Source organism: Marivivens aquimaris (assembly GCF_015220045.1).
GTDB lineage: Bacteria > Pseudomonadota > Alphaproteobacteria > Rhodobacterales > Rhodobacteraceae > Marivivens > Marivivens aquimaris.
Genome location: NZ_JADBGB010000001.1, coordinates 2,650,344 through 2,761,305 on the forward strand (window position 1 = coordinate 2,650,344; position 110,962 = coordinate 2,761,305).

The 110,962-nt window shown below is 60.7% G+C and carries 114 protein-coding genes, 1 tRNA gene and 1 pseudogene (2 of these 116 only partly in view); 54 read left to right on the forward strand and 62 right to left on the reverse strand.

Going from position 1 to position 110,962, the window contains the following annotated elements; genetic code table 11:
- Together recQ and IF204_RS13040 are read right to left on the reverse strand one after the other, a co-directional pair.
- Positions 1-806: the 5' end (the start) of a DNA helicase RecQ gene (recQ, locus tag IF204_RS13035; RefSeq protein ID WP_194097542.1), read on the reverse strand. 1,231 nt of this gene lie to the left of the window's left edge; 806 of the gene's 2,037 nt are visible here — the first part of the coding sequence; it begins with the start codon at positions 804-806; its stop codon lies off the left edge, out of view.
- A gap of 135 nt (positions 807-941) precedes the next feature.
- A complete protein-coding gene (locus IF204_RS13040) occupies positions 942-1,229 on the reverse strand; it encodes a YggT family protein (protein ID WP_167638648.1) in 288 nt (95 codons plus the stop codon).
- 127 nt (positions 1,230-1,356) lie between these two features.
- On the opposite strand from IF204_RS13040, the gene IF204_RS13045 reads away from it, so the two are divergent.
- From IF204_RS13045 to arfB, 5 genes are all read left to right on the forward strand, one after another.
- Positions 1,357-1,890 (forward strand): acyl-CoA thioesterase, encoded by a 534-nt coding sequence (locus IF204_RS13045; RefSeq protein ID WP_194097543.1) that lies wholly within the window; start codon positions 1,357-1,359, stop codon positions 1,888-1,890.
- A 79-nt stretch (positions 1,891-1,969) separates the two neighbouring features.
- Positions 1,970-3,346: an MFS transporter gene (locus IF204_RS13050; protein WP_194097544.1), complete on the forward strand. Its 1,377-nt coding sequence runs from the start codon at positions 1,970-1,972 to the stop codon at positions 3,344-3,346.
- Entirely contained in the window at positions 3,325-4,236 is a 912-nt protein-coding gene (mepA, locus tag IF204_RS13055; RefSeq protein ID WP_194097545.1) for a penicillin-insensitive murein endopeptidase, read from the forward strand. The genes IF204_RS13050 and mepA overlap by 22 nt, the downstream gene beginning before the upstream one ends.
- Before the next feature lie 3 nt (positions 4,237-4,239).
- Positions 4,240-5,079, forward strand: a complete 840-nt coding sequence (locus IF204_RS13060) for an esterase-like activity of phytase family protein (protein ID WP_194097546.1) — start codon at positions 4,240-4,242, stop codon at positions 5,077-5,079.
- Positions 5,080-5,563: 484 nt separating this feature from the next.
- Positions 5,564-5,977 carry an alternative ribosome rescue aminoacyl-tRNA hydrolase ArfB gene (gene arfB, locus IF204_RS13065; protein ID WP_194097547.1) on the forward strand — a complete coding sequence of 138 codons (414 nt, stop codon included), beginning with the start codon at positions 5,564-5,566 and terminating at the stop codon, positions 5,975-5,977.
- A 434-nt stretch (positions 5,978-6,411) separates the two neighbouring features.
- Here arfB and IF204_RS13070 read toward each other — a convergent pair whose 3' ends face one another.
- The 4 genes from IF204_RS13070 to pncA are packed head-to-tail and all read right to left on the reverse strand — an operon-like array spanning position 6,412 to position 9,596.
- Complete coding sequence (locus tag IF204_RS13070) at positions 6,412-7,032, reverse strand: hypothetical protein (RefSeq protein ID WP_194097548.1); 621 nt, start codon at positions 7,030-7,032, stop codon at positions 6,412-6,414.
- Between the two features lie 37 nt (positions 7,033-7,069).
- Positions 7,070-8,362: a nicotinate phosphoribosyltransferase gene (pncB, locus tag IF204_RS13075; protein ID WP_194097549.1), complete on the reverse strand. Its 1,293-nt coding sequence runs from the start codon at positions 8,360-8,362 to the stop codon at positions 7,070-7,072.
- A gap of 14 nt (positions 8,363-8,376) precedes the next feature.
- On the reverse strand, positions 8,377-8,997 hold the full coding sequence (locus IF204_RS13080; RefSeq protein ID WP_194097550.1) for an MrcB family domain-containing protein: 621 nt from the start codon (positions 8,995-8,997) through the stop codon (positions 8,377-8,379).
- Complete coding sequence (gene pncA / locus IF204_RS13085; RefSeq protein ID WP_194097551.1) at positions 8,994-9,596, reverse strand: bifunctional nicotinamidase/pyrazinamidase; 603 nt, start codon at positions 9,594-9,596, stop codon at positions 8,994-8,996. The genes IF204_RS13080 and pncA overlap by 4 nt, the downstream gene beginning before the upstream one ends.
- Before the next feature lie 142 nt (positions 9,597-9,738).
- Here pncA and IF204_RS13090 point away from each other — a divergent pair, with 142 nt between their 5' ends.
- The 3 genes from IF204_RS13090 (at position 9,739) to IF204_RS13100 (ending at position 12,987) form a co-directional block, all read left to right on the forward strand.
- Positions 9,739-10,965, forward strand: coding sequence for an Hsp70 family protein (locus tag IF204_RS13090; RefSeq protein WP_194097552.1), 1,227 nt, complete (start codon positions 9,739-9,741; stop codon positions 10,963-10,965).
- A 66-nt stretch (positions 10,966-11,031) separates the two neighbouring features.
- On the forward strand, positions 11,032-11,937 hold the full coding sequence (trhO, locus tag IF204_RS13095; protein ID WP_194097553.1) for an oxygen-dependent tRNA uridine(34) hydroxylase TrhO: 906 nt from the start codon (positions 11,032-11,034) through the stop codon (positions 11,935-11,937).
- Positions 11,938-12,987: an AbrB family transcriptional regulator gene (locus IF204_RS13100; protein WP_194097554.1), complete on the forward strand. Its 1,050-nt coding sequence runs from the start codon at positions 11,938-11,940 to the stop codon at positions 12,985-12,987. It abuts the gene before it with no gap.
- Here IF204_RS13100 and IF204_RS13105 read toward each other — a convergent pair.
- Positions 12,984-13,430: a lytic transglycosylase domain-containing protein gene (locus IF204_RS13105; RefSeq protein WP_194097555.1), complete on the reverse strand. Its 447-nt coding sequence runs from the start codon at positions 13,428-13,430 to the stop codon at positions 12,984-12,986. The genes IF204_RS13100 and IF204_RS13105 overlap by 4 nt on opposite strands.
- A 127-nt stretch (positions 13,431-13,557) precedes the next feature.
- On the opposite strand from IF204_RS13105, the gene acuI reads away from it, so the two are divergent.
- Positions 13,558-14,550, forward strand: coding sequence for an acrylyl-CoA reductase (NADPH) (gene acuI, locus IF204_RS13110; RefSeq protein ID WP_194097556.1), 993 nt, complete (start codon positions 13,558-13,560; stop codon positions 14,548-14,550).
- Between the two features lie 35 nt (positions 14,551-14,585).
- Here acuI and gyrB read toward each other — a convergent pair whose 3' ends face one another.
- From gyrB to mutM, 9 genes are all read right to left on the reverse strand, one after another.
- The gene (gene gyrB, locus IF204_RS13115) at positions 14,586-17,021 is read right to left on the reverse strand and encodes a DNA topoisomerase (ATP-hydrolyzing) subunit B (protein WP_167638663.1); all 2,436 of its coding nucleotides are present in this window, start codon (positions 17,019-17,021) and stop codon (positions 14,586-14,588) included.
- Between the two features lie 80 nt (positions 17,022-17,101).
- Positions 17,102-17,722, reverse strand: coding sequence for a LysE family translocator (locus tag IF204_RS13120; protein ID WP_194097557.1), 621 nt, complete (start codon positions 17,720-17,722; stop codon positions 17,102-17,104).
- Positions 17,719-18,138, reverse strand: coding sequence for a VOC family protein (locus IF204_RS13125; RefSeq protein WP_194097558.1), 420 nt, complete (start codon positions 18,136-18,138; stop codon positions 17,719-17,721). The genes IF204_RS13120 and IF204_RS13125 overlap by 4 nt, the downstream gene beginning before the upstream one ends.
- On the reverse strand, positions 18,135-19,244 hold the full coding sequence (gene recF / locus IF204_RS13130; RefSeq protein ID WP_194097559.1) for a DNA replication/repair protein RecF: 1,110 nt from the start codon (positions 19,242-19,244) through the stop codon (positions 18,135-18,137). The genes IF204_RS13125 and recF overlap by 4 nt, the downstream gene beginning before the upstream one ends.
- Before the next feature lie 76 nt (positions 19,245-19,320).
- Positions 19,321-20,439 carry a DNA polymerase III subunit beta gene (dnaN, locus tag IF204_RS13135; protein WP_194097560.1) on the reverse strand — a complete coding sequence of 373 codons (1,119 nt, stop codon included), beginning with the start codon at positions 20,437-20,439 and terminating at the stop codon, positions 19,321-19,323.
- A 112-nt stretch (positions 20,440-20,551) separates the two neighbouring features.
- A complete protein-coding gene (gene dnaA, locus IF204_RS13140; RefSeq protein ID WP_228069195.1) occupies positions 20,552-21,955 on the reverse strand; it encodes a chromosomal replication initiator protein DnaA in 1,404 nt (467 codons plus the stop codon).
- 583 nt (positions 21,956-22,538) lie between these two features.
- Complete coding sequence (rpsT, locus tag IF204_RS13145) at positions 22,539-22,802, reverse strand: 30S ribosomal protein S20 (protein WP_167638668.1); 264 nt, start codon at positions 22,800-22,802, stop codon at positions 22,539-22,541.
- A gap of 162 nt (positions 22,803-22,964) precedes the next feature.
- Positions 22,965-23,741 carry an enoyl-CoA hydratase gene (locus IF204_RS13150; RefSeq protein ID WP_167638669.1) on the reverse strand — a complete coding sequence of 259 codons (777 nt, stop codon included), beginning with the start codon at positions 23,739-23,741 and terminating at the stop codon, positions 22,965-22,967.
- A 63-nt stretch (positions 23,742-23,804) separates the two neighbouring features.
- Positions 23,805-24,656, reverse strand: coding sequence for a bifunctional DNA-formamidopyrimidine glycosylase/DNA-(apurinic or apyrimidinic site) lyase (gene mutM / locus IF204_RS13155; RefSeq protein WP_194097561.1), 852 nt, complete (start codon positions 24,654-24,656; stop codon positions 23,805-23,807).
- Between the two features lie 184 nt (positions 24,657-24,840).
- Between mutM and ubiE the strand changes: the two genes are divergently transcribed.
- Positions 24,841-25,593 carry a bifunctional demethylmenaquinone methyltransferase/2-methoxy-6-polyprenyl-1,4-benzoquinol methylase UbiE gene (ubiE, locus tag IF204_RS13160; protein ID WP_194097562.1) on the forward strand — a complete coding sequence of 251 codons (753 nt, stop codon included), beginning with the start codon at positions 24,841-24,843 and terminating at the stop codon, positions 25,591-25,593.
- Positions 25,593-27,128 carry a 2-polyprenylphenol 6-hydroxylase gene (gene ubiB, locus IF204_RS13165; protein ID WP_194097563.1) on the forward strand — a complete coding sequence of 512 codons (1,536 nt, stop codon included), beginning with the start codon at positions 25,593-25,595 and terminating at the stop codon, positions 27,126-27,128. The genes ubiE and ubiB overlap by 1 nt, the downstream gene beginning before the upstream one ends.
- Here ubiB and IF204_RS13170 read toward each other — a convergent pair.
- Together IF204_RS13170 and IF204_RS13175 are read right to left on the reverse strand one after the other, a co-directional pair.
- Positions 27,125-27,742, reverse strand: coding sequence for a flagellar hook capping FlgD N-terminal domain-containing protein (locus IF204_RS13170; RefSeq protein ID WP_194097564.1), 618 nt, complete (start codon positions 27,740-27,742; stop codon positions 27,125-27,127). The genes ubiB and IF204_RS13170 overlap by 4 nt on opposite strands.
- 9 nt (positions 27,743-27,751) lie before the next feature.
- Positions 27,752-28,969, reverse strand: a complete 1,218-nt coding sequence (locus IF204_RS13175; protein WP_194097565.1) for a hypothetical protein — start codon at positions 28,967-28,969, stop codon at positions 27,752-27,754.
- A gap of 94 nt (positions 28,970-29,063) precedes the next feature.
- On the opposite strand from IF204_RS13175, the gene IF204_RS13180 reads away from it, so the two are divergent.
- The 6 genes from IF204_RS13180 (at position 29,064) to IF204_RS13205 (ending at position 32,838) form a co-directional block, all read left to right on the forward strand.
- The gene (locus tag IF204_RS13180; protein WP_167638675.1) at positions 29,064-29,279 is read left to right on the forward strand and encodes a flagellar biosynthesis protein FlgJ; all 216 of its coding nucleotides are present in this window, start codon (positions 29,064-29,066) and stop codon (positions 29,277-29,279) included.
- A complete protein-coding gene (locus tag IF204_RS13185) occupies positions 29,272-29,574 on the forward strand; it encodes a hypothetical protein (RefSeq protein WP_194097566.1) in 303 nt (100 codons plus the stop codon). The genes IF204_RS13180 and IF204_RS13185 overlap by 8 nt, the downstream gene beginning before the upstream one ends.
- Before the next feature lie 161 nt (positions 29,575-29,735).
- Positions 29,736-31,229 (forward strand): flagellin, encoded by a 1,494-nt coding sequence (locus IF204_RS13190; RefSeq protein ID WP_194097567.1) that lies wholly within the window; start codon positions 29,736-29,738, stop codon positions 31,227-31,229.
- 75 nt (positions 31,230-31,304) lie between these two features.
- A complete protein-coding gene (gene flaF, locus IF204_RS13195) occupies positions 31,305-31,673 on the forward strand; it encodes a flagellar biosynthesis regulator FlaF (RefSeq protein ID WP_228069197.1) in 369 nt (122 codons plus the stop codon).
- A complete protein-coding gene (flbT, locus tag IF204_RS13200) occupies positions 31,670-32,071 on the forward strand; it encodes a flagellar biosynthesis repressor FlbT (protein ID WP_194097568.1) in 402 nt (133 codons plus the stop codon). The genes flaF and flbT overlap by 4 nt, the downstream gene beginning before the upstream one ends.
- On the forward strand, positions 32,068-32,838 hold the full coding sequence (locus tag IF204_RS13205) for a DUF1217 domain-containing protein (protein ID WP_194097569.1): 771 nt from the start codon (positions 32,068-32,070) through the stop codon (positions 32,836-32,838). The genes flbT and IF204_RS13205 overlap by 4 nt, the downstream gene beginning before the upstream one ends.
- Here IF204_RS13205 and IF204_RS13210 read toward each other — a convergent pair.
- Entirely contained in the window at positions 32,830-34,146 is a 1,317-nt protein-coding gene (locus IF204_RS13210) for a FliI/YscN family ATPase (RefSeq protein ID WP_194097570.1), read from the reverse strand. The two genes, IF204_RS13205 and IF204_RS13210, sit on opposite strands and share 9 nt — an antisense overlap.
- A 79-nt stretch (positions 34,147-34,225) precedes the next feature.
- Here IF204_RS13210 and IF204_RS13215 point away from each other — a divergent pair, with 79 nt between their 5' ends.
- Genes IF204_RS13215 through IF204_RS13255 form a run of 9 tightly spaced genes read left to right on the forward strand, consistent with a single transcriptional unit; the run spans position 34,226 to position 38,614 of the window.
- Positions 34,226-34,573, forward strand: a complete 348-nt coding sequence (locus IF204_RS13215; RefSeq protein WP_194097571.1) for a flagellar basal body protein — start codon at positions 34,226-34,228, stop codon at positions 34,571-34,573.
- Positions 34,574-34,576: 3 nt separating this feature from the next.
- Positions 34,577-34,969, forward strand: a complete 393-nt coding sequence (gene flgC / locus IF204_RS13220; protein WP_194097572.1) for a flagellar basal body rod protein FlgC — start codon at positions 34,577-34,579, stop codon at positions 34,967-34,969.
- 11 nt (positions 34,970-34,980) lie between these two features.
- Complete coding sequence (gene fliE / locus IF204_RS13225; RefSeq protein WP_194097573.1) at positions 34,981-35,262, forward strand: flagellar hook-basal body complex protein FliE; 282 nt, start codon at positions 34,981-34,983, stop codon at positions 35,260-35,262.
- A complete protein-coding gene (locus IF204_RS13230) occupies positions 35,259-35,528 on the forward strand; it encodes a flagellar biosynthetic protein FliQ (RefSeq protein ID WP_194097574.1) in 270 nt (89 codons plus the stop codon). Before fliE ends, IF204_RS13230 begins: the two co-directional genes overlap by 4 nt.
- Complete coding sequence (locus tag IF204_RS13235; RefSeq protein ID WP_194097575.1) at positions 35,525-36,223, forward strand: flagellar hook-basal body complex protein; 699 nt, start codon at positions 35,525-35,527, stop codon at positions 36,221-36,223. Before IF204_RS13230 ends, IF204_RS13235 begins: the two co-directional genes overlap by 4 nt.
- Before the next feature lie 9 nt (positions 36,224-36,232).
- Positions 36,233-37,018 carry a flagellar basal-body rod protein FlgG gene (gene flgG, locus IF204_RS13240; protein WP_194097576.1) on the forward strand — a complete coding sequence of 262 codons (786 nt, stop codon included), beginning with the start codon at positions 36,233-36,235 and terminating at the stop codon, positions 37,016-37,018.
- The gene (gene flgA, locus IF204_RS13245) at positions 37,015-37,428 is read left to right on the forward strand and encodes a flagellar basal body P-ring formation chaperone FlgA (RefSeq protein WP_228069198.1); all 414 of its coding nucleotides are present in this window, start codon (positions 37,015-37,017) and stop codon (positions 37,426-37,428) included. The genes flgG and flgA overlap by 4 nt, the downstream gene beginning before the upstream one ends.
- Positions 37,415-38,146 carry a flagellar basal body L-ring protein FlgH gene (gene flgH / locus IF204_RS13250; RefSeq protein WP_194097577.1) on the forward strand — a complete coding sequence of 244 codons (732 nt, stop codon included), beginning with the start codon at positions 37,415-37,417 and terminating at the stop codon, positions 38,144-38,146. Before flgA ends, flgH begins: the two co-directional genes overlap by 14 nt.
- 9 nt (positions 38,147-38,155) lie before the next feature.
- Positions 38,156-38,614 carry a flagellar basal body-associated protein FliL gene (locus tag IF204_RS13255; protein WP_194097578.1) on the forward strand — a complete coding sequence of 153 codons (459 nt, stop codon included), beginning with the start codon at positions 38,156-38,158 and terminating at the stop codon, positions 38,612-38,614.
- On the opposite strand, the gene IF204_RS13260 is transcribed toward IF204_RS13255, so the two are convergent.
- From IF204_RS13260 to IF204_RS13300, 9 genes are read right to left on the reverse strand one after another with little or no spacing between them, the layout of a single operon-like run.
- A complete protein-coding gene (locus IF204_RS13260) occupies positions 38,602-38,949 on the reverse strand; it encodes a hypothetical protein (protein WP_194097579.1) in 348 nt (115 codons plus the stop codon). The genes IF204_RS13255 and IF204_RS13260 overlap by 13 nt on opposite strands.
- On the reverse strand, positions 38,946-39,995 hold the full coding sequence (gene flhB / locus IF204_RS13265) for a flagellar type III secretion system protein FlhB (protein WP_194097580.1): 1,050 nt from the start codon (positions 39,993-39,995) through the stop codon (positions 38,946-38,948). The genes IF204_RS13260 and flhB overlap by 4 nt, the downstream gene beginning before the upstream one ends.
- Positions 39,992-40,732: a flagellar biosynthetic protein FliR gene (locus tag IF204_RS13270; protein WP_194097581.1), complete on the reverse strand. Its 741-nt coding sequence runs from the start codon at positions 40,730-40,732 to the stop codon at positions 39,992-39,994. Before IF204_RS13270 ends, flhB begins: the two co-directional genes overlap by 4 nt.
- Positions 40,729-42,789, reverse strand: a complete 2,061-nt coding sequence (flhA, locus tag IF204_RS13275; protein ID WP_194097582.1) for a flagellar biosynthesis protein FlhA — start codon at positions 42,787-42,789, stop codon at positions 40,729-40,731. Before flhA ends, IF204_RS13270 begins: the two co-directional genes overlap by 4 nt.
- 45 nt (positions 42,790-42,834) lie before the next feature.
- Entirely contained in the window at positions 42,835-44,214 is a 1,380-nt protein-coding gene (locus IF204_RS13280; protein ID WP_194097583.1) for a hypothetical protein, read from the reverse strand.
- A 38-nt stretch (positions 44,215-44,252) separates the two neighbouring features.
- Entirely contained in the window at positions 44,253-45,122 is an 870-nt protein-coding gene (motA, locus tag IF204_RS13285) for a flagellar motor stator protein MotA (RefSeq protein WP_194097584.1), read from the reverse strand.
- A gap of 48 nt (positions 45,123-45,170) precedes the next feature.
- The gene (locus IF204_RS13290; RefSeq protein ID WP_194097585.1) at positions 45,171-45,719 is read right to left on the reverse strand and encodes a MotE family protein; all 549 of its coding nucleotides are present in this window, start codon (positions 45,717-45,719) and stop codon (positions 45,171-45,173) included.
- Positions 45,716-46,048, reverse strand: coding sequence for a hypothetical protein (locus IF204_RS13295; protein ID WP_194097586.1), 333 nt, complete (start codon positions 46,046-46,048; stop codon positions 45,716-45,718). The genes IF204_RS13290 and IF204_RS13295 overlap by 4 nt, the downstream gene beginning before the upstream one ends.
- Positions 46,049-46,051: 3 nt before the next feature.
- Positions 46,052-46,489, reverse strand: a complete 438-nt coding sequence (locus tag IF204_RS13300) for a flagellar basal body-associated FliL family protein (RefSeq protein WP_194097587.1) — start codon at positions 46,487-46,489, stop codon at positions 46,052-46,054.
- A gap of 111 nt (positions 46,490-46,600) precedes the next feature.
- Between IF204_RS13300 and fliF the strand changes: the two genes are divergently transcribed.
- Genes fliF through fliP form a run of 4 tightly spaced genes read left to right on the forward strand, consistent with a single transcriptional unit; the run spans position 46,601 to position 49,581 of the window.
- Positions 46,601-48,049 (forward strand): flagellar basal-body MS-ring/collar protein FliF, encoded by a 1,449-nt coding sequence (gene fliF, locus IF204_RS13305; RefSeq protein ID WP_228069492.1) that lies wholly within the window; start codon positions 46,601-46,603, stop codon positions 48,047-48,049.
- Positions 48,046-48,606, forward strand: a complete 561-nt coding sequence (locus tag IF204_RS13310) for a hypothetical protein (protein ID WP_194097589.1) — start codon at positions 48,046-48,048, stop codon at positions 48,604-48,606. Before fliF ends, IF204_RS13310 begins: the two co-directional genes overlap by 4 nt.
- Positions 48,599-48,874, forward strand: coding sequence for a FliM/FliN family flagellar motor switch protein (locus tag IF204_RS13315; protein ID WP_194097590.1), 276 nt, complete (start codon positions 48,599-48,601; stop codon positions 48,872-48,874). The genes IF204_RS13310 and IF204_RS13315 overlap by 8 nt, the downstream gene beginning before the upstream one ends.
- Entirely contained in the window at positions 48,871-49,581 is a 711-nt protein-coding gene (fliP, locus tag IF204_RS13320) for a flagellar type III secretion system pore protein FliP (protein WP_194097591.1), read from the forward strand. The genes IF204_RS13315 and fliP overlap by 4 nt, the downstream gene beginning before the upstream one ends.
- Here the strand turns inward: fliP and IF204_RS13325 are convergent.
- The 5 genes from IF204_RS13325 to IF204_RS13345 are packed head-to-tail and all read right to left on the reverse strand — an operon-like array spanning position 49,578 to position 55,215.
- Positions 49,578-50,675 (reverse strand): flagellar basal body P-ring protein FlgI, encoded by a 1,098-nt coding sequence (locus IF204_RS13325; RefSeq protein WP_194097592.1) that lies wholly within the window; start codon positions 50,673-50,675, stop codon positions 49,578-49,580. The two genes, fliP and IF204_RS13325, sit on opposite strands and share 4 nt — an antisense overlap.
- Positions 50,675-51,661 carry a flagellin gene (locus IF204_RS13330; protein ID WP_194097593.1) on the reverse strand — a complete coding sequence of 329 codons (987 nt, stop codon included), beginning with the start codon at positions 51,659-51,661 and terminating at the stop codon, positions 50,675-50,677. The genes IF204_RS13325 and IF204_RS13330 overlap by 1 nt, the downstream gene beginning before the upstream one ends.
- 2 nt (positions 51,662-51,663) lie before the next feature.
- Positions 51,664-53,067: a flagellar hook-associated protein FlgK gene (flgK, locus tag IF204_RS13335; protein ID WP_194097594.1), complete on the reverse strand. Its 1,404-nt coding sequence runs from the start codon at positions 53,065-53,067 to the stop codon at positions 51,664-51,666.
- Positions 53,068-53,070: 3 nt separating this feature from the next.
- Positions 53,071-54,372: a flagellar hook protein FlgE gene (locus IF204_RS13340; protein ID WP_194097595.1), complete on the reverse strand. Its 1,302-nt coding sequence runs from the start codon at positions 54,370-54,372 to the stop codon at positions 53,071-53,073.
- A gap of 60 nt (positions 54,373-54,432) precedes the next feature.
- Entirely contained in the window at positions 54,433-55,215 is a 783-nt protein-coding gene (locus IF204_RS13345; RefSeq protein ID WP_194097596.1) for an OmpA/MotB family protein, read from the reverse strand.
- Positions 55,216-55,529: 314 nt separating this feature from the next.
- Here IF204_RS13345 and IF204_RS13350 point away from each other — a divergent pair, with 314 nt between their 5' ends.
- Positions 55,530-57,272 carry a polysaccharide biosynthesis protein gene (locus IF204_RS13350; RefSeq protein WP_228069200.1) on the forward strand — a complete coding sequence of 581 codons (1,743 nt, stop codon included), beginning with the start codon at positions 55,530-55,532 and terminating at the stop codon, positions 57,270-57,272.
- On the opposite strand, the gene IF204_RS13355 is transcribed toward IF204_RS13350, so the two are convergent.
- The 13 genes from IF204_RS13355 to IF204_RS13415 all read right to left on the reverse strand — a co-directional run bounded on the left by IF204_RS13355 (position 57,254) and on the right by IF204_RS13415 (position 70,802).
- On the reverse strand, positions 57,254-58,015 hold the full coding sequence (locus tag IF204_RS13355) for an FkbM family methyltransferase (protein ID WP_194097598.1): 762 nt from the start codon (positions 58,013-58,015) through the stop codon (positions 57,254-57,256). The two genes, IF204_RS13350 and IF204_RS13355, sit on opposite strands and share 19 nt — an antisense overlap.
- A complete protein-coding gene (locus IF204_RS13360; protein WP_194097599.1) occupies positions 58,012-58,407 on the reverse strand; it encodes a DUF6165 family protein in 396 nt (131 codons plus the stop codon). Before IF204_RS13360 ends, IF204_RS13355 begins: the two co-directional genes overlap by 4 nt.
- A complete protein-coding gene (locus tag IF204_RS13365; RefSeq protein WP_194097600.1) occupies positions 58,404-59,762 on the reverse strand; it encodes a tetratricopeptide repeat protein in 1,359 nt (452 codons plus the stop codon). Before IF204_RS13365 ends, IF204_RS13360 begins: the two co-directional genes overlap by 4 nt.
- The gene (locus IF204_RS13370; protein WP_194097601.1) at positions 59,759-60,538 is read right to left on the reverse strand and encodes a hypothetical protein; all 780 of its coding nucleotides are present in this window, start codon (positions 60,536-60,538) and stop codon (positions 59,759-59,761) included. Before IF204_RS13370 ends, IF204_RS13365 begins: the two co-directional genes overlap by 4 nt.
- A 15-nt stretch (positions 60,539-60,553) precedes the next feature.
- Positions 60,554-62,221: a glycosyltransferase family 4 protein gene (locus IF204_RS13375; RefSeq protein WP_194097602.1), complete on the reverse strand. Its 1,668-nt coding sequence runs from the start codon at positions 62,219-62,221 to the stop codon at positions 60,554-60,556.
- Positions 62,222-62,278: 57 nt separating this feature from the next.
- Positions 62,279-63,334 carry a Gfo/Idh/MocA family protein gene (locus tag IF204_RS13380; RefSeq protein WP_194097603.1) on the reverse strand — a complete coding sequence of 352 codons (1,056 nt, stop codon included), beginning with the start codon at positions 63,332-63,334 and terminating at the stop codon, positions 62,279-62,281.
- On the reverse strand, positions 63,331-64,116 hold the full coding sequence (locus IF204_RS13385; protein ID WP_194097604.1) for a ThuA domain-containing protein: 786 nt from the start codon (positions 64,114-64,116) through the stop codon (positions 63,331-63,333). Before IF204_RS13385 ends, IF204_RS13380 begins: the two co-directional genes overlap by 4 nt.
- A gap of 139 nt (positions 64,117-64,255) precedes the next feature.
- Positions 64,256-65,239: an ABC transporter substrate-binding protein gene (locus IF204_RS13390; RefSeq protein ID WP_194097605.1), complete on the reverse strand. Its 984-nt coding sequence runs from the start codon at positions 65,237-65,239 to the stop codon at positions 64,256-64,258.
- 45 nt (positions 65,240-65,284) lie between these two features.
- On the reverse strand, positions 65,285-66,130 hold the full coding sequence (locus tag IF204_RS13395) for an ABC transporter permease (RefSeq protein WP_194097606.1): 846 nt from the start codon (positions 66,128-66,130) through the stop codon (positions 65,285-65,287).
- On the reverse strand, positions 66,127-67,074 hold the full coding sequence (locus IF204_RS13400) for an ABC transporter permease (protein ID WP_194097607.1): 948 nt from the start codon (positions 67,072-67,074) through the stop codon (positions 66,127-66,129). Before IF204_RS13400 ends, IF204_RS13395 begins: the two co-directional genes overlap by 4 nt.
- On the reverse strand, positions 67,067-67,840 hold the full coding sequence (locus IF204_RS13405; RefSeq protein WP_194097608.1) for an ABC transporter ATP-binding protein: 774 nt from the start codon (positions 67,838-67,840) through the stop codon (positions 67,067-67,069). The genes IF204_RS13400 and IF204_RS13405 overlap by 8 nt, the downstream gene beginning before the upstream one ends.
- Positions 67,841-67,857: 17 nt before the next feature.
- The gene (gene hydA, locus IF204_RS13410) at positions 67,858-69,318 is read right to left on the reverse strand and encodes a dihydropyrimidinase (RefSeq protein WP_194097609.1); all 1,461 of its coding nucleotides are present in this window, start codon (positions 69,316-69,318) and stop codon (positions 67,858-67,860) included.
- A 227-nt stretch (positions 69,319-69,545) separates the two neighbouring features.
- Entirely contained in the window at positions 69,546-70,802 is a 1,257-nt protein-coding gene (locus IF204_RS13415) for a Zn-dependent hydrolase (RefSeq protein WP_194097610.1), read from the reverse strand.
- A gap of 182 nt (positions 70,803-70,984) precedes the next feature.
- Between IF204_RS13415 and IF204_RS13420 the strand changes: the two genes are divergently transcribed.
- On the forward strand, positions 70,985-71,596 hold the full coding sequence (locus IF204_RS13420; RefSeq protein ID WP_194097611.1) for a TetR family transcriptional regulator C-terminal domain-containing protein: 612 nt from the start codon (positions 70,985-70,987) through the stop codon (positions 71,594-71,596).
- A 29-nt stretch (positions 71,597-71,625) separates the two neighbouring features.
- On the opposite strand, the gene preA is transcribed toward IF204_RS13420, so the two are convergent.
- The 6 genes from preA to IF204_RS13450 all read right to left on the reverse strand — a co-directional run bounded on the left by preA (position 71,626) and on the right by IF204_RS13450 (position 78,398).
- A complete protein-coding gene (gene preA, locus IF204_RS13425) occupies positions 71,626-72,927 on the reverse strand; it encodes an NAD-dependent dihydropyrimidine dehydrogenase subunit PreA (RefSeq protein WP_194097612.1) in 1,302 nt (433 codons plus the stop codon).
- Positions 72,928-74,241: an NAD(P)-dependent oxidoreductase gene (locus IF204_RS13430; protein WP_194097613.1), complete on the reverse strand. Its 1,314-nt coding sequence runs from the start codon at positions 74,239-74,241 to the stop codon at positions 72,928-72,930. It lies immediately after the preceding gene.
- A gap of 80 nt (positions 74,242-74,321) precedes the next feature.
- Positions 74,322-74,948, reverse strand: coding sequence for an ATP-binding cassette domain-containing protein (locus IF204_RS13435; protein ID WP_194097614.1), 627 nt, complete (start codon positions 74,946-74,948; stop codon positions 74,322-74,324).
- Complete coding sequence (locus IF204_RS13440) at positions 74,941-76,584, reverse strand: ABC transporter permease (protein WP_194097615.1); 1,644 nt, start codon at positions 76,582-76,584, stop codon at positions 74,941-74,943. The genes IF204_RS13435 and IF204_RS13440 overlap by 8 nt, the downstream gene beginning before the upstream one ends.
- A complete protein-coding gene (locus IF204_RS13445) occupies positions 76,585-77,781 on the reverse strand; it encodes an ABC transporter substrate-binding protein (protein WP_194097616.1) in 1,197 nt (398 codons plus the stop codon). It lies immediately after the preceding gene.
- Positions 77,781-78,398, reverse strand: a complete 618-nt coding sequence (locus IF204_RS13450) for a CDP-alcohol phosphatidyltransferase family protein (protein ID WP_194097617.1) — start codon at positions 78,396-78,398, stop codon at positions 77,781-77,783. Before IF204_RS13450 ends, IF204_RS13445 begins: the two co-directional genes overlap by 1 nt.
- 232 nt (positions 78,399-78,630) lie before the next feature.
- Here IF204_RS13450 and IF204_RS13455 point away from each other — a divergent pair, with 232 nt between their 5' ends.
- The 6 genes from IF204_RS13455 (at position 78,631) to IF204_RS13480 (ending at position 85,348) form a co-directional block, all read left to right on the forward strand.
- Positions 78,631-79,902 (forward strand): imelysin family protein, encoded by a 1,272-nt coding sequence (locus IF204_RS13455; protein WP_194097618.1) that lies wholly within the window; start codon positions 78,631-78,633, stop codon positions 79,900-79,902.
- A gap of 80 nt (positions 79,903-79,982) precedes the next feature.
- A complete protein-coding gene (locus IF204_RS13460; protein WP_407658930.1) occupies positions 79,983-81,536 on the forward strand; it encodes a di-heme oxidoreductase family protein in 1,554 nt (517 codons plus the stop codon).
- Positions 81,536-82,522: an imelysin family protein gene (locus IF204_RS13465; RefSeq protein WP_194097619.1), complete on the forward strand. Its 987-nt coding sequence runs from the start codon at positions 81,536-81,538 to the stop codon at positions 82,520-82,522. The genes IF204_RS13460 and IF204_RS13465 overlap by 1 nt, the downstream gene beginning before the upstream one ends.
- Position 82,523: 1 nt before the next feature.
- Positions 82,524-83,588, forward strand: coding sequence for a DUF1513 domain-containing protein (locus tag IF204_RS13470; protein WP_194097620.1), 1,065 nt, complete (start codon positions 82,524-82,526; stop codon positions 83,586-83,588).
- A 62-nt stretch (positions 83,589-83,650) separates the two neighbouring features.
- Entirely contained in the window at positions 83,651-84,748 is a 1,098-nt protein-coding gene (locus IF204_RS13475) for a WD40/YVTN/BNR-like repeat-containing protein (RefSeq protein ID WP_194097621.1), read from the forward strand.
- Positions 84,749-84,868: 120 nt separating this feature from the next.
- Complete coding sequence (locus IF204_RS13480) at positions 84,869-85,348, forward strand: RrF2 family transcriptional regulator (RefSeq protein WP_194097622.1); 480 nt, start codon at positions 84,869-84,871, stop codon at positions 85,346-85,348.
- 10 nt (positions 85,349-85,358) lie between these two features.
- Here the strand turns inward: IF204_RS13480 and IF204_RS13485 are convergent.
- The 4 genes from IF204_RS13485 to IF204_RS13500 all read right to left on the reverse strand — a co-directional run bounded on the left by IF204_RS13485 (position 85,359) and on the right by IF204_RS13500 (position 88,970).
- Positions 85,359-85,434: transfer RNA gene (locus tag IF204_RS13485), tRNA-Thr, on the reverse strand.
- Between the two features lie 47 nt (positions 85,435-85,481).
- The gene (locus tag IF204_RS13490; protein ID WP_194097623.1) at positions 85,482-86,960 is read right to left on the reverse strand and encodes a heme biosynthesis protein HemY; all 1,479 of its coding nucleotides are present in this window, start codon (positions 86,958-86,960) and stop codon (positions 85,482-85,484) included.
- Between the two features lie 11 nt (positions 86,961-86,971).
- Positions 86,972-88,228 carry a COG4223 family protein gene (locus IF204_RS13495; protein ID WP_194097624.1) on the reverse strand — a complete coding sequence of 419 codons (1,257 nt, stop codon included), beginning with the start codon at positions 88,226-88,228 and terminating at the stop codon, positions 86,972-86,974.
- 61 nt (positions 88,229-88,289) lie between these two features.
- Entirely contained in the window at positions 88,290-88,970 is a 681-nt protein-coding gene (locus IF204_RS13500) for a uroporphyrinogen-III synthase (RefSeq protein ID WP_194097625.1), read from the reverse strand.
- A 69-nt stretch (positions 88,971-89,039) separates the two neighbouring features.
- Here IF204_RS13500 and tsaD point away from each other — a divergent pair, with 69 nt between their 5' ends.
- The 5 genes from tsaD to IF204_RS13525 are packed head-to-tail and all read left to right on the forward strand — an operon-like array spanning position 89,040 to position 92,225.
- Positions 89,040-90,134: a tRNA (adenosine(37)-N6)-threonylcarbamoyltransferase complex transferase subunit TsaD gene (tsaD, locus tag IF204_RS13505; protein WP_194097626.1), complete on the forward strand. Its 1,095-nt coding sequence runs from the start codon at positions 89,040-89,042 to the stop codon at positions 90,132-90,134.
- Positions 90,131-91,090 carry an NAD(P)H-dependent glycerol-3-phosphate dehydrogenase gene (locus IF204_RS13510; protein WP_194097627.1) on the forward strand — a complete coding sequence of 320 codons (960 nt, stop codon included), beginning with the start codon at positions 90,131-90,133 and terminating at the stop codon, positions 91,088-91,090. The genes tsaD and IF204_RS13510 overlap by 4 nt, the downstream gene beginning before the upstream one ends.
- The gene (locus IF204_RS13515; protein WP_194097628.1) at positions 91,091-91,363 is read left to right on the forward strand and encodes a YciI family protein; all 273 of its coding nucleotides are present in this window, start codon (positions 91,091-91,093) and stop codon (positions 91,361-91,363) included.
- Positions 91,363-91,779: an EVE domain-containing protein gene (locus IF204_RS13520; RefSeq protein WP_194097629.1), complete on the forward strand. Its 417-nt coding sequence runs from the start codon at positions 91,363-91,365 to the stop codon at positions 91,777-91,779. Before IF204_RS13515 ends, IF204_RS13520 begins: the two co-directional genes overlap by 1 nt.
- 50 nt (positions 91,780-91,829) lie before the next feature.
- The gene (locus tag IF204_RS13525; RefSeq protein WP_194097630.1) at positions 91,830-92,225 is read left to right on the forward strand and encodes a DUF1761 domain-containing protein; all 396 of its coding nucleotides are present in this window, start codon (positions 91,830-91,832) and stop codon (positions 92,223-92,225) included.
- A 144-nt stretch (positions 92,226-92,369) separates the two neighbouring features.
- Here IF204_RS13525 and IF204_RS13530 read toward each other — a convergent pair whose 3' ends face one another.
- Both IF204_RS13530 and ahcY read right to left on the reverse strand, forming a co-directional pair.
- Entirely contained in the window at positions 92,370-92,705 is a 336-nt protein-coding gene (locus IF204_RS13530) for a DUF2853 family protein (RefSeq protein WP_194097631.1), read from the reverse strand.
- A 99-nt stretch (positions 92,706-92,804) separates the two neighbouring features.
- Positions 92,805-94,193 carry an adenosylhomocysteinase gene (gene ahcY / locus IF204_RS13535; protein ID WP_194097632.1) on the reverse strand — a complete coding sequence of 463 codons (1,389 nt, stop codon included), beginning with the start codon at positions 94,191-94,193 and terminating at the stop codon, positions 92,805-92,807.
- Between the two features lie 105 nt (positions 94,194-94,298).
- Here ahcY and IF204_RS13540 point away from each other — a divergent pair, with 105 nt between their 5' ends.
- Positions 94,299-94,892: an HD domain-containing protein gene (locus IF204_RS13540; RefSeq protein ID WP_194097633.1), complete on the forward strand. Its 594-nt coding sequence runs from the start codon at positions 94,299-94,301 to the stop codon at positions 94,890-94,892.
- Here the strand turns inward: IF204_RS13540 and IF204_RS13545 are convergent, their stop codons facing one another.
- Together IF204_RS13545 and IF204_RS13550 are read right to left on the reverse strand one after the other, a co-directional pair.
- Complete coding sequence (locus IF204_RS13545) at positions 94,893-95,444, reverse strand: ActR/PrrA/RegA family redox response regulator transcription factor (protein ID WP_194097634.1); 552 nt, start codon at positions 95,442-95,444, stop codon at positions 94,893-94,895.
- Between the two features lie 54 nt (positions 95,445-95,498).
- A complete protein-coding gene (locus tag IF204_RS13550; RefSeq protein ID WP_194097635.1) occupies positions 95,499-96,125 on the reverse strand; it encodes an SCO family protein in 627 nt (208 codons plus the stop codon).
- Between the two features lie 81 nt (positions 96,126-96,206).
- Between IF204_RS13550 and regB the strand changes: the two genes are divergently transcribed.
- The 9 genes and pseudogenes from regB (at position 96,207) to hslV (ending at position 108,712) form a co-directional block, all read left to right on the forward strand.
- Complete coding sequence (gene regB, locus IF204_RS13555; protein ID WP_194097636.1) at positions 96,207-97,559, forward strand: sensor histidine kinase RegB; 1,353 nt, start codon at positions 96,207-96,209, stop codon at positions 97,557-97,559.
- A 63-nt stretch (positions 97,560-97,622) separates the two neighbouring features.
- Positions 97,623-99,173, forward strand: coding sequence for a PAS-domain containing protein (locus tag IF204_RS13560; protein WP_194097637.1), 1,551 nt, complete (start codon positions 97,623-97,625; stop codon positions 99,171-99,173).
- Positions 99,174-99,213: 40 nt separating this feature from the next.
- A complete protein-coding gene (tsaE, locus tag IF204_RS13565) occupies positions 99,214-99,669 on the forward strand; it encodes a tRNA (adenosine(37)-N6)-threonylcarbamoyltransferase complex ATPase subunit type 1 TsaE (protein ID WP_194097638.1) in 456 nt (151 codons plus the stop codon).
- Positions 99,662-100,567, forward strand: a complete 906-nt coding sequence (locus IF204_RS13570; protein WP_194097639.1) for an aminoglycoside phosphotransferase family protein — start codon at positions 99,662-99,664, stop codon at positions 100,565-100,567. Before tsaE ends, IF204_RS13570 begins: the two co-directional genes overlap by 8 nt.
- Positions 100,564-101,229 carry a nucleotidyltransferase family protein gene (locus IF204_RS13575; protein WP_194097640.1) on the forward strand — a complete coding sequence of 222 codons (666 nt, stop codon included), beginning with the start codon at positions 100,564-100,566 and terminating at the stop codon, positions 101,227-101,229. Before IF204_RS13570 ends, IF204_RS13575 begins: the two co-directional genes overlap by 4 nt.
- Positions 101,226-104,174 (forward strand): double-strand break repair protein AddB, encoded by a 2,949-nt coding sequence (gene addB, locus IF204_RS13580; protein ID WP_322743287.1) that lies wholly within the window; start codon positions 101,226-101,228, stop codon positions 104,172-104,174. The genes IF204_RS13575 and addB overlap by 4 nt, the downstream gene beginning before the upstream one ends.
- Positions 104,171-107,590, forward strand: coding sequence for a double-strand break repair helicase AddA (addA, locus tag IF204_RS13585; RefSeq protein ID WP_194097641.1), 3,420 nt, complete (start codon positions 104,171-104,173; stop codon positions 107,588-107,590). Before addB ends, addA begins: the two co-directional genes overlap by 4 nt.
- A 39-nt stretch (positions 107,591-107,629) precedes the next feature.
- Positions 107,630-107,965 (forward strand): annotated as a pseudogene (gene trxA, locus IF204_RS13590) (thioredoxin); the annotation flags it as partial.
- A gap of 189 nt (positions 107,966-108,154) precedes the next feature.
- Positions 108,155-108,712 (forward strand): ATP-dependent protease subunit HslV, encoded by a 558-nt coding sequence (hslV, locus tag IF204_RS13595; protein WP_228069201.1) that lies wholly within the window; start codon positions 108,155-108,157, stop codon positions 108,710-108,712.
- Here the strand turns inward: hslV and IF204_RS13600 are convergent, their stop codons facing one another.
- Entirely contained in the window at positions 108,713-109,009 is a 297-nt protein-coding gene (locus IF204_RS13600) for a BrnA antitoxin family protein (RefSeq protein WP_194097642.1), read from the reverse strand.
- Positions 109,010-109,119: 110 nt separating this feature from the next.
- Between IF204_RS13600 and hslU the strand changes: the two genes are divergently transcribed.
- Positions 109,120-110,421 carry an ATP-dependent protease ATPase subunit HslU gene (gene hslU / locus IF204_RS13605; RefSeq protein ID WP_194097643.1) on the forward strand — a complete coding sequence of 434 codons (1,302 nt, stop codon included), beginning with the start codon at positions 109,120-109,122 and terminating at the stop codon, positions 110,419-110,421.
- Here hslU and IF204_RS13610 read toward each other — a convergent pair.
- Positions 110,409-110,962: the 3' portion of a metallophosphoesterase family protein gene (locus IF204_RS13610; protein WP_194097644.1), read on the reverse strand. Its footprint extends 241 nt past the window's final position; the window shows 554 of its 795 coding nt (coding positions 242-795); its start codon lies off the right edge, out of view; its stop codon occupies positions 110,409-110,411. The genes hslU and IF204_RS13610 overlap by 13 nt on opposite strands.

A 110,962-nucleotide genomic window follows, 5' to 3' on the forward strand; every position in this document is an offset into this window, starting at 1 on the left:
TCGACCTCGCGCCGGTCGTCAGCCTCCATCCCGCCGTGGTAGTGGCAGGCCAGATGCCCCGCCTCGCCCAGCGCTTTGGCCAGCCCTTCGGTCTTCGCCCGCGTGCCGCAGTAAACGATGCCGGACTGCCCCTTGCGCGCATCGGCAAAGTTCAGAATCTGCTTGCGCGGCTGATCCTTCACCGCAAACGCCAGATGGATGTTTGGACGGTCAAAACCACGCAGGAAAGTCTGCGGCTGCTCCGACCCGAACAGCTTCTCAACGATCTCGACCTGCGTCTCTGCATCAGCCGTCGCAGTGAACGCGGCCAACGGCACATCCAGCGCCCGGCGCAACTCCCCGATCCGCAAATAGTCAGGTCGGAAATCATGGCCCCATTGACTCACGCAATGCGCCTCGTCCACGGCGATCAGCGACACACCCACGCGGCGTAGCATCTGCGGAATTCCGCCTGACGCCAGACGCTCCGGCGCCATGTAAAGCAGCTTCAGCCGCCCCTCTTCGAGCGCCTGCCAAACCGCGTCGGTCTCTTCCTGCGTATTGCCTGATGTCAGCGCACCCGCTTCGACCCCCGCTTCGCGCAGCCCCCGCACCTGATCGCGCATCAACGCAATGAGCGGAGAGATGACGACCGTCACCCCGTCACGCACCAGCGCAGGCAATTGATAACACAGGGATTTACCGCCGCCCGTGGGCATAATCGCAAGCGTATTCCGCCCCGCAACCACAGCCTCGACGATCTCTTCCTGCCCGGGGCGGAAGCCGTCGAATCCGAATACGTCGCGCAAATATGCTGCCGCGGTCATTGGTGTCCTAGAAGTCTGCTCGTTTGCGCAAAAGAATCACAGCAAACAGAGCGGAGCAACCCCGCCCTGCCTTTGTGCTTCAAATATCCCGGGGTGAATTGGCCGCAGGCCAAGAGGGGCAGCGCCCCTCCCCGATCACATAAACGCGTAGTAGTTGTTCATCAGGATGATGCGGATCGCCTCAAGCGCGAGAAGCGCCACGATCGGCGACAAATCCAGACCTCCCAGGTTCGGCAGGATGCGGCGGATCGGATTATACAGCGGATCCAGAATACGCTGGAGGCCGTACCAGATCTGCGCCACGATCGGCTGGCGGATGTTCAGCACTTGCAGGCTGATGAGCCAGCTCATGATGAAGTGGGCAAAGATGATGAATCGGGCGACGCCAATCAGCATCAGGAGGATTTGGAAAACCGAAGCCATGCGATGTCCTTTCGTTGGCTCTCAGGTAATGCCACAGCGCCCCTGACACAAGTCCGTGCCCTCACGTTACAATTGACGTTGTGTCACACGGGCGTATTCCGGTCCCATAGAACCGGAAAATTTGCGCATGTATCCCTTTGTCCGCCTCATCTGGCAAACTTTCAAACACCGGAATGACGGCCCTGTCGCTTTCGGTGATGTCTACACGACCCATCACTATTGTCTGCCGTGGGACCTCGATCTCTGGGTCGAGTTGAACAACGGCCGCACGCTGACGCTCTATGATATGGGGCGTATCCCGCTGGGCCACGCCTCGGGGCTGACCGCCGCGCTCCGCCGCCGCAAGTGGGGCCTGACGGTCGCAGGCTCCTGTCCGCGCTATCGTCGCCGTATCCGCATGATGGAAAAGATCGAGATGCGCTCCCGTGCGCTCGGTTGGGACGACAAGTTCATCTATATCGAGCAGAGCATGTGGAAGAACGGCGAGTGCGCCAACCACGTTCTGATCCGCTCCGCCGTCACCAGCCATAAGGGTATCGTGCCGCCATCCGAGGTCGCCAAAGAGATGGGAATAGACCCTGTTTCGCCGCAGATGCCTGATTGGGTTCACGCTTGGATCGCCGCCGAGGGACAGCGCCCCTGGCCGCCCATGTCGGAATAAAAACTACCCTAGGGTCATCTCGAAACTTGCCAGTCTCCTGTTCTTGCTGCTCTAAGAAGGCCAAGAACAGGGATGAACCATGACGACCGCCAAGAAACGCATCTGGGGCTGGATGACCTTTGACTGGGCACAGCAACCTTTCTACACGCTCGGCCTTACCTTTATTTTCGGACCATACTTCGCCGCCGTCGCGGCCGACTGGTTCATGGCGCAAGGCCATCTATCGCCGCAGGCGGATGCCCAGTCGCTCTGGTCCGCGGGCCAGACGGTCGCCGGTCTAATCATCGCCATTTCCGCGCCGTTCCTCGGCGCGTGGGCCGACCTTTCTGGGCGCAAAGTCCCGTGGATCGCGTTTTTCTCTATCATCTATTTCATCGCGACTTGGATGATGTGGGGCCTTCTGCCGGACGGCACGAACCTGATCCTCGTGCTGATCGTATTCTACGTCGGCTTCATCGCGTCCGAGTCCTCGCTGAACTTCGTCAATGCGATCCTTCCGTCGCTCGGCAATGACCGCGAGGTCGGCAAGATTTCCGGCTCCGGTGCCGCGTTCGGCTACTGGGGCGGCCTTGTTGCGCTGATTATCGTTCTCACGCTGTTCGAAGACGGTGCGGGCCAGACGATCCTCGGACTTCAGCCTGCCTTCGGCCTGCTTGACCCCGCAACCAATGAAGGCACCCGCGCTGTCGGGCCGTTTATCGCGCTTTGGTACGCGATCTTCATGATCCCGTTCTTCCTCTGGGTCCGCGATGACCGCAGCACGCCCAAAGGCCGCGTGAACCCGTCGCTCGTGACCAAAGAACTCGTCCGCTCGGTCAAATCCATCAGCCAGAGCAAGAGCCTGAGCTACTTCCTGATCGGTTCGATGCTGTACCGCGACGCGTTGAACGCGCTCTATGCATTCGGCGGTGTCTACGCGAAGCTCGTGCTCGGCTGGGAGACGATGCAGATCGGCGTCTTCGGTATTCTCGGCGTTATTACCGCAGCAGTTGTAACTTGGCTCGGCGGTCTGGCTGATAAGCGATTTGGCCCGAAGCCGGTGATCTATTCCGCCGTAATCGCGCTGATCTTCGTGTCGACCATCATCGTCAGCATGTCCCGCGAACGCATTGGCCCCATCACGCTGGCCGAAGGTTCGTCGCTTCCCGATATCCTGTTCTACATCTGCGGCGCTGTGATCGGCGGCGCTGGCGGTGCGCTCTATGCGGCCTCCCGTTCATTGATGGTGCGTCACACGAACCCCGAACGTCCTGCCGAGGCTTTCGGCCTCTTTGCTCTGACCGGCAAGGCAACGGCATTCCTCGCTCCGATGCTGATCGGCATCACAACCTATGTGACAGGCAGTAATCAGCTTGGTTTCATACCTGTGATCATCCTTTTCCTCATTGGTCTGGTAATGCTACGCTCAGTTAACAAAAACGGAGATCGGGCAGCATGGGGTACAAGTTTGGATTGATTGCACTGGCGCTGACGGCGCTTGTTGCATGTAAGTCGGAGAACGGCGCGCCGCCGACGCGCGCCGCTGTTTCTACACAGACGATCGACGACCCGCGCGTCGCAAAGCAGGTGTTCGGCCACATCGACGCGCCTAACGCAGGCGCGTCGCAGGCCATCGGCTCCTATGCGCGCGGCTGTTCCAGCGGCGCTGTCGAGCTGGCTGAAAACGGCCCGACGTGGCAGGCGATGCGCCTCAGCCGCAACCGCAATTGGGGTCAACCGGAGCTTGTCGACTTCGTGCAGGACCTCAGCGCCTATGCCGCGACCCTGCCGGGGTGGGAAGGGCTCTATGTCGGTGACATGAGCCAGCCGCGCGGTGGTCCGATGCTGACGGGTCACGCGAGCCACCAGATCGGCCTCGATGCTGATATCTGGCTGCGCGCACCTGATCGCCTGAACCTGACCGTCACCGAGCGCGAAAACATCTCCTCCACCCGTATGGACCGCACCAGCGGCGCCTACACCAACGACAGTTGGACCCCGCAACACGAGGCGCTTCTGCGCCGCGCTGCTTCCGATCCCCGAGTGGCCCGCATCTTCATCTTCCCTGGTGCGAAGGTAGAGATGTGCAAAAACGCGACGGGAGACCGCTCGTGGCTCAACAAAATCCGTCCGTGGTGGGGTCACAACTATCACTTCCACGTCCGCCTGAATTGCCAGCCGGGTGATCCGAGCTGCGTCCCGCAGGATCCGCCGCCCGCAGGTGACGGTTGCGCCGATGCGCAGGTCTGGGTGGACAACATCCTGAACCCGCCGCCCCCGACCAGCGGCGGCGGTGGCGGCACCCCGAGTGGCCCGCTTCTGATGGAGCAGCTTCCCGCCACCTGTCAGGCTGTAGCTGCGAATTAAACGATGCGATTTTTGCCTTTGCTGCTGGCCCTTTGGGCCAGCGCTTCCCATGCCGACGCGCGCCTGTCGTCCGAGATCACCCTACCCATGGGGATCAAGGGCGGCCTGTCCGCAATCGAGGTTCAGAACAGCGGCAACTCCGCCGTCGTCCTGTCCGACCGCGGGGTGATCCTGACGCTTGATCTGGTGCGTGAAAACGGCGTCCTGAAGGGCGTCCGCAACACTGGGCAAGCCGATCTTCACAACCCGCAGGGACGTGTCTTGCAACGCCCTGCCTACGATTCCGAGGGGCTTTCCATCACTCCCGATGGCCGTCTGATCGTCAGTTTCGAATCCGCGCCACGCGTCTGGTCCTACACCGATCCCGCCGGTCCTGCCGCGCCCTATGCCCGTAATCCGGCCTTTGCGGACCTCCAGCCGAACTCCGGCCTCGAGGCTTTGGCGACCGGCCCTGACGGTACGATCTACACCGTTCCCGAACGTTCCGGCCGTTATGACCGCCCCTTCCGCGTCTACCGCTACCGCAATGATTGGGACGTAGCCTTTGAAATCCCGCGTCGCGGCAAGTTCCTCGTCACGGGTGCCGACATCGGCCCCGATGGCCTTTTTTATCTACTCGAACGCGATTTCGTCGGCCTCGGTTTCAAAACCAGAGTCCGCCGTTTCGACATGAATGGTGGGGCGGAGGAGACGTTGATCGAGACCACCACCGGAACGCATTCGAACCTTGAAGGGATCTCTGTCTGGGAGGACGATCAGGGGCGGATCAGGCTCACGATGGTGTCGGACAACAACGAAAATCTGTTCATCGGGACCTATATCACCGAATATATCCTCGATTGAGGCAGCCCCTGTATTGCTTGCCTACAGCCTGTGCGACCGGCGAACTCCTCCGCAAAATTTGTGAAAACTGTTACAACCAGTAGCGATTTTTATTTTGACATATACGACATCTGTGCCACCCTTGAGATACAGGCGAAACTCATTGAAAGGAGGTGATCCAGTGTCGAGAAAGGTATTGGAGAAAGTGGTCGGGACAACTTGGGGGGCGGTAGTCTAAGGCAGCCCTTAGACGGCTCAAACCTCAGGTGGGACAGCCTAACCGGCCCACCTCCTGGACTTTCGAAGGGTCGCCGATCGCCTCGGCGGCCCTTTTAATTCGCACCCGAACGGGCCGGTCCGCACCCTTTTGACGGGAATAAAGGGTGCGCAATCCGGCGCGGCAAAGGCGGAAAACCGGACCGATTTTGCCCGCAAACGCGCGAAAAGGGTGCGGGATGCCCACTTCGCACTAGTTTCAGGGCAGAAAAGGGTGCGATTGGAACTTATGTTAAAAGTGAATGACCAGATCACCATTCAGGACTGGGAACTGACCGAGCAATTCGTCCGCTCGTCCGGCCCCGGCGGTCAGAATGTGAACAAAGTCTCAACGGCTGTCGAACTACGCTTCGAGGCCGAACGCAGCCCCTCGCTCCCCGATCCGGTCAAGCGCCGCCTGAAGCGCATCGCGGGCAGCAAGTGGACGCAGGACGGCGCGCTGATCCTGTTCGTGCAAGACACCCGCAGCCAGCCCCGCAACCGAGAGATCGCCCGCGAACGGCTCGCCGAAATGATCCTCAAAGCCACCCACGTCCCCAAACGCCGCATCGCCACCAAACCTACCAAGGGATCGGTACGCAGACGTCTGGACGAGAAGAAGAAGCGTGGGGAGGTTAAGGCGCTCAGGGGGAAGGTGGAGTAGATCGGCTCCTACTCAAAATTGAATGTTTTTGTTTTGTTCCTGCCACAATATATGGTAGAATGGAGAAAGAATCAGACAACCCTAGTGGAGTAAAAAGTGAAATCAGGTGAGAAAGCCACCAAGAGTGGCCAATACGAAATAGTCGGCCCAAGAGGCGGCAAAACTGGTGAGGAGCGGACCGTAACTAAAGGTGAACCGTTTCCACCGACGCCAAAGGCAGGTCAAAAATATAACTTGGTTGATGCCACAAAGCACAAGGGCAAAAAATGAGCAGCGATAAGAGTCAGTCTGGAAACACTACCAATAAAGGTCCCCAGTCTTCGTCCATCTCGATACATAGTCTGCAGCCAATTGGCATCGGAGGAGCGCAAGGCTCAACACAACCAACAGGCGCTGGCGGTACGCAAACTACTGGTAGTGGGAAGAAGTAATAATTATCTTCTCCTGATCTCAATTTCTCTAATTTGGTCAGCGGGTATAATTGTTATTCGGTGACCATCTTCGTTGATGGTGCCTTTGGCGTGACGTCCTTCAGGCGAATGTTCATCGAAAATACGGGTAATATACATCGCGATTGATCCATCCCGTCCATACGTGCACGGGCCATTGGGAAGATCATTAAATTGACCTAGCGGATAACTTTCGTAACATGTCCCATTATTAAGTGACACGAATAACTCAGAGTGACTCAAGCTTACATCGTTAATTACACTATCGAAGGCCGAAATTAGGTTGTCATCAACGCCTTTCATGACTTTTCGAAAAATTTTAAAACTAAAAATCCTAAAATAATTTCTCCAAAGAACTGCGGCAATAACGGTCGAAGTTATACCAACTAGGGAAGAGATTATTTCAACGGAAAAATGATCTGATTCAACAAGGCTCTTAATTAGCAAGTTTATGGCCAAATAAATTGAGCCAAAACACAATATGATAAATGAAGTATCAAAGTGACTATGGTTTTGTCGCCAGCCAGAGTAGGCAAGTGAATAGCTTATATAACCACTCACAAGCATCACTTGCGTTTGAAACGATAATTGCAACAACTCAGACAATTCAATCTCCAACAACAATCATTCGAGACTGAACCACCTAGACGCGAACTTCAAGCGCCTCCTGCTCTCCCACCCCGAACACGCGTTTGTAGCGGGCGATTTCCTCTGAGGGGCCCATGGCTTTGTTGGGGTTGTCGCTGAGTTTGACGGTGGGGTGGCCGTCGGCCTCGACGGCTTTGCACACGAGGCTGAAGGGGGCGAGCGTGTTGCCGGGGGTGAGGCCGATGAAGTCGTTGGTCAGCATCGTCCCCCAGCCGAAGGACACCTTGACCCGACCGCGGAATTGCGCGGCGAGTTCGTGGATTTTCTGCGTGTCCAGACCGTCCGAGAAGATGACCAGCTTCTGCGTGGGGTCCTCTCCGCGGTCCTTCCACCATTTGATCGCGGTCTCGGCTCCGGCGGCGGGATCACCGCTGTCGATGCGCATCCCCGTCCAGCCCGCGAGCCAGTCGGGGGCGTTACGCAAAAAGCCCTCGGTCCCGTAGGTGTCGGGCAGGATCATGCGCAGGTTGCCCTCGTGCTCCTCGTGCCAGTCGGCGAGGACGTCGTAGGGCGCGCGGCGGAGTTCCTCGTCGGTCCGGGCCAGCGCGGCGTAGACCATGGGAAGCTCGTGGGCGTTGGTGCCGATCGCTTCGAGGTCGCGCTTCATCGCGATGGAGCAGTTGGAGGTGCCGGTGAATTTGTCGCCGAGGCCCTCTTCGAGCGCCTGCACGCAGAAATCCTGCCACAGATAGGAGTGGCGGCGGCGGGTGCCGAAGTCCGCGAGCTTGAGGTCGGGAATTTCGCGCAGGCTTTCGACCTTTTCCCACAGCTTCGTCATGGCGCGGGCGTAGAGCACCTGCAGTTCGAACTTGCCCATGGTGTTGAGCACGGCGCGGGAGCGGAGCTCCATCAGGATGGCGAGCGCGGGGATTTCCCAGAGCATGACCTCGGGCCATTTGCCTTCGAAGGTGAGCTCGAATTGGCCGTCGCGTTTTTCGAGGTGGTAATCGGGAAGGCGCAGGTTCTCGAACCACTCCATAAAGTCAGGACGGAACATCTGGCGCTTGCCGTAGAAGGTGTTGCCGCGCAGCCAAGTGGACTCGCCACGCGAGAGCGAGAGGGAGCGCACATGGTCGAGCTGTTCGCGCAGTTCGCCTTCGTCGATCATCTCGGCCAGACGGATATGCTTGGCGCGGTTGATCAGGCTGAAGGTGACGGTGGTGTCCGGCTTGTTACGGAACACCGACTGGCACATGAGCAGCTTGTAGAAATCCGTGTCGATCAGAGAGCGGACAATCGGGTCGATTTTCCACTTGTGGTTATAGACGCGGGTGGCGAGGTCGACCATGGCAGGCCCTTTGTTCAGCGCAGTTCCGCGCGAGTAGACGCTGTACTGCCCTGTTTTTCAAGCAGGATGAATGCGTTGTAGGCATCGAGGAGCGCGTTCAGGTCGCCTTTCAGATCGGCCGTGGCGAGATCGGAAAGCGTGTAGGTCCGGCCCATCGCGTGACCTGCTTCGTAGTTCAGGGGCGTATCGGCGGGCGATCCGAGGGTGATCGGCGCAGTGCTGAAACGAGCGTGGAATTGCGGGATGCTGGCGGCGATAGCGGCGGAACGTTCGCGGAGCATCCGTCGCCCTTCGGTCGGGCCATGCAGGCGGTAGAGCGTTTCGGTGCCGTGAACGAGCGAGAGGGTGATCGTGCCAAGCTCGGGCGCGAGGAGGTAGACGACGTAGACGCCATCGCGGGCGGAAAGCGTAGCGCGTAGGTCGAAGAAACCGAGCCACGGGATCGACGCCCATTGGCCGATCCCGGCGCTGGCCTTGATCCTGAGCGGCTGGTCGCGGCGCGAAATCAGGTCGCGGGCGGCAATCGCCAGATCGTGCCTGATCCAGTGGGCGAAATCGTTGCCCTTGAACGGTTCGGTCCGCCGCGCGGGATAGTCGAGCGCCCAGCGGACCAGCATGTCGGCGAAAGGGGTCACTCCACCGTGACGCCTGCGCCTTTCATGGCGTCGATGGCGGCGGAGAGGGAGCCGTCGAAGTCGATGGCGCGGCAGTGGTCCAAGGACACGGTGACTTTGTAGCCGAGGTTGGCGGCGTCGATGGCGGAGTAGTTCACGCAGAAATCGGTGGCGAGGCCGACAATGGTGAGCGTGTCGATGCCCTTTTCCTTGAGGTAGCCGTGGAGGCCCGTGGGCGTCTCGTGGTCGTTTTCAAAGAAGGCGGAGTAGCTGTCGATCTCGGGGTTGGTGCCCTTGCGGATGATGATGTTGCCACCGTCGCGGAGCACGGCGTGGAGGTCCGCGCCCTTGGTGTTCTGGACGCAGTGATCAGGCCAGAGGACCTGCGGGCCGTAGGGCATATCGATCATCTCCATCGGGACTTTGCCCTCATGGCTGGAGGCAAAGGACTTGTGGCCCGTGGGGTGCCAGTCCTGCGTGACGACGACGGTCTTGTAGTCGTCCATCAGCGCGTTGATCGGGGCGACGATTTCGTCCCCACCGGGAACGGCAAGCGCGCCTCTGGGGCAGAAGTCGTTCTGGACGTCGATGACGAGGAGGGCGTGGTTGTCACTGTGCATCGGAGGGCTCCGTTGGGGTGCGTTGGTTGCAAGGTACGAAGGCTACGCAGATGGTCAACCTCCGGCGGGTCGGACGGGTTCCTCTTGACCCTGCTGCGGCGCGCAATTAGGCAGCGCGGCTTCTGATAAAGGGGGTTTGTAAATGGCACGTCTCGGAATCGATTTCGGAACATCGAATACGGCTGCCGCTGTGATGGCGGGCGGCTCCCCCTATGTGATCCCGCTGGAGCCGGGTGAAACGACGCTACCGACGGCGGTGTTTTTCGACCCTGATCAAGCCAAACCCATCTATGGCCACCGTGCCGTTGCCGCGCTGATCGAAGGGCGCGAGGGGCGGTTCATGCGGGCGCTCAAGAGCGTTCTGGGCACCCAGCTGATGCGCGAGAAACGTCTAATCGGGCGGGAGCGGATCACGCTGATGGAGGTCGTGGCGCGGTTTCTGGCCAAGGTGAAGGCCGAGGCGGAGGCGCAGACCTATCAGACGTTCGATACCGCGCTGTCGGGTCGGCCCGTGCATTTCCACTCGCGCGACATGGAGCGGGACGCGCAGGCAGCGGTCGATCTGGCCGAGTGTTATGCAATGGCGGGGTTCAAGGACGTGGAGTTCCTGCCCGAGCCCGAAGCTGCGGCGATTGCCTGCGGCGGGGTGGAGAGTGGCTACGGGCTGGTCGTGGATATCGGCGGCGGCACCTCGGACTTTACCGTGTTCCAAGGCGCTGCGGGGGCGATTGATGTGATCGCCAGCCACGGCGTGCGGATCGGCGGGACGGATTTCGACCGGCTGCTGAACATTGCGCATGTGATGCCGCTGCTGGGGTATGGCTCGGAGCTGAAGAACGTCTTCGGCAATGAGACCAACCGCGCGCCGAACGCGATTTTCCATGACCTTGCAACGTGGGAGAAGATCCCGTTCCAGTACTCCGCCGATGTGAAGCGCAACGTCGCGAAGATGGCTCAGGTCGCGGTGGAGCCCGAACTGTGGGACCGCTTGCAGGAGGTTTTGGAGGACGAACTGGGGCACGAGATCGCCTTTGCCGTCGAACGTGGGAAGATCGCTGCAAACGCCGGAAACGGGGTCATCGACCTGCGCGTGCTCGAGAGCGGGCTGTCGGTGCCGCTGGCCCCTGTGGACCTTTATCAGGGGCTTGGCGCGACCGTGGCGGAGATCGTGACGGCGGCCAGCACCACGATTGAAAAGGCGGGAATCGGGCGCGAGGACATCACCAAGGTCGTGATGGTCGGCGGCTCCAGTCTGCTCGGTGTTGTGGCGGAGGGTACGAAATCGCTGCTGCCGCACGCCGTTATAGAACGGAGCGACCCTTTTACCGCCGTTGTGAATGGCCTCGCCATTGCGGCAGAGGGTAACTGATATTATCGGACGGAGTGTGCAGTAGCGCGCATTGTTCCATCTCATCGTCGGAGGTATGGTATACCAATGTATACAGTCGCAGCCCTTTACCACTTCACGCCGTTTGCCGACCCGTCGGCCCTGCGGGAGCCGCTGCTTGACCTATGCAAGGCCAATGGCGTCACAGGCACCCTTCTTCTGGCCCGCGAAGGCATCAACGGCACGATTGCCGGCCCGCGCGGCGGGATCGACAACGTGCTCGCGCATATCCGCGCGCTGCCGGGTTGTAGCGATCTGGAGTGGAAGGAAAGCACTGCGGCAGAGCAGCCCTTCGGCAAGATGAAGGTGCGCCTGAAGAAAGAGATCGTCACCATGGGCGTGACCGATGTCGATCCGCGCGCTGCCGTCGGTCACTACGTCGAACCTGAAGACTGGAACGAACTGATCTCGGCTGACGATGTTGTCGTGATCGACACCCGTAACGACTACGAATACGCGATCGGGACGTTCAAGAACGCCATCGACCCGCAGACCAAGACATTCCGCGAATTCCCGCAGTGGTGGGAAGACAACAAGGAGCGCTTCCACAACAAGCGCATCGCCATGTTCTGCACGGGCGGTATCCGCTGCGAGAAGTCGACGAACTTCGTCAAGCAGCAGGGCATCGACGAGGTGTACCACCTCAAGGGCGGCATCCTGAAGTACCTCGAAAACGTGCCGCAGGACGAAAGCATGTGGGACGGCGAGTGCTTCGTGTTCGATGGCCGCGTGTCGGTCGGTCACGGGCTGGTCGAAGGCCCGCACGAGCTTTGCCACGCGTGCCGCCGCGCTATCCTCCCGGAGGACAAAGCGCGCAAGGAATTCGAAGCAGGCGTGTCCTGCCATCATTGCATTGAAGAGACCTCGGACGCCGACAAGGCGCGTTTCCGCGAGCGTCAGAAACAGATCAACCTCGCGAAAGAACGCGGGGAGAAACACCTCGGAGCAGACTAAATGAATTTCGATATGTTGCGTCGTCAGGGACTGGCACTCGGTTTGGGGGTCATCGCAGGCTACGCAGCATATCGGATCGGAATGCCGCTTCCGTGGATGCTCGGCCCGATGCTGATCAATACGCTGGCGGCGATGCTCAAGATGCCAATTGCGGCACCGACCAAGCTCCGCCCCTATGTGATCCCTGTGATCGGCGTGATGCTGGGTGCCTCCGTCAGTGCGGAGATTATCGCCCGCCTTCCCGAATGGTTCACGACGCTGGTCATCATGATCCCGTTCCTTGCGAGCGCGGCTGTCGTGTCGCTGTTCGTCTACATGAAGGTTGGCAAGTACGACTTCATCACCGCGTATTTCTCGGCCATGCCGGGGGGCCTTGTGGACATGCTGACGCTGGGCACGGCCTACGGCGGCAAGGAAAACAAGATCGCGCTTGCGCACGCGTCCCGCATCCTCGTCGTGATTTCATTCGTGGGCATGTACTACGGACTGGTGCTGGGCGTGACCGCCGGAGGATCGGGCGGACGTCCATGGATCGCGGTCGGGTCGCTGGATATCTCTGACTGGCTGATCCTCGGGGGCTGCGCGGTGCTCGGCGTGCCCTTCGGCAAGCTGCTGCGCCTGCCTGCGGCGGGAATGCTGGGGCCGATGCTGCTGTCCGCCGCCGCGCACGTCCCGCACTGGGTAGAGATCGCGCCGCCGACGATCCTCGTGGTGGCAGCGCAGATCGTGCTCGGGACTATCATCGGCAGCCGCTTTATCGGGGTCGCACTGGGCGAGATGGTGAAGGACGTCGGCCTCGGTGTCGTCGCCTGTACAGGGATGCTTGCCGTTGGTGTGATCTATGCGTCGATCACGGCGGCCATCACGGGCGTGCCCGTGTCGGCGGTGTTCCTCGCCTATTCGCCAGGCGGTTTGACTGAGATGTCGCTGCTCGCCCTGTCGATGGGCCAAGAGGTCGCCTACGTGTCCGTTATGCACATCCTGCGCATTCTGCTCATCATCATGAGCGCGCCCGCTGTGTTCAAACGGATCGGCGTCAAACCGGCCTAGGTGCGTAGGCCGGTTTCATAGAGTAGACCGAGCCGCTTGGCCTCGTAGTAATAGCCGCGCGCGTACCACATCACCGCCTTGTCCTGATTGCCGCGAGACACCAGCCACGCGCCGCGCAAATATTTGCCCGCGTATTGCAGATTGACGTTCGGATCGAGCAGTTCGTCGGCAGGACCGCGATGGCCCATCGTGCGCGCGGTCTCTGGCAGGATCTGCATCAGGCCGTAATAGGGGCCGTTTCGGGCAAAGGCGCGGTAGTCGCTCTCGCGCTGGATAACGCGGTGGAACAGAGAACGGGGCACCTCATATTCGTCGGCCCAGTAGTTGATGAGCGTGCGCATGTGTGCGGTCTCACCGGGGTAGAGGTCGGGCTCGCTGGGTCGGCGACCACAAGCGGCGACCGAAGAAAGCGTCATCAGGATCATCGCGCGGCGCGACAGCATATCTGGCTCCATGTTTTCAGTGATTTAAAACGGTTTATGCGAATGGCGCAAATCACGCTTCACTCTGTCGCTCGACTTTGTGGGCGGGATCGGCTGTCATACGCCGAAGGCCAAGGAGGAGGGCAACATGTTTCGTGCAATCAAGCTCGAGAAAGACGGCGACGCGACCAAGGCAGCGATTGCCGAGGTGGACGAAGCCGACCTGCCGGAGGGCGATGTTACAGTGCGCGTCGGCTATTCGACGCTGAACTACAAGGACGGATTGGCGATCACGGGCAAGGGGCCGGTAGTGCGCAAATGGCCAATGGTGCCGGGAGTCGATTTTTCGGGCGTGGTGGAGCAGTCCGACAATCCCGCGTTCAAGGTCGGCGACAAGGTCGTGCTGAACGGATGGGGCGTGGGCGAGGGTCACTGGGGTGGTCTCGCGGACGTGGCGCGGGTCAAGGGCGACTGGCTGGTGCCGCTGCAGGAACCGTTCACCCTGCGCGATGCTATGATCATCGGCACGGCGGGCTATACGGCGATGCTCTGCGTCATGGCGCTGGAGGATTACGGGATCACACCGGACAAAGGCGACGTGCTGGTCACGGGCGCGGCGGGCGGCGTGGGCAGCATTGCGGTCGCGATCCTGTCAAAGCTCGGCTACCGCGTGGTGGCGATGACGGGCCGTCCCGAAGAGGCAGAGTTCCTGACGGACCTTGGCGCGGCAGAAGTGATCGGGCGTGACGGCTATTCCGAACAAGGGCGTCCGCTGGCGAAGGAACGCTGGGCGGCGGCTGTCGATGTGGTTGGCGGGCATGTGCTGGCGAACGTCTGCGCCTCGTTGAAATATCGCGGCGCTGTGGCGGCTTGCGGGCTGGCGGGCGGTATGGCGCTGCCTGCGACGGTCGCGCCGTTCATCCTGCGCGGTGTCGCTCTGCTCGGCGTGGATAGCGTAATGCTGCCGCAAGCGGACCGGATTAAGGCTTGGAAGCGGATGTCGACCGACCTAGACCCGCGTTTGCTGGACAAACTGGTGGATACGGTCGCGTTCGAGGATGTGATCGAGGCCGCAGGGCGGCTGATGAACGGCACGCAGAGGGGGCGCGTGCTGGTCCCGATCAACACCGATCTGGAATAAGAAAAACGGCGGGCTCTGAAGCCCGCCGTTTCGTTTTAGAAGTCGAGGTTTTCGACCGAGAGCGCGTTCTGCTGGATGAACTCGCGGCGGGGTTCCACCTCGTCGCCCATCAGCTTGGTGAAGATGTCGTCGGCATCGTTCATGTCGTCGACGCTCACCTGAAGCAGCGTGCGGGCGTCCGGATCGAGCGTGGTTTCCCACAGCTGATCGGGGTTCATTTCGCCCAGACCCTTGTAGCGCTGGATCGAGAGACCCTTTTCGCCTTCGGCCAGAATGGCGTTCAGCAGGTCCATCGGGCCGTAAATCCACTGCTCGCGGTCCTTGCGGACGAGCTTGGCGGGGCGATCGTAGACTTCCTGAAGCGCCTGCGTGAAGGAGCCGGTCTTGCGTGCCTCACCCGAGCGGAGCATCGGGCCGTCGAGTGTACGAACCTCTTCGACGCCGCGCAGAATACGGGCCAGACGGATGCCGTGGTCCTGCGTGATGCGGCCGGACCAGCCTTTTTCGTATTCGAGCGCGATGAGGTCGAGACGCTGCGCAACCTTGTCGGCGACGCCCTGAAGATCGCTATCCACAGCACCCGGAATGAAGGCGCCGGCGATGGCGGCCTGTTCGAGGATGTGACGCGGATAGTGCGTCGGGAAGGCGTCCAGAACACGCTTGAGGCTGCGGGCATCCTCTACAACGCGCAGAAGGTCCTGACCGGCCAGTTCGGCGCCGTCGGCCAGACGCAGCAGAGCGGAATCGATCCCCTGATTGATCAGGTATTCGTCCATAGCGGCCTGATCTTTCAGGTAAACCTCGGACTTACCACGGGTCGCTTTATACAGCGGCGGCTGCGCGATGTAGAGGTGACCGGCTTCGATCAGCTCTGGCATCTGGCGGAAGAAGAACGTCAGCAGCAGCGTACGGATGTGCGCACCGTCGACGTCCGCGTCGGTCATGATGACGATCTTGTGGTAACGCAGCTTCGACAGGTTGAACTCGTCGCGGCCAATGCCGGTGCCGAGCGCCATCACGAGGTTGCCGATTTCCTGCGAGGACAGCATCCGGTCGAAACGGGCGCGTTCCACGTTCAGGATCTTACCGCGCAGCGGCAGGATGGCCTGCGTACCGCGGTCACGGCCCGTCTGTGCGGAACCACCTGCCGAGTCACCCTCGACGAGGAAGACTTCGGTCTTGGACGGATCCTTTTCAGAGCAGTCCTTGAGTTTGCCAGCGAGGAAGTTCACGTCCATCGCGGTCTTGCGGCGGGTGAGTTCGCGGGCTTTGCGGGCCGCTTCGCGGGCCATGGCGGCCTCGACGATCTTGCCGACGATGTTCTTCGCGATCTGCGGGTTTTCTTCGAACCACTCGGACAGCTTTTCGCCGGTGAGGTTTTCGACAGCAGGGCGGACTTCGGACGAAACGAGCTTGTCCTTGGTCTGCGAGCTGAACTTCGGATCGGGCACTTTCACCGACAGAACGCAAGTCAGACCCTCGCGGGCGTCGTCACCGGTGAAGGAGACCTTTTCCTTTTTGCCGATGCCGTGTTCCTGCGCGTATTTGGTCAGAACACGGGTCAGCGCGGCACGGAAACCGGCGAGGTGGGTACCACCGTCACGCTGTGGAATGTTGTTCGTAAAGGGCAGTACGGTTTCGTGGTAGCTGTCGTTCCACCACATCGAAACCTCGACGCCGATGCCGTCTTTTTCGCCCGCGACATAGATCGGTTCGGGCATCAGCGGATGCTTCGAACGGTCGAGGTATTTGACGAATTCGCGCACGCCGCCGTCGTAGTAGAGCTCGTTCTTGATCGGCTCCGCCGGACGGTCGTCTTCGAGCAGGATGCGGACGCCGGAGTTCAGGAACGCCAGTTCGCGCAGACGCTTTTCGAGCGTTTCGTACTGGTATTCGAGGTTGAGGAACGTGCCGTTCGGATCGTTCGTCTTGGACGACGCGAGGAAGCGGACCTGCGTCCCCTTCTGGCCGTTGGCGGGGCCGACGACTTCGAGCGATTTAACGGTCTCGCCGCGTTCGAAACGGACGTAGTGTTCCTTGTCGTTGCGCCAGATACGCAGTTCGAGCCAGTCGGATAGCGCGTTCACAACGGAAATACCGACGCCGTGCAGACCGCCGGACACCTTGTAGGAGTTCTGGTCGAACTTACCGCCGGCGTGGAGCTGGGTCATGATGACCTCGGCTGCGGACACGCCCTCTTCGGAGTGCATATCGACCGGAATACCGCGACCGTTGTCGGTGACGGAAACCGAGTTATCGGCGTGAATTCGCACGGATACGTAGTCGGCGTGACCGGCCAGTGCTTCGTCGATGCCGTTATCAACGGCCTCGTAGATCATATGGTGCAGACCCGAACCATCGTCCGTGTCGCCGATATACATCCCAGGGCGCTTGCGGACAGCGTCCAAACCCTTGAGAACCTTAATGGAATCGGCGCCGTACTCTGCCGGCTTCTGCTCTTCTTCAGACATGCGGTTTTTCCCCGTATTCAGTCGTCAGAATATAGAAAATCGGCAGAGGAATGTCACGCCTCAGACCCCTGTTATTTCTGTTAAATAAAGGGGATAAGCACCCCGACGCCGATCAGCAGGACACCCGCCGTGATATTGGTCCGGCGCAGCGCCGTCGGAGAGGTCAGAAGCGCCCTCGCCTTGCCTATGAAAACGCTGAGAATGAGGTTCCCCGTTAACGGGACAATCGCCGACAAAAGCGCGATAGCGACCATGTCGGGCCAGCGCAAAGTGGTCAGATCAAAGAACCCCGGCATCATGCCCATGTAGAACAGGATCGCCTTGGGATTACCGAGGATCACGGCCAGTCCGGCCAGAAATCCCGCCCACATACCGGGGCGTGTCAGACGGCTGTCGGAGGCGATGGTTTTGTCCGCACTTCGGATCAGAAGAACGCCCATGACGACGAAGGTCAGGCAGGCGACCCAGCGCAGGAACTCCATAAAGCCCGCGAAGACCGACACGATCCATGTCACGCCCAGAATGGCGAGGAACGGCCAAAGCATATCGCCGATCACGACACCCATCGCCAAAGGCCAAGCCGCACGAAAACCGCCCGACATCGCGCGGGCGGTCAGGGCAACCCACACGGGGCCGGGTGTCATGAACAGCACGAAGAGAGCACCTGCGTAGAGCAGCAGGTCGTGGGCCGTGATTGTCACAGGGTGAGGCTTCCGTCTTCGCCAAGTTCCCAGAACGGGTTGTGGGCGACTTCCCAGACGTGACCGTCGATGTCGGCGTAATAGCCCGAATATCCACCCCAGAAGACTTTCTCGGGTTTTTTGAGCTCTTTGGCACCAGCTTCGATGGCCTTGGTAAATGCCTCATCCACTTCGGCTTCGGAGGCAAAGTTCTGCGCCAGTGTGATCGCACCGGTGCCCAGCGAAGTCTCGGACCGGTTCTGATCCTTGGCAAGCTCCACCGTCGGGAAAAGGCCAAGCGCCATGCCGTTCATCTGGTAGAAAGCAACGTTTTCCTGCTCCTGCGCAGGGGTCCATCCGAGCTTTTCATAGAACGCTTTCGAGGTGTCGAGGTCGTTCACGCCGAGCGTAATCAGCGTCACACGTTGCGGTGTCATGGATGGTCCTTTTGCGTGGTGATGGAGGTGCCCGATTCCTCGGTCACTTCCACATATTGAGCGCGATTTTCCAGTTCGGCAAACAACTCGGGTCCGGTGCCCGTCATAAACGCCTGCGCGCCCAACGCGGCGATCTCGTCATAGAGCGCGGCACGCCGTCCGGCGTCAAGATGGGCCGCCACTTCGTCCAGAAGCAGGATCGGCGGTACATCCAGCTCAAAGGCCAACGCCCGCCCGTTCGCAAGGATCAGCGAGATCAGCAGGGCCTTCTGCTCGCCCGTCGAACAATCAGCGGCAGGAACGCCTTTGGCTGCAAACGTCGCCCCCAGATCGCTGCGATGCGGGCCGATGAGCGTGCGTCCAGCGGCCATATCGCGTTGGCGATTGTCAGCAAAGGCTTGGCGCAGGTCATCCTCGCCGACAGGCGTGCCATCCGACTGAATGAGCACCAGGTCAGCCACGGGAAACGCGGTCTCTGCAGCTTGCTGCGCGTCGATCAGTTCGGAAATCGCCCGCTGGCGGTTGGCGGTGATGACCGCGCCCGCTTGCGCCATCTGCATCTCAAGAGCGGCGTACCAATGGGCATCGCGGACCATGTCTTTGAGCAAGCGGTTTCGCTCTCGCATGGCCTTTTCGTAGGTCAGGACGACCTCGGCGTGGTTCGGCTCGAAGCTCAGCGTGGTGCGGTCAAGGAACCGCCGCCGCCCCTCCGCTCCTTCAATCCAAAGGCGGTCCATCGACGGCACGAGCCACAAAACACGCGCAATCCGCCCCAAAGCCACCTGCGGCGCGGTTTTCCCGTCGATCCTGAGCTGACGGCTGGTGCCGCCCTCGACCCACGTATCGATCTCGTGCAGCTTGCCGCTCGCGCTCAGCTCCGCGGCGACCTTCCACCCCAGCCCCTCGGGACGGCGCACCATATCCTCTGCCGCCGCGCGCCGCAGACCGCGACCGGGGGACAGCATGGACACCGCTTCGAGGATGTTGGTCTTGCCCGCGCCATTGGGCCCGTAGATCGCCACGGGACGACCGTCGAACGCCATCTCGGCACGGCGATGCGAGCGGAAGTGCGACAGCTTCAGGGATTCAACAGAAAGGCCGCTCATGCGCGGCCCCCTGTTTCATTCTGACAAAAATACCTCCGCCGGAGGCATCCGGTTTTCGATCCGAAAACCGGAAACATCACACGCGCATCGGCATGACGACGTAGACGGCGCTGGTGTCGTTACCTTCGCGCATCAGAGTCGGATCGCCCGAAGAATTGAACATGAAGACAGCGTTCTCGCGGTCGACCTGGCTTGCGATTTCAAGGAGATACTTGGCGTTGAAGCCGATCTCGAGGCGCTCGTCACCGTAAGCGACGGCCAATTCTTCGGTCGCGGCACCGCTGTCGGGCGCGTTGACGGAGAGCACCAGACGGTCCTCGTCGAGCGACAGTTTCACGGCGCGGCTCCGCTCCGACGAGACGGTCGCAACGCGGTCGACGGCCTTGGCGAATTCGCTGGCGTCCACCTCGAGCTTGCGGGTGTTGCCTGCGGGGATCACGCGGCTGTAGTCGGGGAAGGTGCCGTCGATGACCTTGGAGGTCAGCGTCAGGTTCGGGGTCGCGAACCGGACCTTGGTTTCGGACACCGAAACCTCGATCTGCATCTCGTCGTCGTCCAGCAGCTTGCGCAGCTCGCCCACGGTTTTGCGCGGAACGATCACGCCCGGCATACCGGAGGCGCCTTCGGGGATGTCGGCATCGATGCGGGCCAGACGGTGACCGTCGGTGGCAACGCAGCGCAGAACCTTGCCGCCATCGCTATCGGCGACGTGCATGTAAACGCCGTTGAGGTAGTAGCGGGTCTCTTCGGTCGAGATCGCGAACTTCGACTTGTCGAAGAGGCGACGCAGGACCGGCGCGGGGCAGGTGAAGCTGGTATCGTAGTCCGAGGACGCCATCACGGGGAAGTCGTCCTTGGGCAGGGTCGCGAGGCTGAAGTTCGAGCGGCCGGCCTCGATCGACAGGCGGCCCTTGTTGCCGTCTTCGGTCAGGGTCACGAGCGCGCCGTCGGGCAGCTTGCGGACAATCTCGTTCAGGGTGACGGCGGCCACAGTGGTGGAGCCCGCACGTTCGACCTTGGCGTCGGCGCGATCAACGACTTCGATGTCGAGGTCGGTGGCGCGGAACATGACGGTATCGCCTTCGGCTTCGATCAGCACGTTGGCGAGGATCGGGATCGTGTTCCGACGTTCGACAACCGATTGTGCCTGCGCAACAGCCTTGAGAAGCGTTGCCCGTTCCATCGTGAATTTCATATCCATCGCTCCGCGTACTTGATCGGACCCCGACAGGTCGGGAGGAAAACCCTACCCGTTTCAATCTGCTTCTCAAGCCCTAATAACAGTGTTTTAGCGAGTTTTCTTGCAGTTACGACGACAGAGTGCGGCGCAGCAGCTCCAATTCATCCGAAAGCTGGCTGTCGGCCTCGCGAAGCTCGTCGATGCGGCGCACACCGTGCATGACGGTGGTGTGGTCGCGGCCACCGAACTTGCGGCCGATTTCCGGCAGAGAACGATTGGTGAGACGCTTTGCCAGCCACATGGCGACCTGACGCGGACGTGCGTAGGCACGCAGACGCTTGGGGCCGACGAGGTCGGACAGACGGATGTTGAAGTGTTCGGCCACGGCGCGCTGGATCTCGTCGATGGTAACGCGGCGGTCGGTGGATTTCAGCAGGTCGGCCAGACAATCCTGCGTCATGTCGAGGGTGATCGGCTTGCCGACCAGCGATGCCATGGCAAAGAGACGGTTCAGCGCGCCTTCGAGAACGCGCACGTTCGACGAAATGCGATGCGCGAGAAATTCCAGAACGCCGTCCTCGATTTCGAGGCCGGGGAACTGCGAGTGGAACATCTCTGCCTTGGTTTGCAGGATACCCATACGGAGTTCGAAGTCGGTCGGGTGCAGGTCAACGACAAGGCCACACTGAAGACGCGATTTGATGCGGTCTTCGAGGTCCTTGATCTCGCCCGGTGCGCGGTCGGCGGAGATGATGATCTGCTTGCGGGACTCAACTAGCGCGTTGAACGTATGGAAGAATTCTTCCTGCGTGGAGTCCTTGCCCGCGATAAACTGGACGTCATCGACCATGAGCACGTCCACAGAGCGGAACATCTGTTTGAAGTCGATCATACGGCGGTCTTTGAGCGCCGAGATAAAGCGGTACATGAACTGCTCTGCCGACAGATAGACCACGTTGAGGTTCGGATCGCGGCGGCGAAGCTCATGAGCCACGGCGTGCATCAGGTGGGTCTTACCTAGACCGACGCCGCCATAGAGGAAGAGCGGGTTGAAGGTGACGGGGCCACCTTCGGCAACGCGGCGGGCTGCGGCGTGCGCCAGCTCGTTCGGCTTGCCAACGACGAAGTTGTCGAAGGTATAGCGCGGGTCGAGCTGTGAATCCGGCAGCATACCGTCTTCGGCATAGGACGAACGCGCGGCAGGTGCGCTATCGGTTTTCGTCTTGGCCGATTTGGTCGGTGCAGTGGGAGCGGCTTGTTTTGACATGGCAGGGCGCATCGCGGCAGCCGTCGGGCGAATGCGGAACGACAGGCGTTCGGCGGGCACATCGAGGCGGCGGAACAGATACAGGATCTGGTCAGCGTAATTCTGCGTGACGTAGTTGCCATAGAAAGAGGTCGGCGCGACGAACTGGGCGACGCCATCCGAAACTTCTACGAATTCCAGCGGTTCAATCCAGTTGGCGAAGTTTCCTGCCCCAATCGTGTTCCTGAGGGTTTCGCAAATATTGCCCCAGAGTTCTTTTGTCATTTCCTGCCTGTCCATTTCGGTCGTCACGTCTTCTTTGTGCGAGCGGGTTGCCCAACCCCTTCACATCGAACCGTAAGGACAAAAAGAGCTGCTGCTCGCCTGACTCCCACACCAGGCGACCATGTCGCATTCTATGTCACTTACAGGTGGCCATCGGCGTACTGATGCCGGCCTCGTACTTTACAAAACGGGGGCGTTGCCATCGGGTTAGACCCGATTGCAGACAAGCAACGACCGTTGGCCCGCTACATAGCCTGTAGCGGCACCGTAGGATCGTATGGTCTTAGCGCGTAGAGAGTGTATCGCACGTTAAGGTTGAACCACGTGCGAACCCAATCACCGGCTTTCACCTGCTCCCCCAGGAACGATGTGAATCGCCTCGTGAAGTTAGCAACGGGGTATAATCCCCTCAACACAACAACGATCTTGACTCTGGCTTTGGGCAAAAAGAATCTCTGCGCGCCTTAAAAACAAGGCTGAGCGAAAGTATAGGGTGGCACGATAGCCACAAAAAAAACGCACCCGATTTGGGTGCGTTTTGTTCCCCTTGTATCAAGGGAAATTCACCGTTCTGTGAACAGAATCAAGCCAGTGCTTTTACACGCGATGCGAGACGCGAGATCTTGCGCGAAGCGGTGTTCTTGTGAACAACGCCCTTGGTGACGCCGCGCATCAGTTCCGGCTGAGCAGCCTTCAGAGCGGCAGCAGCAGCAGCCTGATCGCCCGATGCGATGGCTTCTTCGACTTTGCGGAGGTAGGTGCGGATGCGCGAACGGCGCATCTTGTTGACTGCGAAGCGGCGTTCGTTCTGACGTGCGCGCTTTTTGGACTGGGGCGTGTTTGCCATGTTCGTCTTCCCTTTCGAGGGGTCCGCGGGGGACCATCAATAGAATATCGTTAGCGCAACGGGCCCCACCGGGTTTTACGAACCGGCTGATTCTGGCCTAGCGGGCCTCACGCGCATGTATCGGGCGGCGTTTAATGCCCGCCGCCCTAAAAGGCAAGTGTTTTAGCGGTCGCGGAACTGCGGCTCGCGTTTCTCGAGGAAAGCGGCCATGCCTTCCTTCTGATCTTCGGTCGCAAAGAGCGAGTAGAAGATCGCACGCTCGTAGGCGAGACCGTCTTCGAGCGGCACTTCGTATGCGCGGTTCACGCAGTCCTTCGCAGCGGCGGCAGCCAGCAGCGATTTCTCTGCGATTTTCTCGGCAGCCGACGCGACTTCTTCTTTCAGCTTTTTGAGCGGAACGACGCGGGATACGAGGCCCGAACGCTCGGCTTCTTCGGCATCCATGAAGCGACCGGTCAGGTGCATGTCCATCGATTTGGACTTGCCAACGTAGCGGGTCAGACGCTGGGTGCCGCCGATACCGGCGATGACGCCGAGGTTGATCTCGGGCTGGCCGAATTTAGCGTTGTCAGCGGCGATGATGAAATCGCACATCATGGCCAGTTCGCAACCGCCGCCCAGCGCGTAGCCGGCTACAGCAGCCACGATCGGCTTTTTGATGTTGTTGAAGCGCTCGCCTTCGGTGGCAAAGAACTTCTCGGTGTACATATCGACGAAAGACTTCTTCGACATTTCCGAAATATCGGCGCCAGCGGCAAATGCCTTCTCGGAGCCGGTGATGACGATGCAGCGCACCTTCTCATTCTGGTCGGCAGCTTCGAGCGCCGAACACAGTTCGCCCAAAAGCTGGGAGTTGAGAGCGTTGAGAGCCTCGGGTCGGTTCAGGGTAATCGTGGCGACATACGCCTGAACGTCCACGATGATCGTCTCGTAAGCCATGAGCAGCCTCGGTAGCGGTTAACTTGAAACCAAGTGCTTAACACCGAGCCACGGGCGATCAAGCTATCTTTGGCATTGCGGACAGTGAAACGTCGACCTACCGCTTTGGGCGAATCGCTCGATTTTGCTTTGGCATCCGTCGGTTAGGCATGATTCACCCTCCCTGTCGTACACCTTGAAAGTGTGTTGGAAATACCCCAGTTCTCCGTCCGCTTGGCGGTAGTCGCGTAAAGACGAACCGCCTGCTTCTATAGCATCTGCCAAAACTTCGCGTATCAGCGGCACGAGTCCCGCGACCTCATGTTGGGTCAGGCTTCCTGCGAGGCGAGTGGGGGCGATTCCCGCGCGGTAGAGCACTTCGCAGACGTAGATATTGCCCAGACCAGCGACGATTTTCTGGTCAAGGAGCGCGGTCTTGATCGGAGATTTGCGGCCCGCCAGCCGCTCCACCAGATAGGATTCGTTGAAGTCGTTGCCGAAGGGCTCCGGCCCGATTCCCTTGAGCAGCCAGTGTTCCGCCTGCGCCTCGGTCGCCATCAGGTCCATCGCGCCGAAACGGCGGGCATCGTTGAAGGTGACGCGCGCGCCGTTCTCCATGTCAAAGACCACATGATCATGCTTCGCCGGCGTCGGGTGCGGATGATGGAATTCACCGATCGTGTGACCCGACACCGTCATGCGGCCCGACATGCCGAGGTGGATCAGCAGCGTCTCACCACTATCGAGGTCCGCGAGGATGTATTTCGACCGGCGGCGCAGCGCGTTGATGCGCTTGCCTGTCAGTCGCTCCGCCATGTTTTCAGGAAACGGCCAGCGCAGATCGGGGCGGTTCACCGCGGCATTGGAAATCAGGGCGCCTTCCATCGCGGGAAGGAGACCTTTGCGGACGGTTTCAACTTCGGGAAGTTCGGGCATCTGGACCTTTCTAGACCTGTCGGACCTTAAATCGGGCCAAGTGGTGCCGATTTTCAAGCCCCGCAGCATTTGACGCGGGGCATGGGACGCCACATCTACGTGATGGATGCGGCACAAAGGGGGTTTGTCACCACCCCTGAAAGATTATAACCCGTCCCCGACCATCAGAAGGCTTATGTGCGACATGACCGAGACCCCCGAAAACACCACTCACTTCGGTTTCCAAACCGTCAAGGAAGAGGAAAAGGCCGGAAAGGTCCAAGGCGTCTTCACCTCGGTCGCCTCGAAATACGACATCATGAACGACGTGATGAGCGTCGGCATCCACCGCGTCTGGAAGGACGCGATGATGGACTGGCTGGCTCCGCGCGGCGGTCAGAAGTTGCTCGACGTGGCTGGCGGCACCGGTGACATCTCGTTCCGTTTCCTCAAGCGGGCTGGCTACGGCCACGCCACCGTTTGCGATCTGACCGAGTCGATGCTGGTCGAAGGCCGCAAGCGCGCCGAAGCCGAAAGCATGGCCGAGAGCCTTGATTGGGTGGTCGGCGACGCGATGAAGCTGCCCTTCGCGAATAACACCTTCGACGTTTACACCATCAGCTTCGGCATCCGTAACGTGACCCGCCCGCAGGAGGCGCTGAACGAGGCGTACCGCGTGCTGAAACCCGGTGGTCGCCTGATGGTGCTGGAGTTCAGCCAGATCCCGAACGACATGCTTCAGAAGATGTACGACCTCTATTCGTTCAACGTCATCCCGCGCATGGGCAAGGTGATCGCGGGCGATAGCGAGAGCTACCAGTACCTCGTGGAATCAATCCGCAACTTCCCCGATCAGGAAACCTTCCTCGGCATGGTGAAGAACGCGGGCTTCGAGAACGCCAAATACCGCAACCTGTCGATGGGCATCGCCTGCCTGCACTCCGGCTGGAAAATCTGATGCGCGGCCCCCACAATATCTGGCGCCTGATCCGTACCGGCGCGACGCTCGAACGCGCTGGCGCGATGAACCATGCGCTCGACGCCTTTGAGGCCGGTCCGCTGCTGCGCGCTGTGGCCCGCACGCTGGCGTTTCCGTTCCGCTGGCTCGGCTACAAGGGTGACCCGTCGCTGCCGCCCGTGTCGCGTGCGCTGACGGCGCTGGGCCCTGCCTACATCAAGTTCGGCCAGATCATGTCGACCCGCCCCGACGTGGTCGGTCCCGAGATGGCGAACGAACTGCGCGTCCTCCAAGACGCCCTGCCCCCCTTCCCCGTGGCGATCGCCAAGGAAGAAGTCGAGCGCGAGCTGGGCATCAAGGTCGACGACGTATTCTCCGAATTCTCTGCCCCTGTGGCTGCCGCGTCCATCGCGCAGGTCCACAAGGCGGTGCTGAAAGACACCGGTGCGGAAGTCGCCGTAAAAGTCCTCCGCCCCGGAGTGGAGAAGGCGTTCCGCAAGGATATCGACGCGTTCTACTTCGCCGCGCAGATGGTCGAATTCCTATCCCCGTCATCGCGCCGCCTGCGCCCGATGGAGGTGATCCGCCACTTCGATGGCGTGGTTCAAGGCGAATTGGACCTGCGGCTCGAAGCCTCCGGCGCATCCGAATTCGAAGCCAATACCGCGGGCGATGCGGGCTTCTCTGTCCCGCCCGTATTCTGGCACCTGTCCTCCCGCCGCGTCATGACGCTGGGCTGGGTCGAGGGCGTCGGCTCCGGCGATAACGACGCGATTGACACCGCCGGACATGACCGTGCCCGCCTCGGTGCCCGCGTTCTGGAGCTGTTTCTGCTCCACGCGCTGCGCGACGGTTTCTTCCACGCCGACATGCATCAGGGCAACCTGAAGATCGGCGAGAACGGCGACATAATTGCCTATGACTTTGGAATCATGGGCAGAATTGATGAATATACACGGCGTGTATACGCGGAAATTCTGTTCGGTTTCATCCGCCGCGATTATCGCCGCGTGGCCGAGGTGCACTTTGAAGCGGGCTATGTTCCCGCCAATCAGGACATGGACGAATTCGCCCGCGCGCTGCGTGCGGTGGGCGAGCCGATCTTTGGGATGGACGCCTCGCGCATTTCGATGGGCCGCCTGCTGTCGTACCTGTTCGAGGTCACCGAACGCTTCGGCATGCAGACCCGTACCGAGCTGATCCTGCTGCAACGCACCATGGTCGTGGTCGAAGGTGTGGCCCGTTCGCTCGATCCGCACATCAACATCTGGGAAGTCGCACAGCCTATCGTCGAAGACTACATCAAGGAAAGCATCGGCCCCAAGGCCGTCATCCGCGACCTGTCCCGCACCGCGCTGGTCCTCGCCCGCTTTGGCCCTCGTCTGCCCGAACTTGCGCAGGCGGCATTGGTGAAGCAGGGCCATAATTCCGGCGACGATGAAGAGAACAATCACCGCCACGGCTGGTGGTTCGTCGGCGGCGCTGCGGTGTCGGGTCTGGTGATCTGGCTTCTTGCGCTGTCTGGCGCGTTTTAACTTCTGAGACCACTGATCGAGGCGGCGGGCGCTGTTCCGCCGCTCTCGAACACGAGCAACGGCCCGCTGGCGTCGCTGCGCACCTCTACCACCCGCGCATAGACCGACGCTGTTGTGGTCGCGGTCTGGGTGTCCCCTTCATACGATTCGAGCGCAAAGCTGTAGGTGCCTGGTGCCTTGCCGCTCCAGTCGATCGTGCTGCCGCCCACGCTCACGGGCATCCGCTGCACCTCGAACCCATCCGCATCCCTGACCACAAGGTCCGCGCTGTCCGCGCCCGTTGCGGCGGGCGGGATTTCGACGGTGATCGGCGTGTTCGCGTAGGTCGCCGTAGTCGGCGCGAGGACTTCTTTGCCCACCATCCCCGCGAAATCGGCCAGCGAGGCAGAGGCCATCAGGTCGGACAGCCCGGTGAGAAGATCGTTGGTCATGACCTGCTGTTCTACCGCCGAGAACGTCGCCAATTGTACAGCATAGTCCGACGGATCAGTCGGGTTCAGCGGGTCCTGATTCTGGAGCTGGACCGTAAACATCTTGAGAAACGTATCAAAATCCGACCCGATCTTGGAGCGGGCGGATGGCGTCGTGGGCGTGGTGGCCGAAGTGACTTCCATTGGGGTCTCCTAAATCCGGATGTCGATACCGGTCGTGATGCTTGGCCGCTCTTGAGGCGCGTCATCGTGGTGATTTTCGGGCGCCCTTTGCTGGCGTTTCTGCCGATCGCCGCGCGCTTCGACGTTCACCGACAGGCTGGCAAACCCGCTGCGCACCATCTCGTCACTCAGCACCGGCAGCGCGCGCTGAACCGGCTCGATCATCTGCCGCTCGGTCGTGACGGTAACGACGGCGGTGTCGTCGGCGGTCTCGATCCTGAGCTTCACGGGCGCGTCCTTACCCTGCGGGATGTCGACTTCGATCACGTCGGCAGTTTCCGACGCGATGACGACGCCGGATTCGTCGGAGGTCGCGGCACGAAGGGGGGCAATGTCGGGGGTGGCGGGCACCTCGGTGCGCTGTGTGGGCGGCTCGGACGTTTTGATTGGCTGGGGGGCGGATAGTAGGCCCGAAGCCGTTTGGGGAGAGTCTCGTTCGCGAGGGGCGGCAGGCGGGGTATCGGCGCTGGAGCCCTCAGTTGCTTTTGGAGTGGCGGCCTCAACGTATTCCGTCTGCCTCTCGGCCATTTGGGGCCCCGATTCGAAATGGTCAGGTGCCGGCACAACGGATGGCCCTTCAGCTTGAGCGGTTTCGACTTGGGTCATCTTTTTGGCAGACAGCGCTGTGTCGGTCTGGACTTCAGACCTGTCCACCGACTGCGTTGCGATCGTTGTGTTCGCCTCAGGTGTTTGCGGCGGCGCAACCCTATCCGGAATTGGCGGTTCAGTGATTGAGGGTGCATCGACAGTTGCCTCAGCATTTTCACGCGGTTTCGGCTCCTTGGCTGGCTCTGCTCTGTTCGCCGGTGGCTCATCGCTGCACTGCCGAGTGGGGACTTCAGTCAACAGTTGTGGCTGTTTGGAATCCGGCGTTGGTGTCAGTTCGCGGTTAGCCTGTGTGACTTCGACCACCGGCAACTCAGTGACCTCTGGCTCTTCCACCAAGATATCGCCACTTGGGCTTTCGATAGACACTTCGGGTACTTCCGCCTCTTCGACCGGCCCCGCTTCGAACTGCTCAACATCGACTTCGGCCGCAGCCTCAGGAATAGGCACAGGCTCTTTGACCAACACCATTCCCTGCGACACTTCGGCAAAAACCACTGCGAACTCCGCGCCGCTGTCGACGGGCGGGGCAGTCGAGGGAATCGGGCAAATCGGCAGGTCTGGGATCTGAAACGGAATCATCGGGGCTCCTGTGGCTCCCGATTTGATAGCCGATGAAACTTACCGAATATTTACCGCCGCGTTTCATGCTCGCTCTGACAACAAAGGAGCAACCATGCAAATCCCACCGACCGACCTGCGGCTTGCGGCGCAGAAAATCGAAAGCCAATTCCTGTCAGAGATGTTGAAACACACAGGCTTCGGCGGCGAGCAGAACGGCGCGGAGTTCGACACCTTCATGCGCGACGCCGTATCGGAAAAGCTCGTCGCCGCGGGCGGAATCGGCCTGTCGCAGACCATCCTGACCGCACTGGAGGCCCGCAATGACTGAGGCAGCGCGCGTTTTGAAGGCCCTCGCGACCGACCGAGAGGCGATTATTCACGGACAATTCGATCTAAATCCTGTGGAGTTTGATGCGGCCCTTCTGACCGAGGCCGAAGCCGTGCAAATCAGAAAGGAAGCCGCGCGAAACCTTGCGCTTCTCCAGCGCGCGCAGGCGGGGATTTCCGTTGTGCGTCAGCGGCTTGCCGATCTGTCGCTGCTTCAGGAGACCTTTGGCTACTATGATGCCGACGGGCGCAAGATGCCGCGCAAACCGCACAAAACCATCGACAGGCAGTCGTAAAATTCGCGAGCCGTTAGGGGAATCTTAGAACCTGCCCCGCACAGTCACATCAGATCCCGAATGGATCGCCGGAATCTCCGGACAGTCAGAACGACATTTCACCGAGCCGAACGGCTTCTGGCACACGGGCGCAAAAGCGCCAGCAAAAAGGACTCTGACTCATGTCCAGCATTCTGACCAACAACGGCGCCATGGTGGCGCTCAATACTCTCAAAAGCATCAACAGCGACCTGTCCAAAGTTCAGGACACGATTTCGACCGGTAAGGCCGTGAACTCGGCCAAGGACGACGCGTCTGTCTGGGCCATTTCTAAGGTGATGGAAGCCGACGTGAAGGGCTTCAAAGGCATCTCCGACAGCCTCTCGCTCGCCGAATCGAGCCTCGCCGTTGCAGCGGGTGCATCCGAAACGGTGACGGACCTGCTCACCGACATCAAAGGCAAGATCGTCGCCGCGCAGGAAGAAAACGTCGACCGTGACAAGATCCAGTCCGATATCAAGGCGCTCAGCGACCAGATCAAATCGGTTACCGGCGCGGCGCAGTTCAACGGCCTCAACTTCCTCGAAGGGTCGGATTCGGTCGAGGTGCTCTCCTCGCTCGACCGCGCTTCGGACGGAACGGTGTCTGTGTCCAACATCGCGATCGACCGTCAGGACCTGACCGCGTCGAAAGGTACGTTCGGAAGCGGGACATCGCTGAATGCGAACGCGACGGCGTCGGATACGACTGTGGCTTCGGCGGGGAACATCGCCAGTGTAACGATCAACGGCGACGCCGATATGTCGGACAATGCTTTCAGCATTGAGATCGGCGGCACAACGCTCGAATTTCAGAATAATTTCTTCAGCAATACTACCAACGACGTGTCGGCCACCACACAAGTCGTCGCAGCTATCAATGCTCTGGGCATTGAAGGCATCACCGCAGCTGTAAATGGCGGCACCCCAACCCAGATCGACATTACGTCGACCCGCGCGTTCGAAGATGTGAGCTTGTCCGCAACTGGTGATGCCACGGCCGGTGCAACCGAAATCGCCGAGCGCGCCGAAACCATCGACCTCTCCAACAGTGCAAGCGTGAACGACGGTGACGGTTACCGCGTCACGGTCGGCTCGTCCTCCTACAGCTATGTGGCTGGCAAGGGCGAGACGATGGAGGATGTCGCGAAGGGCCTGAAAGCTGCCATCGACGGCGGCAACATTGACGGCGTGACGACCTCTGTCACGCAGGACGAAACGACCGGCCAGTGGACGCTGAAGGTCGACAACGACGGCAGCGGTTCCGCATCGCTCGCCCTGACCGTCACCGGCGCGGCTGGCGGCGAAGCGTCGGGCGGTCTGTTCGGGCTCGACACTATCGACGTGTCCACCAAGGACGGCGCAAAAGCCGCGCTCGGCAATATCGACACGCTGATCGCCAATTCGGTCGACGCGGCGGCGGCTTTCGGTTCGGCCCAAGGGCGACTGGAGACGCAGTCGGACTTCATCGGCAAACTGTCGTCGGCGCTGAAGGCAGGCATCGGCAGCCTTGTGGACGCGGATATGGAGGAAACCTCCGCCCGCCTGCAAGCGCTTCAGGTGCAGCAGCAGCTTGGCGTGCAGTCGCTGTCGATGGCGAATCAGGCGCCGCAGTCGATCCTGTCGCTCTTCCGCTAAGGCCGGAGGGAGGGTGCGTAGCCCTCCCCCATTCACGATGAAATCGTGCCAATTCCGTCCCGAAAGGACTTTGCCTTGAACGCCATTATTCAGGCCCGCATGGGCTATGACCCGAAAACCGCCGTCAGCCGCCACCCCCGCTCGATGGAGCGGCTTCTGTTCGGCCAGATCACCTCGCGCCTGTCACGGGCGATTGCGGCGACCGACCGCAAAGCGCTGATCGAGGCGCTGCATGACAACCGCAAGCTCTGGACGACCATCGCGGTCGATATTGCGAGCGACGGCAATGGACTGCCCGATCAATTGCGAGGGCAGATTTTCTACCTCGCCGAATTCACGCAGCATCACTCCAGTCTCGTTCTGAAAGAAGGTGCAGATCCGCAGGTACTCGTCGATATCAATCGTGCCGTCATCGCGGGCCTGTCGTCGGAGGCAGCAGCATGAGCGGGCTCGTTCTGAAACTCGGGCCGGGTGAAAGGCTGCTGGTGAACGGTGCGGTCATCGAAAACGGTGACAAACGGTCCCGCATTTCGATCCTGACGCCCAAGGCGAATATCCTTCGCCTGCGCGATGCGATCCACCCTGACGAAGCCAACACGCCGGTCCGACGTGTCTGCTACATCGCGCAGCTTGTGCTGTCAGGTGATGCCGAGGAAAGCCAAGCGAAACGCCAAATCCTCAGCGGGATCGAGCAGCTCAGCCAAGTGTTCTGCGACCACGACAGCAAACAGGCACTGACCAAAGGGACGGGCGCCGCGTTGGAGGGCGACTACTACAAATGCCTCCGCCATCTGCGCACGCTCCTCCCCCGCGAGGACCGACTGATGGCGCAGTATTCATGAGCTTCCAGCCTGTCGTTCCGCTCTCCGGCTACGGCGGCTGGGTGTTCCTGAACCGGACGCTGGATCAGCAGAAGGACGCCTTCACACAGAGCGGCGAAGCGGCGCGAAACAGTGCCTATTTCAGCGAAACAATCAATCAGGTCGAAAGCGCGAAGGAACTGGTTTCCGACCGCCGATTAATGTCGGTTGCCCTCGAAGCGTTCGGATTGGGCGACGATATCAATGCCAAAGCGTTCGTGCGCAAAGTCCTCGAAAGCCCGACGGGTGACCGTGAAGCGTTGGCTGGGAAACTGTCCGACAAACGCTACGCCGCGATGGCCAAGGCGCTGGGATTCGGGGACGGGAAGCCGCTGACAAACGACCGTGTGGCGGACATCGTGGCCCGCTATCAGGACCGCAGTTTCGAGGCCGCGCTGGGCGAGGTCGACAACACGATGCGCATGGCGCTGAACCTCGGTTCCGCTTTGCAGGACATCGACAGTTCGGTGACGAGCGGCGACGGCAAATGGTTTGCCGTTATGGGCAATCCTGCGGTGCGCAAGGTGTTCGAGACAGCGCTCGGGTTCCCGACGAGTTTCGGTGCGCTCGACATTGATCAGCAGCTTGAGCAATTCAAAGAGCGCTCTGAGCGCGTGCTCGGAACGTCCGATGTTGCACAATTTCTGGCACCCGAGGGGCAGGAGAAACTGCTTCGGATGTTCTTCGTTCGCTCGGAGATGGCAAATCCGTCCGCCGTTCAGTCGCACATTCTGACGCTCTTACGCTGAGCGCCCCTCTAGCGTGCGCCGCAGGTCGGCAAACGCAGTGTCGACGCCGCCGGACGGTCGGGAAAGGAACTGCTCCAGACCGTTCCGCAGCTTGATCGCCCTGTCAACTTGCGGGTCGCTTCCGGCGGAATAGAGACCGGACTGGATCATCAACTCAGAGTGCTCATAGGCCGCCATCAGACTGCGAGCCTCTTTGATCAGCGCATTCTCGGCCTCATTCGCCGCAGCCGGCAAGGCACGCGATACAGAGCGAAGAACGTCGATGGCGGGGAATCTGCCGCGCTCGGCAATGTCGCGGCTGAGGATGACATGGCCATCGAGGACACCGCGCAGCATGTCGGCCACGGGTTCCTCCATATCCGAGCCAGCGACCAGCACGCTGTAGATCGCGGTGATGTCGCCTTCGCTCATAGGGCCGGGTCCGGCGCGCTCACACAGGCGGGCGATCGAGGCGGCGGTCGACGCCGGAAAACCACGCAAGTTCGACGCCTCTCCACTGGCGGCAGCGATTTCGCGGTGCGCTTCGGCGAAACGCGTCACTGAGTCGACGAATAGCAGCACGTGCTTACCCAGCGCGCGAAAATGCTCGGCCACGGCGGTCGCGGACAGTGCGCAACGCCTGCGCATATTGGCGGACTGGTCGGAGGTCGCCGCGACGACGACCGAACGCGACAACCCCTCGGGACCGAGGACGTTTTCGACGAACTCCCGCACCTCGCGGCCGCGCTCCCCGACCAACGCAATGACGACTACGTCGGCGGCCATGCCTCGGGCAAGATTGGCGATGAGCGTGGATTTCCCCACACCGGAGCCCGCGAAAAGACCGATGCGCTGGCCGCGCACGATGGGCAGCATGGTGTCGAAAACGGCAAGACCAGTGGGAACCCGTGCGCCGAGTGGGCGTCGGACATAGGCATCGGGTGGGTTGCGGTTGAGCACGACTGTGCGAAGACCGTCCAGCAGCGGTCGCCCGTCCAAGGGCCTGCCATCCGGGTCGATCACACGGCCGATCCATGAGGTATCGGGGCGGAAATGCGACTGGCCGCGATGAATGACGGTGTCACCCAGCTTTACTCCACGGGTCGGGCCGTCGGTCATCAGGCGTACATCCGTTTCGAGGCCGATGACCTCCGCTTTGATGCGAGCGCTGTCGGTGACGACCTCGACCTCATCGCCAATTCGAACGGTTTTGGGCAAACCTGCGACCGACAAAATATCGCTACAAATTTTCGAGACTGTCCCAGCGCAATTCTGCATTTTTACGCGCTCGATTGCCGCACCTGCACGCTCAAAAACATTGTCTGTCATGGTCGCTCCTTTGCCTCTCAACCCCTTCTTAAGGAATCGGGGTTAAGCAGAGGTTGAAGCAATCGAGGGAGAAGCCCCGATGATAGAAAACGCAGCACTTTTCCGGATCGCGGGCGCCATGTCGGCCTATGCGGGCAGCCGTCAGAGCGTCATCGCAGAGAACATCGCGAACGCGGACCGGCCTGGTTACCATGCAAAAGGCGTGACGCCTTTCGAGACAACGATGGAGCGCGGGCTGGCGTTGAAAACGACCGGCGCGGGCCACCTGAAAGCAGGCGGAACCGCCGCAACGTTCGATACCGGCGCAGCGGTGGCGCTTGAACAGCAGATGGTGGAGGCGGTCGACGCCCAGCGCAACCACGAAAAAGCGCTCGCCATCTATCGGCATGGGCTAACCGTTTTGCGCACCGCGTTGGGGCGGGCGTAAACTATGGCTGATTTCACCCAAGCGCTCGGCATTTCCGCCTCTGGCATGACTGCGCAGACCGCGCGGATCGGGCGGCTGTCGGAAAATATCGCGAACGCGGATACGCCCGGCTATCACCGCAAGCTGGTCAGCTTCGATGCCGAGGTGCAGCGCGGTCAGCAGACCGGCCGGATAAAGGTCGGACGCACGTCGCTCGATCAATCGCCGCTTTCGCAGATTTACGATCCCTCGCATCCGCTGGCTGACGAGACGGGCCACTACAACGGCTCCAACGTCGATCTGCTGGTCGAAATCGCCGACGCCCGCGAGGCGCAGCGGTCTTACGAGGCCAATCTCAAAATGTTCGAACAGATCAAGCAGATGTCCTCGGGCCTTCTTGATCTGCTGCGTCGCTGAAGGAGCACGCTATGGATATCTCTTCACGTTTTGCCACGCAGGCTTACGCCGCCAACAAGCCCGCCACCACGCCCGCGCAAGGGGACGGCGGCACGGTGCTGGGAAAGGCAGAGGATTTTGCCGAAACGCTGCGCGCCAGTGAAACAACGGCGATCGCATCGATGACAGGCGGCGCGGACGCGCATTCGCTGGTGCAGGCTCTGGCGCAGACCGAGCTCGCGGTCGAAGCGGCAGTGACCATCCGCGACAAGGTCGTCGAGGCGTATCAGGAGATCCTGAGGATGCCGGTATGATGAGCGAAGGCGCGATTTTCGACGTGCTGCGCGCGGCGCTCTGGGCCGGCGTGGTGATGTCAGCCCCGCTGCTCGCGGTGTCGCTGATCGTCGGGCTGGTGATCGGCCTGTTCCAAGCGCTCACCTCCATTCAGGAAAACAGTCTCACGTTCGTGCCGAAACTGGTGTGCATCGTCGCGGTGTTCTGGGCCTCGATGGGGTTCATGACGCAGACGCTGGTGTCGCTTTGGCGCGATACGCTGGTGCCGATGATCGCGGGGGCATGATGGACGCGATTACCACAAGCCTCAGCCGTCAGTCGGGGCTGATGACCGAAATGCAGACCATCGCGAACAACATCGCAAACACGAATACGACCGGTTTCAGGTCGGCGGGGGTTACGTTCTCGGAGTTTCTGAATAGCGCCGGATCAGTCTCTATGTCGGCGGCCCGAGCGCATCATTTTTCGGTCGCGCAGGGCGCTTTGGCGCAGACAGGCGGGACCTATGACCTCGCTATCGAAGGGGACGGCTTCTTTCTGGTCGAAACGCCGGAGGGGCAGCGCCTCACAAGGGCGGGGAATTTCACACCGAACGAGATGGGCGATCTGGTGACGATGGACGGGCATCCCGTGCTCGATAGCGGCGGATCACCTGTGTTCGTGCCGATCGGCGCAGGCTCGGTCGGCATCGCGCCGGACGGGACGATTTCGGCGGACGGGCAAATCGTGGGGCAAATCGGCATCTGGCAACCGACCGACCCGCTGACGATGCGCAGGACCGAAGGCACGCGGTTTTCGGCGGACGGCTATGAACCTGCCGAGGGGCGCATGGTTCAGGGATTTGTCGAGCAGTCCAACGTCGATCCGATCCTCCAGATCAGCCGTCTGATCGAGGTCCAGCGGGCCTACGAATTGGGCCAGAGTTTCAGCGAGCGCGAGGACGAACGGGTCCGAAATGCGCTCGGCACCATCACACGATAGGAGACAACCATGCGCGTCCTTGCGATCGCGGCCGCCGGAATGAGCGCCCAGCAAACTCGGGTCGAGGTGATTTCCAACAACCTCGCGAACATGAACACCACCGGCTTTGACCCGCGGCGGGCGGAGTTCGCGGACCTTCACTATCAGCAGGCCATCAGGCCCGGTACAATCACCGCAAGCGACGGGACGGTGATGCCGACGGGCGTGCAGCTCGGGCTTGGTGTGAAGCCGACCGCCGTGTCCGTCATGATCCAGCAAGGCGCGCTGGCCGCGACGGGCGGTGATCTGGACGTGGCCATCGAAGGCGCAGGCTATCTGGAGGTCATGCAGCCGAACGGTACTTCGGGCTATACGCGGGACGGTGCGCTCAAAATCTCCGCCGACGGTCAGATCGTGACGTCGGAAGGCTACGCCGTGATGCCAGGCGTGACGCTGCCTGCTGACACGAATTCTGTGTCTATCTCAGCGGAAGGTGAGGTCTATGCTCAGTTTGCCGACCGGATCGAGCCGGAACTGCTAGGCCAATTCAGCCTCGCCATGTTCACCAACCCCAAGGGGCTGGAGGCAACGGGCAGCAACATGTTTGCGGAGACCACGGCCTCCGGTCCTGCGCTGGTGTCTACCCCGGGCCAAGACGGACTGGGCGTGCTACGGCAGGGGTATCTGGAGGACTCCAGCGTCGATGCCGTGCGCGAAGTCACCGACCTGATAGAGGCGCAGCGGGGGTACGAGATGAACTCCAAGGTGATCACCGCCGCCGACCAGATGCTCAGCGCGATGGTGCAGGTCCGATGATCCGCGCGTTGATATTGTGCCTCGTGGCCTCGCCTGCTTTGGCGGATACGGTCGTCGCCGCGCGAACGATCCCGCCACGCACCGTGCTGATGGCGGAGGACTTGAAGCAGATCACGCAGGACATTCCTGGTGGTATCGCGGACGCGGCGTCGATCATCGGCATGGAGGCCCGTGTCGCGCTCTACGCCAACCGCCCGATCAGCGCGGCGAGCCTGAGGATGCCCGCCGTGGTCGAGCGCAATCAGGTGATTACGCTGATCTACGATACCGGCGGCATGATGATTTCGACCGATGGCCGCGCGCTGGATCGCGCCGGACCGGGGGAGGTGATCCGCGTGATGAACCTCGGGTCGCGCAACACGGTGAGCGCCAAAATCGGTGTGGATGGAGCTGCTTATGTGGGCCGTTAGAATCGCCGTCGCCGCGCTCTGCCTTTCGGCCTGCGCACCGCTGGGCCGCATCGGACAGCCGCCGGAAATGTCGCCGCCCGTCGCCACCGTGGAACACACCGCGATGATGACGCCCGCGTTTCCATTCGCCGAAGAGACCGAACCCTACCGCCCCGCGCAGACCGCGTCGCTCTGGACGGGCGAGCGCGGATCGCTGCTCGGGGAGCGCCGCGCGATGACGCGGGGCGACATCCTGACCGTAGTGGTGGAGATCGACGAGGGCGCGCAGATTAACAACTCCTCCGACCGCTCGCGCCGCGCCTCGCAAGAGATGGAGATCAACGACCTCTTCGGTTGGCCGCAGCGGATGGACGAACGGCTGCCGGACGGTGCCTCGATGGGATCTGCGGTCGGGCTCGGGTCGAACAGTAGCGCGCGGGGTGATGGCTCCATCCAGCGGAGCGAGAAACTGACGCTCCGCGTGGCGGCGACTGTGACGGATGTGATGCCCAATGGCGTGCTCGCCATCCAAGGCAGCCAAGAGGTCCGCGTCAATTTCGAGATGCGAGAGTTGCTGGTCTCCGGCTTCGTGCGGCCGATCGATATCAGCCGCCAGAACGAAATTACCTACGACAAAATCGCCTCCGCCCGCATTTCCTACGGCGGCGAGGGGCAGATTTCGGACATGCAGCAACCGCGTTACGGCCAGCAGATCGCCGAAGCGCTTTTGCCGTTCTAAGGGGGCGAAATGCGGCTTCTGATACCCGTTCTGTTTTTCATCATCGGCATCGCGGCGGGCACGGGCGCGGGGTATTTCCTGCGCTCGGACGAGGCGCGGCACGAAGCCGCCGAAGAGCACGCACCCGCCGAGGAACACGAGACCACTGCGGCCTACGCCAAGCTGAACAACCAGTTCATCGTCCCCGTGGTCGAGGATGCGGAAATGCGGTCGGTCATGGTGCTGTCTTTGTCGTTGCAGGTGCCCGAGGAGGAAAAGGATGGCGTCTACGCGGTGGAGCCGAAGCTGCGAGACGTGCTGTTCTCCGCCCTGATGGAGCACGCGAACCTTGGCGGATTTTCGGGCAATTTCACGAGCGCGGACAAAATGCGCACGCTGCGGCAGGTTCTGAAAGAAGCAGCCGATGTGGTTCTGCCTCACGTGGTCGAGGATGTTCTGATCCTCGACATCGCGCGTCAGGACGTGTGATTTCGCCGCTTTAGGCTCTGATTTTCGATTAGCTTCTTCACCGCCTGCTGCTTGCCAAGCGCGGTGAACAACCCAGCGCGCGCGCGCTCCTTCGCCGCGAGGACTCGGCTGAGTTCGATGTTCAGCGCGCGGCGGCTTTCGGCAATCCAGCTCTGCCATTTCAGATCAGCACCGGCTAAGGCGAATGGAGAAATTCCGTCGGGCGTGACTGGGGCTTTCAGCTCGACCAGCCGCTGTCGCAGGTGCTGTTCCTGCCGGTTAAAATCCGCCACTTTTGCCAGTTCGGCGGCATAGACCGCATCGGTAAGCTGTTGCAGCTTGGGTAAGTTCTTCATCGGGCTCGCTTCTTCAGGGCGTCGGCAAACCGGATGGCCGCAGCGACAGCGCGGTAGTGGTCAGGACGGATCGGCTCGCCGACTTTGACGGTCGCATAGAGCGCCCGCGCCGCCGGAGGGTCGGATCGCACGGGCACGGCATATTCAGCGGCCAGATTGCGGATCTTTGCCGCAACCTCGTCGACACCTTTCGCCACGCAGATCGGGGCGTGGCCCGACGCTTTGTCCCACTTCAGCGCGACCGCGTAGTGGGTCGGGTTCACGATCACCACATCCGCCGTCGGCACGTCCGCCAGCATCCGGTTCATGGCGATGTCGACAGCCTTTTGACGGCGCTGCTGCTTGAGCTGCGGATCGCCTTCGCTTTCCTTGGTTTCGTCCATCAACTCCTGACGGCTCATGCGGTTACGCCGGTGCAGTTCGGCCCGTTGCCACATGAAATCGACCACGCCGATGATGGCAGAAAGCAGGATCACAGCGGCAAACGCCTGCGCCGCGAGCCACATCATCGCACCGACCGCCTGTGCCGGCGTCATCCAGATCGCCCGCGTGATGTTGGGCAGCCCTCGGGCAATGACGACGGCCAGAACGGCACCGTAGAGCATGAGTTTGGCTGCGCTTTTCGCGAATTCGAACAGCCCTGCCCGCCCGAATTTCTGCTTGGCGTTCTTCAGCGGATTAATGCGGTCGGCCTTGGGCGCAAGCTTGGTTGGCGCGAATATCACGGCGCGCTGGGCAACAAGCGCCAAAGCAGAGGTCAGCAGCGGGACAAGGAACCAGGCAAGGGTCGGAAGGGCGATCTGGCCAAGGAGCCGCCCCAGCAATGGTCGGTCAATCTCGGTCCGGCCAGCGTTTTCGAGCAGTGCCATGAACATGGTGCCGAGGTCGCCGAAAGACGCCCCGATCGTCATAAGCATCGCGATCAGCAGCCCACCCCATGACGCCGCGGTGACGAGGTCGAGCGATTTGGCGATCTCCCCGCGTTTCCGCGCATCGTCGAGCCGTTTTTGCGATGGCTCGAACTGCTTGTCGTCGTCCTCGCTCATGGTGCGAGCATCCGGTCCAGCGCCTCGATCCAGAGGCCGAGGATGAGCGGGGCCATAACGATCAGGAGAAAAATACCGCCGAGCATACTCACCGGCGCGCCGACGATGGTCAGGATGAACTGCGGCATCGCGCGGTTCATAAAACCAATGGTGAGGTTGTAGAGGAGCGCGCCGATGACGAACGGCGCGGCGAGCGAAAAGGCGAGCGCGAAGGTGGAACTGATCGTCTCCAACCCCGCCTGCATCATGTTAGCGGCCGAGATGAGATCGCCTACAGGCGCGATCTGGTAGGTCGCGATCAGGTAGGCGGCGAGCTTGACATGCAGTCCCAGCGCGCAGGCGAGCGCGAGGCCGGCGACGCGCAGGATCTGGCCTGCTACGGGCAGCGGCTCGGCGCCAGCGGTGTTGCCGAACAGCTGTGAAAGGGACATCGACTGCCCGATAATCGTGCCCGCAGTTTCAAGCGCGATCACTACGAGGCGCAGCAGAATGCCCCAGAAGAGGCCGTTCAGGGCCTCGACAATAATGGCGATAATCTCCTGATTTAGGGTCTGTTCTGCCGGGATCGGCACAATCGGCCAAAGCATCACCGTGTAGGCCAGCGCGATCCCGAGGCGGATGCGGACGGGCAGCGTCATCTCTCCGAACGCGGGGGCGAGGGCGATGCAGGCACCAATCCGCGCGAGGAGGATCATCGCCGCCCAGACCGCCTCCGCCCCGATATCGGCGAGCGTCATGCGGGCACCAGACCGACGAGCGCGGGTTTGGCGGAGAGGCCGATTTCCTCGAAGCTGATAACCGGGTTCGACACGCCGCGCGCGGTCAGGATCGTGCGCAGGAACCTCCGCCGTCTGGCGTTCGTGACGATGGCCGCTTGAACGCCGTTACCCGCGATTTCGGACGCCTTTTCGGCAATAGACTTGCCAAGCTGGTTGAACACATCGGGCGGCAGAGCGACGTCCGCACGCTCGCCCGCGATCTGGTAACGGGTGAACGTGTCCTCCCACTCCTGCGCGAGCTGGATTAACGGGAGCGTGCCGTCGCTGCGTTTGTACTCGGCTATGATCTGGAAACCGAGCCGCTGGCGGACGTATTCGGTCAGCATTTCGGGGGTTCCGTAGGTGGCGCGTCCCTCGGAAATCGCCTCAAGGATCAGTGGCAGATTGCGGATGGAGACCTGCTCGTCCAGCAGCAACCGCAGGACACTCAGCAACAAATCGGTCGGCACACGGTCCGGGATCATGTCGTTCAGGAGCCGCTTATTCGCTTCGCGCCGCCCGCCATCCGACAGGTTGACCATCTCGTCCAGAATACGGGCCAGCGCCCGCTGGCTCATGAGGCGCGGGAAGTTGCGTTTGATGATCTCAAGGAGGTGCGTGGCGAGCACTTCATTCGGCAGTACCGTCGTCAGCCCCTCGATCAACGCGGTGTCCTGATCTTGCGGCGCGATCCAACGCGCGGGCGCACCATAAACCGGCTCGGTGACCGTTTCGCCGGAAACAGGCGGGTTTGTGCCGTCGGGGAGCAGCGCTAGAATACGGCCGGGGCGCAATTGATCGGTCGCTTGCTCCACGCCCTGAATGCGGATCGCGTAGTGACCATCCGGCAGCATAGCGCTGTCCGTCATCCGGATTTCCGGAAGGATCAGACCGTACCGCGTCGCAACGTGCTGGCGCATACTGACAATCCGCGCGTCGAGGCCCGTCACGGGATCGAGAACCATTTCGATCAGATCAGGCGCGAATTCTACATGGATATCGTCGAGGTCCAGCATGTCGCCGAGTGATGCTTCGGGCGGAGGCAGCTTTTCAGCGGGCATATCCGGTTCATCCGGCTTTGAACGGGCGAAATACGCGCAAGCGCCGAGGACACCGGCGCCGACGATAAATGGAATGAACGGCAGGCCCGGCACAAATGCGAAGAGCAACATGAGCATCGCGACCGTCGCCAAGGCGGCCGGATGTTTGCCAAGCTGTCCTACGAGCGCGATATCGGTCGCACCTTTGGAGCCGCCACGCGCCAGCAGCAGTGCCGAGGCGATGGAGATGACGACGGCAGGGATTTGACTCACAAGACCGTCGCCGACGGTGAGGATCGCATAAGTCTCAAGCGCTTTGCCAATCGGCATCCCGTGCATAGCGGTCCCAATGATCATGCCCATGACGAGGTTGAGGCCGGTAATCAAAAGGCCCGCCACGGCATCGCCTTTGACGAACTTTGATGCGCCGTCGAGCGAGCCGAAAAACGTCGTCTCCGCCTGTTCGACCTCGCGGCGGTGGCGCGCCTCGGCATGGTCGATCGCGCCTGCGCTCATGTCGGCGTCGATGGCGAGCTGCTTGCCCGGCATAGCATCAAGGGCAAAGCGCGCGCCGACCTCTGCCATGCGGGTCGCGCCTTTGTTGATGACTACGAAATTTACGATCAGCAGGACCGAAAACACGACGAGACCCAGCAAGACAGAACCGCCCATGACGAAATAGGCGAACCCTTCGATCACCTGCCCTGCAGCGCCGGTGCCTGTGTGCCCCTGCCCGATGATCAGCTTTGTGCTGGAGACGTTGAGCGCGAGTCGCAGCATGAGCGAGGCAAGCAGAACCGTGGGGAAGGCCGAAAAATCGAGGGGCCGTTCGATGAACAGCGTCACCGTAAAAATCAGGATCGCGAGCGCAAAGGAGGCAGCCAACCCGATATCCAGAATGATCGCCGGCACAGGCAGGATCATCATGACGATGACCGCCATCAGCGCAAGCGCGAGGAGAACGGTAGGCCGGAATAGGGTCGAAATCTGGGTCATATTCGCAATTCTTGCGGTTATGATCCGACGCTAATGCCCAAAGGTTTACAATTCGTTTGCGGCGGCAAACCCCATGCGATGAAGGCGCTCGTTGATAAGGCCCTGAAGGGGCGGCGGGAGGTCTTTGATCGTAAGCGCAACTGTGAGGAACTCGGCGTCGTCAGCGGTTTCGACGAGGGTTCGGACGATGTCGGGGAGTGCCGCGTCAGGGGCAATGTCGAAAGCCTGAGCATAGAGGCCCGACTGACTGGCAAGTTCCGCTAGCTGACTGATCTTCTCGCCATATTCGGGGGCACGCCGGATGGTGAAGGCATAAGCCGCGATCGCCTCGAAGTCTCGGACCGATATCTGAGGCTTAGTCGCGAAGAAAAGGTCGAAGGCTTCACCCGCTTGTTCGCTATCTAGTGCGGCTAGCAACAGTGACTTTGCCCCTGAAAAATCTCCTAGACCGAGCGCGAGTCTTGCGTGGGCCAGCTTTGTCGGCTCGGGCGTCATCGCGATAATCGCGGCAGTAGCGGAAAGGTCTTGAGCCGCGATCAAGCGGACGATCAGGCGGTCGCCAAGCGCGTTGCGCAGGTCCGGCGGCAGGCTCCGAAACGTACGCTGGATGGCTGCGGGGTCAGTGATTTGCGCACCGGACGCAGCCGCCCAAAGATGACCGATGTCGCCGCAGGATGACTGGGTGGTGAGAGAGCTATGACCGGTCAGCAGTGCGGTGATGATGGATCGGGTCGCAGGACTTGTGGCCAAAGACTCCGCCTCTTCAGGCAGTCCGTAGTAGAGGTAGGTTCTGGCGAGTGCCTCGCGTGCGTCATCGTTCAGGCTATCGAACCCTTCGGCCATGCGCGATATCGCGTCTTCCATGTCAGCCTGAAACTCGCCCGTTCCCCAAGTCGCGACATCAAGGGCGTCGGCAGGCAAGCAACCTGTGCGATCCATCTCAAGGTCAGTGCGGGTTCCAAAGGCATCCTGATAAGTAATCCCGGCTGAGTTGGGGGCGGATTTCAGGTCAGTGAGTGGATCAATGAACGCAGCCGACGCTGCGCGAGCGATATTCGCGGCGAAAATCTGTTGCTGCATGGGTGGCAATTCGAGCGGCACCGGTCGTTGCTCGACCACAATCGGTAGGGTGATCGCAGCAGGCTCGCGGATGTCGATGATGAGATTACCGTCCTCTGTGTCAGCGAACGCCTGACAGTGACACCCAAGGGTGAGGTAAAGCGTGCCCTCTCCGCTCACTGCGGTTAAACGCGTGCGGTCGATGCGGGTGAAAATCTCGCGGGTGTCAAAGTCGCTGCCCACAACGGTGAGTTCGTAGTTTCGGCCCCGACTGACCAGATCCCATTTCCGTGCGCCGATTGGAATGACCAGCCGCGTGAAAGCGCCGTGCTCGCCGCTCCAAACAGGGAGTGTGTCGGCATTCACTGAGACCCCACAACACACCAGCAATAGCCAAAGCCACCTCATGCGGCTTCCTGCTTGAGGGTGCGGAGGGCCTCGTCAACTTCATTGAATTCGGGTCGCGCATGGCTAGGGACGTTCTGACGGCCAACCTCAATGCAGATATTCGGGGCGTGATTGTGGAGGTTGGCGACGAGCACCTCCCGAATCAGCTGATAAAAATGACCATCCTCCGCGACGACCTGTTTGAGGCGCGCGGCAAAGGGGCCGATCAGCCCGTAAGCGAGAAAGACGCCGAGGAATGTGCCGACGAGCGCGCCGCCGATCATTTCGCCAAGAATTTCAGGCGGTTTGTCGATAGAGCCCATCGTCTTGATCACCCCGAGCACCGCCGCGACGATGCCCAAAGCGGGCAGCGCGTCGGCTACGGATTGCAGCGCGTGGGTGGAGTGCTCGGCATCGTGGCGCGCGGTCTCCATCCGCTTATCCAGCACCTCTTCGACCTGATGCGGGTCGTCATAATTCATAGAGGCGGAGCGGAAGGTATCGCAGATAAGGGCCACGGCCTCGCCGTCGGCCAAAATCTTGGGATAGCGGGCAAAAATCGGCGAATCCTGCGGGGTCTCGATATGCGACTCCAAAGCGACGGGGCCAGCACGGCCGACGCGGATCAGCTCGTAGAGCAGGCAGAGCAAATCGCGGTAGTCAGCGTGCTTCCAATGCGGGCCCTTGAACACTTTGGCCACATCGCGCGCCGTGTGCTTGATGCCGGAGAGGTCGTTCGACAGCACAAATGCCCCAAGCCCTGCGCCGCCGATCATGATCATCTCGTAAGGCAACGAATGGAGGATGATCTCCAGATGGCCACCGGCGAGCGTGTAGCCGCCGAAAACCATGACGAAGATCAGGACAATGCCGACAACACCAATCATAGAATCACACCCGTTATGAACTCGGGGATATGAGTGGCACAGCAGGGGTTAAGGACGTGTAAGCGCCTCATCCACCGTGACATTGGTGAAGCGACCCGCGAGCACAGCAGAGATTGTGTAGGCGGTTTCGGGGGACATGCCCGACATGATCGCAGCGGCGGCATCGGGGCGCATCCGCGCAAGGAAACCGGCGGCAAAATCGGGGTCCATCGCGGTGAATAGCGCGGTCGCGTCACGCGGTTTCATGTTCTGATAGACCTCCGTCAGCCGCGCAAGGTCGTTTTCCACCGCGTTGTCAGCGAGGTTCAGCATGTCCTCAAGGCTGGCCTTGGTCGCCTCCATTTCAGCGATGTGGGCGGTGAGTGCTTCTTCCTCTTCGGCGATCTCGCGGGCGCGGGTGTTCAGGATATCCTCCCGCTGATCAAGGCGGTCACTGCGGTCGTTCAGCGCGGCTAGCACTTCGGGCGTGGTATCAACGCAAGTCTCTACTTCGTCCGCGAGAACAGCTGGAATTTGAATACCGCCCGACAGCCGCAAAGCGCCCGAGCCGATCAGGAGAATCGACAACGCAAGCAAGAGCCGAGGGGAGCGTTTCATTGATGATGCCCCGAGAAAAACGCGCTCATCGGTTTTTTTGGTTGCTCCGGCAGATCGTGCATCGAGGCAAGCAGCAGCTCAAGGCGAGACGCCGCTGCCTCCGCCCGCTGGCTGACGTCCGACAGGCGGTCGACGCTATCTTTGGCCGAAACGCGGGCGTTCTGGAGGGCGGTCGTCATCTCGTCCACCTGCCCCGACAGCACCGCCACTGCGCCACCGACGCCTTTGCGCAGATCTGTGAGTTTTTGCAGCCGCCGCGCGAGGACGTGGCAGTAGATACCGGCGCCGAATGCACCGAGGGTGAGCAGAATATCAGCAATCAAATCCATGACTTAATCCAATACAAATTCCATAATCAGCACGCTCTTGACGGCACTTTCGCCAGTTACGAGCCGCGCCCGGTGGAGGAGATGGGAGCGCAGTTTTTCGAGGATTACAGGGTCTTCGAAGTCGGACGGATGCACCGCCCTGAGAAAGCTGTTGAAGATATCGACAATGCGGGGCGACATCGCCTCGACCTCAGCGCGGGCTTCGGGTGCGACTTCGAGCTGGGCGGTGAAACGCAGGTGTTTGCCATCCGGCAAAGAGACGATCAGCGGGTCGACGGGCACAAAAGCCACGCCAATGTCATGGCTTTGCGCGCCATGGCCGCCGCCGAATTCCGGCAGCATCCCGGCTGTGGCCGCATAACCACCCGCCCCGCCGATGAGCGCGAGCACGGCACCGATAACGAGCGGCTTTTTGTTCGATGACTGCGCAGTGTCAGGCATGGTCAGCTCCCTTCTGGATCGAAGCTGTTCTACGACAGCAGTCACTAACCGATTGTTAAGACTGATCTGCAAAATTCGCCTTGAATGAACCGGAGGCGAGCCGTGGACAGAATGTCGGCGATCAAAGAAAAACTGGGCGAACACCGCAAATGGGTGGCCATCGGCGCCGCAGGTTTGGTGTTCCTACTGATTCTCGCGATGGCGCGCGGTGTCGCGCAGCCCGAGATGTCGGTGCTCTATTCCGGCCTTGATGATGCTGCCGCAGGCGAGGTCATCGCTTCGCTGGAAACACAAGGCACGCCCTACGATGTGCGCGGCGGGACGATCTACGTGCCGAAAGAGGATCGCGATATGCTGCGTATGCGGCTCGCGGGTGAGGGACTGCCGAAAGCGGGCACACAAGGCTACGAACTGCTCGATACGCTGAAAGGGTTCGCGACGACCTCCCAGATGTTCGACGTCGCCTATTGGCGCGCGAAAGAGGGCGAGCTGGCCCGCACCATCGTCGCCATGCCGCAGGTCGAAGCCGCGCGGGTCCATATCTCTGTCGGTGAGGCGCGGCCATTCGCCCAGGACGTTTCGGCCACTGCTGCGGTGACGGTCACAACACGCGGCGGTGCGCTCAATGCGCGGCAGGTGCAGGCGCTGCGGTATCTGGTCTCCTCGGCCGTGCGGCAACTGTCGCCCGACGACGTGGCCATTATCGACGGCACGACGGGTTTGGTGTCTGGGCAGGACGATACGCCGGCCTCCGATACGCAGGCGGACAATCTGCGGGCGAAGGTCCAACGGCTACTCGACGCGCATCTCGGCTACGGTAACGCTGTGGTCGAACTGACGCTGGATACGGTGCTCGAAAGCGAATCGATTACCGAGCGGCGGATCGATCCCGAAAGCCGCGTTGCGATCAGCAGTGACGTGCAGGAAACGATCACGTCGAGCCAGGATAGCGGAAACGCGCAGGTCACGATTGCGTCTGACCTGCCTGATGGCGATGCGGGGCAGAACTCCAGCTCTGCCAGCGAAACCAACGAAACGCGCACGCTCACCAATTTCGAGCTATCGGAAACCACCCGCGAGGTGATCCGCGCCCCCGGTGCGATCAAGCGGATGACGGTCGCGGTTCTGGTGAACAGCGCCGATCCAAGTGCGGAGGATATGGAGGCACTGGAGGCACTCGTCGCCTCTGCCGTGGGATACAATGCAGGCCGCGGCGATGTGATCACACTCCGCGCCATGACGTTCGAAGAGGTGCCCAAGGTTGGCACTCTGGTGAGCGATACGGCCAACGCATTCGACCCGATGAGGCTCGCGCAGATTGGCATTTTATCCGTGGTTGCGCTGATTTTGGGTCTATTTGTGGTGCGCCCGGCCTTGGTCCAGAAGTCCCTACCCGCCCCTGCGCCTGCGATCCCTCTCGCCCCGCCGCCCGAAGTCGACTTGGGCGATATTCCCGATGCGCCGGTCGACAAGCTCAAGCAGTTGATGGGGGAGCGGCATGATGAAAGCCTCAAGATGCTCCAGCACTGGATCGAGCGCCCTGAGGGTGCCCGCACATGACGCTCTCGGCCCTCCTCCGTGATTTCGACCCATCCGCGCCAGATGCGCCCAAGCAGCCCAGCGCCGATTTTCAGACCGGCTTTGAGGCGGGATATGCGGCAGCGCAGGCCGAGGCAGAGCGCAAACATAACCGCTTAAGCGACGAGTTGGTTGTCGCGCTGTCCGACCTCGGTTTCGGCTACAACGAAGCGCGCCGCCATATCGTCCGCTCGCTTGCGCCGTTTATGGACGCGTTCATCGGACAGATGATGCCCGCGATGCTGGGCGAAGCCTTCGCGGCGCACGTGGTGTCTGCTCTGCTCGACCAAGCTGATGTCGCGGTCAGCGCGCCCATTCCTGTGATGGTTCATCCCGAAAACGTGGAGCGGCTAACCGCATTCGCGGCCAAAGCGCCGCTGCCGCTCGATATCCGCGGGGACCCGCAACTTGGCCTGAATGAGGCGCGCTGGACCATGAACGATCAACTGACCGCCTTTGACCTCACCCCGCTTGCAGAGTGCGTCACCAATTCCGTTGCGACAATTTTCGACGAAAACGAAAGGAAAGCTCATGGCTGAACCGCTTTTTACCGACCATCCCCTCCGCTCTGTTCCGCTTGAAATTACAGTCTCGGTCGGCCACGCCCGCCCGAAGGTCAGCGAACTGCTGCGACTGGCCGAGAATGACGTGCTGGCGCTTGACCGCCGCCTAGACGATCCTGTCGAGCTCTATATCGGCGAGCGTCTGATCGCGCGGGGCGAACTGCATCAGCTCGAAGGTGGAGAGGCCGGTCAGCTTGGTGTGCGCCTGACCGAGGTCGCGCAAATGGACGGCCATCAAGTATGAGGTGGGTCTGGGGCGCGCTGCTGATACTGATTGCGGTTCCCGCGCAGGCCCAAGGGCTCGAAGACCTCGGCGCGTCGATCTCCTCCCAGACGTTGCAGCTGATCGCGCTGCTGACGGTCCTCAGCCTCGCGCCAGGGATTGCCGTGATGATCACCTGTTTTCCGTTCATTGTGACGGTGCTGTCGATCCTCCGCCAAGCGATCGGCTTGCAGCAGGCCCCGCCCAACATGCTGATCATCAGCTTGGCGCTATTTCTGACCTATTACGTTATGGAGCCCGTGTTTGCCGCCGCGTGGAACGCTGGCATCGCGGACATCATTGACGGCACTATTCCGCTGGAACAGGGTCTAAACCTTGCTTCAGCGCCGTTTCGCACGTTCATGATCGGTCGTCTTGATCCGGATACGTTTTTCGCCCTCGCCGATCTGCGGTCGGACGTGCCGACCAGCGTAACGCCGGACTCCGCGCCGTTCTCAATCATCGTGCCATCTTTCATGCTGAGTGAAATCGCGCGGGCCTTCCAAATCGGGTTTCTGGTTTTCCTACCATTTCTCATCATCGACCTCGTCGTGTCGGCCATTCTGATGTCGATGGGCATGATGATGGTGCCGCCGGCAATGGTCTCCTTGCCGTTCAAGCTGGCGTTTTTCGTAGTGGCGGATGGATGGAGCCTGATCGCGGGAAGCCTCGTGCGCAGCTATTTCTAGCGGATGACAAATTCGGCGTGGAGCGCGCCGGCTGCTTTGATGCTTTTCAGGATATCGATCATGTCGTGGGTCGCAACGCCCAGTGCATTAAGACCCGCGACGACCTCGGACAGGTTGGTGCCATCCGCGACTTCGGCAAGGCCGGTGCCCGATTCCTCGATCGAGGCATTGGTGCGCGGCAGCGTCACGGTTTCACCTGGCGCAAAGGGGTTCGGCTGGGACACCACCGGCGTTTCTTCGATGCGGAGGGTCAGGTTGCCCTGGCTCACCGCAACGCGGCTGATGCGGACGTCTTCACCCATCACAATCGTGCCGGAGCGCTGATCGACAACGACGCGGGCGCGCTGCTCGGGCTCGACAAGGATGTTCTCGATGCGGCTCATGGCGTGGGCGGGCGAATGCGCGTGGGTCGCGTCGATGTCGATATAGACCGTGCCCGCGTCGAGCATGACGGCGACGGGGCCATTGAAGCTCTGGTTGATCGCGGTCTCGATCCGCCCCGCCGTGGTGAAATCAGGCGTACGAAGCGCCAGTCGCATTTCGGTCAGGCCCGCAAAATTGAAGTCGACCTCGCGTTCGACGATGGCGCCTGCCGGAATGACACCGGAGGTCGGCACACCTTGGGTCACGCTTGCGGCCTCCCCTTCGACCGTGATGCCGCCGGCGATGATGGTCCCCTGCGCCACGGCATAGATGAAGCCGTCGGCGGCGTTCAGCGGCGTCATGATCAACGTACCGCCCATGAGACTGCGGGCGTCGCCAATCGCCGAAACAGTCACGTCGATCGGGCTACCCGCGCGCGAAAACGGCGGCAGGCTGGCGGTCACCAGCACGGCGGCCACATTGCGCGGGCGGAACTGTTCACCCGTCACATTGACGCCCAGCCGTTCGAGGGTGGAGGCCATGATTTCTTCGGTAAACGGCGAATTGCGCAGGCCGTCACCCGTGCCGTTCAGGCCGACAACTAGGCCATACCCGACCAGTTCGTTGCTCCGCACACCGTCGAATTCCACGAGGTCCTTGAGCCGCACGGGGCTCGCTTCGATATGGGGAGCGGCGATAACGAGGGCGGCTGCGATGAAGAAAGCACGCATCAGATGAACCTCGACAATGTCAGACCCGCGAGGCGCGCGGTCAGGGTGTAGTGCATTTCCAGCCTCGTTTGCAGGTCGGAAAGCTTTGTAGCGGTCTCGAACGGGTCGACGCTGACGATATCGTTGCGCGCAATGGTCAGGCTGGTCCGCTGGGCTTCGAGGAAGGCGATGGACTGGCTGGTCCGCTCTTCGGCGAGGCCGGTCTGCCCACGCAGCGCCGCGAGCCCGCTACCCGCATCAAGCAAGGTCGCGCCGCCTGATTGCATCAACGTTGTGGTGCCCGCGTGATCAAAGCCGAGCTCGGGCGCGAGCGCGCCGAGCAGCGCGCCCTTTAGCATATCTTTGATGCCTTCGTGGTCGGCACGAGCGGCGATGGTCACCTCGACATCCGCGTCAACTTTGCGCGTGGTATGCGGGCCGGTGTCGCCGAGGTACACGGCGCCAAACCCCGCAGGATCGTCAAACCAAGCGTCCAGCGCGACGATAGCGCCTGCCGGATCGGTCGCAGCGGACATCGCGAGTTTCGCACTCGCCATTATCGCCGACGGATCCGCAATCGCCGCGCCCTGCGCTGTTCCGGCGAACAGCGACTGCCCCGCGAATTGAGTGTTCAGCGTGTTTACCATCGCCCCGAACGCAGTGGTCGCGTGGTCCGCGGCAAGGTTCACATCTTGCGCGGTCGAGTTCGCATTGATGGCGATCAGCGACTCAGCGGTTGCACCGCGTTCGGCCTCAAGATGCTCCAAGGCAATTTGAACCGTTGACAGGAATTGGCCTGTCTTCTGGGCGCCCGACACGTAAGCCTCGGATATCTTTAGAAGGCTGTTGATTGCCACAAGCTCGGGCGCGGTATTGCCGGCCTTCCGGGCGACATCCCGCGCCTCGCCAGTGGTGATTTCCTGCGTCAGGACATTCATTTCCTGCCGCATCAACGTGTTATGGCGCTGGCTGACAAAGGAACGGGCGAGATCACCGATGGAGTTCATGGTCATATCTCCAGCAAGCGTGCGAACATTTCATCGATGATCCCGATGACCTTCGCGTTCGCCGCGTATGATTTTTCGATCTGCAAGAGCGCCTGTATTTCCGCGTCGGTATCGACGCCGTTCGCAAGCTCGGCCTCTTTCAGCGCGGTTTGGGTAGCGACGGAGAAAGTCGCGGTGTCTTCGGCCCTCAGCCGCGCGGTCGAGGCGCTCGTGATAAAGTTCGCCGCATGTCCGGCAGCGGATTGTGGGCTACCGCCCACCGACGCCCTCGGTTCATTCAGCGCGTCGATCCACGCGTCGATCTGGGTGTTGTCGCCAGCAGGTCCGGCGGTAGCGGCAGCGATGCCATCGCGGAGGCGCCAAGGCTCTGCCGATAGGGCACTATGCAAGCTGATCCGGCTCGCCAAACCCACAGTATCATTCGGATCATGCAGCCCGCCACTGTCCGTCAAAAGCGACGGCTGACCGGCCGCGATCGTGGGATCAGCCTCTGCAAATCGGCCAATTAGATCAGCGGCCAATGCGTCGAGATCAGAGTGCGCTTGCACCAGCGTTTCGTCGCGCATTTTCAGCTGCGTGCCCAGCGCCCCATCACCCAAGCGGCTGCCGATATCACGCCCACCGATGGTGATGCCTGACAGAGCGCCGGACGCCAGCGTCATGTCGGCGGCGATAGTTGAGGTCTTGGTAAAAGCCACCTCGCGCGCCTTGCCATCAAGCAGCGAAGTCCCGCTCGGCATCATCAGGGCGACCTGCCCGCCGTCACGGCTGAGTTGGCGGATCGGCACGATTTCGGCAATCTGGTCGATGACCTGCTGGCGCTGGTCCTGAAGCGCGGTGGTATCGCCGCCGCGGCTCTGCGAACGGGTGATCGAACCGTTGAGTTCCTCGACCTGTTTCAGCGCGATATTCAGCCGCTCGACCGCGTCGCCAATGGCATGGTCGACACGTGATCTGAGCGTCTGAATACCAGCCGACTGCGTGTGAAAAGCAGTGGTGAGGTCAGAAAGGCTCTGCGCCACGGCACCGATCTGTAGCTCGGACGAAGGGTCCGCGCTCGCGGCTATAAACTTCGTTTCTAAATCAGCCAATTTCGCGGAGATCGAGGTTTCGCTGTCGATACCACCGATTACCAACTCAAGCCGCTTCAGAGCCTCATGACGGACCTGCGCGCCCGCGGCATTCGTATCTGCGCTGCGGCGATCGGCGAGCAACGCATCGTCCACCGTTCGCGTCACGCCAGCCGCTCGAACGCCGCCGCGCACGACATCCGATGCGACCTCGAGATCACGTTTTGCGTAACCGGGCGTGGCGGCGTTGGCGATGTTGCCGGAACTGACCTCGGCACGTTTGGCCGAGATCGTCATGCCCGACAGCGCGTTATTCAGCGAATGTGTGAGGCTCATGGCTTAGCGTTTGATGTTCGTGGTTTCCTGCAACATTTCGTCCACTGTCTGGATAACCTTGGCATTGGACGAATAGGCGCGCTGGGTCTGGATGAGCTCGGTCAACTCACCCGCCACATCGGTCGTCGATTCCTCACGCGCATAGCTCACAACGTCTCCGGTCCCGCCATCACCCGCATCCCAGAGGAAGAACGAACCGCTGTCGGGGGTCATCTGATAGCTTTGATAATCAAGCGATTCCAGTCCGTTGACGTTCGTCACATCGACCAGCGGGATCTGGTAAATGACCCGCGTGATACCGATGTCGAAGGACGCGCTGACGTAGCCGTTCGAGTCGACGGAAATGGAGGTCATGTTGCCCACCGGCGTGCCGTTTTTATCGACCGAAACGGGTTTAAAAGCATCGGAAAGCTGCGTCAGGCCAGCCCCCGAACCGATCAGGCCGAGGTTGATATCCATCGGGCCGCCGTCGACGTTCACCGTGATGTAGCCATTCGTCGGGTCATAAGCGCCGCCGGACACCCCTGTCACACTACTGAGCGTACCGCCAAGGCCGCGCGTATCATCGAAGGTCAGGTCGTACTCGCCGATCACCGCTCCACCGAGCGCGCTATCATGCACAACCATGCGCCACGCGTTCGAAGAGCCGCTGGGGGGAACGTTTGGGACGAATTGGATGTTCAGGGTCTCCGACTTGCCGAGGTTGTCGAAATATTCGACCGAAAGCTCCTCTATCGCGCCATCGGACATGTGGTTAGTTGAAGTCGCGGGGAGGTTCAGCGCGAGGTCGATATAGGTCGTGGCTTCGCCTGCGAACTGGTTAGAGTTGATGCGCACAGCCTCCAGCCCATCGGCGGTATCGCGGGGATAGGTCGGGATCGTGCCGTCGGCGCTCGCGGGCCATCCCATGAGCACGAGGCCGGAACTGGTCGTCAGGAAGCCGCGATCATCGGTGCGGAAAGACCCCGTGGTCGTCAGCATCATCGGGTGATCGCCGTTTTCCACGTTCAACGCAGCGGCGGGAGAGACGGGCAACATACCGCGCCCACGCACCGCGAGGTCGGTGGCATTTGCGGTGGACACCAGTGAGCCACTCTCGTCGATCAGCCGCATATTTGTGGTGCGCACGCCGCCGGCAGTGTAACTACCCGCGCCGCTGTCGATGACCATCGAATGAAAGTCGGTCACCGCCCGCTTGTATCCGTAAGTCGATGAATTCGCGATATTATCCGAAATAGCGGCGAGGCGCGTCGCGTTGGCCGCCAGACCGGCGACAGAGGCATTGAGCGAGGATGAAATGGTCATGCGGGCCCTTTCTGGATCGGCAATTTTTCCAGAGCCTACGGGTACAAACTTAACACCGCCCTAACGCTGGTCCCGCAGGATGACGATTTCGATCCTGTTGTTTCTGACTGAAGCGAGCATGGGGTCGGCGGGTTCGCGATCGGCATGACCGGTGACGCGCATGAGCCGCGCGGGGTCGGTGCCTGCCGTCTGCATCGACTCCCGCACACGCGAGGCCCGCGCCTGCGAAAGCGCCCAAGCAGGGCTGCTGTCTGGAAGAATGGACAGCGTGGCGACATGCGCCTCTATCGCGATGCCGTTCGGGACAATCTTTGCCGCGCGGCTGACGCCTTCGATCAACTGCTCCAGAATCAGACGCGGCTGCGCGGTGTTACGGTCAAACAGGGGCATGTCAGGCAGATCGAATAGTTCTATCACGAGCCCTTCGTCAGTCACGCGGGTCACGATGTGGCGCAGGGCTGTGTCGGACAACATCGCCTCGCCGCCCTGCCCGACTAGCTGTTCCGCGACGCCATTGAGCGGATTTCCCGCTTCATTTGATAAGGTCAGCCCGCCGGTGCCCGATTGGGCCAATGTCTCGATCCGCTGGATATCCTCGCCGCCGAACAGCCCATCACCGCCCGCAGAGACACGGCTCAGCGGCACCGTCGGAGAGAAATAGTCGGCAATGCCCTTGCGTTGCTGTTCGGTCGTCGCATTGAGCAGCCACATCAGCATGAAGAACGCCATCATAGCAGTCACGAAATCAGCATAAGCGACCTTCCACGCACCGCCGTGATGCCCCTCTGCCGCTATGATTTTCTTGCGCTTGATAATGATTGGCGCGTTATTTCGTACGCCCATGACGCTCTCCCCGGATTGCGGATACAAGCATGGAGAGAACCTGTGTGACCTTAATCACGCATTAAACCGCACGACCTATATAGTTAAAAAGAGTAATAAGTAGCCGACTGCGCTAATTTGATATAGCGTCGATCCCAATAACAATGATGTATTTCTGACCGCCCATGTTCCTTCTTGATTTACCGCGGCGAGCTAAACAGTTTCTGCTTTTCCTGCTGGATCTGCTGCTCATCCCTTCTGCTTTGTTCATCGCGGTGAGCTTCAAGCACGGTAACGGTCAATCCATCGAGTTCTTCGCAAATTATCCGTTTTTTATGCCCGCGGTTGTTGTCGCTGGTGCATTGGCGGTGCTTGCGACGGCCCTTCCCCGCATCAAACTGCACGCCATCGAATTCCGCGCCATCGGGCGGATCGGTATCGCCTCGCTCGTCATCGCGCTGGCGACCTACGGGGCCGAGACGATCATGCGCATCGCGGATGCGGGTCAGATTGCCGTCGCGACGGGCGGCCTGTTTTTCCTGATTTCGATCGGTGCGCGCATGGTCGCGCTGTTCAGTCTGCTGGCCTTGCGTGAGCACGCGCTGAGCCGCGTGCCTGTCGCAATCTACGGCGCCGGTTCTGCCGGTATCCGCCTTGCCACCGCGATGCAGATGTCGCACGACGCGCGCCCCGTGATGTTCGTTGACGACAATCCGCAAGTACAGGGCACCATCGTCCACGGTCTCCCTGTCCGCTCTGCCGATGCGCTGCGCAAGATGATCAGCCGCAAGCAGGTCGAGCGTGTCCTGATCGCGATTCCGTCGGCCAACTATTCGCGCCGCGCTGCGCTGGTCAAAGAACTGCGCGAGCAGAAATGTGACGTGCAGATCGCGCCGTCGATGGCGGAGCTTGTGCGCTCCAAAACGATCAACGGGATGCCGACGGTTTCGCCCGATAGCCTGCTGGATCGTGATAACGTCGACCTCGACAACCCACGAGTCGCGCGCGCATATTTCGACCGCGTTGTGATGGTTACCGGTGCCGGTGGCTCGATCGGGAGCGAGCTTTGCCGCCAGTTGCTTGAGTGCGGTGCCCGCAAGATCGTACTGTTCGAACTCAGCGAATACGCGCTTTACCAGATTGACCAAGAGCTTGGCCCGCTGGCCCGCGCTGCGAACGTGCAGCTGACGACCCGCCTTGGCTCCGTCGCCAATCCGCGCCGCGTTGCGCAGGTGATCGAAGACGAGGAAGTCGAGATCATCCTTCACGCTGCCGCCTACAAACACGTGCCGCTGGTCGAAGAAAACGAAGTCGCTGCCGCGCAGAACAACGTGATTGGCACCCGCGTGGTCGCCGAGGCCGCCGCCGCCGCCAATGTCCGCCGTTTCATCCTCGTGTCCACCGACAAAGCCGTGCGTCCGTCCAGCGTCATGGGCGCGACGAAACGTATGTCCGAGATGGTCATTCAGGACATGCAGACCCGCAGCAGCGTGACCAAGTTCGCCATGGTCCGCTTCGGCAACGTCCTTGGCTCGTCCGGTTCGGTGCTGCCGCTATTTCAGGAACAGATCTCAGTAGGCGGCCCCGTGACGGTCACCCACCCCGATATGCGCCGCTTCTTCATGACGATTCCCGAGGCCGCGCGCCTTGTACTGCTGGCCGGTGCATTTGCCGAAGGAGACGACATCTTTGTCCTCGATATGGGCGAGCCGGTTTACATCATGGATATCGCCAAGCGCCTGATCAAATTGACAGGACACCGTGTCTATGACGGGCGGAACGAGAACGACATCAAGATCGAGATCGTCGGCACCCGTCCTGGTGAAAAGCTCGTCGAAGAGCTGGTCATCGATCCTGCGCGCCTGATTTCGACACAGCACGAGAAGATCCTCCGTGCTCACGAGGATCGTCCCTCGCCGCGTTTGGTCACCAATGCGCTACGCATGCTGACCGACGCAATCAACGAGAGCGACTCGGCTGCCGTTCGCGCGGCATTGGCCGAGGCACTCCCTGGTTTCGGGCGCGTTCTGCCGGACAATGTCGTGCCGTTCGGACCGGCTCAGGCGACCAAGCGGTAAATCTCGTCAGGTCCGCAGAACTCGATCAACTCGTAGCCGTTTTTGGTCATCAGGTTCGCGATCTCCGTGCTGCCGGAGTTGTTCTCGATCGCCCAGAACCGGACCTTGTGCGCTTTGAAATCAAAGCCTTTCAGCAAGGCCAGTTCACCGCCTTCAATATCCAGTGAGACGAAATCAGGGTTTTCGTAACCGCTTTCCTTGAGGATACGTGACAGGGTTCGGGTCTCGACCTCCACTGTTTCTTCCTTGTGGCGCGGGTCTTTGCGGACACGCTCCAGCAGGTTTTGGTCATAGTGCGCCGCAAGGCCGCTCATCTGGGTGAACCCCTCGGTCACGGCGATAAAGCTCGCGGTGCCGTCTTCGGGGGCAACGGCGTAGCTGAGGCACGGGCATTTGCGGGCGATAGATGCCTTGTCGATTTGCGATGTCACGGGCTCAACCAGAACGCCGGTCCAGCCGCGAATTTGTTCGAGGAATAGCGTGTTGGACCCACGCACACCGTCGTAGCCGCCGACGTCGATGAACACGCCCGGTTTTTCTCCCATCAGGCTATCGATGATGCGATCCTGCCCCGCCTGCGAGGTGTACTGGTACCCATCGTCCAGCATCCGACGCAGCGCGTGGATCTCGCGGACGATGGCGCCGCGGCGGCGGGTTTTGTCCTTGGCGAGGGCCTCGACCAACTCCTTATGAGCGGCGGCGAGTTCTTTTTTGGCGGCGTTAATGCGCTGGATCGGTGTCATTTCGTTGGCTCGTAATATGATTTCTCTTCGACGATGGCAGAGCCGAGCAGCAGGTTAATCTGCTTTTTCACGGCGGCACGCCTGTCGTTGGTTTGGTAAACGGCGCGGGCGAGGCGGATGAACTCCTCGCCAAAGTCCTTGCGACCCTCGCATTCGCGGATGTCATCCTCGATCACCCAGAGGTCCGCGTTGATGGCGTAGAGCTCTTCCCAAAGCCCATGCAGATCGTCCGTCATCGGCAGAACGTCATCGGCAATCGCTTGGAGTACGGCCTTTTCATGCGCCACGTTGGCCAGCTTCGCGGCATCCGTGATACGTTCGGATTTCAGGCGCAGGATTGTCAGTTTGTCGATCAACTCGCCCGGGGAGGTCGGAACCAAGATGTCGTTCATTTCGCGGCCTCCTTGATGAGCGCGGATTTGACCTCTGCCATAACGTCGTCCCAATGCAGTGTCTCTTTCTGCCGGAAGAGGCGCATGGACGGATACCACGGCGTCGTCTCGCCACTATGGCGGTAGACCCAGAAGGCATCCTTGTGCAGCAGCGTCCACGTTTTCAGCCCGAGCGATCCCGCAATGTGAGCTGTCGCGGTGTCGGAGGTAATGATGAGGTCCATCTCTTCCATCACGGCGGCGCAATCGGCGAAATCGCGGTCGGTCGAGGCCGCATCGACGATCAGCCCGCCAGAGCCGTCCTGCAAAAACGCATCGAGCATCGGCCCTTTGTAGAGCGAAAATAGCTGCACGCCGTCGAGCTCAGTTAGCGGTAGAAAATCGGTGTGGCTGAACGACCGGAACGCATTCGCGCGGTAGGTGACAGAGCCAGTCCAGACGACGCCGACTTTGAACTTGTCCTTGAACGGCGCGACGATGTCCTTGGCGCGCGTACGGGAGTCCTCGGGGATCGTCAGCTTGGTCGGTGCAGGGATATCAGTGTCTGTTTCAAGCGAAATTCGCCCCAGATCCATCATGTTGATCCAGAAATCTTCGGATCCGCTGATGGTGTAGCTGGTATCCACAACGTCCGCGCCTTCGATGTTCGCCATCAGACGCGCGAGCGGTTTTTCAGCGACGACGATGACCTTTGCCGCGCCCTTCTGTTTCAGCGCGGGCAAGCAGCGGGACATCAGGATGCAATCGCCGAAGCCCTGCTCGGGCACCACGACGACGGTCTTTCCATCCAGCGGTTCGCCGTTCCACTCGGGGATGCTAACCGTCCGCTTCGTCAGTTCGCCAGCGTCCCAACGGGCGCGGTAAAATTTGAAGGCTTCCTGATAACGACCCAGAGCCAGCAGGGACATCGCCAGCTGCATCTTGATGTCGGCGAAGTCAGGGAAGCGCGCAGCCAGCGGCTCAAGATACGTCACCGCCTGCGTGTAATTGCCCTGACCGCGCAGACACCGCCCGATCAGCGAGTGATGTTCGGGCAGATTGTCGTCGTCGCGCAGGATGCTCTGCCGCAGGTCGATGGATTCCTGAAACTTGCCAAGATCGGAGAGGATATTCGCGAGGTTGCCACGTACCGCGATGCTTTTCGGATCGAGCGCAAAGGCCTTCCGTTGGGCGCGCTCGGCATTGCGGTAGTGTTTCAGCGTGCGCAGCAGCGCGCCATAGTTGGACCAGATCTGCGCATCGTCGGGTTTCTGGCCAAGGTAGCTGACGTAGGCCCTTTGCGCTTCTTCCAGACGACCGGCGCGGTGCGCGTCGATGGTGACGGCGCGCAGTTTCTTCAGCTCGGCAATGTTCATTTCTTGCGCTTTACGGGCTTGAGCAGAGTCTCGGGGCGCATTTCTTCGGCGCGTTCAAACAGGCTGAATGTCTGGTTCACGAAATTCACCGCACCAGAGACAAAATCGACGTAATCGGCGAGTTCTTTGGTCAGTTCAGCCTCGACCAGCGTGAAGCTACGGTCGGGTGAGACTGCCTCGAACGTGACATAGAACAGCGGATCGCCGCGGTTGATCTTGAGCGGCTTGCTGGTGTCGTGCCACTCGAACGCCCACATGAGCGGACGCGGCCACGTGTTGATCGGGAACCGGCCGCCAAAGATCGTGCCTGGCCACGGATCGCGCTGGTAATCAAGGAACGGCGCAAGCTGCGTGACGTAGACGGGCTCGTCCGCGATCAGCACGTAGGGCAGCGACAATTGCAGCGTCGGCACGCCCGGATAGCGCCATTCTTTCTCGGATACGAGGTGCAGCACCTGCCCGAGTTTGTTCGCGCGGATGCCCGACATATCACCGGCGAGGTTACGCAGCGCTGGCTTACCCTCTTTATCGCGGGTAAAGCCGATGTGCAGGTCGAACGGAGCGCGGAAAACGAAGTACCGGCTTTCCATGTTGATCACGGCGGGGCAGCGCGAGGCGGACTTCGCGTGCTCGCGGTTCTTTTCAGCGCCGCGGAAGCGTTCGGGCGGGTAGTAGACCACGCCGCCCTTCTGCGAGTTCAGGAACCAGCCCACGGTCACGGGGCCCTTGTTCTCGGGCAGTCCGGGGGCGTTTTCGAAACGGATCGAGAATTCCATCTCGTACTCCTGCAATTATTGCGGCGAAGACAGCTTTGCCATGCCGTATTTGGCAAGGAAAAGTGCTGTCAATTCAAGCTCCAACACACCGATGCCCGTCGATTTCGACAGGGACGCGAGCGTTGCGGGGGCGTGGGCGGCCATTTGCACTACGTTCCGGACCGTGCGTTCGGGCGGCATGATCCTGCGATCGTAGTGATCGCGCCCGTTCAGACGGTCGAGAGCCTTGATCTCGTCCACAGTAGGCACTTGAAGGATGGCAACTTCGGTCTGATCATTGACTATTTCAGCTGGATAACCGCGATAGAGCGCGAATGGATCAACCTCGATCGGGGAAACCGCGGAGGGGCTGAGACGTTTGGAGTGGGACTTGGCGACCTCGCGCCGCTCGGCAAGTTCGTCGGCAAGGCGGAGGTACTGGTTCATCACCGGCCTCAGATCGAAGTTCTGCGCGACATGCGCAGCCCCTGCCCGCCCCATCTTTTCCCGCAGGATCGGATCGCGCGCGAGGCGTTCGAGCGCGGCGAGGTAAGCGTCCTGATCAATCTCGGTCGCGTTGGACACGAGGCTGAGGTAGCCGAGATAACTGTCGCGACCATCGGCGAAACGGCTGGCAATCCGCGCGCCATTGCCCGCCCGCGCCATACGGGTCGGGATGAGGAACCCTGTCTCGCCGTGGCGCACCGTATCGCGGAAACCGTCCCAATCAGGCATGACCACAGGCAGCGAGGCTGCCATCGCCTCAATCGGAACGATGCCGAAGGTCTCCTGAATGTTGTCCACGGGCAGCGTGAAGATATCCGCACCGGACCAGATCGCGCGGCGCACCCACTCATCCCGCCCGTCGATGATGCGCGACGTGACCGAGGGGCATAGCGCAGCGGGGCCGTCGATGAAGAACCGCTCGTCATCTTCACGCCGCGCCCAACCGACCTGCCAGAGGTGGACGGGCCGATCCAAGCGCTGTGCGAGGCGTTCGAGTACTTGATAAAGCGGTACGGGATTGGCCTTTTCGCCCACTGTCAGGCGGCCCATGGTCATGATGACGATCGCAGCCTCGGGCACATCGAATTTGCCGCGCGCTTCGGCACGATAGTCACTGTTCCGGCGGAAATCGCTTGCATCAACGCTCAGCGGAATGACGGGCAGCTGCGGCAACGGGATGCGGGTTGCACCGAAACGGCGGCGAATGAACTCTGCGCTGAGGGCAAGCTGACGGCTCACCACCGTCTTGACCGCGCGGGAGGTGCATATGATCGCGTCCCACTCCTCGACGGGTTCCAGCAACTGATGATGCAGTTGTTCGATCACGCGGCGGGTGGAGACAGTGTGGGTGATCCCGACGAGCGAACAGGCCTCGGGTGCGAACCGCTGACGCCGCCATGTGGCGCCGTTGAAGCCAGGTACGGGAAAGAACACCGTACCGAAACGGGTGAAGTCATCCATGCTCCGCAAGACCGCGCCGTCGATAGGGCGATCCGCGCCAAGCTGCGCCGCGACTTTTTCGAACGCGGCCTGCCCCTTGGGCGTGTCAGTGACGATGTTGAGGGTCGGTCCGGGGCTATGCTTGATGAAAGCCTTCAGCGCGGTCTGTCCGGCAGAGCGGCGACCAACGAGGTCTTTGCCCGCCGTTTCGACGGCATCCGGATGGTAGAAGAATGCAGGGGCGGACGCCGTACCCATAGGAAGACCCGTTGAAAAACAACACGATCCTACGGCAATCCGACCCTGTCACACAAGTTAGATAGCCAGATCCACGCCACCTTGGGCGTTGGAGGCGACTGCCTGATCCAGCACTTTTTGCAGGGCCGCACCGCGCGCGAAGTCGGGCAGAACCGGCAGATCGTTCTGGATGGCTTTGACGAAGCGGACGTAGTTGGTGTCCACTTTGCCGATCGGCAGGTCTTTCCACTCGGCGGTTTTCAGATCAGCACCGATGCAGCCGCGCAGCGCGCTGTGCCCCATCTTGTCGACGACTTCGAGGCCGCCCTTCGTGCCGTAGATCTTGAGCGTCAGGTCGTTCATGTGGCCCGACGCAAAGCGGGTCGTGTGGACGACACCAATCGCTCCGTTATCCAGACGAACGTTCATGACAGCCGAGTCGTTGGCGTCGAGGACATACTCACCGATCTTGTCGTTCTCCGCTTTGTGGAAGGTCTGAAGACGGCAGGAGATGTTCGACACGGCCGAATTCGCCGCATAGGTCGCGAAGTCGAGGATGTGGACACCCACGTCGCCCAGAACCCCGTTCGAGCCGTGCGCGGTCGACAGACGCCAGAGCCATTGCGACTCGGTCGACCATTCGCCCCACGCGGGCTGGGTGAGCCAGCTTTGCAGGTAGGACGCTTCAAAGTGGCGGACCTCGCCGATGACGCCTTCCTGAATGAGGCGGTTGGCCTCGATCAGCGCAGCGCCGTTGCGGTAGGTCAGGTTGACCATGTTCACAACGCCAGCGGCAGCGGCACGCTCGGCCATTTCGACCGCGTCGTGGTGGTTCACCGCCAGCGGCTTTTCACAGAGCACGTGCTTGTGCGCTGCGAGCAGCGGGAGCGTGGTCATGTGGTGGACGGAGTCAGGCGTGACGTTCGACACCGCATCGAATTCACCCCAAGCCAGTGCGTCGGCGATGGAGGTGAAACCATGCGGGATGTCGTGTTTTTTCAGGAACGCATCGAGGCGCTCCTGATTGGTGTCGATGCCGGCGACAACGCGCGCGCCGGGAGCTTCTTTGAAGCCCTCGACGTGCGAGTTCGCCATGCCGCCTGTTCCGAGGATCAGGATGCGGACTTCATTCACTTATAGCCCTCCTCGCCGGCCTGGTGGAGCTTCGGACCGCGCTCTTCGATCGGTTCGAGCGCGGTTTCGACAGGCACGTTCGGCGCGTCGTTCGGCTTTTCGATTCGTTTCGCGGGGTTGTAGGCCCACTTTACCGCGTTGCGCAGAACGGTCTGGACGTTCGCATCGTGGTAGGTCGGATAGGTCTCGTGACCCGGACGGAAGTAGAAAACATTGCCCGCGCCGCGCTTGTAGGTGACGCCAGAGCGGAAGACTTCGCCGCCTTGGAACCATGACACAAAGACGGTTTCCATCGGTTCCGGAATGCCGAAGGGCTCACCGTACATTTCTTCGTTTTCCAGCTCGAAATGATCCGGAAGACCGGCAGCGATCGGGTGGTTGCGGCTGGTGAGCCAAAGGCGCTCGCGTTCGCCCGCTTCGCGCCATGTCAGGTTACACGGGGTGCCCATCAGACGCTTGAAAATCTTTGCAAAGTGGCCTGAGTGCAGAACGATCAGGCCCATGCCTGCGTGCACCTGTTCGGCAACGCGTTCGACGATCTCGTCCGTAACGTCACCGTGTGCGGCATGGCCCCACCACAGCAGAACGTCGGTTTCCTGAAGACGCTCGAGCGGAAGACCATGCTCCGGCTCTTGCAGCGTTGCGGTCGTCGCAGTGATACCCTCATCCGTGTTCAGCGCGTCGGCAATGCACTGGTGCATACCGGTCGGATAGATGTCTGCTACGACTTTGTTTTTCTGTTCGTGGACGTTTTCACCCCAAACAACAGTACGAATACTCATGTGTCCCTCTCCTCCAAAGCGCTTTGGGTTCGAGGGGAATCGTTATCGCGAAACATGGGACACGTCTATCGCGAAGAGCGGCGAAAACGCACAGACGCCCCGCAATATGCGAGGCGTCCTTTTCAAATCAGCGCGAGGCTCAGTTCAGAGCTTCGTCGGTGATCGCGTGGGTCCAAGCGCCTTCGGGAACCATAGTGATGACCGGATCGGAGCCACCGGCCAGCAGCGTGTCGACGGTACGCTGGTAGTCGGCTTCGTCCAGCGCGCCGTTCGAACCGGCGGTCAGCTTGGCGACTTCACCCATCATGTAGATCTGGTGCTCTTCGGTCTGGGCGCCGGTTTCGTCGTAGTCCAGAACGATCATCGCAGCTTCTTCGGGGTTCTCTTCGGCCCACTTCCAGCCTTCCATCGAAGCGGCAACGAAGCGCACCATCTTATCGACGAACGCCGGATCTTCGAGCTGGTCTTCGAGGACATAGAGACCGTCTTCGAGGGTCGCGACACCCACGTCTTCGTACTTGAAGGTCACCAGTTCGTCTTCGGTGACGCCAGCTTCGAGCACCTGACCAAATTCGTTGTAGGTCATGGTGGAGATACAGTCAGCCTGACGCTGGAGCAGCGGGTCGACGTTGAAGCCCTGCTTGAGAACTGTCACGCCATCTTCGCCGCCATCGGTCGAGATGCCTTCCTGGCTCATCCACGACAGGAACGGATATTCGTTGCCGAAGAACCAGACGCCGAGAGTGTGGCCTGCGAAATCTTCCGGACCGGTGATGCCGCTGTCCTTCCAGCAGGTCAGCATCAGACCCGAGGATTTGAACGGCTGGGCGATGTTGACGATCGGCAGGCCCTTTTCGCGGGCAGCCAGAGCCGACGGAAGCCAGTCGACCATCACGTCAGCGCCGCCACCGGCCAGAACCTGACCAGGCGCGATGTCCGGACCACCCGGCAGGATGGTAACGTTCAGATCGGCTTCTTCGTAGAAGCCCTGATCCAGAGCCACATAGTAGCCAGCGAACTGGGCCTGAGTGACCCACTTGAGCTGGAGAGTAACGTCATCGGCAGCAAAGGCTCCCGAGGCAGTGCACAGAGCCGCGACGGCGCCAGCAAGGTACTTCTTCATGATACGACCTCCTAGTCGGTTGATGTTGTCCGGTCTTTGCGCCGGTTACTTTCGTTGCGACGGGTGCCAGAAGGTCACCCCCCGTTCAATCAAGGCGATCAGGCCGTAAAAGGCACTGCCCGCCAAAGCGGCCACCACGATTTCTGCCCAGACCATATCAAGCGCGAGCTGGCCGACAGAGGTGGAGATGCGGAAACCCATACCAAGCACGGGTGATCCGAAGAATTCGGCAACAATTGCACCGATAAGTGCCAGCGTTGTCGCAATTTTAAGCCCGTTGAAAACAAAGGGCATCGCCGCTGGAAGACGCAGTTTGAAAAGCGTCTGGAAATATCCGGCTGCGTAGGTGTGCATCAGGTCGCGCTGCATCGCAGACGTATCGCGAAGGCCCGCCACCGTGTTTACCAGCATCGGGAAAAACACCATGACCACCACCACGGCGGCCTTGGACTGCCAGTCGAAGCCGAACCACATCACGAGGATCGGGGCGATGCCCACAATCGGGAGCGCGGCCATGAAGTTGCCGACCGGCAAAAGCCCGCGGCGCAGGAAGTCGTAGCGGTCAACAATGATCGCGACGACAAACGCCGAGCCGCAGCCAATGATGTAGCCGGACACCGCGCCTTTGCCGATGGTTTGCACCGCGTCAGCCCAGAGCGTAGGCAGGTTCTGCGCGAACGTCCCCGCAATCACCGACGGCGGCGGCAGGATAACCGCCGCGACGTTCATGCCGCGCACGACAAGCTCCCACACGATCAGCACCGTGGCGCCGAAAATGAGCGGCACGGCAATGCCCGCGATCCGCGAATTCGCCAACGGTCCGTTCGAAAGCCAAGCGTTAAACGCCCAAGCCGCGATCCAGATGACGAGAGCAAGAATTACCAGAGTCATACAGCCATCCCCATCCGCTTGAGGGTCCGCGCTTCGATCCAGCCGATGATAGCAACCATCAGCGCCGCAAGGATAGCGGCCACGAAGAGAGCGGCCCAGATTTGTTCGGTTTGGCCATAGTAGCTGCCCGACAACATCCGCGCGCCAAGTCCGCCGCGCTGCACGGGAAGCTCGCCCACGATGGCACCGACGAGCGAGGCCGCGATGCCGATTTTCAACGAGGTGAACAGATACGGCATCGACGCGGGCAAGCGCAGCTTCCAGAAGCCCTGCGACTTGCTGGCGTTATAGGTCCGCAGCAGGTCGAGCTGCATATGATCTGGGCTCCGAAGGCCCTTCACCATGCCGACGACGACCGGAAAGAAGCTGAGATAGGCACTGATAACAGCCTTGGGCATCATGCCCCCGATCCCGATGGAATAGAGCACCACAATGATCATCGGCGCGAGCGCGACGATGGGAATGGTCTGGCTGACGATGGCCCACGGCATGACGCTGCGGTCCATCGTGCGGCTGTAGACGATGCCCACCGCAAGTAGAATGCCGAAGCCTGCGCCGATCAGGAAACCGAGCACCGTCGCACCCAGCGTGACGCCCGAGTGGTAGACGAGGCTGCGGTTCGAGAAGCTGCCCGAGTTGACGATACCGCGGCGGCCATTGACCTCCTCGTCCCACGTGGAGTGGTAGATTTCGGTCAGCACTTGATGCGGGCTCGGCAGACGGGCGCGCTCGACGTTCCAGCTTCCGCCCAGCGCGTCCATGTTCTGGAACACGAGCGACCAGCGACCGACTTCGGAGCGTTCGCGTGCATTGTCGGGAGTCACAGCGACCCCTGCCCGTTCGGCGGCAGTCAGCGTTTCCTGCACATTCATCGGCACCGCCGCGACATACCAGAACGCGACAATCGCAAGGATCACGGTAATGACGGGGCCGAGTTTATTCATCCAAGTGCCCCGCACGCAGACCGTCACGCACGCGGTGCGCAATGGCGATGAACTCGGCACTGTCTCGGATATCGAGCGGACGCTCGCGCGGCAGGGTGCTTTCGATGACGTCCGTGATCCGCCCCGGACGCGGGGACATCACGACGATCTTGGTCGACAGGTACACCGCTTCGGGGATGGAGTGGGTGACGAAACCGATGGTTTTGCCCGTGTTGTTCCAGAGCTTCAGAACCTCTTCGTTCAGGCGGTCACGGACGATTTCGTCCAGCGCGCCAAAGGGTTCGTCCATCAGCAGGATGTCGGCATCGAAGGCCAGCGCACGGGCAATCGAGGCACGCTGCTGCATACCGCCCGATAGCTGCCACGGGAATTTCTTTTCAAAACCAGTGAGTTCGACCAGATCGAGCACGCGTTTCACGCGCTCGGCCTGTTCGGACTTGGAATAGCCCATGATTTCGAGCGGAAGCGCGATGTTCCGCCCGATGGTCCGCCACGGGTAAAGGCCGGCGGCCTGAAACACGTAGCCGTAAGCGCGGGCTTGCCGCGCCTCCTCAGGGGTCATTCCGTTGACGGAGAGCGTACCGCCCGTCGGGTGTTCAAGTCCCGCGACACACCGCAAGAACGTGGTCTTGCCGCATCCCGAGGGACCAATGAACGAAACAAAGTCGCCCTTCTCGATGGTCAGGTTCACGTCCTTGAGGGCATGAACCGGCCCGTCGTTGGTTTGAAAGGTGAGGTTGAGCCCTTTGGCTTCGATGACGCTCATCCGGTATTCGTCTTTCTTTAAACGCCGGTCGCGGGAATGCCGGTACGTTCGACCGGACGCGGGGCGGTAAGTTCTTTCCATTTCGAGAGAGCGGTGTTCACGGCGGTGTTCGGTTCGCGCTTCACAAACTTACCGTGGCCTTCCTGCGTGCGTACCTCGCCATCGTAGAGCGCGACCTGCCCGCGGGTCAGCGTGAAGCGCGGCAGGCCCTTCACTTTTTGTCCCTCGAAGACGTTGTAGTCGATTGCGGACTGCTGGGTCGATGCTGCGATTGTCTTTTCTTTCTCCGGATCCCAGACGACGAGGTCGGCATCGGCGCCGACAAGCACCGCGCCCTTCTTCGGATAGCAGTTCAGGATTTTGGCGATGTTGGTCGAAGTCACGGCGACGAACTCGTTCGGGGTCAGGCGGCCCGTGTTCACGCCATGGGTCCAGAGCATCGGCATACGGTCCTCAAGACCGCCGGTGCCGTTCGGGATCTTGGTGAAGTCCCCTACCCCGTAACGCTTTTGCTCGGTGGTGAATGCACAGTGGTCGGTTGCCACAACCGACAGCGAGCCCGATTGGAGACCTGCCCAGAGGCTGTCCTGATGCTTCTTGTTACGGAACGGCGGCGACATCACACGGCGGGCGGCGTGGTCCCAATCCTTGTCGAAGTATTCGCTTTCGTCGAGCGTCAGGTGCTGGATCAGCGGCTCGCCCCACACACGCTTGCCCTGCATACGTGCGCGGCGGATGGCTTCGTGGCTTTCCTCGCAGGAGGTGTGAACGACATAAAGCGGCACGCCAGCCATGTCGGCGATCATGATCGCGCGGTTGGTGGCCTCGCCTTCGACCTGGCTCGGGCGGCTATAGGCGTGAGCTTCAGGGCCGGTGTTGCCTTGGGCCAGCAGTTTGGCCGACAATTCGGCAACCACATCGCCGTTTTCCGCGTGAACCATGGCGATCGCGCCAAGCTCGGACAGGCGCTGGAACGACGCGTACATTTCGTCGTCGTTCACCATCAGCGCGCCTTTGTAGGCCATGAAGTGCTTGAAAGTGTTGATGCCTTTTTCGCGGACAACGGTTTCCATCTCGTTGAAAACCTGCTCGCCCCACCACGTCACGGCCATGTGGAAGCTGTAGTCACAGTTGGCGCGGGTGGATTTGTTGTCCCACATCTGGATCGCGTCCATCAGACCCTGACCGGGCGACGGCAGCGCGAAGTCGACGACCATCGTGGTACCGCCAGCGAGCGCTGCGCGGGTGCCGCTTTCGAAATCGTCGGTCGAATAGGTGCCCATGAACGGCATTTCGAGGTGGGTGTGCGGGTCGATACCGCCCGGCATGACATAGCAGCCGGTCGCGTCGAGTTCCTGATCACCGGGCAGCCCCTGCCCGATTTCAGTGATGACACCGTCTTCGACGAGGACGTCGGCTTTGTAAGTCAGGTCAGCGGTGACGATGGTGCCGTTCTTGATGACGGTAGAGTTGGACATGGGACCTCCGGCTGTTGGTGTGCTGCGCGTCCCTGCCCGACCATGCGGCGCGGGACGGCGGCTGGTCAGTTTCTGTTGGTGGCGTTGTACGCCTGCATTTGATCGCAGGTCTTTTTGCCAAAATGGGTGCTGCCGCGCGGGAACGACGGAGCGTGATGGCTCCGTAATCCTGTTCCGATCTGGTGTGACTGGTCCATGGAATGACCCCGCGCAGCTTTGGTGTCAGTTTAGCCCGTGACGACCGCCGTTTCGAGCACGGCATGTAGGAGGACGTTTGTGCCTTTCGCGGCCCACTCCTGACTGATCTCTTCAGCCTCGTTGTGGGACAGGCCGTCGACACACGGACACATAATCATAGACGTCGGCGCGACACGGTTGATCCAGCAGGCATCGTGACCGGCGCCCGAGATGATATCCATGTGCGAATAGCCCAGATGCTCGGCGGCGTTGCGGACGGCGGTCACGCAGCCTTCGTCAAAAGTGACAGGATCGAAGTGGCCGACGGGTTCGATTTCGATACCAAGGCCGAGTTCTTCAGCGATTTTCGGGGCTTCAGCCTCAAGTCGCGCCTTCATCCCGTCCAGCTTTTCCTGATGCGGAGAGCGGATGTCGATGGTGAATACGCACTTACCGGGGATCACGTTGCGGCTGTTGGGATAGACGTTGCACTGGCCGATGGCACCGACCGCATCGGGCTGATTGTCCATGGCGACAGTGTGCACAAGTTCCGTAATCCGCGCCATTCCGAGGCCCGCATTGACGCGCATGTGCATCGGGGTCGAACCCGTGTGCGCGTCCTTGCCGGTCAGCGTGACCTGCAGCCACCACAGACCTTGGCCGTGCGTGACAACACCGATGTCTTTTTCTTCGGCTTCAAGGATCGGACCCTGTTCGATGTGCAGTTCGAACATCGCGTGCATCTTGCGGGTGCCGACCTCTTCGTCGCCAACCCAACCGATACGCTGGAGCTCGTCGCCGAATTTCTTGCCCTCGGCGTCTTCGCGGTCGTAGGCCCAGTCCATTTCGTGCATTCCGGCAAACACGCCGGAGGCCAGCATGGCAGGGGCAAAGCGGGTGCCTTCTTCGTTCGTCCAGTTGGTCAGAACGATCGGGTGTTTGGTTTTCACGTCGAGGTCATGGATCGTCCGCAGCACTTCGAGGCCGCCAAGCACGCCCAGAACACCGTCGTATCTGCCGCCCGTGGGCTGGGTGTCGAGGTGACTACCCATATAAACGGGCAGGGCGTCTGGGTCGGAACCGGGGTAGGTGGCGAACATGTTGCCCATCTTGTCCACGCCCATGGTGCAGCCGATGTCCTCGCACCATTTCTGGAAAAGCTCGCGGCCCTTGGCGTCGTCATCGGTGAGGGTCTGACGGTTGTTGCCACCCGCAATGCCCGGTCCGATCTTGGCCATTTCCATGAGGCTGTCCCAAAGACGGTCGCCGTTGATCTGCATATTTTCGGCTGGTGAGGTCGCTGGCATGTCAGCCTCCCTGTTTTTTTGCGCTGCGTTTGTTTTGTGCAAAAACGCTTGCTTGTTTTACCAATCGGTCAAATGAACGCTATCAAAGGGTCAAATCCAGTCAAGCGTTCCGGTATCGCGTTGGCATCAGCAGGAAAAAACCGCTAATTGTTTATGCAGTAATGAAGAGGAAATCGGGGCCAATGACCAAATCCCAGCCACGTACCCGCATTCAGGAAAAGAACCGTAAGACCATTCTGGACGCAGGTCTGGAGGTGTTTTCCAAGTACGGGTTCCGCGGCTCGACATTGGACCAGATCGCCGAGGCTGCGGGCCTCTCGAAACCGAACCTGCTCTATTATTTCCCGTCCAAGGAAGCGATCCACGTCGAACTGCTGGAGATGCTGCTCGACACTTGGCTCGACCCTCTGCGGGAAATGGAGCACGACGGCGATCCGATCGAGGAAATCCTGTCCTATGTTCACCGCAAGATCGAGATGTCGCGCGAATATCCGCGTGAAAGCCGTCTCTTTGCAAATGAGATCCTTCAGGGCGCCCCGCGCATCCTCGATGCACTCAGCGGCGAACTGAAACCACTCGTTGACGAAAAATGTGCGCTGATCCGTCAGTGGATTTCAGAGGGCCGCATTGCCGAAGTCGATCCTTACCATCTGATTTTCTCGATCTGGTCGATGACCCAGCACTATGCGGACTTCGCGGTGCAGGTCGACACGATCATGGAGGGCAAGGACCCGTTCGATGGGGCGCAAAAATACCTCGATCACCTTTTCATTTCGATGCTGACGCCGAAATGATGGCCCCGTAGCGGGGCCACCACTGTTGATTATTCCGCTGCCGTCGACGACGGGTTGTTCGGGTGGGTGGTCCAGTTGGCGTAGTCGCCGCGTTTCTGGCCAGTACGCAGATCGACCTCGCCCTTGGGCAGTTCGACCATGGTGATGCAGTCCTCGACAGGACAAACGTTGACGCAAAGGTTGCAGGCAACGCATTCGCTGTCGTCCACCTCGAACACGCGGCCTTCCTTCATCAGGATGGCTTGGTGGCTGGTATCTTCGCAGGCTGCGAAGCAACGACCGCACGAGATACAGGCGTCCTGATCGATCTTCGCTTTGGTCACGTAGTTCAGATCGAGGTACTGCCAGTCGGTGACGTTCGGGGTCGCCATGCCGACGAAATCGGCGGTCGACTTGTAGCCTTTTTCGTCCATCCATTGCGACAGGCCGCTGATCATTTCCTGAACGACCTTGAAGCCGTAGGTCATCGCAGCGGTACAGACCTGCACGTTACCCGCGCCCAGCGCCATGAACTCTGCCGCGTCACGCCACGTGGTGATGCCGCCGATACCCGAAATCGGGAGCCCATGGGTTTCCGGATCGCGCGCGATCTCGGCCACCATGTTCATTGCGATCGGTTTGACCGCCGGACCGCAATAACCACCGTGTGTGCCTTTGCCGCCGATGGTCGGTTCCGGCGCCATCTGGTCGAGGTCCACCGAGGTGATCGAGTTGATGGTGTTAATCAGCGAAACAGCGTCCGCACCGCCGATTTTTGCCGCGCGCGCAGGCTTGCGGATGTCAGTGATGTTCGGTGTCAGTTTCACGATGACGGGCTTGGAGTAGTACATCTTGCACCACTCGGTGACCATCTGGATGTACTCGGGCACCTGACCGACGGCCGAACCCATGCCGCGTTCAGCCATGCCGTGCGGACAGCCAAAGTTCAGTTCGATCCCGTCAGCGCCGGTATCTTCGACGCGGGGCAGGATCTCTTTCCACGACTGTTCGTCACACGGGACCATGATCGACGCGATGAGCGCGCGGTCGGGGTAGTCCTTTTTGACGCGGGTCATCTCGTCGAGGTTGGTTTGAAGCGGGCGGTCGGTGATCAGTTCGATGTTGTTCAGACCGAGCAGACGGCGGTCTGCGCCCCAGATCGCGCCGTAACGCGGGCCGTTGACGTTGACGACCGGCGGACCTTCGGAACCGAGGGTCTTCCAAACGACACCGCCCCAACCGGCCTCGAAAGCACGGCGGACGTTGTATTCCTTATCGGTCGGCGGCGCGGAGGCCAGCCAGAACGGGTTCGGGGATGTGATACCCAGAAAATCTGTCGTGAGGTCAGCCATTTACGCCCCCATCAGAGTTGTGTGGATGTCTTCGGCGGCGTCACGGCCTTCGGCCACGCCCCAGACAGTCAGGTCTTCGCCAAGGTTGGTGCAATCGCCGCCAGCCCAGACACCGTCAATGCTCGTGCGGCCCGCGCCGGTCACAGCGATCTTGCCGCCTTCGACCGCAACACCGCTGTCGGTGGTCAGGGTCTGGCCGATGGCTTTAAGCACCTGATCCGCCGGAATAGTGACGGTTTCGCCAGTGCCTGACAGCTTGCCATCGGTGACGCTCGTGTATTCGAGCGTGATTTCACCTTCCGCCAGCGAAGACGGCATCACGTTGAACATCAGTTTTACGCCGTTCGCAGCGGCGAGGTCCTGTTCGTAGCGGCTCGCTGGCATGGCGTCGCGGCCACGGCGATAAGCGATGGTGACATTCTCAGCGCCGAGGTGCTTGGACTGCACCGCCGCGTCGACTGCTGTCATGCCGCCGCCGATGACCACGACATTGCGGCCAACGGGCAGGGCGCTCAGGTCGCTCGACTGACGGAGGTCCGCAATGAATTCCACCGCGTCGGTCGCAAGCTCTTCACCGCCTGTGCGGAGCGCATTCACGCCGCCAAGACCGATGCCGAGGAAGACCGCGTCGAAGTCGCCCCGTAGTTCGTCCAGAGTGATATCCGAGCCGATAGCAATACCGGTGCGCAGGTCGATCCCGCCGATCTGCATCAGCCAGTCGGCCTCTTTCGCAGCGAAATCATGCGGGGTTTTGTAGGCCGCAATGCCATATTCATTGAGGCCGCCCGGCTTGGGCTTTGCGTCATAGATCGTGACGCTGTGACCCTTCATCGCAAGGCGGTGAGCACACGCCAGACCGGCAGGACCGGCACCGACGACTGCAATGCGCTTGCCCGTTTCGGGCGCACGGCTGAACGGATGGCTCTGTTTGGCCATCAGCGTGTCGGTCGCATAGCGCTGGAGGCGTCCGATCTCGACCGGCTTACCCTCGGCGGCTTCGCGAACACACACCTCTTCGCAGAGCGTTTCGGTCGGGCAGACCCGTGCGCACATACCGCCAAGAATGTTTTGTTCAAAAATTGTCTTGGCCGCCGCTTCGGGCGTGTCCGTCTGGATTTGCCGGATGAACAACGGAATGTCGATGCTCGTCGGGCAGGCCGTCATACACGGCGCGTCGTGGCAGAAATAGCACCGGTCAGCTGCGACTTGCGCTTCGTGCGCGTCGAACTGCGGGTGAAGATCCGCAAAATTGGCTGCGATCTCCTCGGTGCTCAATCGACCGGCTGCAATGCCGGGGGTCATGGGCGAGGTCATGTTGGCTCCCTGTCGTGCCTTGATTTTGTTCAAAGCATTACACAGGTCCATTTTTTATCAAACGGTAAATTTTGGGCAGTTTATGAACGAAGGGATATGATCCGCCCCCCGGCGGCCTCTGCGTCCGCTACGTCGTGCGTGACCATGAGAACCGGAAGTCTTTGATTTTTCGCGTGTTTGAACACGAGGTCACGGACTTGGCCGCGCAACTCCGCGTCGAGTTTTCCGAACGGTTCATCGAGCAAAAGGGCCTTCGGTTCGGACAATAACATGCGCATCAGGGCCACTCTGGACCGCTGACCGCCCGACAAAGTGGCTGGATCTCGACCTTCGAATCCGTCCAACCCGACGGCTGCAAGCGCGTCGGCGATACGTGATGTGCGGTCCGCACCGCGCAGTCCGAACGACAGGTTTTGCCCGACGCTCATGTGCGGGAAAAGCAGGTCGTCTTGGAAAAGGATGCCCATGCGGCGCTTCTCTGGCGGCAAGTTCGAGATGTCATTGCCATTCAAGAGCGCGCGACCCGACGCTGAGAAGGCGCTGGGCAGGTTGCCGGTAAGCCACGCCAGAAGCGTCGATTTGCCGGAGCCGGAGGGGCCCATGATCGTGACGACTTCGCCCGCGTTCACGGTGAAGTCGACCTCGAGTAATTCTGCCCCGCCGAGTGAAATGCGCACGTTTTCCAGCACCAAAGACCGTTCAGCCATGCGCCATTCCTTTCCGGTTTCGCCAAATGATTGCGGGCACCATCGCTGCGATCACAAATGGCAGCAGTGCCGCAATGGTTTGGGCCACAGCGTAGACCCCGATCAGCCTGCGGTCTCCGCCCGATGCGAGCGCCACGGCCTCGGTCGTCAAAGTCTCCACCCGTCCGCCGCCAATTAGCAAGGTGGGGAGATATTGGCCAACCGACACCGCGAAACCAATGGCGAGCGCGCCGAGGAGCGGGCCGATCAGCATGGGGAGTTGTAGCCTGAGGAAGATACTGTGACGAGAACGGCCCAGCGCCGCGCCAATGATAGCAAAGCGTCTGTCCCAAGCGTCCGATGCGCCTTGGAATGTCAGCAGGACGTACGGGAGGACGAATATTAAGTGCACGAGAAGGACGGGGAGGACGCCAGCCTCTAGCCCCGCGAAAAGCATCAGCGTTTGCAGGCCCGGAAGGAACGTCACTTGCGGCACGATGAGCGGTGCGTAGAGGAGCCACGTGGGCAGTTTGCGGTCCGTGTAGGTGAGTGAAAGTGCGATCAGAAGCGCAGCGATCACTGCAGCACCGGCGATCAAAACAGTCTCCATTCCAGCGTCAACCAAGGCATCCTGTCTGGTCCAGCTGCGCAGTGTGAAACTGTCGGGCAGCAAATTCGGGAAGCCCCAGAAGCCCGCCACGGACCACAGAGCCGCGATCCCGATCCCGGCGATCAGCATCGCCGTGATCGTGTAGGCTGTCGCCGTGGCCAAAGGCTTTGTCGCCTCGGCAGAAAGCAGCCGCCCTCCGGCGTTGATGATGGCATTGCGGAATGCTCGGCACGTGCGTTCAACCAGCCACCAGATGCCGAATGCTCCGATGACCAAGCCAAGCTGTACTAGCGCTCCTGCGGCGGCCTTGCTGCGCATCGCGAGGTCGGGATCGTTCATGAGCCGCGTGATCGCGACCGCGAGCGGAGGCGGGGTCGTCGGCCCAAGGATGATCGCTACATCGACGACCGAGATCGAATACGCGAGCACGAGGTACACTGGCAGCCTGATCTGGCCATAAATTGCGGGCCAGACTGTCAGGAACCACCCCGCGATCCGTCCGTAGCCCAGCGCTCCGGAGACTTGGAGGCGGCGGTCAAAATCGCTCTGGGGCAGGGCGGCGATGATCATGAGGAGGAGGAACGGGATTTCCTTCATCGCGAGTCCGAGGATCATCGCGAGGCCCAATGGGTCGTTAATGATCACGAGGTCGGGCGGCCGATCCCAACCGAAAGGCACGGCCAGCAGGCGAACGATCAACCCAGACGGTGCAATGACGAAGGCCAATCCGAAAGCCGCCGTTGCGTGGGGCAGGGCGAGGAATGGGCCGAGCGTCGTCCTCAACCACCGCCACGCTTTGGTGCCGACCAAAGCGGCGGAAATCAGGGAGGCACCGATCACTGCGAGCGCCGTGGCGCCCAATCCGGTCGTCATGGACAAGCGGATCAATGGCACAAAGCCGGGCCATGCAAACAGCTCGGCAAAAGCGTCCAGTCCAAAGGCTGTACGCCCGATGGCGGGGAAATATCCGAACGCCGGAAGCACCACGCCGATCAGTCCGGCAGCGACCGGACCGATCAGCAGAAGCGCGACCAGCAGGCGGGCCACTTACTGCGTAACGCCGTAGCGGGCGTCCCAGTCTTCGGCGATGCGGGTCATCCACGACGGATGCGGTTCCGCTTGTACAGAGCCTAACTCGGCAGGGCTGAGCGTTGCGATGCCGAGGTCCAGTTCGTCGAACGCAGCGCGCTGGGCGTCATCCAGTTTCGCCATGTCGAGCACGGTGCCGTAGCCGAGAATGTCGGGGTTTTGTGCATGTGCCTGCGCCTCAGGCGACATCAGGAAATCGGCCACGACCATCGCGCCTTCCTTCGAGCCGGAGTTATACGGGATCGCGACAAACGACGCGTTGCCGATGGTGCCTTTGCCCAGAACGAAGGTCCGCACCGTGTCGGGCAACTGGCCATTCGCGATCGCTGTGGACGCTTCACCCGGGCTGAAGGAAATGGCGAGGTCGACCTCCTGATCCGCGATCAATTGCAACTGGGCAGGGCCGGTTTGCGGATAGACGGTGCCATCGCGCCAGAGGGTCGGCGTCAGCGCATCCAGCCATTCCCACAGCGGAGCAGTGACTTCGGCGTAGTTGTCGTCGGTAGCGGGGTCTTGCAGAACGCTCGGGTCCGGCAGCAGGTCAACGAGAGCCTGCTTGAGGAAAGTCGTTCCAAGGAAATCGGGCGGCTGCGGGTAGGTAAAACGACCGGGATGGGCGGCAGTCCAGTCCAGGAGGGCGTTCATATCGCCGACAGGCTCCATATCCACGGTGTCATACATGAATACCACCTGCGCCATAGCCCACGGGCTTTCATAGCCGTTGGTGGGCACAGTAAAGTCGGTGCGGACAGTCTTGCCATCAGTGTCTACATAGGCCCAATTCGGCAAGCTTTCGGCGTAGGGACCGTAGAGCAGACCAGCCTCTTTCATCGAGGCGAAGTTCGCACCGTTAATCCAGATCATGTCGATCGCGCCGTCGTCGTCCTTGCCCGCATCACGCTCGGATAGCACGCGAGTGACGGCATCGGCGGTGTCCGTGAGTTTGACGTGTTCGAGGGTGACGCCGAAGTCTTCTTCGACCCGATCACCGACCCACGCGATGAAATCGTTGGTCGCCGTGGAGCCGCCCCATGCGTTCCAATAGACCGTCTGGCCCTTGGCGACTTCAAGCACGGCGTCCCAATCTGCGGGGTCGGTTTCGGCCCAGAGGGCAGTCGGGGCGATCAGCGCCAGAGCAAGGAGCGGAGACTTCATCAATGGTCCTTTCCATCGGAAAATAGCTTGGACGCGCCATAAAGGCGCAAGGTGGCGGTCAGAAAACACAGGCAGCCGAAGACCCACGATAGCGCGGGGAACGCGCTCGGGAACAGGCAGAGGAGGACGAAGAACAGCACCGTCTCCGTCCCTTCGAGCAGCCCGTTGGAGTAATAGAGCGACTTGATGCCCTGCGCCTCGGTCTCCATCTCGTGCCGTTCGGCGAGGATCGCGTAGCCGAGGAAGCTTGCGCCGTTGAAATAGAAGGAGGTGAGCAAAAACGCTCCGGCAGCGTCATTGGACGGATCATGCCAGACGAAAGCCATCGGAACCGCGCCGTACAACAGGAAATCGCAGGTGATATCGAGGTATCCGCCGAAGTCGGATTTCTGCGTGGCGCGCGCGACAGCACCGTCGAGCCCGTCAGCAATACGGCTTAGCAGCAGCACGATAAGCGCCGCGCCAAAATAGCCCAACACGATCAATGCGGCAGACAAAAGGCCCAGACCAAGCCCGATGAGCGTGACGGTATTTGCGGTGATTCCCGTCGATGCCATGGCACGCCCAGCGCGGTTCAGCGGCGGATCGATGAGGCGGCGGGCATAGGCGTCGAGCATGATTATTCCTGAATTTCCCGCACTTTGCCGAAAATGGTGCGGCGCTGCAATCGTCCTACGGTGATGTGAGGGGCTGCAACACTCCGGCCGTATTCCGACCAAAAAAGTCGGAATTGACAGAGCCGACTAAATCAGTCAGGTATGCGCCGAGATCACAACGCTCCCCTGCGGCTGCACGCAGAGGCGGCGGAAACAGCATTATGCGCGAACAAGAATTCAGAGGGATAACGTGATGACCCGCAAGCTGCTTGCAACTTCGGCCATTTTGACAGTCACCGCCGGCATGGCCTCGGCACAGGACGCTGCGGCGGTTCTGGACAACTATGCCAACATCGCGGCCGCAATCTACGAGGACTCGCTGACCACCGCGAAGGACCTTCAGGGTGCCGTCGATGCGCTGATCGCCAACCCGAGCGAAGAAACCCTGCAAGCCGCTCGCGACGCGTGGCTGGCATCGCGCAATCCCTACCAGCAGTCGGAAGTCTACCGTTTCGGCAACCCGATCGTCGACGACTGGGAAGGCAAAGTGAATGCTTGGCCGCTGGACGAAGGTCTGATCGACTACGTTGACGCCAACTACGGTGGCCCGACCGACGAGAACGAGTTTGCCGCGCTGAACGTCATCGGCAACGAGCAGTTCGAACTGGCCGGTTTTGACGTTGACGCTACCGACATCACCCCCGAACTGATCGGCGACACGCTGAACGAAGCCGACGGCATCGAAACCAACGTCGCCCGCGGCTACCACGCCATCGAATTCCTGCTGTGGGGCCAAGACCTTAACGGCACCGAACACGGCGCGGGCGACCGTCCGTTCACCGACTATGTTCAGGGCGAAGGCTGCACCAACGGTAACTGTGACCGCCGTGCGGACTACCTGACCTCGGCGACCGAGCTGCTGGTGTCGGACCTTGAATACATGGCTGGCCAGTGGGCCGAAGGCGGCGAAGCGCGCGAAGCGGTTCTGGCGAACGAAGGCGAAGGCCTGATCGCGATCCTGACCGGCATGGGTTCGCTGTCGTATGGCGAACTGGCTGGTGAGCGTATGCGTCTCGGCGTCATGTTGAACGACCCCGAAGAAGAGCACGATTGCTTCTCGGACAACACCCATAACTCGCACTACTACGACGGCCTCGGCATCCAGAATGCCTACCTTGGTCACTACACCCGCGTTGACGGCACTGTTGTTGAAGGCGCTTCGGTCTCCGACCTTGTTGCAGCGAACAACGCCGAGCTGGACGAAGAGATGAAGGCCAAGCTGGACGCATCGGTCACCGCGCTGGGCGACGTCAAAGCGGCAGCCGAAAACGGCATGTCCTACGACCAGATGCTCGCTCGCGGTAACGCAGAAGGCGAAGAGCTGATCATGGGCGCCGTCAACGCGCTGATCGATCAGACCTCGACCATCGAAGCCGTTGTGGCATCGCTCGACCTCGACTCGATCGCATTCGAAGGCTCCGACAGCCTCGACGATCCGAGCGCTGTCGAAGGCGTCTTCCAGTAAGACTTGCCTCACTGTTTGAACAGGCGTAGGGCCACATCGGCCCTACGCCGTTTTTGATTAAAATTGGGAGTAGCCGGACGATGCCATCTTCCCTCCGCTTTGCACCGAAATTCAGCCTGATCGCGTTGATTGCCCTCACCGGCACTGCGACTTTCGCTGAAAATCCAGACTACAGTATGCTGGACGACATCCACCTCAACGTGGTGCCGCGTACCGAAGCCGAAGCAGAGCGCATCGCCGCCGTCGTCGCCCCGACGACAGATTTCACCCAACCCGAAAGTTTCGAAGAGAACCCCGCTGGCGCTGCCACCGTCCGCGCACGCACCAACGCGGATGCGTTTTCCCAGTCGTCGGGCAACATGCCGTTTGACCGCGAACTGGACTTCAAAGTCGGCAACGGCCTCTTCCGCAAGATTTGGGTTTCCGCGCCGTCGTCGACGCTTGCCTCCGATGGCCTCGGCCCGCTCTATAACGCGCGCGGCTGTCAGAACTGCCACTTCAAGGACGGGCGCGGCCATACGCCGAACGGGCCCGAAGACAACGCGGTGTCGATGTTCTTGCGTATATCCATCCCCGGTGACGTGAATGACGCGATTGCCGAGATCGAGGATTACATTCAGGTCGATCCCGATCCGAATTACGGCTTCCAGCTTCAGGATTTTGCCGTTGCCGGACAGCCCGCCGAATACCAGCTCCAGATCGACTACGAGGAAATCGAGGTCGAATTGGCTGGTGGAGAGACTGTTTCGCTACGCTCCCCGACCTATACTGCTGCCGACCTCGGCTATGGGCCGCTGCACGCCGACGCGATGCTGTCCCCGCGCATTGCGCCGCAGATGATCGGCCTTGGCCTCGTCGAAGCGATCCCTGCGCAAGATATCCTCGCCAATGCGGATGAGGACGACGCGGATGGCGACGGTATTTCCGGCCGCCCAAACATTGTCTGGTCGTCCGAGTTCGAACGCCCGATGCTTGGCCGCTTTGGCCTTAAAGCCGGTTCGCCGACGATCCGCCAGCAGTCCGCCGACGCCTTTGCCGGTGACATCGGGATTTCGAACCCTCTGCACGATGGCGGCTATGGTGAGTGTACCGAGCGCCAGATTGCCTGCCGCGAGCTGATCGACGGCGGTGACGAAGACCGCGATGGACTGGAGATCGACGCCGAGGGCCTCGACCTCGTGACGTTCTACAGCCGCAACCTCGCCGTGCCTGCACGCCGTGACGTGTCGGACACTCAGGTGTTGCGCGGCAAGGCACTGTTTTACAGCGCAGGTTGTACCAGCTGCCATACTCCCAAATTTGTGACCAACAGATTGGAGGATCAGCCCGAACAATCCTTCCAGCTGGTTTGGCCTTATTCGGACTTCCTGCTACACGACATGGGTGAAGGTCTGGCCGACCACCGCCCCGAGGCCCGTGCGACGGGCACCGAATGGCGCACCGCGCCGCTATGGGGTCTGGGAATGACCGAACGTGTCAGCGGCCACACTTTCTTTTTGCACGACGGTCGTGCCCGCAATGTCCTCGAAGCTATTTTGTGGCACGGCGGAGAGGCGCAAGCGGCCCGAGATACCGTCGTGGAAATGCCGAAAGAAGATCGCGAGGCGCTGCTCGCATATTTGGATAGCCTTTGATGCGCACAACTCTCTTTGCTCTGGCTGCGACCATCGCCACTCCGGTTTTTGCGGACGTGGACACGGTGGTCGACCAGAAAATCCTGCCTGATTTCGCCAATTTTGCTACCTCCGCCCGCGCGATGGCTGACGCCGCCGCCGAGGACTGCACCCCCGGCGCTGTGGTGCCGCACTATCAGGCAACATTCGATGCGTGGATGAAGGTCCAGCACCTCCGCGTGGGGCCGACCGAAGAAGGCGCGCTGCACGTTGCCTTTTGGCCGGACAACCGCGGGTTCGTGCCGAAAACGCTGTCGGGCCTGATCGACGCCGAAGATCCGGTGATTAACGATCCCGAGGATTTCGCCACGGTCTCCATCGCCGGTCGCGGCCTTTTTGCGCTGGATATGCTGCTCTATGACGAGCGCTACGATAGCTACGGCGCGGAGAGCTACACCTGCGATCTGGTGGCCGCGATTGCGCTCGACCTCGCGATCGAGGCCGAACGTCAGAGCACCGCTTGGGCCGAGGAGTACGCGCCGATCCTGAAGGGCGATGCGCCAAAGGCCGACGGCAAAACCATGACCGAGATGGACGGTTTTCAGGTTCTCTACACCCAGATCATTTCCGGTATCGAGACGCTGGAGAATGTCCGCATCGACCGCCCGCTGGGTGAGTTCGACCGTCCGCGTCCCACCCGCGCCGAAGCATGGCGTTCGGGGCGCCCCCTGCGCAATATCGACATCTCTCTCAACGCGATGGTGGCCGATGCGCTGCTGCTGATGGGCAGCGACCTGCCGCAGACCTTTGGCTACCTCGAAACCGCTCAGGAGACGCTGGAGAAGATCAGCGATCCGACCTTGGCCTCTATCGAAGAGGACAGCGGCGAATGGCTGAAGCTGCAAATCCTGCGCGACAACATCGTGAACGTAAAAACTGCAATCGAAGTCGAAATAGGCTCTGTTCTCGGGATCGAGGCGGGCTTCAACTCGGCTGACGGAGACTGACATGACCACCCGCCGCCATTTCCTCGCATCGATGACGGCGGTGGTCACAGCGCCCCGCCTCAGCTGGGCCTCGGTCGGTAATCCCGACTTCATCGCAGCGGCTAAGGTTGGAGACGGTTTTTCCATGTCCGGCTTTACCGCAGACGGGCAGGTGGCGTTCAGCGTCCCGCTGCCCGCACGCGGTCACGCTGGCGCAGGGCATCCGACGCTCCCCATTGCAATCGCTTTTGCCCGTCGCCCCGGCCGTTACGCGCTCGTGATCGACTGCACCGACGGCAGCGTCCTGCAAAGCCTCACGCCGCCCGATGGCATCGCTTTCAACGGTCACGGCTTGTTCCTCGACGAAGGCCGCCTGCTGGTCACCGTTGAACAGCGCGATGACGACAGTCAGGGCCAGATCGGCCTGTGGGATGTCGCGCAGGGTTACGCCCGCATGGGCGAGATCGCGACCGGCGGGATCGGTCCGCACGACATCAAACTCATGCCCGACGGCGAAACGCTGGTCATCGCAAACGGCGGCATCGCGACCGACCCGAGCGACCGGACCAAGCTGAACGTGCCCGACATGCTGCCGAACCTTGCCTACCTCACGCTGGACGGCGTGCAGGAAAAGGTCGAGCTTGACGAGGAACTGCACTTCAACTCCATCCGTCACCTCGCGCTGCGGGACGACGGGCTGGTTGCCTTTGCGATGCAGTGGCAGGACGATCCGTCCTATGCGCCGCCGCTCCTTGGCCTGCATCGCCGCGGGGAAGAGCCTGTGCTGGCAGACGCCTCGCTGACCGAAGCGATCCTTATGGAGGGCTACGCTGGCTCCATCGCTTTCAACGGCGCCGGCACAGAGGTTGCGATCACATCACCCAAGGGCGGGCGGATACACCGTTTCACTCCCGAAGGCGCGTTCCTCGGCGCTGTGGTTCAGCCCGATGTGTGCGGTCTGGTGTCGCTCAAAGACGGTTTTCTGGCCAGCGACGGCTTTGGCAACTTCGCCAAGGTGAGTGGTGACAAATTAATTCAACTGAAAAAACATGATGTAAGCTGGGACAACCACATCATTGCACTTTAGTCGTAGGCGACTCGCCTTTAAGGGGTGTACATTTCAAGAACATTTAGGGAGAGGAGCATCCCATGACTAAAGTTCTTTTAGGTACGACCAAGGGCGTTTTCGTTCTGTCTGACAAAGGCGGTGACCAATGGAATTTCTCCGGTCCGCACTGCACCAATTGGCCCGTTAACCATGTTGTCGGCGAGGGCGATAACCTCTGGGCGTGTGGCGGCAACGCTTTCTGGGGCGCTGCGATCCTGCGCTCGACCGACGGCGGCGAGAAGTGGACGTTCAAGCGTCTGTCCGGTGGGGAAATTGACGATTGGCTCGAAAAAGAGCCTGAACTGGCCGATATGTTCGGCCTTCCCGAGGATGAAGTCCTGCCGTTCAATGGCCAGATCGACGCCCTGTGGTCGCTGAAACGCGTGGGCGGCAAGCTTTACTGTGGTGCCAAGCCCGCGATGCTGTTCGTGAGCGACGACGACGGCGAGACGTGGGAGAAGGTGAACGGCCTGACCGATCAGGAAGGCGCCGAGAACTGGCAACCGGGTGGTGCTGGCCTCACGCTTCACACGATCCTCGCTGATCCTGGGGCGCCTGAAAAACTCTGGGTCGGCATTTCCGCCGCCGGTGTTTTCGCAACCGAGGACGGCGGCAAAACGTGGGAGCGCCGCAATCGCAAGTCTAACGAGGACGACAAGGAAGTCGGCCACTGCGTTCACAACATGGCCCGCGCCTCGACCGACGGCGATCTCCTGTATCAACAGAACCACCACGGCGTTTGGCGCAGCTATGACGGCGGACGGAGCTGGCAGTCGATCAACGAGGGCTTACCAAGCGACTTCGGTTTCCCGATTGCCGTGAGCCCGATTGACCCGCAGACGATCTTTGTCCTGCCGCTCAACGGAGACTCGCGTGGACGTTTCCCGCCTGATGCCTCGGCTGCGGTCTATGTGTCGAAAGACGGCGGTGATAGCTGGACGAAGACCCAGAACGGTCTGCCGACCGAGAACTGCTACTTCACAGTGCTGCGTCAGGCGATGGCGACCGACGCCAATGGCGGCATGTACTTCGGCACCAACTCCGGCTCGGTCTACATGACCCGCAATGATGGCGAATCGTACGAAGAAATCGCGCAGCACCTTCCGACGGTTTTGTCGGTCGAAGTTCTGAACGACTGATCGCCGTAAAATTCGTCCGAAAAATGTGACTTTCGAGGGCTGTTTCTGACATGGATCAGATACAGCCCTTTTTCATGCCCCTAACTTCAGTCCATCCGATTGTAGAGGGGAGTGAGCCTGATGCGCCTGACCACACGTACAAATCTCGCCATCAGAATCTTGATGTATTGCGGCATTAATCAGGATCGCGTGTCGCGCTCCGCTGATATCGCCAAGGCCTGCAATGCGTCTGTGAACCACCTCGCACAGGTGGTGAATATGCTTCACCAGCATGGGTTTATCACCGCATCCCGAGGCCGGATGGGAGGGATTAAACTCGCCACGACGCCCGAAAACATCAATGTCGGTGAGGTTTTCCGCGTTTTCGAATCCGAAGTGCCGTTTACCGAATGCGCGTCGCCCGAAACCAACACCTGCCCGCTGGTCGACGCCTGCCGCCTTAAGAGCGCGATTGGTCGCGCGCTTGAAGCATTCTTCCACGAACTCGATATGCTGACACTCGAAGACCTCGTGCGCGGTAACTGTGGTTTGAGAGAAATCCTGACATTCCGCGAAACCGTGACGACGCCCTGCAAGGAAGCGTCCGCAATCGCTGGTTAATGTCTGGAAGTGGTGCCGGTGATAGGACTCGAACCTACGACCCCATCATTACGAATGACGTGCTCTACCAGCTGAGCTACACCGGCACTGTGGCGGCTCTTAGCACCCTAGAGCCGCCCCGAAAAGAGCAAATTTACCGCTCTTCCACGACTTCGGCGTCGACTGTTTCAGCCTCGACTACCTCTGCCTCTTCTGCATCCGCATCGACCACAACAGGTGCGGTTTCGGCAGAACCGTTAACCGCGACGAGCAGCGGCAGCATCTCCAGACCACCCGAAAGCGGCTTGTCGTTCTGAGGCGGACGGCGCCACGACAGCGTGTCGAAGCCGTGGCAGTTCGAGCAGACGGGCTCCCAGTGGTCGTGGATGTTCTGACAATTGTCACAGATCCACTGCGGGCCGCGCGGCGCGGTAACGGCCTTGGCAAGCCATGCGTTCACCAACTGATCGGTGCCGCCCGAACCACGTTCAATCGCCGCCATCAGCGTCAGAACGCGAACGGTGGCATCTGTTTCGGGCAGGGTGCCCAGTGCGCGGCGTGCTTCGGGGAATTCCTCGGCAGCGATGTGCAGTTCGGCCATGAGCATACGGGTTTCCGGATCGTCGATGTTGACCTTGGTCAGCGACTTGAACCGCTTGAGGCGCTCTTGTGGGGTTTCGTTGGGTTCGATTTCCGCGAATGCGGTAGCAAGGTCCGGATGCGGCGATGCGCTCCAAGCCTTTGTCAGCAGGCGGGCAGCGTGCTTCTTGTTACCCTTGGCGATATAACCACGAGCGGCCAGCACGGCGGCGGGGATAAGGTCAGGCGACTGTTTGTGCGCCGCAATGACCTGCTCCTGCTTTTCAATCGACACATCGTCGTCCAGCAGTTCTTTGGCTTCGGACAGGGCCAGCACAGCGTCGCGGCGCTTGAGAACGTCCTTGGGAAGGCTGCCAGTCTTGGCTTTGGCGGCGAGCGTCGCACGCGCACCTTTCCAGTCGCCTTTCTCGGCCTGAAGACGGAGCAGAACGTCCTGCGTGTCTTCGTGCTTGGGCTTCAGGGCAAATGCCTTCTCGGCCAGTTTCATGGCCGTGTCTGTATCACCTTGCTCCAGACGCTGACGCATCAGGCCGCGGATACCGACAAAGCGGGTGCGATCATCTTCGACCAGTTTTTTGTAGGCATTTTCAGCCTTGGTTCGGTCGCCAGTTTGCTCTGCCGCTTGGGCGACGAGCAGGGTGGTGATCTCGGGCTTGTTCAGAAAACGCTCGGCCTTCTGGGCCTTGGTCATGGCGAGGTGACCTTCACCGCCAGCCAGCGCCATCATGCTGTCGGACAGCGCCTGATAGCCACGCTCCACACGGTTGCGGGCGAAATAGCGGGTAACGGCGGTTTCATCGCCGGCGAGGAAACGGATGAACGCAGCGATCAGGCCGAGCAGCTTGAACGCCACCCAGACCAGCACGACGAGCGCAACCAGCGCGGCGAGAACCTCGAGCGGGCCGAGGCGCATTTCGAGGCCGCCATAGGTCAGCATCAGCTCACCAGGAACAGTGCTGAGTTCCATCGCGCCGTAGGTGATCGCGGTAACTGCAACGATGAAGAATACGATCTTCAGTAGGGACCAGAGCATCAGTTACAGCCTCACTCGTTCGATGTGTTATTCAGGTAGCCAACAGCGGCGATTGCGTTCTGTCGTTCCTTCGCAGCGGCAACCCAGCCGTCAAGCTCGGTCTTCGCTTCTTCGGACAGGGTGTCGATTTCGGCGAGGGCGTCGGACAGACGACCGTCCTGCACGGCAGCGCCTGCGCGAGACAGGATCGCATCGGCGTCGTCACCATCACGCGCCTCAATGGAGCGGACGTCGAACTGGTTACGCAGGAAACCAGCGAACGTGCCGCCATCTTCGCCTGCGGTACCTGCACGGCGCGCAGCGGCCAGGGCGTTACGGGACGCAGGCGGGAAATCGGCTTGCAGTTCGCCCAGCGTGGCAACGCCAGTGGACGACGGACGGGACAGATCGGCAGGGACGGTCATATCGAGGTCTTCGAGACCGCTAAGCATGTCCTGATAGGGCGTGCCTGTGTCGAGCGCCGTCTGCACACGGGACAGAGCTACCTCGCGCTGGGCAGCCATGGCGGCCTGCTCTTCGGCTTCGGCATCTGCGCGCGCCTGTTCAAGGCGGGCGGCCGCATCGTCGGCGAGTTGCTTCAGGCGGGCTTCTTGTTCCGCGATCTGTTCTTCCAGACCACTCATGTCGATGGTGCTACCGTTTCCGGTACCGACGTTTTCCAACGCAGCTTTGATGTCTTCGACATCCGCTTGGAGCAGATCGATGCGGGTCGTGAAATCGGCAGTTGCGGGACCGATAGCCGCTTCGATAAGCGCCTCGGTATCGACCGAACCGGATGCGGAAAGCTCGTTTTCCAAGAGGCTCAAGCGTGCTTCGACGTCGGCCTCGTCAATACGGGGCAGAGTGTACCACGACACGCCGTAGCCGATGGCACCCGCGATCAGACCGCCCAGCACAATGGCGATGAATGCGCCTGCCCCGCTCGATTTCTCTTCGACGACCGGAGGCTGCGGCTCAACCACCGGCTCTTCGACTTCGACGTCGGTAGGGGTGACCTCTTGTTCGGTCGAGGCTGCAATTTCCTCTTCCGTCAGTTCGGTCGCTGCAACTTCCTCAACGACCTTGTCGTCGGCAGTCTCTTCGGAAACCTCATCGGAAGGCTCGTCCTGCTCGACAGCCTCTTCAGCCGGAGCGTCTTCGACGACTTCCTCGTGTTCGATCTCTACTTTTTCAGAGGTGTCTGTCTGTTCGGCCTGAGTTTCCTCTGCCGCTTCAGTTTCATCTACCTTGGACTTCTGGTCCTCGTTCACCGTCAAATCCTTCGTCAACCAATTTCCCTCCCAGACAACTTAGTCGCCGAGAGGTCTCTCTCAAGCAAACTGCAACAATTCACAACTCGTTCCAACGGCGACAGGTCGCCGCAAGCATGGAATCAAAATCCGGCCTTATTGCTGTGCGAACCGTGTCTACGCCCAAGTCTGCAACTTCGGCTGCTACATTGGCACTCATCGCGATGACATGAACAGGCGCAGAGGTGATTGCGGGGATCAGCATCGCGCTCCTTGGTGAAAAAAGCGGCAACAAAACGGGTTCGGTCCCCGACAAAGCTATCAAAGCATCATCCGAGGGCGCACAGGCACGTTGGTCGTAGGCAATGACCTCACTACAGGGCTTGCCCGAGACAGTGAGGTTGGTTGCGACCTGTCCCCGCGCATGGGTGCCGCGGATATGGCAGAGGCGGCCTGTGTCGCTGTTGAGGATCAAGTCAATCAGCGCCTCGGCGTCGCGACCTGCAGAAATCGGCTCTAATCCGGCAGCTTTCGCCTCGTCGGCCGTACGCTTGCCCACACACCACGCAACAGTTCCGGCGGGGACGCCGAGCCGTCCCACCTGCTTGGCCCCGTTGGCGGACGTCAGGATGACCTCGTCGAACTTCGGCAGATGCGCTTCCAGCGGCACGATCTCCATCACCGGAGAAATCACGGCGCGAACCTTTCCCACCTCGGCCTCCACGGCAGCAAGGAAACTGCGCGACGCCTCCTCTGGGCGGGTCAAAAGAAGGATGGTCATCGCGGCTCCGCCATTGTTCTGCGTGTGGCGGAGTGTTACCTGCCTTGGGAAACTGTGCAACCGGACCACATGACGCAAACTCTGACAGTTCTTGGCATCGAAAGCAGTTGCGACGACACCGCCGCGGCGATTGTCCGTCTGCAAGGCGACAAGGCCGAGGTTTTGTCCTCGATCGTCAAAGGTCAGAACGATCTGCACGCCGAATTTGGCGGCGTCGTTCCCGAAATCGCCGCCCGCGCCCACGCTGAACGCGTCGATATCTGTGTAGAGGAAGCACTGGCCGAAAGTGGTTACGCGCTAAGCGGGCTTGATGCGATCGCCGTGACTTCCGGCCCCGGTCTCATCGGCGGTGTGCTGTCTGGCGTGATGTGCGCAAAGGGGCTTTCTGCCGCGACGGGCTTGCCGCTGATCGGTGTGAACCACCTTGCGGGCCACGCGCTGACGCCGCGCCTGACCGATAGCGTGACGTTCCCCTATCTGATGCTGCTCGTGTCGGGTGGGCATTGCCAATTCCTGATTGCCGAAAGCTTCGACACCTTCCGCCGGATCGGTGGCACCATCGACGATGCCCCTGGGGAGGCGTTTGATAAGACCGCGCGCCTGCTGGCCCTGCCGCAGCCCGGCGGTCCGCACGTCGAAAAGTGCGCCAAGGATGGCGATCCCAAGAAATTCCCGCTGCCGCGTCCACTGCTGAACCAGCCCGGCTGCGATATGTCGTTCTCCGGACTAAAAACCGCGATCCTCCGTGCCCGTGACGGGGTTGTGGCGGAAAAGCGCGGCCTGACCGAACAGGACCGCGCAGACCTATCGTCAGGTTTCCAAGCAGCCGTCACCGATATTTTGGTCGAGAAAACCCGCCGCGCGCTGAACGAATACTTCGCGCTGGAGCCTGAAAACCGCGTCTTTGCGATTGCAGGCGGTGTGGCGGCCAACGGTCCGATCCGTGACGCGCTGATGGGTCTCTGCCGCGAGCACAACACAGAATTCGTCGCGCCGCCGCTGCGACTTTGCACCGATAACGCTGCGATGATCGCCTACGCCGGCGCCGTTCGTTTTGCTGAGGGTGCGAACGATCCCGAACATCTGACGGCCCGTCCGCGCTGGCCACTGGATAAACGCGCACCAGCTTTGCTGGGATCGGGCAAAAAGGGAGCCAAGGCATGAGCATCGCAGTCGCAGGAGCAGGGGCATTCGGAACCGCTCTCGCCGTCTCACTGGCACAAAACGGTCCGGTGACACTTTGGGCGCGCGACGCCGAGGCTGTGGAAACGATGTCTGACACGCGCCTAAATCCGCGTCTGGACGGTGTATTGCTGCCCGAAAACATCCGTGCTTCGGCTGATATAGAGACTGTTTTTGCCGCCGACACCATTCTACTAGCCGTTCCAGCGCAAAAGCTTCGCGGCTTTCTGTCGGAACATGCGGATCGCCTCAAAGGCAAGGCGCTCGTGTCCTGCGCCAAGGGCATCGACGCTTCGACCATGACCGGCACTGTGACCTCCATCCGTGAGGTCGTGCCTGACGCCACCGCCGCGCTGCTGACCGGACCGAGCTTTGCTGCGGACATCGCGCGTAACCTGCCGACCGCGCTGACGCTGGCCTGTCAGGATGATGCCAAAGGCGCCGCACTTCAGAAAGAACTCACCACGCCGAACCTGCGCCTTTATCGGACCACCGACACCGTCGGCGCAGAGCTTGGCGGCTCGCTGAAGAACGTCATGGCAATCGCTTGCGGTGCCTGCATCGGCGAAGGCATGGGTGATAGTGCACGCGCCGCGCTGATGACCCGCGGCATGACCGAAATGATGCGCCTCGCGGGTGCGCTGGGCGGACGACCGGACACGATGATGGGCCTTTCGGGCTTTGGTGACCTTGTCCTGACATGCACCTCAGAACAGTCGCGCAACTACCGCTACGGCCTCGCGCTGGGGCGTCAGGAAAACTTTGATCCGTCGATCACCGTGGAGGGCGTTGCGACCACTCACGCCGTGGCCAAACTGGCACGCGCGCGCGCGATCGACATGCCCATCGTCACCATGCTTGCCGAACTACTGGAGCATGATGTGAGTGTTGCGGAAGCAATTCAGGCGCTGTTCTCGCGCCCGCTGAAGGAGGAATAAATGCTCTATACTATCATCACCAAAGACAAAGAGGGCGCGCTTCAGACCCGCCTCGACAACCGCGAAGCGCATCTGGCCTACATCGCCGACACCGGCGTTGTGCAGATGGCGGGTCCGTTCATCAACGCAGACGGCGAAATGCACGGCTCGATGATCGTGCTAGACGTCGAGGACCGCGCGGCTGCCGAAGCATGGGCCGAGAGCGATCCCTACGCCAAAGCCGGTCTGTTCGAGCGCGTGCGCATCGAGCAGTGGAAAAAGGTCATCGGCTAATGCCCTACTGGCTGTTCAAATCCGAGCCCGACGTCTTTGGTTGGGACGATCTCGTCGCCAAAGGGGATAAGGGCGAAGAGTGGGACGGCGTGCGCAACTATCAGGCCCGCAATAACATGCGGGCCATGAGCGTCGGAGATCGCGGCTTTTTCTACCATTCCCGCAAGGGGCTGGAGGTCGTCGGCATTGTCGAGGTGTGCGCCGAGGCGCATCAGGACAGCAAGACCGATGATCCCCGCTGGGAGTGCGTCGACGTCAAAGCTGTCGAGAAACTGCCCAACCCCGTCTCGCTAGACCTGATCAAGACCGACGAGCGGCTGGCTGATATGGTGCTGGTGAAGAATTCCCGCCTGTCGGTCCAGCCAGTGACCGACGAGGAGTGGAACCTCATCTGCGCCCTCGGTGGATTGTCGTAGGAGATTTCCGGCGCCGCTCCTATCATCGCGATAGCGAACAGGAGGGCGAAATGGGAATTCTTTCAGTGATTGTGGCCGCTGCGGCGGCATGGATTTTCGGGGCCGTGTGGTACATGGCCCTATCGAAGCCGTGGCTCGAAGCGTCCGGCATCGAGTGCGACGACAACGGCAAACCCAAGAACGGCGGCAGCCCGATGCCGTTCATTCTATCGGCCATCGCGATGCTCATCGTCGCGGGCATGATGCGTCACCTGTTCATGATGTCCGGCATTGCGACGCTCGGCGCGGGGATCGTCTCCGGCCTCGGGATCGGAGCGTTCTTCATCGCGCCGTGGATCATGATCAATAACGCCTACGGGATGCGACCGTTCAAGCTGACTGCTATCGACAGCGGTTACGCCATTTTCGGCTGCGCGATCATCGGCGCGGTGCTTGTGCTGATCTGAAAAGCGGGGTCCGGCCTTATCAGTCGGACCCCTATCCCCCAGCGCTCCCACACGCAGGTCGGTCCAGCCGTTCTGGCCGTTTGATCCAAGGATAGGGCCGCGCGCATCACAGAGCAAACCAAATGCCCCGCGGATTTTAGGCATTTACTTGTAGTAAGCCTCTTTGCCGAAATGCTTGGTCAGCATGTAGTAAACCACAACGCGGTATTTCCGCTCGGCATCGTAGATTTCCAGCACCACGTCGATCCCATCATCAAGCTCCGGCCCATCGCGCAGGCTGAGCTTCTTGATCAGGTAGTTGCGTTTGATTTGCTTGATCTCGGCGGGCGAGGTCGCGTCAACGTAATTGGTGTTCTCATGGTAGATCAGCGGCCCGCAGCCAAGTGTGACCTTGGTCAGCAAGTCCATGTCCGGCACCATTCCGCACTTGGTGCGCAGGTCCTCGGCATAGCTCGCGATCAACTCGTCACGTATTCCCATGAAACCCTCCGGCAGTCCGCTTGACGCAAACGTAGGGTAAGCCGCGAGAATTGTTCTGAAAAGAAAGAAAAACGCCGCCCCGAGGGGCGGCGTTTGGAATTAGTAGCGGTAGTGTTCCGGCTTGAACGGGCCTTCCGGCGTCACACCGATGTAGTCGGCCTGCTCTTTGCTGAGCTTCGACAGTTTCACGCCGATACGTTCGAGGTGAAGGCTGGCAACTTTTTCGTCGAGGTGCTTGGGCAGGATGTAGACGCCCGGTGCGTACTCGTCGTGCTTGGTCCACAGTTCGATCTGCGCGAGCACCTGATTGGTGAACGACGCCGACATCACGAACGACGGGTGGCCGGTGGCGTTGCCGAGGTTCAGCAGACGACCTTCGGACAGGAGGATGATGCGGCTGCCCGAGGGCATCTCGATCATGTCGACCTGATCCTTGATGTTGGTCCACTTGTGGTTACGCAGCGATGCGACCTGAATTTCGTTGTCGAAGTGGCCGATGTTTCCGACGATCGCCATATCCTTCATCTCGCGCATGTGCTCGATGCGGATGACGTCCTTGTTGCCGGTGGTGGTGACGAAGATGTCAGCCGAAGCAACAGCGTCTTCGAGGGTGACGACTTCGAAACCGTCCATAGCAGCCTGCAGCGCGCAGATCGGGTCGACTTCGGTGACCTTCACGCGGGCACCTGCGCCGCGGAGCGAGGCAGCCGAGCCCTTGCCGACGTCGCCGTAACCGCAAACGACAGCGACCTTACCGGCCATCATGGTGTCGGTGGCGCGGCGGATACCGTCGACCAGCGATTCCTTACAGCCGTATTTGTTGTCGAACTTCGACTTGGTTACCGAGTCGTTGACGTTGATTGCAGGGAACGGCAGCTGACCGTTCTTTTGCAGTTCGTACAGGCGGTGAACACCGGTGGTGGTTTCTTCCGAAACGCCGAGGATCTGGTCGCGGATTTTGGTGAACCAGCCCGGCGAAGCTTCCATGCGCTTCTTGATCTGGGCTTTGATGACAGCTTCTTCGTCCGACTGCGGAACCGGAATGATGTCTTCGCCAGCTTCGGCGCGTGCACCGAGCAGAACGTAGAGGGTCGCGTCGCCACCGTCGTCGAGGATCAGGTTCGGGCCGTCTTCGAACATGAAGGACTTGTCGAGGTAGTCCCAATGCTCTTCGAGGCTCTGGCCCTTGATCGCGAAGACCGGAATGCCAGCCTCGGCGATCGCAGCGGCAGCGTGGTCCTGCGTCGAGAAGATGTTGCACGATGCCCAGCGCACGTCAGCGCCCAGCGCAACCAGCGTTTCGATCAGGCAAGCGGTCTGGATGGTCATGTGCAGCGAGCCGACGATGCGGGCACCCTTGAGCGGCTTGCTCTCACCGTACTCGGCACGCAGAGCCATCAGACCCGGCATTTCGGTTTCAGCGATGTCGAGTTCCTTGCGGCCATAACCGGCCAGCGCGATATCTTTGACGATGTAGTCGTTGGCCATGATGAGCCCTCTCCGTATGTCGTTTGCGTGATGCCATAGCACCGGTTTGCCTTCTCGACAACGGCACGGGGGGAGGCTTAATTAAGGCCTCGACACGGGGGCGACATGAAACAACCACGCGCATGGCAGAGGATGCTGTCGGGTCGCAGGCTCGATCTGCTTGATCCGACACCGATGGATATCGAAATCGAGGACATTGCGCATGGCCTTGCCTTCGTTGCGCGCTGGAACGGTCAGACGGTCGGTGACTGGCCTTATTCCGTGGCCGAGCACTCGCTGCTGGTCGAAGAAATCTTTCGGATGCAGAACCCCTCCGCCCCTGTGAAATGGCAGATGGCGGCGCTTCTTCATGACGCACCCGAATACGTCATCGGCGATATGATCAGCCCCGTGAAAGCCGCCGTCGGCGCATCTTATGGTGAGCTGGATGCCCGCCTGACAGCCGCGATCCACATCCGTTTTGGCGTTCCCGCGCAGATCCCCGCGACGGTGAAGAAGAAAATCAAAGCGGCAGACAAGGTTAGCGCGTGGCTGGAGGCTACGCGGATTGCAGGCTTTACCGAGGCCGAAGCGACCAAGCTCTTTGGTAAAATCGACCCTGTTTATGCGGAAAAACTCGATATCCACCTGCGGCCTCCGGTCGAGGTCCGCAAGGATTTCACCGCACGTCATGCGGAGCTTCTTGCTGCGTTGAAGTGATTACTTCGGGCTGCGCTTTGCCAGAATACGCTGGAGCGTGCGGCGGTGCATGTTCAGGCGGCGCGCGGTTTCCGACACGTTGCGATCACACATCTCGTAGACGCGCTGGATATGCTCCCACCGCACGCGGTCCGCGCTCATCGGGTTTTCGGGCGGCGGCGGCAGGGCGTCGCCACGCGCCAGCAGCGCGTTCACGATGTCGTCGGCATCGGCAGGTTTCGACAGATAATCGGTCGCACCGATCTTCACCGCCGCAACGGCAGTCGCGATAGCGCCATAGCCGGTGAGAACGACGATGCGGCTATCAGGGCGACGCTCACGCAGGGTTTCTACGACGTCGAGGCCGTTGCCGTCTTCAAGCCGCAGGTCGACCACAGCGTAGGCAGGCGGGCGGCCCGTAGCGATAGCCCGTCCGGCAACGACAGAACCGGCAGTTTCCACTTCGAAGCCGCGTTTTTCCATCGCGCGAGCGAGGCGTTTCAGAAATGCCTCGTCGTCATCGACCAGAAGGAGGGATTTGTCTGCTCCCAGATCCAGCGGTTCGTTGTCCATCGGTACTGCCTACTCAATTACGTCTATCAGGGGTAACGGGCCAATCGCGTCAGGTCAATTTGCGCCGACCGTATCAACGATACAAGCAGTACGTTCGGCTACGGTTTCCGGATCATCCGTGTGGTTGAAGTAGTCCACAACGCCCATCCCCGGAATGTTGAGGTAAGTGTAGGTCGAGTGGTCGACGAGGTAGTAATCGGGATCGCCGTTTGCTTCCTTTGCAAAATAGGTCTTGTAGGCTTTCGAGGCAGCGGTCGTCTGCTCGACACTGCCGGTCAGACCAATCATGCGCTCGTGGAAGTTATTCGCAAAGTAGCCCACAGCTTCGGGGGTATCGCGCTCGGGGTCGATGGAGATGAAGATCGGAGTAACTTCGGTGCCCTGCTCGTCCAGCAGGTCGGTCGCAACTGCGTTGCGCATCGCATCCGTCGGGCAGATGTCAGGGCAGAAAGTGTAGCCGAAGTAGATCAGCGAAGGCTCTGTGATCACATCCTCGTTGGTGACGGTTTCACCATTGGAATTGACCAGCTCGAAGGGGCCGCCGACAGCGCCGCCAGCAATCGCACCAGCACCGCACGCAGCCAGAGCAGCATCGGTAGATTTCATTTTCGTCGCGATGAATGTGCCAGCCAGAAACAGTGCGGCGACAACGACTGCAACGATCGCGATTTTCTTTTCCATGAGCGCGCTCCTTTGTTGTCGCATTGATCGCGTGAATGGCGGGCAATAACAATAGGAGCACATTGCCGCACCGAGGACAGCATGGCCGCAAGCGAAGAACTCGACATTCACGACCGCGAACGCAGTAGCTGGGTGCGCCTCAGAACACTTGTGATCCTGCGCTGGATCGCGATCATCGGCCAAATGGGCACGCTGATCGTGGCCCAACAGCTGTTCCGTCTTCACCTGGAGGTCGGACTGGCCGCAGCAACTATCGGCGCGTCCATCGTCGCGAACCTGTTCTTCTCGTTTCTCTATCCCGAAACAAAGCGTCTGTCGGAGCGCGAGGCGTTCCTGATGCTGCTCTTCGACTTATTGCAGCTCGGCTTGCTGCTGTATCTAACAGGTGGCTTGAACAATCCCTTCGCCGTGCTGGTGCTCGCGCCCGTCACCATCGCGGCGACATTCCTGCAAATGCGGAACACCGCGATCCTCGGGTTTCTGGCGGTCGGTATCATTTCTGCGCTGGGCATGTGGTACATCCCGCTCGAAGGCGCGGATGGTCTGGTGCTTGCCCTGCCTCTGATCTTCCTGTTCGGGTCGTGGGCCGCGCTGACTATCGGTGTCGTGTTCCTCGCCGTCTACGCGCGCCAGATCACGTCCGAGGTCAACGACATGTCCGAGGCGCTTCTGGCGACCCAGATGGCCTTGGCCCGCGAGCAGAAACTGACGGACCTTGGCGGCGTCATCGCGGCGGCGGCGCATGAACTTGGCACACCGCTCGCCACGATCAAACTGGTGAGCAAGGAGCTACTGGACGAGGTCGAGGACCGCCCCGAAGTCTATGAGGACATCGCCCTGATCGCCGAGCAGGCCGACCGTTGCCGTGATATCATGCGGTCGATGGGGCAGGCGGGGAAAGACGACCTTCACATGCGGCGCGCGCCCTTGCAGGCGATATTGGAGGAGGCCGCGTCCCCACACATGCAGCGCGGCAAGGAGATCTCGTTCTCGGTCAACGCAAATACCGAACACCCGCAGCGCCAGCCGATCTTCTTCCGCAGGCCCGAGATTATCCACGGTCTTCGTAACCTCGTGCAGAACGCCGTCGATTTCGCGGCGACCGAAGTGAAGATCGAGAGCACGTGGGACGAGACCACCGTTCGCCTCAGGATCAGCGATGACGGCCCCGGTTATCCCGCCACCATCATCGGGCGCATCGGCGATCCCTTCGTGCGCCGCCGTAAGGAGACCGAGAACCGCCCAGGCTATGAGGGTATGGGCCTCGGTCTGTTTATTGCGAAAACGCTGCTCGAACGGTCCGGCGCGAAGCTGGACTTTGCCAACGAAGAGGTCGGCGGTGCGATTGTCATGGTGCAATGGCCCCGCGATATCGTTGATCCAGAGCGCGGAAAACGCGAAGCGCTGGGCGAGAACCTCCCTATTCTGCCCTAGCATTTACTGCGGATTAACTGCGTTCGCGCACCTTGCTGACGTACTTAGTAGGGATTCGCGCTCATGGATTTGACCGATCTGGCTCTGCCGCTCATCGCCGTCTGTATCTCGATGCTTGCCGTTGTCGGCATCGTGCGGTTCACCGATTCCAGACTGCGGAGCGCGCGGGCCATGATGCGTGAGGCGGATGAGGCGGTGCTGTTCCTGTTCGACAGCGCCGACCTTGTCGATGCCACGCCCAGCGCGAGGAAGATGCTGAAATCGCGGAAGGAGGCTGGAAGTGATTGGAATAGGTTCCTCACGCTGTTCGCACCTCATTTTCCCGACATGCGCGGCGCGTTGCAGCAATTGGACGAGGGGAGAAAAGAACTCGTCTCCCCCACCGATCCTGCAAAAACCATCAGCGCCGAGGTGTGCGATGGCCTCACCCGTATCAGCTACGCCGACAGCGGTGCGCAACAGAGCAAGCTAGTTGATCGCGCCACTTACGCTGCATTAGAGGCTGATCTGGACGGTCTTCGCTTCACCGCGGAAACCGCACCGATCCTGATCTGGCGACAGGCGCGGGATGGTCAGATTATCTGGTTCAACGAGGCATATCGCAATCTCGCCGACAGTTTCGACACTCGCGAGATCGCCACTTGGCCCCTTATCAACCTATTCCCTGAAGCAGTCTGTGCCGGCGATACCGCGAAGAAACGGATGCCCTTGTCGCACGGGACCGCTGCACGACCGCGCATGTTCGACATCACTTCGGTCGCCTGTGGTGAGGACACCGTGCACTACGCCGTCGATGTCACCGAAATTGTCGAGGCCGAGGCGGCCAAGACAAATCACCTCCAGATGTTCGGTAGGCCGTTTGCGATCCTGACCGTGGGCCTCGCGATTTTTGACCGCGATCATCGCTTGATGACTTTCAACCCTGCGCTGGCGGACCTGACCGACCTGCCGATCGGTTTCCTGAGCAACCGCCCACCGATTTACGACTTCCTCCATCGGATGCACGAGGGTGGATATATGCCCACGACCGCCAACTACCGTGAATGGCGCGAGTTCATCGGCAAGCTCGAACGCGAAACCCGCAACGGCACCTATGTCGAAAACTGGGAGTTGCCGAACGGCAAGACCTACCGCGTCATCGGATGTCCCAGCCCCGACCGATCCATCGCGCTGATGTTCGAGGATATCTCTGCCCACGCCTCCGCCGGTCGTCAGTACCAGTACGAACTGGAGATGCAGCAGGTCGTTCTGGACTCCTTTGACGAGGCCACCGCGCTGTTCAATCCGTCCGGCACTCTCATTCTTTGCAACAGCGCCTACGTCGACCTTTGGCACGGTGGAGACCGTCCCGATGCCGCAAGCACATTGCTTGGTGAAACCGCCGAGTGGCGCAAAATGACAATCGCCACCGAATTCTGGGACGAGGTACGCAGCCTTGTTTACCGCGATGCGCTGTCTGAACCTATCAAGCAGACCGTACGCCTGACCGATGGCCGCTCGCTCCTTTGCCGTGTGAATACACTGAAATCAGGCGAGACCATCGTGAAATTCGACACCTTCATCGAGGCCGGACTTTCGGCGGGATTACCCCCGCTCCGCGCGGCATTGCTCTGATATCACTTGAAGGTTCGGGGGGAGTGCGTAGGTTGTGAACATGCCCACGACCCGCACCATTACGCTCCCGTCCGAAACCGATACCGCTGCGCTTGCCCAGCGCTTTGCACCAATGCTGAGCGCCGGTGACGTGCTGCTATTGGAAGGCGATATCGGCGCGGGAAAAACCGCGTTCTCTCGGGCGCTGATCCGTGCGCGGCTCGGCTATGACGAAGACGTGCCCTCGCCGACGTTCACATTGGTCCAGACCTACGAGGACGAGGTCGATATCTGGCATTGCGACCTCTACCGGCTCACCCATCCTGATGAGGCTGTTGAACTTGGCCTAGAGGAAGCGTTCGAGGAAGCGATCTGCCTGATCGAATGGCCCGACCGGCTCGCCGACCTCGCGCCGAAAACCGCGCTGACGTTGCAGTTCAAAGCAAGCGACGAACATAGCGTGACTTTCGCCGCTGACGACAACTGGACCGCAAGGCTGGAGGCCGCCGGTGTCTGACCGGATCGCCCAACGCCTCGATTTCCTACGCGGCACCGAATGGAGCGAATGGCAGCAGGAACCGATCGCCGGTGACGCCTCGCGCCGCAGCTATGTACGCCTGACAAAAGGTGATGAGAGCGTCATCCTGATGGACGCCCCGCCCGACAGCGGTGAGGACCTCGCGCCGTTCATCCGCATTGCGGGTCTGCTGCGTAAAAAAGGCCTCTGCCCGCCGCGCATTCATACCTCTGATCAGAATACGGGCTTCGCGGTGATCGAAGACCTTGGCCCGTACCATTTTGCCCAAGCGGTCGATCACGGCTCGGACGAGCGGGAGCTTTACGCCGAAGCGACCCGCTGCATCGCAGCTTACGGGGACGCCCGCACCGATGGGCTGTCCGAAATGACGCCCGAAGTCGGCACGAACCTTGTTGGCGAGGTTTTAGAGTGGTTCATCAACCCTGAGAGCCAGCAGCCATTGCTCGATGCGCTTCGGCATGTTCTGAACGACACCTATCAACCGCCTGCGTTGTCGCTTCGTGATTTCCACGCCGAGAACCTCATTTGGCGGCCACATCTGACAGGTACCGACCGCGTCGGCATTCTGGATTTTCAGGACGCTCTACTGGCTCAGCCGCACTATGACCTCGTTTCGCTGCTCCGCGATGTGCGGCGGGATGTCTCGGACGCTGTGGTCGAGGAATTGACCGACGGCATCGACCAGCACAGCTTTGCGGTGACTGCCGTGCAGCGCAATCTGCGTATCCTCGGGATTTTCCACCGGCTCGTCCGCCGCGATGGGAAAGCGAAATACGCCGCCTTCATGCCCCGCGTGATCGGCCATCTCAAATGCGATCTGGCGCATCCCGAACTGTCGGAACTACGCCGCATCATCCTACCGGAGCTCGACCGATGACGCCAAACGCCGCTCTGTTCTTTGCCGCTGGTCTGGGAACGCGCATGGCGCCGCTGACGGACGATCGGCCCAAGCCGATGATCGAAGTGGCAGGCAAGCCGCTCCTCCGTCACGCGATGGATATGGCCGAGGGCATCGAGCGGAAGGTCGTTAACGTCCACTACCGCGCTGGGCAGATCCGTGATGCGGTGGCTGATGGCGTCATGATCTCTGATGAGACCGACCAACTGCTGGAGACCGGCGGCGGATTGCGTAAGGCACTGCCTTTGTTGGGCGACGGACCTGTTTTCACGATGAACACCGACGCCGTGTGGAAAGGGCCGAACCCGTTCGACATGCTGCGCTCCGCTTGGCGGGATGAGATGGGCGGCCTCTTGCTGCTCATTGACCCCCAAGATGCGCGTGGCCACGTCGGAAAGGGCGATTTCGTCGTCGATAAAAACTCGCGTGTTACGCCAGGACAGGGTCTGATTTATACGGGATGTCAGATCATTCGACCCGACCGTCGAAGCGAAGTCGAAACCGACGCATTCTCCATGTGGGAACTGTGGAACCGCCTGCTGGAGGAGCGATCACTCTATGGTCTGCGCTACACTGGAAACTGGTGTGACGTGGGCCGCCCTGATTGTATTCCGATTGCCGAAGAAATGTTGCGCCAATGATGTTCCAACCGACCGACCGACCGCGTATTTACGGTCTCCCCACTGGCGTTGATTTCGCGTCGGAGCTTGCGAAGGGGATCACCGACCGGCTCGGCGGGATGGCTCCGCACGAAATTGCCCGCACCGAGGTCTACCTGAACACCCGCCGTATGCAGCGCCGTCTACGCGAGGTGTTTGATCAGGGGCCGGCACGTTTGTTGCCGCGTGTCAGGCTGGTCACGGACCTCGCCCGCGATCCTGCGTCTTCGACTTTGCCGCAACCGATTTCACCGCTGCGTCGGCGGCTGGAGCTGTCGCGTTTCGTCTCAGCACTGCTCGAAAGCGAGCCCGATCTGGCGCCGCGGTCCGCCCTTTACGATCTTTCCGACAGCCTTGCGGCACTCATGGATGAAATGCACGGCGAAGGCGTACCGCCTGAAGCGATCCTCGACCTCGACGTGGCGGATAGCTCTGGTCACTGGGAACGCGCGCTGAAATTCATCCGCATCGTTACGCAGTTTTACGATCACGTCGAAACGCCCCCCGACACCGAAGCACGTCAGCGGATGGTGATCGAACAGCTGATCGAACGCTGGGAGGCCCAGCCACCCGACCATCCGATCATCGTCGCGGGCTCGACCGGTTCGCGCGGTGCGACGGCGATGTTTATGGATGCGGTGTCGCGCCTGCCGCAGGGTGCGATTATCCTGCCTGGCGTCGATTTCGACATGCCAGCAAGCGTTTGGGACGGGATGACCGACAAGACAACGTCGGAGGATCACCCCCAGTACCGCTTCCGCCATTTCCTCGACCGGATGGAGGTGAACATCCGCGATCTGGCGCGCTGGACTGACACCGTGCCCTTTGCTCCTGCCCGCAATAAGGTCGTGTCGCTGTCGCTGCGGCCAGCGCCCGTGACCGACCAATGGCTCGTCGATGGCCCTGCGCTGGGCGATCTGGACCACGCGATGGACGGCGTCACGCTGGTAGAGGCTCCGACCCCTCGCGCCGAGGCCGAGACTATTGCGCTGCGCCTGCGGGCCGCGATGGACGAAGGGCTGAAGGCCGCGCTGATCACGCCGGACCGGATGCTGACGCGTCAGGTTGCTGCTGCTTTGGACCGCTGGAACATCAAGCCCGACGACTCCGCCGGTCATCCGCTGCATCTGTCTGCCCCCGGCCGTATGCTCCGTCAGGTGGCGGCGTTGCTGTCAGAGAAGATCACGGGCGAGATGCTGCTCTCGCTGCTCAAACACCCGCTCGTTGCGACAGGCGTAGCGAATGAACGCGGCGATCATATCCGTCTGACCAACAAGCTTGAAATGCACATCCGCCGCTATGGGCCTGCCTATCCCGACAGCGCGAGCATGAACGAATGGGCCAAGGTCGAGGCCGATCAGCCGTGGGCGCATTGGGTCGGCAAGCTGCTGGATGACGCGATCGCGTGGCAGAACAGTGCGCATGAGCGCCCGCTGGTCGATCACATTGCCAAACACATCGCCCTGACCGAAGCCTTCGCCGCCGGACCGAATGGATCCGACAGTGGTGAGCTTTGGAAAGAAAGCGCGGGGCGTACAGCGCTCAATGTCATGTCGGAATTCGGGAAACAGGCCGATGCCGCGGGCGACATCAACGCGCGCGACTACCTGACGATGATGTCGTCGATCCTTCAGGCCAATGAGGTCCGCAACCCCGATCTGGTGCACTCCAACGTGCTGTTCTGGGGTGCGCTCGAAGCCCGTGTACAATCCGCCGACCTCGTGATCCTTGGCGGGATGAACGATGGTGTCTGGCCGGAAACGCCGTCGCCCGATCCGTGGCTGAACCGCGAGATGCGCCAGAAAGCGGGTCTATTGCTGCCTGAACGGCGCATCGGCCTTTCGGCGCACGACTACCAGCAAGCCGTCGCAGCAAAGACGGTGTGGATCACGCGTTCGATCCGATCCGACGAGGCGGAGACCGTGCCGTCGCGCTGGGTAAACCGTCTGACAAACCTGCTGGACGGTCTGCCGGATCAGGGTGGCCGCAAGGCGCTGGCCGCAATGCGCGAACGCGGCGCCAAGTGGATTGCCGAGGCCCATGTGCTGAGCCAACCCGCCGTTCGTACCGAAAACGCCCACCGCCCCTCGCCGCAGCCACCCGTTGATGCGCGGCCCAAGCAGTTGTCGGTGACAGAAATCCAGCGGCTGATCCGCGATCCCTATTCGATTTACGCCAAGCGTGTGCTCGGGCTGAAAAAGCTCGATCCGCTGGTGCCGACAGCCGATGCCCCATTACGGGGGGACATCATTCACAAGGTGCTGGAGGATTTCATCCGAGAGGGCCACGATCCCGCGCTCCCCGCCTCCCGTGACCGCCTCATGGAGATCACTCGGAGCCGCCTTGCAGAGATGTGCCCGTGGCCCACCGCGCGGCGGCTTTGGTATGCGAAGATGGAGCGTGTCGTGGACAAATTCCTACGCGGTGAGATCCGCAGGCAGGCGAGCGGGACGCCGGAATGGTTCGAAGAGTGGGGCGAGTTGGATATCCCCGATCTGGATATGAAGCTAGTCGGTAAAGCCGACCGCATCGACCTGACTGAGAACGGTGAAGTGATCCTCTACGACTACAAAACAGGCTCTATTTCGACTGTAGACCAGCAAAAAGCTTTTGATAAGCAACTCCTGATCGAAGCGGCGATGGCTGCTCGCGGCGCGTTCAAAAACGTCGGCAAGCGCACTGCTGCGGCCGCGGAGTTCGTCGCGGTGGGCAGCGGTAAGGATACGCCTGCGCCGTTCGAAGATGCCCCGCCCGAAGAAGAATGGGCGCGGTTCCTCGACCTGATCAGAGCATGGCGCAATGTAGAAAAGGGATACACCGCACGGATGGCAGCCGAGAAACTGGCGTTCGGATCGGACTACGACCACCTGTCGCGCTACGGCGAATGGGACATGTCCCACGCCCCGAAAAAGGAGCGGCTGAAATGAGGGATGAAGCCACCAATCGCCAGATCGCTGCCGCCGACCCGCGTGCGTCGACATGGGTTTCTGCGAACGCGGGTTCGGGCAAGACACGCGTTCTGACCGACCGCGTTGCGCGGCTGCTGCTTGATGGTGTGGACCCGAAGAACATTCTCTGTCTGACCTACACCAAGGCCGCCGCGTCCGAGATGCAGAACCGTCTGTTCAAGCGCCTCGGCAGTTGGGCTATGATGGACGACGCGCGTCTGTCGGACGAACTTCGCGACATGGGTGCAGGCGAGAGTTTCGGCTCGGACACGCTGCGCCAAGCCCGCCGTCTGTTTGCCCGCGCGATCGAGGTGCCGGGCGGTCTGCGTATCCAGACGATCCACTCGTTCTGTTCGTCCATTTTGCGGCGTTTCCCACTGGAAGCAGGGGTGTCGCCCCAGTTCACCGAGATGGAGGATCGCGCGTCGGAACTGCTGCGGATGGAGGTGCTCGACACCCTCTCAGACGGTCCAAAGAGCGACGTGATCGACAATGTCTCGCGCTATGTCCACGACCAGCAGCTTCTGAAGCTCGCAAAGGAGGTCATCCAGCACAAGCGCCACTTTGCTGCGCCGATCACTCGTGACGAGCTGGCCAAGATGTTCGGTGTTCCTGCGGGCATGACGATGTGGTCGCTTCTGGATGATGCCTTTGACGACAAGGATCGTAAGACGGTCGAGGCCGCGGTGAAGGTGTTTGCCACCGGCAAATCGACCGACATCAAAGCCGCCACGGCCCTACAGGACTTCAGCGCGGCAGGCTCCATCACGGCTGCCGACCAGATCCTGATGGAAGGCGTCTTCCTAACCGGCAAGGGCGCGAAAGAGCCGTTCACCGCCAAGGTGGGCAAAATCCCGACCAAGGATCTGCGCGCGAAACACGACGCGCTGGGCGGTGAGCTCGACGACCTGATGGAGCGTGTGCAGGAAGTCCGACCGAAGCGCATTGCCATCGCGGCCATGCAGAAAGCCATCGCGCTGCATGACTTCGCGCGGCTGTTCATCCCTGCCTATGAAGAACAGAAGCTGCTGCGCGGTCTGCTCGACTTCGACGACCTGATCGCAAAGACGAATGAGCTGCTCACCCAGCGGGACAAGGCCGCTTGGGTGCTGTTCAAACTCGACGGCGGGATCGACCATATCCTCGTGGATGAGGCGCAGGACACCAGCCCCGAACAGTGGCAGGTCATCGACGCGCTTTCCCGTGAATTCACCGCCGGTGAGGGTGCGCGTTCGGACCGTCCGCGCACGATTTTTGTCGTCGGTGACAAGAAGCAGTCGATCTACTCGTTCCAAGGAGCCGACCCTGAAGAATTCGACCGGAAAAGAGACTATTTCGGCGAAACTTTGAAAGAAACACCCACCCCGCTGCGCACGACCGAGCTTCAGCATTCGTTCCGTTCCTCCAGCGCGATCCTGTCGCTGGTCGACCAGACCTTCACCGGTGAGCGGGCCGAGGGGCTGGAAGCCAAGGTCAGCCATATCGCGTTCAAGGACGTGCTTCCCGGACGTGTCGATGTCTGGCCGATGATCGAACCGCCGGAAAAAGAAGAACCGGGCGAGTGGTACGATCCTGTCGACAAGGTCAAAGAAACCGACACCGAAGTGCAGCTTGCCCGCCAGATCGCGGACGAGATCAAGCGGATGCTGGAATACGAGACCATCCCGACCGATGGCGACGAGCGCGGCACGTTTGTACGCCGTCCCGTCCGTCCTGGTGATATCCTGATCCTCGTTCAGCGCCGCAAGGAACTGTTCCGCGAGATCATTCGCGCGTGTAAGGACTCTGGTCTGCCGATTGCGGGTGCGGACCGCCTGACCCTGACCGAACAACTCGCGGTAAAGGATATCCTTGCGCTGCTGTCTTTCCTCGCACTGGCCGAAGATGACCTGTCGCTGGCTGCCGCGCTGAAATCGCCGCTTTTTGGCTGGACCGAACAGGACCTGTACTCGATTGCACAAGGGCGCGAACGGGTTCTGATGGACAAGGACGGTAAAGAAAAGAAGACCGTCGATGACCTCTGGCGCGTTTTGCGCGGCAAGGCCGACCGCTTCCCCGACACGCTGGCTATCCTGAACGATCTGCGTGGGCAGGCTGATTTCTTGCGCCCTTACGATCTGATTTCCCGCATTTTGGTTCGCCATGACGGGCGCCGCAAACTCGTGGGCCAGCTTGGTGCCGAAGCCGAGGATGCCATCGATGCGCTGCTTGCTCAAGCGCTGGCTTATGAGCGGTCATCGACGCCGAGCCTCACGGGGTTCCTGCACTGGATGGACGCAGAAGAGATCGTAGTGAAGCGCCAGATGGACTCCGCCAGCGACGAAATCCGCGTGATGACGGTGCATGGCTCGAAGGGTCTGGAGGCTCCGATTGTCATCCTGCCTGAGACCGCTGGCCGCAGGAACGAGGTCAAGGACGAGGTGATCCGCACCGAGGATGGCGCGTTTTGGAAGATGTCCAAGGACGAGACGCCAGAAGACCTTGTTGGTCATTACGAACAGATGCAGGATGCCACCGCCCGCGAGCGTCGACGCTTGCTGTACGTGGCGATGACCCGCGCCGAAAAGTGGCTGGTCGTCTTTGGCGCCTCCAACTCGGTCAAAGATCCTGAGATGTGGCATGGGCTCATTTCGGACGCGATGGGGCATGTTGGGGCAACGCCGATCACCATCATCGGTCAGAGCGTTAACCGCTACCAGATGCACGACTGGGATGGCTTGCCGCTGGTCGATGGCGAGCGACCGCAGCCGCCCGTTGTCACAGCGCCCGACCTACCCGTTGTCGATGCGCCGACCGCACGGAAAAAGACGCTGTCGCCGTCCGACCTTGGCGGAGCGAAGGCGCTTCCGGCCGAGTTCATTGATGATGATGAGGAAACCGCGAAGGCGCGCGGGCGGCTCATCCACCTGCTTCTTGAGCATCTGCCGCAATACAAAGCAGACGAGCGCTGGGAGATTGCTGAAACTTTGATCAACGCCGATACGGATACGGCGCACATTGCGGACCGACATATCTTTGCCGAAGATGTGATCGCGATGCTTGATGACCCCGCTTTCGCGCACCTTTTCGCAGGTCCGGTTCTGGCAGAAGTCGAAGTGACCGCCGATCTGCCCGAGCTGGACGGCGAGCGCATCCACGGCACCATCGACCGGCTGGTTGTGTCCGAAAACACCGTGCTTTGCGTGGATTACAAGTCCAACCGTGCGATCCCCGATAGCCCACAGGCGGTGCCTGATGGTATCAAACGCCAGCTCGGCGCCTACCTCTCGGCGCTGCGTCAGATCTATCCAGACCACGAGGTGAAGACCGCAATCCTCTGGACTGCGGGACCGCTGCTGATGGAAATGCCAGACGATCTCGTCATGGCGGCATTGCATCGCTGTGCCATAGCTTGACCATCCTTTGAGGCATCCTTACGTTCTGCCTCCGACACCGCAGGAGATTTTCAAATGGCTACCGTAGCTGTAACCGATGCAACCTTTGACGCCGAAGTGCGTCAGTCCGATGTTCCGGTCCTCGTTGACTTCTGGGCAGAATGGTGTGGCCCGTGCCGCATGATCGGCCCCGCTCTGGAAGAGCTGTCGGACGAGATGGCCGGTAAGGTCAAAATCGTCAAAGTGAACGTTGACGAAAACCCGAATTCCGTAGCCCAGCTCGGCGTTCGCGGCATTCCGGCTCTGTTCATCTTCAAGGACGGCGAAGTCCAGTCGAACAAGGCAGGCGCTGCTCCCAAAGCCGCTCTGCAAAGCTGGATCGAGTCCTCGATCTAAGCACGCATAAAATTCTATGAAAGCGCCCGCTGACCTGATGAGGTGAGCGGGCCTTTTGTTTTTTATACGTCGGAAAAGATTACGGGCACTCTCATAGTTCAGGCGGCTTCTTTGCGCTGAGAGTTGAGCACGCGGGTTGCACCTGTGCCGCCGGCTAACCATATTCCGGCAAAAGACAGGAGAGCCCGAATGGCCGATAACGAATTCCCCGGATGGCATGGCACGACGATCATTGGCGTGCGCAAAGGCAACGAAGTCGTCGTTGCCGGTGACGGACAGGTCTCGCTGGGCCAGACGGTGATCAAAGGCACTGCGCGCAAGGTTCGCCGCCTGTCCCCTGGTGGTCAGGATGTGGTTTGCGGCTTTGCCGGGTCGACCGCTGACGCGTTCACCCTGCTGGAACGTCTGGAAAAGAAGCTCGAAGCCACCCCCGGTCAGTTGATGCGCGCAAGCGTGGAGCTTGCAAAGGACTGGCGCACGGACAAATACCTTCAGAAGCTCGAAGCCATGCTGATCGTGACCGACGGCACCGATCTGTTCGTGATCACCGGTGCTGGCGACGTGCTGGAGCCGGAACATGACGTGGCCGCCATCGGTTCGGGCGGTAACTACGCGCTCGCTGCGGCCCGTGCGATGATGGACAGCGATAAGGATGCAGAGACCGTTGCGCGCGAAGCTATGGCTATCGCTGCCGACATCTGCGTCTACACCAACGGCAAACTCACCATCGAGAAAATCGCGAAGTAACTACTTCTTCGCGTTCATATAGGCCCGCAGGACAGCGTTCATGCGGGTCTGATATCCCTTTCCGCCATCGCGGAAGTAATCCAGCACATCACGATCGACACGAAGCGAGATGGCCTGCTTTGTCTGCGGCATCTCGGGCTCTTCGCGCAGCCACGGCTCATCAGGGGCCGCGTATTGTTGCGGCTCGGGTTCGGCAGCACGTTCTGGCTCCTCAACCGGCGCGACGTGTTCAACGGTCGGCTGGGTCGTCGGGATACGACGGACGATCTTGCGGATTTTCGGCGGCTCGACGCTCATCATTACCCTCCTGAAGCTGCTCTTAGCGTATATACATAGACCGTTTTGGACAATCGGGTTGGATTTCTCTTTCGCAGTACCTAGATCGGTCCTGAAATTAAGAGGATGCCATGACCGATCTGACCCCGCGCGAAATCGTTTCCGAACTCGATCGCTTTATCATCGGGCAGCAAGACGCCAAGCGCGCCGTCGCAGTCGCCCTGCGGAACCGCTGGCGCCGCAAGCAACTGGGTGATGACCTCCGTGACGAGGTGTACCCCAAGAACATCCTGATGATCGGACCGACTGGCGTCGGTAAAACCGAAATCAGCCGCCGCCTTGCCAAACTGGCCCGCGCACCGTTCATCAAAGTCGAAGCCACCAAGTTTACCGAGGTTGGTTACGTCGGTCGTGACGTCGAACAGATCGTCCGCGATCTGGTGGACACTGCGATCAACGATACCCGCGAATGGATGCGTGAAGACGTCAAAGCGAATGCCCACAAAGCGGCCGAAGAACGTGTCGTCGAGGCTATTGCCGGCGTCGATGCCCGCGAGGGTACCCGCGAGTCCTTCCGCAAAAAACTGCGGAGCGGTGAGCTGGATAACCACATCATCGAGATTGAGGTTGCCGACACGTCGAACCCAATGGGCGGCTTTGAGGTTCCTGGCCAACCGCAGATGGGCGGCATGATGAACCTTGGCGATCTGTTCGGCAAAGCGTTCCAGCGCAATGTGAAGAAGCGGATGACCGTGGCTGAAAGCTACGAAGTCCTGATCTCTGACGAGGCAGACAAACTGCTGGACGACGAGACCGTGAAAAAGGCCGCTATCGAAGCGGTCGAACAGAACGGCATCGTGTTCCTCGATGAAATCGACAAGGTCTGCGCCCGCGCCGAAGCCCGCGGTGCTGATGTCAGCCGTGAAGGCGTTCAGCGCGACCTGCTGCCGCTGATCGAAGGTACTACCGTTTCGACGAAGCACGGTGCGGTCAAAACCGACCACATCCTTTTCATCGCTTCGGGTGCGTTCCACGTTGCCAAACCGTCGGACCTGCTCCCCGAACTTCAGGGCCGTCTGCCGATCCGCGTTGAACTCGGCGCGCTGAGCGAAGGCGACTTCGTTCGCATCCTGACAGAGACCGACAACGCGCTGACACGTCAGTACGCGGCTTTGATGGGTGCAGAAGAGGTGACGGTGGAGTTCACGCCTGACGGGATCGAGGCGATGGCCAAGATCGCTGCCGACGTAAATCGCAACATCGAAAACATCGGTGCGCGCCGCCTCTACACGATCATGGAGCGCGTTTTTGAAGAACTGTCCTTCACCGCGCCGGACCGTTCGGGCGAGCACATCACCGTCGATGCTGCATTCGTTGAAAAGAACGTCGGCGAACTCAGCCGGTCCGCCGACATGAGCCGTTACGTGCTCTGATGAACCCAAGCGTTGTCGACGAACTCGAAATCTCGGGTTTCGTCGACAGCGAACTCGGGCGTCTCGCCCGCCGCGAACCGCTCGATCTTGAGCTTCGCACCTTCCACCGTCAGCAGATTGAACGTGTTTTCCTCGCCGCGTAGGCGGGACGACAGCCCTGTGCCTGCCTGAACGAGCAGCAAGCCCGGCGCGGCGGTGAACGGTGACGTGACCGTCGTATGCAAGTGGCCACACAGCAGCACGTCAGCGCCGCACTCGCTGAGGCCCTCAATCGCTTTGGCAGCACCGGAGGTCAGACGTTTGTCCGTCTCTGTGAGGTGTTCGAGAGGGTGGTGCAGGACCACAATGCGGCAGCGGTCATCAGGCTTACTCTGGAACGTGTCACAGATGCGCTTAACCGTGTGCGATCCAACTTTGCCGCGCTGGTGCGCAAAACGGTTCACCGTGTTTACACCAATCACGTGGATTTCGTCGTCCGAGAACGTCGGCTCCAGATCCTGATTGATCGCCTTCTTGTACCGGCGGAACGGACGAAAGAAAC

Bases quoted from the DNA above. Each gene is read 5' to 3' on its own strand.
- IF204_RS13040 (WP_167638648.1), bottom strand. From the start codon at position 1,229: ATGGCTTCGGTTTTCCAAATCCTCCTGATGCTGATTGGCGTCGCCCGA.
- IF204_RS13045 (WP_194097543.1), top strand. From the start codon at position 1,357: ATGTATCCCTTTGTCCGCCTCATCTGGCAAACTTTCAAACACCGGAAT.
- IF204_RS13050 (WP_194097544.1), top strand. From the start codon at position 1,970: ATGACGACCGCCAAGAAACGCATCTGGGGCTGGATGACCTTTGACTGG.
- mepA (WP_194097545.1), top strand. From the start codon at position 3,325: ATGGGGTACAAGTTTGGATTGATTGCACTGGCGCTGACGGCGCTTGTT.
- IF204_RS13060 (WP_194097546.1), top strand. From the start codon at position 4,240: ATGCGATTTTTGCCTTTGCTGCTGGCCCTTTGGGCCAGCGCTTCCCAT.
- arfB (WP_194097547.1), top strand. From the start codon at position 5,564: ATGTTAAAAGTGAATGACCAGATCACCATTCAGGACTGGGAACTGACC.
- pncB (WP_194097549.1), bottom strand. From the start codon at position 8,362: ATGGTCGACCTCGCCACCCGCGTCTATAACCACAAGTGGAAAATCGAC.
- pncA (WP_194097551.1), bottom strand. From the start codon at position 9,596: ATGCACAGTGACAACCACGCCCTCCTCGTCATCGACGTCCAGAACGAC.
- IF204_RS13090 (WP_194097552.1), top strand. From the start codon at position 9,739: ATGGCACGTCTCGGAATCGATTTCGGAACATCGAATACGGCTGCCGCT.
- trhO (WP_194097553.1), top strand. From the start codon at position 11,032: ATGTATACAGTCGCAGCCCTTTACCACTTCACGCCGTTTGCCGACCCG.
- IF204_RS13100 (WP_194097554.1), top strand. From the start codon at position 11,938: ATGAATTTCGATATGTTGCGTCGTCAGGGACTGGCACTCGGTTTGGGG.
- IF204_RS13105 (WP_194097555.1), bottom strand. From the start codon at position 13,430: ATGCTGTCGCGCCGCGCGATGATCCTGATGACGCTTTCTTCGGTCGCC.
- acuI (WP_194097556.1), top strand. From the start codon at position 13,558: ATGTTTCGTGCAATCAAGCTCGAGAAAGACGGCGACGCGACCAAGGCA.
- gyrB (WP_167638663.1), bottom strand. From the start codon at position 17,021: ATGTCTGAAGAAGAGCAGAAGCCGGCAGAGTACGGCGCCGATTCCATT.
- IF204_RS13125 (WP_194097558.1), bottom strand. From the start codon at position 18,138: ATGACACCGCAACGTGTGACGCTGATTACGCTCGGCGTGAACGACCTC.
- recF (WP_194097559.1), bottom strand. From the start codon at position 19,244: ATGAGCGGCCTTTCTGTTGAATCCCTGAAGCTGTCGCACTTCCGCTCG.
- dnaN (WP_194097560.1), bottom strand. From the start codon at position 20,439: ATGAAATTCACGATGGAACGGGCAACGCTTCTCAAGGCTGTTGCGCAG.
- dnaA (WP_228069195.1), bottom strand. From the start codon at position 21,955: ATGACAAAAGAACTCTGGGGCAATATTTGCGAAACCCTCAGGAACACG.
- rpsT (WP_167638668.1), bottom strand. From the start codon at position 22,802: ATGGCAAACACGCCCCAGTCCAAAAAGCGCGCACGTCAGAACGAACGC.
- IF204_RS13150 (WP_167638669.1), bottom strand. From the start codon at position 23,741: ATGGCTTACGAGACGATCATCGTGGACGTTCAGGCGTATGTCGCCACG.
- mutM (WP_194097561.1), bottom strand. From the start codon at position 24,656: ATGCCCGAACTTCCCGAAGTTGAAACCGTCCGCAAAGGTCTCCTTCCC.
- ubiE (WP_194097562.1), top strand. From the start codon at position 24,841: ATGACCGAGACCCCCGAAAACACCACTCACTTCGGTTTCCAAACCGTC.
- ubiB (WP_194097563.1), top strand. From the start codon at position 25,593: ATGCGCGGCCCCCACAATATCTGGCGCCTGATCCGTACCGGCGCGACG.
- IF204_RS13170 (WP_194097564.1), bottom strand. From the start codon at position 27,742: ATGGAAGTCACTTCGGCCACCACGCCCACGACGCCATCCGCCCGCTCC.
- IF204_RS13175 (WP_194097565.1), bottom strand. From the start codon at position 28,969: ATGATTCCGTTTCAGATCCCAGACCTGCCGATTTGCCCGATTCCCTCG.
- IF204_RS13180 (WP_167638675.1), top strand. From the start codon at position 29,064: ATGCAAATCCCACCGACCGACCTGCGGCTTGCGGCGCAGAAAATCGAA.
- IF204_RS13185 (WP_194097566.1), top strand. From the start codon at position 29,272: ATGACTGAGGCAGCGCGCGTTTTGAAGGCCCTCGCGACCGACCGAGAG.
- IF204_RS13190 (WP_194097567.1), top strand. From the start codon at position 29,736: ATGTCCAGCATTCTGACCAACAACGGCGCCATGGTGGCGCTCAATACT.
- flbT (WP_194097568.1), top strand. From the start codon at position 31,670: ATGAGCGGGCTCGTTCTGAAACTCGGGCCGGGTGAAAGGCTGCTGGTG.
- IF204_RS13205 (WP_194097569.1), top strand. From the start codon at position 32,068: ATGAGCTTCCAGCCTGTCGTTCCGCTCTCCGGCTACGGCGGCTGGGTG.
- IF204_RS13210 (WP_194097570.1), bottom strand. From the start codon at position 34,146: ATGACAGACAATGTTTTTGAGCGTGCAGGTGCGGCAATCGAGCGCGTA.
- IF204_RS13215 (WP_194097571.1), top strand. From the start codon at position 34,226: ATGATAGAAAACGCAGCACTTTTCCGGATCGCGGGCGCCATGTCGGCC.
- flgC (WP_194097572.1), top strand. From the start codon at position 34,577: ATGGCTGATTTCACCCAAGCGCTCGGCATTTCCGCCTCTGGCATGACT.
- fliE (WP_194097573.1), top strand. From the start codon at position 34,981: ATGGATATCTCTTCACGTTTTGCCACGCAGGCTTACGCCGCCAACAAG.
- IF204_RS13230 (WP_194097574.1), top strand. From the start codon at position 35,259: ATGATGAGCGAAGGCGCGATTTTCGACGTGCTGCGCGCGGCGCTCTGG.
- IF204_RS13235 (WP_194097575.1), top strand. From the start codon at position 35,525: ATGATGGACGCGATTACCACAAGCCTCAGCCGTCAGTCGGGGCTGATG.
- flgG (WP_194097576.1), top strand. From the start codon at position 36,233: ATGCGCGTCCTTGCGATCGCGGCCGCCGGAATGAGCGCCCAGCAAACT.
- flgA (WP_228069198.1), top strand. From the start codon at position 37,015: ATGATCCGCGCGTTGATATTGTGCCTCGTGGCCTCGCCTGCTTTGGCG.
- flgH (WP_194097577.1), top strand. From the start codon at position 37,415: ATGTGGGCCGTTAGAATCGCCGTCGCCGCGCTCTGCCTTTCGGCCTGC.
- IF204_RS13255 (WP_194097578.1), top strand. From the start codon at position 38,156: ATGCGGCTTCTGATACCCGTTCTGTTTTTCATCATCGGCATCGCGGCG.
- IF204_RS13260 (WP_194097579.1), bottom strand. From the start codon at position 38,949: ATGAAGAACTTACCCAAGCTGCAACAGCTTACCGATGCGGTCTATGCC.
- flhB (WP_194097580.1), bottom strand. From the start codon at position 39,995: ATGAGCGAGGACGACGACAAGCAGTTCGAGCCATCGCAAAAACGGCTC.
- IF204_RS13270 (WP_194097581.1), bottom strand. From the start codon at position 40,732: ATGACGCTCGCCGATATCGGGGCGGAGGCGGTCTGGGCGGCGATGATC.
- flhA (WP_194097582.1), bottom strand. From the start codon at position 42,789: ATGACCCAGATTTCGACCCTATTCCGGCCTACCGTTCTCCTCGCGCTT.
- motA (WP_194097584.1), bottom strand. From the start codon at position 45,122: ATGATTGGTGTTGTCGGCATTGTCCTGATCTTCGTCATGGTTTTCGGC.
- IF204_RS13290 (WP_194097585.1), bottom strand. From the start codon at position 45,719: ATGAAACGCTCCCCTCGGCTCTTGCTTGCGTTGTCGATTCTCCTGATC.
- IF204_RS13295 (WP_194097586.1), bottom strand. From the start codon at position 46,048: ATGGATTTGATTGCTGATATTCTGCTCACCCTCGGTGCATTCGGCGCC.
- IF204_RS13300 (WP_194097587.1), bottom strand. From the start codon at position 46,489: ATGCCTGACACTGCGCAGTCATCGAACAAAAAGCCGCTCGTTATCGGT.
- fliF (WP_228069492.1), top strand. From the start codon at position 46,601: ATGTCGGCGATCAAAGAAAAACTGGGCGAACACCGCAAATGGGTGGCC.
- IF204_RS13310 (WP_194097589.1), top strand. From the start codon at position 48,046: ATGACGCTCTCGGCCCTCCTCCGTGATTTCGACCCATCCGCGCCAGAT.
- IF204_RS13315 (WP_194097590.1), top strand. From the start codon at position 48,599: ATGGCTGAACCGCTTTTTACCGACCATCCCCTCCGCTCTGTTCCGCTT.
- fliP (WP_194097591.1), top strand. From the start codon at position 48,871: ATGAGGTGGGTCTGGGGCGCGCTGCTGATACTGATTGCGGTTCCCGCG.
- IF204_RS13325 (WP_194097592.1), bottom strand. From the start codon at position 50,675: ATGCGTGCTTTCTTCATCGCAGCCGCCCTCGTTATCGCCGCTCCCCAT.
- IF204_RS13330 (WP_194097593.1), bottom strand. From the start codon at position 51,661: ATGAACTCCATCGGTGATCTCGCCCGTTCCTTTGTCAGCCAGCGCCAT.
- flgK (WP_194097594.1), bottom strand. From the start codon at position 53,067: ATGAGCCTCACACATTCGCTGAATAACGCGCTGTCGGGCATGACGATC.
- IF204_RS13340 (WP_194097595.1), bottom strand. From the start codon at position 54,372: ATGACCATTTCATCCTCGCTCAATGCCTCTGTCGCCGGTCTGGCGGCC.
- IF204_RS13345 (WP_194097596.1), bottom strand. From the start codon at position 55,215: ATGGGCGTACGAAATAACGCGCCAATCATTATCAAGCGCAAGAAAATC.
- IF204_RS13350 (WP_228069200.1), top strand. From the start codon at position 55,530: ATGCCCGCGGTTGTTGTCGCTGGTGCATTGGCGGTGCTTGCGACGGCC.
- IF204_RS13355 (WP_194097598.1), bottom strand. From the start codon at position 58,015: ATGACACCGATCCAGCGCATTAACGCCGCCAAAAAAGAACTCGCCGCC.
- IF204_RS13360 (WP_194097599.1), bottom strand. From the start codon at position 58,407: ATGAACGACATCTTGGTTCCGACCTCCCCGGGCGAGTTGATCGACAAA.
- IF204_RS13365 (WP_194097600.1), bottom strand. From the start codon at position 59,762: ATGAACATTGCCGAGCTGAAGAAACTGCGCGCCGTCACCATCGACGCG.
- IF204_RS13370 (WP_194097601.1), bottom strand. From the start codon at position 60,538: ATGGAATTCTCGATCCGTTTCGAAAACGCCCCCGGACTGCCCGAGAAC.
- IF204_RS13375 (WP_194097602.1), bottom strand. From the start codon at position 62,221: ATGGGTACGGCGTCCGCCCCTGCATTCTTCTACCATCCGGATGCCGTC.
- IF204_RS13385 (WP_194097604.1), bottom strand. From the start codon at position 64,116: ATGAGTATTCGTACTGTTGTTTGGGGTGAAAACGTCCACGAACAGAAA.
- IF204_RS13390 (WP_194097605.1), bottom strand. From the start codon at position 65,239: ATGAAGAAGTACCTTGCTGGCGCCGTCGCGGCTCTGTGCACTGCCTCG.
- IF204_RS13395 (WP_194097606.1), bottom strand. From the start codon at position 66,130: ATGACTCTGGTAATTCTTGCTCTCGTCATCTGGATCGCGGCTTGGGCG.
- IF204_RS13400 (WP_194097607.1), bottom strand. From the start codon at position 67,074: ATGAATAAACTCGGCCCCGTCATTACCGTGATCCTTGCGATTGTCGCG.
- IF204_RS13405 (WP_194097608.1), bottom strand. From the start codon at position 67,840: ATGAGCGTCATCGAAGCCAAAGGGCTCAACCTCACCTTTCAAACCAAC.
- hydA (WP_194097609.1), bottom strand. From the start codon at position 69,318: ATGTCCAACTCTACCGTCATCAAGAACGGCACCATCGTCACCGCTGAC.
- IF204_RS13415 (WP_194097610.1), bottom strand. From the start codon at position 70,802: ATGCCAGCGACCTCACCAGCCGAAAATATGCAGATCAACGGCGACCGT.
- IF204_RS13420 (WP_194097611.1), top strand. From the start codon at position 70,985: ATGACCAAATCCCAGCCACGTACCCGCATTCAGGAAAAGAACCGTAAG.
- preA (WP_194097612.1), bottom strand. From the start codon at position 72,927: ATGGCTGACCTCACGACAGATTTTCTGGGTATCACATCCCCGAACCCG.
- IF204_RS13430 (WP_194097613.1), bottom strand. From the start codon at position 74,241: ATGACCTCGCCCATGACCCCCGGCATTGCAGCCGGTCGATTGAGCACC.
- IF204_RS13435 (WP_194097614.1), bottom strand. From the start codon at position 74,948: ATGGCTGAACGGTCTTTGGTGCTGGAAAACGTGCGCATTTCACTCGGC.
- IF204_RS13445 (WP_194097616.1), bottom strand. From the start codon at position 77,781: ATGAAGTCTCCGCTCCTTGCTCTGGCGCTGATCGCCCCGACTGCCCTC.
- IF204_RS13450 (WP_194097617.1), bottom strand. From the start codon at position 78,398: ATGCTCGACGCCTATGCCCGCCGCCTCATCGATCCGCCGCTGAACCGC.
- IF204_RS13455 (WP_194097618.1), top strand. From the start codon at position 78,631: ATGACCCGCAAGCTGCTTGCAACTTCGGCCATTTTGACAGTCACCGCC.
- IF204_RS13460 (WP_407658930.1), top strand. From the start codon at position 79,983: ATGCCATCTTCCCTCCGCTTTGCACCGAAATTCAGCCTGATCGCGTTG.
- IF204_RS13465 (WP_194097619.1), top strand. From the start codon at position 81,536: ATGCGCACAACTCTCTTTGCTCTGGCTGCGACCATCGCCACTCCGGTT.
- IF204_RS13470 (WP_194097620.1), top strand. From the start codon at position 82,524: ATGACCACCCGCCGCCATTTCCTCGCATCGATGACGGCGGTGGTCACA.
- IF204_RS13475 (WP_194097621.1), top strand. From the start codon at position 83,651: ATGACTAAAGTTCTTTTAGGTACGACCAAGGGCGTTTTCGTTCTGTCT.
- IF204_RS13480 (WP_194097622.1), top strand. From the start codon at position 84,869: ATGCGCCTGACCACACGTACAAATCTCGCCATCAGAATCTTGATGTAT.
- IF204_RS13490 (WP_194097623.1), bottom strand. From the start codon at position 86,960: ATGCTCTGGTCCCTACTGAAGATCGTATTCTTCATCGTTGCAGTTACC.
- IF204_RS13500 (WP_194097625.1), bottom strand. From the start codon at position 88,970: ATGACCATCCTTCTTTTGACCCGCCCAGAGGAGGCGTCGCGCAGTTTC.
- tsaD (WP_194097626.1), top strand. From the start codon at position 89,040: ATGACGCAAACTCTGACAGTTCTTGGCATCGAAAGCAGTTGCGACGAC.
- IF204_RS13510 (WP_194097627.1), top strand. From the start codon at position 90,131: ATGAGCATCGCAGTCGCAGGAGCAGGGGCATTCGGAACCGCTCTCGCC.
- IF204_RS13515 (WP_194097628.1), top strand. From the start codon at position 91,091: ATGCTCTATACTATCATCACCAAAGACAAAGAGGGCGCGCTTCAGACC.
- IF204_RS13520 (WP_194097629.1), top strand. From the start codon at position 91,363: ATGCCCTACTGGCTGTTCAAATCCGAGCCCGACGTCTTTGGTTGGGAC.
- IF204_RS13525 (WP_194097630.1), top strand. From the start codon at position 91,830: ATGGGAATTCTTTCAGTGATTGTGGCCGCTGCGGCGGCATGGATTTTC.
- IF204_RS13530 (WP_194097631.1), bottom strand. From the start codon at position 92,705: ATGGGAATACGTGACGAGTTGATCGCGAGCTATGCCGAGGACCTGCGC.
- ahcY (WP_194097632.1), bottom strand. From the start codon at position 94,193: ATGGCCAACGACTACATCGTCAAAGATATCGCGCTGGCCGGTTATGGC.
- IF204_RS13540 (WP_194097633.1), top strand. From the start codon at position 94,299: ATGAAACAACCACGCGCATGGCAGAGGATGCTGTCGGGTCGCAGGCTC.
- IF204_RS13545 (WP_194097634.1), bottom strand. From the start codon at position 95,444: ATGGACAACGAACCGCTGGATCTGGGAGCAGACAAATCCCTCCTTCTG.
- IF204_RS13550 (WP_194097635.1), bottom strand. From the start codon at position 96,125: ATGGAAAAGAAAATCGCGATCGTTGCAGTCGTTGTCGCCGCACTGTTT.
- regB (WP_194097636.1), top strand. From the start codon at position 96,207: ATGGCCGCAAGCGAAGAACTCGACATTCACGACCGCGAACGCAGTAGC.
- IF204_RS13560 (WP_194097637.1), top strand. From the start codon at position 97,623: ATGGATTTGACCGATCTGGCTCTGCCGCTCATCGCCGTCTGTATCTCG.
- tsaE (WP_194097638.1), top strand. From the start codon at position 99,214: ATGCCCACGACCCGCACCATTACGCTCCCGTCCGAAACCGATACCGCT.
- IF204_RS13575 (WP_194097640.1), top strand. From the start codon at position 100,564: ATGACGCCAAACGCCGCTCTGTTCTTTGCCGCTGGTCTGGGAACGCGC.
- addB (WP_322743287.1), top strand. From the start codon at position 101,226: ATGATGTTCCAACCGACCGACCGACCGCGTATTTACGGTCTCCCCACT.
- addA (WP_194097641.1), top strand. From the start codon at position 104,171: ATGAGGGATGAAGCCACCAATCGCCAGATCGCTGCCGCCGACCCGCGT.
- hslV (WP_228069201.1), top strand. From the start codon at position 108,155: ATGGCCGATAACGAATTCCCCGGATGGCATGGCACGACGATCATTGGC.
- IF204_RS13600 (WP_194097642.1), bottom strand. From the start codon at position 109,009: ATGAGCGTCGAGCCGCCGAAAATCCGCAAGATCGTCCGTCGTATCCCG.
- hslU (WP_194097643.1), top strand. From the start codon at position 109,120: ATGACCGATCTGACCCCGCGCGAAATCGTTTCCGAACTCGATCGCTTT.